A 115,343-nucleotide genomic window follows, 5' to 3' on the forward strand; every position below is an offset into this window, starting at 1 on the left:
GACGAGGACGGCTGGCAGATCATGGTGATCGACCACTACGACGGCCAGGGCCGTCTGTGGCGGCTGTCCGAGGCGCCGTCGATCAACTACTACGAGGTGCCGACCTTCTGGTCGACGCTGGAGGTCCACAACGACCTGCAGTCCGGTCGCTATCTGGTTTCCGGTATCGACAACCAGGAGACCGTCAACGACTTCGGCTACGACGCGGACCCGGCGAACTTCTCGCCGCAGTCGCTGCGGGTGACCGGCGTACGCTGAGCGGCGCCACCGGACTGCGTGCGGCGTGGCGCCCCCCGGCGCTGCGCCGCACGCGTTGCGCGGCCCTGTCATGGCGGGCAGACTCTCCGGCTTTCGTGCCGAAAGCCCCGTCCGTGGAGTTCGAGTCAGGCCTGCCCGCCCCCTTCATGCTGGGCGACATCCGCGTCGATCCGGCGGCCAGCACCCTCAGCTTTGCGGACGGCCGCATGGAGCGGATCAGCGTGCAGCACATGCAGGTGCTCTGCGTGCTGGCCGCGCGTCCGGGTGAGCTGGTCACTCGCGCGGACCTGATCGAACGGGTCTGGGATGGCAACCACCCGGTCGGCGATCGTGGCATCGGCAACGCCATCTGGGGTCTGCGCAAGCTGCTCGGCGAACGCCGCGACGCGCCACGCTACCTGCAGACGGTGCCGCGCAAGGGCTACCGGCTGCTGGAGGCGGTCCGCCCGCTCGAGACGCCGCGCCCGGCGCCGCCGCCCGGGGCCGCGGTCGCCGGCCGGCGACCCCCGCGGCGCCTGCGCCTTCCCCACTGGTCGCTGGTTCTGGGTGCGCTGCTGGGCCTGCCGATCCTGGCGCTCTGGATGCAGCCCGACCTCGCCCTGCGCGCCGAGTATCTTCGCCAGCGGCTGGCCGCCGGCGGCGGCGTGGTGGAATTCGACGCCGGCGGGACGCGCTGGGTCGGCATCGAAGCCGGGCAGGGCCCGCCGCTGCTGCTGCTGCATTCGTTCGCCAGCAGCAAGGAAGTCTGGCTGCCGTCGATGGCCGCGCTGTCCGCGCGCCGTCACGTGCTGGCCCTCGACCTGCCGGGCTGGGGCGAGAGCGGTCGGGCCCCGCAGGGCCACTACGGCTATGCCGACCAGGCCGAGCGCCTCGGCCAGCTGGTCGCCGCGCGCTGGCCGGGCCAGCGGGTCGACGTGGTCGGCCACGGCATGGGCGCCGGCATCGCGGCGATGTGGGCGGCGCGATACGCCGGGCAGGCCGGGGCCCTGGTCCTGGTCGCGCCGCTCGGAGTGCCGGTAGAGAACGACCTCGCCCGCGGCGCCGCCGGGGGCGATCGCCCCTTCGAAGTGGTCGATGCCTATTCGCTGCAGCGGCAGCTGGCCCTGGTCTTCGACACCGTGCCGCACCTGCCCTGGCCCTTCGAGCAGGCTCTGGTCGAGCGGCGTCGCGCCAGCCTGCCCTTCGAGCGGCAGGTGTATCCGCAGATCGCCCTGCCCGAGCACGGCGCCTGGGCGCCGCTGGCAGCGGCCAGGGCCGTGCAGCGGCCGGTGCTGCTGCTTCGCTGCGCAAACGATCGCGTGGTGCCGGCGCGCAGCCTCAGCGCCTATCTCGACGCCCTGTCGCAGGCCCGTGCGGCCTCCCTGCCGCGCTGCAACCACATGCCGATGATGGAAGTCCCGCAGGCCTTCACCCTGGCCACGCTGGATTTCCTCGAGTCGGTGGAGGCACCGGTCTCCGCGCCGTCGGCATCCATCCGATAGGGCGATCGTTTCGACGCAGCCCGTCTATGGCTCGGCGACCCGGCGGGCTAGGCTCGGGTCGATCCGCCAGAGGCCCGAGCGATGTCCGAATCCGAACGACCCGGCCGCCAGCTTTCCCTTGTCCTCGCCTGGCTGTTCGGCGGGGGAACGCTGGGCTATGTGATGGCGCTGGGCCTTGCGCCCGGATCCGATGCCGCCCTGGTCGCCAGCGTGCTGATGCTGCCGATGGCCATCTTCCTCGGCTGGCTGCTGATGTTCGGCGTCGCCTTCCTGTGGGCGCCCTTCGTTCTGCTGGGCTGGCTGCGCCGTGGCGGGCCGAAGGCCGACCGGGCCGAGGAAGCCGCACGCGGCGAGCAGCGACTGCGCCGGCTGGGTCGGGCCTTCACCCTCACCGCGCCGCTGTGCACCGCGCTGGCCGGATGGGTGTCCGGTGCCTTCTGGCTCTATTTATTGGTTGGCATCGTGCTCGGCCAGCTCATGGCCCGCTCGCAGGCCCTGCGCTCGGTCGAGCCGGAGTAGGGCCTCGCGGCGCCCCTTGCCGCTCAGACATCGCGCTCGCCGCCCAGCTCGTCGAGGATCGGGCAGTCCGGCCGGGCGTCACCGTGGCAGTGGCGCCCGAGGTGCTCGAGGGTGCGGACCATGGACTGCAGTTCGGCGATGCGCGCCTGCAGTTCGGCGACGTGCCCGGCGGCCAGTGCCTTGACCTCGGCACTGGGCCGGGCCGGATCGTCCCAGAGCGCCAGCAGGGTGGCGATACGCGGAATCGCGAAGCCGAGCTTGCGTGCCCGATGGATGAAGCGCAGGCGGTGGATGTCCTCGTCGCGGTACAGCCGGTAGTTGGACAGGCTGCGATCGGCCGCCGGCATCAGGCCGATCGATTCGTAGTGGCGGATCATCTTGGCGCTGACTGCCGAGCGGCGTGCGGCGTCGCCGATCGTCCAGCGGCGCAGCCCGCGCTGCGTGCCCGTCTGCGTGCTCATGTCGCGCTCCCTTCCAATGGATTCCCCGCGCGCGGTCGCCAACGGCGCAGGAGCAGGGTATTGCCGACCACGCTGACGCTGGACAGGGCCATGGCGGCGCCGGCGACCACCGGGTTCAGCAGGCCGGCGGCGGCCAGCGGAATGCCGACCAGGTTGTAGATGAAGGCCCAGAACAGGTTCTGGCGGATCTTGCGCCGGGTGCGGCGGGAGATGTCGATGGCATCGGCCACCAGCCGCGGATCGGGGCGCATCAGGGTGATCGCCGCGGCATGCATGGCGACGTCGGTGCCGCTGCCCATCGCAAAGCCGACGTCGGCGGCGGCCAGCGCCGGCGCGTCATTGAGCCCGTCACCAACCATGCCGAATGCGCCGTCAGCCGCCATCTCGCGCACCGTCTCGGCCTTCTGCCCCGGCAGCACCTCGGCCAGCACGTCGGCCGGCGCAATGCCGACCGCCGCCGCGACGTGCTCGGCAGCCGGCCGCTGGTCGCCGGAGATCATCAGCGTGCGCAGGCCCTGCGCCTGCAGCGCGGCGATCGCAGCGCGCGCGGTGGCCCTTGGCGGATCGGCGAAGGCCAGCATCGCCCGCACCTTCCAGCCCGCGCCGTCGTCTTCGGCCAGCCAGGACAGGGTGCGACCGGCTTCCGCGTGTCGCCGCGCCGCCGCCTCGAACGCGGCGCGCCCGGCCGCGGACTCGTCCATCAGCCGCGCGCTGCCCAGCCGCCAGCGCTGCCCGGCGACCCGGCCCTCGATGCCGCGCCCGGCGAGCACAGCCAGCTCGGCGGCCTCCCTCGGTGCAATGCCGCGTTCAGAGGCTGCCTGCAGCACCGCGCGCGCCAGCGGATGTTCGCTGCCCGCCTGCAGCGACGCGGCGATCGCCAGCAGGGCGGGCTCATCCTCGCCTTCGAGGGCAACCAGGGCCGGGCGGCCCTCGGTCAGCGTGCCGGTCTTGTCGAAGGCCACGCCGCGCAGGGCCTGCGCGTGCTCCAGCGCCTCGGCGTCCTGGATCAGGATCCCGGCGCGGGCAGCGATGCCGGTGCCGGCCATGATCGCGGTGGGGGTGGCAAGGCCGAGCGCACAGGGACAGGCGATGACAAGCACCGCGACCGCATTCAGTACCGCGACCTCCCAGCTCCCGCCGAGCAGGCCCCAGCCGAGCAGGGTGGCGAAAGCGATCAGCACGACGACGGGAACGAACACCGCGCTGATCCGGTCGACCAGCCGCTGGATCGGCGCCTTCTTCGCCTGCGCGTCCTCGACCAGACGGATGATCCGCGACAGGGTCGATTCGGCGCCCACCGCGGTGGTGCGCAGGATCAGCCGACCCTCGCCATTGATCGCGCCGCCGACAAGGACATCGCCGGGCTGCTTGGCGACCGGTAGTGACTCGCCGGTCACCAGGGACTCGTCGCTGTGGCTGCGGCCGTCCAGCACCTCACCGTCGACCGGCACCCGTTCGCCCGGCAGGACCACAACCGTGTCGCCCACCACGACATGTTCCACCGGGATCTCGAGTTCCTGGCCCTCGCGGCGCACGCGTGCGGTGGCCGGACGCAGGGCCTGCAGGGCGCGGATCGCCTCGCTGGCCTGGCGCTTGGCCCGACGCTCCAGCCACTTGCCCAACAGGACCAGGGTGATCACCGCGGCCGAGGCCTCGAAGTACAGCGGCAGCTCGCCGTGGTGCGGCGTGGCCCCGAGCATGTGGTGCACGCTCAGGCCGTAGGCGGCGCTGGTGCCGAGCGCGACCAGCAGGTCCATGTTTCCGGTGCGCGCACGCAGCGCGGCGGCGGCCCCGCGGTAGAAGCCGGCGCCGATCCAGAACTGCACCGGCGTCGCCAGCAGCCATTGCCATACCGCCGGCAGCGCGAGGTGTTCGCCCACTGCCATGCCCAGCATCGGCAGCACCAGGGGCAGCGTGAGCAGGATCGCGATGATCAGGCGCCGGGTTTCCGCCCGGCCCTCGCTGGACCGGGCAGGCGCGGCGGCGGCCTTGGCTCCGGGTGGACCGTCCCCGGGTGGACCGTCGTCGGCTACCCGGTAACCGGCCCCTTCGACGGCCAGGCGCAGGGCCTGCGCGTCGGCTGCGCCGAGCACCCGGACGCGGGCGGATTCCGTGGCCAGATTGACGCTGGCCTCGGCGACCCCGGGGACGCCGGCCAGCGCCTTCTCCACCCGGCCGACGCAGGAGGCGCAGTTCATGCCGAGGATGCCCATCGAGATCTCCTCGATCGCCGCGGCATAGCCGGCCTCCTTGACCGCCGCGGCAATCCGCGCCGCGGACAGCTGGCCGTCGGTGGCCAGCTCGACGCGCTCGCTGGCCAGATTGACGTTGGCAACCAGAACGCCCGGCAGGGCGGCGAGCGCCTGCTCCAGCCGCCGCACGCAGCTGGCGCAGCGCAGCCCGGACACGGCGAAGCCGAGTTGGACGGGCGCGGTGGACAGGTTCATGGCTGACTCCCTTGAAGTGGCGATGGAGCCAGCTTCAAGTCTCCCACGATGGGAAGGTCAAGCGCCCGTCGCCGGCGCCATTCAGCTGCCGCGTCCCCCGTTCGTTCTTGGTTCGCCGGATGGCGGGAAGGGCGCAAAGGAGACATGCATCGGGTGCGGCTGGCCACACCGGACGAACCGTCCGAACGTCCCTCTCGGTGCGCCCCAGAGGCACCCTACAGGAGCCCGCCGACGGTGAGCGGAGCGGCCCGGAGAGCAGGCAGAAAAGCCGATTCCGGTTTCGTTGTCAGGCCCTGGGAACCCGAACCCTCATCCCTGGCCACCCCCCGGCCCGGCGGCCTGCATGCCGCCGGGCGTTCGCAGGCTCGCAGCTGCGCCGCTCGAGCTCCCTGCTTACCCCGCGGGGAGAAGGGAGCCATCGATTGAGCGCGCAAGCGCGAATGTCCGCTTCGCGCCATGCCCCGCCCTTCGGCTGCGCCGGACGAACCCCTGAAATGACACCGCCCGCGCGAGGCGGGCGGTGCGTGTATTGCCGCTGCGACTGCGATCAGGGATCGCAGCGCGTGCCGACCGGCTGGGTCAGGCGCTCGAGGTTCATGCTGCCGTTGCCGAAGGCGCTCTCGTAGCTGAAGGTGGCGGTCTTGCAGCCGTTGAAGCGCACGGTCAGCGTGCCCCAGTCCGGGGTGTTCTGCACCTGGCTCGGGTCGAAGGCGCTGCCGAACTGACCACCCTGGGTGATCTGCATCGGCACCACCACCTCGTCGGCGCCCCAGATGAAGTCGGCCGCGCCGTTCATCCAGACCTGTTGGCCCTGGAAGTAGTCGTACCAGTAGACCACCAGGACGGCGCCGTTTGCGTTGTCCGGATCGCGGGCGATCTCGACGCTGAAGCCGCGGCCGCTCTTCTGCGGGTCGAACCAGGCGCCGGTATGCAGCTCGAGCACCGGGAAGGCATCGACGCGCAGGGCGCGCTTGACGAAGGGCGGGCGGATCGGCTGCTCGCCGCCGGTGAAGCGCGGAGCGGCCAGCATAACGTCGAGGTTGGCGAGGCCGAAGACCACGCGGCCGAAGACCGGATAGCCACTGTCCAGCGCGGCGGAATTGTTGGTGACATTGAAGTAGAAGCCGCCGGTGACAGCATTCAGGTTGGGCTGGCCGGCGCTGTTGGCGGGCAGGGCCGCAGCGATCGTGCCGCGGGTGTTGGACAGGCCGTTCGGCAGGGTCGCGCTGACCGCGTCGAAGTTGGTGACCGGGGCGCCGGTGGCGGTGAATCCACCCCCCTGCACGATGTCGATGCCGTTGCCGTTGCTGTCCTTGCGGGCCACGCGGGCGAACACGGTCTCGGTGTAGCGGCCGGCATCCACGTAGCGCAGGAAGTTGGTGGCGAGGTTGGGAGTGCGCTCGGCATCCAGCTCGATCAGCAGCGGACCGTAGTCGGTGTCGAGCAGCACCAGCGGGTTCTGGGTCTGGGCCTGGGCGGTTGTCGCCACGAGCAGCAGGAGCAGGGTCGAAAAGAGTTTCATCGATGGATTCCGTCGGCAAAGCAGGTTCAGAAAGCTGCGCCCGCGGGCGCGCGCAAGCCCCGCAGCATACCTTGGGCCGGGAAACCCTGTCAGTGCCGGGCTGAACAGGGCCTCGCCACGGCGCAGGTTGACAGGCCGCGCCCACCGGGCACCATCGGCCTTCGCCCGCCGAGGAGGATGCCGTGACCGCCAGTTCGCCGACCGTCCATGTGATCGATACCGGCTTCCATCGGCCGCGCTTCGATGCCGCCTACCTGCTGGTGCACGACGGTCGGGCCGCCTTCATCGACTGCGGCCTGAACAGCTCGGTGCCTCGTCTGCTCCAGGCCCTCGAAAGGGCGGGGCTGGGCGTCGAGGCGGTCGACTGGTTGATCCTCACCCACGTGCACCTCGATCACGCCGGCGGCGCCGGCGAGCTGATGGCGAGGTTGCCCCAGGCCGGGTTGCTGGTGCACCCGCGCGGCGCGCGACACATGGTCGATCCAACGGCCCTGGTGGCCGGTGCCACGGCCGTCTATGGCGCCGAGGAGGTGGAGCGCACCTACGGCACCCTGCGTCCGGTGCCGGCCGACCGGGTGGTCGAGGCGCGCGACGGGCTTCACGTCGAGGTCGGCGGCCTGCGCCTGCGCTGCCTCGATGCGCCGGGCCATGCCCGCCACCACATCGTGATCCACCACGAGGCCGAGCGGGCCTTCTTCACCGGCGACACCTTCGGCCTGTCCTATCGGGAACTGGATGGTCCCTCCGGGCCTTTCATCCTGCCCACCACCACCCCGGTGCAGTTCGACCCCGAGGCCCTCAAGGCCTCGATCCTCCGGATGCTGGCCGCGGGGCCCGAGCGCATGTATCTCACCCACTACGGTCCGGTCGATAATGTCGAACGGCTGGCTGGCGAGCTCTTCGAACAGATCGACGCCATGGTCGCCATTGCCAGGGGGCACGCCGATCTTGCCCCGGGTCCGCGCCACGCGGCCCTGGTTGCAGCACTCGGCCGGCTCTATACGGAGCGTGCCGCGGCCGCCGCCGTGCCGTGCAGCGAAGCCGAGGTGCTCGAGCTGCTGCACATGGACATCGAGCTGAATGCGCAGGGACTGGGGGTATGGCTGGATCGCGAGGCCGCGTCCGGCCGCTAGTGTCCTGTCCCGGCCGGGCCCGGCCAGCATTCAGGTCCGGGCTGGAAGGCTCAGCCAGAACTCGGTCTCGGCCTTCGCCGTGCGCCGGTATCCCACGGTGCCGCCCTGGCGCTCGATCACCCGCTTGACGATCGATAGACCCAGGCCATGCGAGTCCGCCTTGCGCACGTCGGGGCGGACGAAGCTGTCGAAGAGGCGGTCCTGCAGATCATCAGCCACGCCCGGGCCCAGGTCGCGCACCCACATCTTCAGCTGGCCGGCCTGCGGGGGGTCCGAGCCGATCCGCACCCGCGGTGGATCGCCGCCGTAGCGCAGCGCGTTGGACAGGTAGTTGACCAGCGCCTCCTCGATCCAGGGGGCATGTCCGAGGGCCTCTCCGGGACCGGGAATCTGCTCGATGCGGGCGCCCACAGACTCGGCCAGGGCGGCCAGCCGCGAGCAGGTCGCGGCGATCAGTTCGTCCGGCCTGACCGGCTGGCGCGGGACGTCCGCGTCGCTGCGTGCCCTGGCCAGAAGCAGCAGCGCATCGATGATGCGCTCCATCAGCCGGGCGCTGCGAATGATGCTGTCGAGCAGGGTCTGGCGCTGTTCCGGGGGCAGGCGGTCGTCGGCGTCGCGAAGCAGGACGCCGGCACCGCTGAGCGTGGTCAGCGGGTGCTTGAGATCATGGGCGACGGTGTGCGCATAGGCATCCAGCTCTTCGTTCTGGCGTCTTAGCTCGGCGGTGCGCTGGGCGACCAGCTGCTCGAGCTGTCCGCGATAGGCCGACAGCTCCCGCTCGCTCGTCTCGCGCCTTTCCAGCGCCTCGGCCAGCCTGCCCCGCATCTTCTCGAAAGACGAGACCAGGCGGCCGAGCTCGCTGCTGGTCGGCACATCCGCTGATGCCGCGATCGTGCTTCGCGAGAGATCGTCGAGCTCCAGGGCGTCGGCGGTTTCCGCCAGTGCCTGCAGCGGGCGACTCACCCAGCGCCTGAGCAGGAACAGCGTGAGAAGCGCAGCCATCGCCAGGGCCACGAGGGTGCCGACCGCCATAGCCTGGAGTTTCACCAGGATCTGCTCGACGAGATGCGCCTGATGCAGCTCGACCTCGATCCGGCCGAGTTCGAATCGTTCGCCGGCATCTTCGTAGATGAGCGGAAAGCGGCGCGTGGCCAGCGCCGCCTCGCCGAGCGGAGCGCCTCGCTGGCTACGCTGGCCCATCTCGTCAACCAGGGCCACGGCGCCCACCTCGGGCAGCTGCTGGATGCCGTCGAGCAGCACGTCGACGCGCGCCTGATCGATCACCCACAGGCTGCTGGCGAGGCTGGGCAGATAGCTTTCCTCGATCTCGACGAGGCGCTGCAGGGCGCTTTCCCGGGCCTCGCGCCAGAGCAGCCAGGCTTGCAGCACCGCGGTGAGAAGGGCCGCGGCAAGGCTGCCCAGGAGCACAGCAAGCGCCACCTTGAGGCCCAGGCTGTGTGGCCCACCCCTCGTCATGCGAAGGTCCTCGGATCCAGCCAGAGGGCCTCATCCGCGAGCGGCGTGAGAGGGGGCAGCTGTTGGTTGCTGAGCTCGACCACGCGGCGCGTGGAAAGCGCTGCCGCGCGCAGCTCGGCGCCGTAGCGATCGAAGAAGCGTTGGTCGAAGTCGCCGTCCACGAGCATCTGCCGCAGGCCGTGCTCGATGGCGGCGGCCAGGCGCGGCCGCTGCGGATTGACGAAGAAGTAGAGCGGCGCCGGATAGTGCAGCACCCAGTCCGGGGCCACGGCCAGGTCGAGGGCGGGATGGCTGGCTATCTCGGGGCGGATCTCGGCCAGGGAGCGTGGCACATGGACCACCCTGCGGCGCGCCAGCATCTGGAAGAGGCTTTCATAGGTCGGGGCCGGGGTCACGTGGAAGCCGTTGTCGGCAAGCACCCGGAAATCCGGCCAGTCATGGCCCTGGGCGCAGCGCAGCGCCCGCAGCGAGGCAGCATCCGGCAGCGACGCCAGGGCCCCTGCGTCCAGCGCCCGGATCAGCGGCAGCCGCCAGCCTAGCAGTCCCTTGTCGAGGGGAATGCGTACCGGGATCAGATGGCGCTCGCGCTCGGTGCTGGTGAGGGTCCAGGCGACGTCGAGGCCGCGGTCGAGCTGCAGATGCCGGAGCGACCGCGACTGGGTGAGGTCGCGTGGGGCGGGCAGCGCCCGGAAGCCTTCGCCCGAGCGCCGCAGGGCCGCCTTCAGCAGCTGGATCGGCAAGACGCTTCGCGCATCCGCGCGCAGCGATTCCGGCCAGGCATAGATGACCTCGGTAGTTTCCGCCCGGGTCTTGCCGAGCATCGGCAGGCAGGCCAGTGCGCCCAGCATCTGCCGGCGGCGCGGATTGATGCCCGGGGACCTCGCGTCGTTCAGCACTGACTCCGTGGCGTCGCGCCCCGACCAGACTACGGGACCCGCCACTCAAGGCTCAAGCGCGCGCCTTGTCGCCGGAGACCGCCCCGGTTTCCCGATCGAGGATCGCCACCGCCTCGTCGAAGGCCTTCTGCGCGCGCTTCTCCCCCGGCGCGATCGAGACCAGACCCAGCTTGCCGTACTCGGACAGCGCGCCGATGAGGTTGAACACCACGCCTTGCTGGCGCAGGGTGTCGAAATGCAGTCCGTTCTGCACCAGCACGTCGATCAGGTCGGTCGGGGTCAGGCTGCGGTAGGCGGGATTCTCGAGGTTGTCGCTGGCGACGTAGCAGAGCCGCGCACCGAGCGGGGTGATGAAGGCGCCGGGGTCGGGTTCGTAGCGGCCGCCGGTCAGGAACTGCAGCATCTGGAAGGGCAGGGTGGTGCCGCCCTTGCGCAGGTTGATCTCGATCGCCTGCATCGGCTCCGCGGCTTCGGCGCAGTGCAGGAAGTCGATCGAGAAACGGCCGAGCACGCCCTCTTCGCGCAGCACCTGGGCGACGCGCGCTGCCGCCTCGTGCAGTGCGGGACGATAGCGGGCCTCGGCGGGAAAACGGCTGCCGAGGAACACCTGTCCGCTGCGCCCGCCCAACTGCTGGTCGTGGGTGGAGATCAGCTCGATGCCGCCCAGCGGGTTGATCCGCATCTGCACCGAGGGCGATGCCTTGTTCTCGCCCTCGATCCAGGCCTCGACGATGCCGCCCATGCGGCGGAACTTGTCGAGGAAGGCCTCGCCATCCATGCCTTCGGCCTCCGGCTCCAGCGCCGCGTCCAGTGCCGTATCGACGCGGGCCGCATCGGCGGTATCGGGCAACCTCGCCAGCGGCAGCCGCGCGTTGCCGTCACCGGAGAAGCCCTCTTCCAGCTTCACCACCACCCGTTTCAGCGACGGGTGATCGCGGCGCAGGGCGAGGATGGCCTCGGCCAGCTGGCGGCGGTCGGCGAGATCCTCGTGGCCGGCGGGCAGGGCGACGCCGGCGCGGCGGAAGGCCTCGCGGCTGCCGCTCTTGCTGCCCCAGCGTGACAGTCGCGGATCGCAGGCGTACATCGGAATGCCGAGCAGGCAGGCCAGACGCGCCTCGTCGACGCTCGAGTTGAACACCGAGAGATGGGCATGCCGGGTGTCGCCGATGGCGTCCCGGATGCGCGCCAGCAGACGCGGCCGGGCCAGGATCTTCGAGGTCAGCGGCTCCGGCGAGGCATCATGCGCGCTGAGCAGGGTCAGCCTGCGACGGGCGTGCTGCCCGGGCACGCCGGGCAGCAGGCCGAGGTAGTAGTCGACGATGTCGGGGTCGAGTGGGGTGCTGGTGACGAACACCACCCGCGTGTTGGGCAGGCGCAGCAGCATCAGCATGCTGAGCATGCGCTCCTCGTAGAAGCGCACGCCCTTGACCTTGGACAGCACCTCGGCATCGAGGCTGAGTCCCGGCACCACGACCACACCGCGCGGCGCCGCCGGGTCGGCGAAGACGTGTTCGAAGAGCGGGGCGAGCCGCTTCTGCAGGCGCTCGAACGCGGACCAGTCGGGTCCGTCCACCGCGCCTGTGGCAGGGAATAGGCTGCTCATCGGCGTCCGTCCAGGGTTTGCATCGAGCTTGCCGGCGCCATGCCGCGGGGTCAAACCGCTTGGCATCGTGGCGCCGGGGCGGCCAGACTGCACGCATGCCCTCGCCCTCGCCCAGCCCCTATCTGCTGCAGCCCGGACGCCGCCATGACCTGATGCTGCTCTGCGACCACGCCGGCAACCAGGTTCCCGACGATCTGGACGGGTTGGGGCTGGACGCCCGGGAGCTGGCGCGGCATATCGGCTGGGACCTGGGGGCGCTGGCCGTGGCGCGAATCCTGGCCGAGCGTTTCGATGCGCCCCTCTGGGGCTGTCTCGACTCACGCCTGCTGGCCGATCCCAATCGTTCGCCCGACCATCCCGATCTGATCCTGGCCCAGTCGGAGGGGACCTTCGTGCCGGGCAACGAGCGGCTGCCCCAGCCCGCCCGTGAGGCCCGCATCGCCCGTTTCCATCGCCCCTACCACGACGCCCTGGAGCAGGCGGTCGAGGAGCGCCTCGGCAGGGGAGCGCGGCCCTTCCTGCTCTCGATCCACAGCTTCGAGCCGGTCTATGCCGGCCTGCCACGTCCGTGGCCCGTGGGCGTGCTGTGGAAGAAGAGCGACGCGCTGGCCAGGCGCGTGGTCGCCGCCCTTGAACGCAGGGTGGATCCGGTTGGATGCAACGAGCCCTATGACGGACGGGTCGCGCTTGGCCACACCCTCGAGACCCACGCCATCCCGCGGGGACTGCCCCAGCTGCTGATCGAGATCCGCAACGACGGGATCGCCGATGCGGCGGGCCAGCAGCACTGGGCCAAGCTGATCGGCGCCGCGCTGGAGGCGGCGCTGCCGGAGTTCATCGACCCCCGCTGAGCGCCCGCCGTCGATAAGCGGCCAGCGTGCGTGGTCTAATGATCCGACCCTGATGGACGACTCCCGTGCAGCCACCGCCGCTTCCCGAGGATGAGACCGGACGCCTGCAGGCGCTGACGCGCAGCGGTCTGCTCGATACGCCCGCCGAGGAGCGTTTCGATCGTCTGACGCGGCTGGCCTGTGCCTTGTTCTCGGTGCCGACGGCCCTGGTCTCCCTGGTCGATGCGCGCCGGCAGTGGTTCAAGTCCAGGCAGGGCCTTGCCGCCGAGGAGACGCCGCGCGATATCTCCTTCTGCGGCCACGCCATCCTCGATGCGCCGGTGATGGTGGTGAACGATGCTCGCGAGGATCCCCGTTTCGCCGACAATCCGCTGGTCTGCGGCGACCCGCGTATCCGCTTCTATGCCGGCGCCCCGCTGCACTTCGAGGGCCACCGCCTCGGCACCCTGTGCCTGATCGACAGCAAGCCGCGCTCATTCGACGAGGGTCAACTCACGCTTCTGCGTGATCTCGCCATCCTGGTCGAGCAGCAGATCGAGAACGTCGAGCTCGGTCGGCTGCTGCTCCGCCAGCAGGCCGATGCCGAGCGCCTGCGCGTCAGCGAATGGCGGATGACCTCGCTGATCGAGGGATCGGGGGTAGGCACCTGGGACTGGAACATCGAGCGTGATCGCATCGAGGTCAGCGCGCGCTGGGCGGCGATCATCGACCGGCCCCATCGCGAGCTGTCCGCGATGAGCCTGGCCGACTGGGAGCGGCTGGTGCATCCGGAGGACCTGCATGCCGCAAGGCAGGCGCTGCAGGCCCACCTCGATGGCGAACGCAGCGACTACTTCGCCGTCTACCGCATGCGCCACCGCGACGGCCATTGGGTTTGGTGCGAGGACCGCGGCATGGTGGTCGAGCGCGACGCCCGGCGCGGGCCGCTGCGCATGACCGGCACCCATGCCGACATCAGCGAAGAGAAGCGCCGGGAGCACGAGCAGAGCGAAGCCATGCGCCTGGTCCGCGCCCAGGCCGATCTCGCGCTCGACGCCGATCTGCTCGGCGCGCCGGTCGAGCAGGCCTGGCCGCAGCTGGCCCGGCGCCTGCGCGAGGCGCTGCACGTCGGACGGGCCAGCGTCTGGCTGTTCGACGAATCCGGCGACGAGATGCACTGCGTGGCGCTCGCGGGCCCCGGCGGGCTCGCCGAGCGCACCGGCAACGTTCTGCGGCGCGCCGATTACCCCAGCTACTTCGCCGCACTTGCCCGGCAGTCGATGGTCGCCGCGAACGACGCGGCCAAGGACCCGGCGACGGCCGAGTTCGGTACCGGTTACCTTGAGCCACTGGGCATCGGTGCGATGCTGGATGCGGTCATTCCCGGTGAGCGGGGACCGCGCGGCGTGCTCTGCGCCGAACACATCGGCGGCAGCCGCGAATGGAGCGCCGCGGAGTGCGGCTTCGCCAGTGCCGCTGCGGCCTATGCTGCCCAGATCCTGGTTCGCGACGAGCGCCAGGTCGCCTCGCGCAAGCTGGTCGAGCGGGAGGAGCACTACCGCTCGCTGGTCGAGGATGTGCCCGGCGCGGCCTTCCTGCGCAGTCACCAGCGAAGCTGGCGTTTCCAGCACCTCAGCGACGGCGTCGAGGCGCTGACCGGCTATCCGGCCGAGGCGTTCATGGGCCCCGAAGGGCGCAGCTTCGGCTCCCTGATCGCCGCGGAGGATGCCAGCCGCCTGGCGCGGGCCATTGAACGCGCGGTGGCCGACGGCGGTCATTGGGAGTGCGAGTACCGCATCCTATGCCGGGACGGCAGCCAGCGCTGGGTGGCCGAGCGCGGTCACCCGGTGCCGGGCCGGAACGGCGAACCCCTGTTGCTCAGCGGTTTCATCCACGATATCGACAACCGGCGCCGCGCCGAGCAGGAGCGTGCCAGGGTGTCCGCCCTGCTCCAGGCGGTGCTCGACTCGGCCTCGGAGATCTCGATCATCGCCACCGACCGCGAGGGCCTGATCACCCTGTTCAATTGCGGCGCCGAGCGGCTCCTCGGCTACCGGGCCGAGGAGATGGTCCACAAGCGCACCCCCGAGGTCCTCCACGTGCCGGATGAGGTGCTGCGTCGGGGTGCCGAGCTGGAGAAGGAGCTGGGCGAACCGGTCAGCGGCTTCCGCAGCTTTGTGGCGCTCGCCGAGCGACGCGGCTCGGATGTCCGCGAATGGACCTATGTGCATCGCAGCGGCCGGCAGGTCCCGGTGATGCTGGCGGTGACCCCCATCCACGGGGAGGGTGGGGCCATCGAAGGCTATCTCGGCGCCGCGGTCGACATTTCCACGCAGCGCCAGGCCCTGGCCGAGCTGCAGGTGTCCCAGCGCGAGCTGCGCCGTTTCTTCGACCTCTCGCTCGGGTTCATGGCGATCATCGATCGACGCGGCCGACTCCAGCGGGTCAACGCCACCGTACTGCGCGTGCTCGACTACTCCGAGGAGGAGCTGATTGGCCGACCGCTGGTCGAGTTCGTTCACCCGGACGATCTGCTGCTCACCGCCAACCGCTTCGACGAGCTGGAGAAGGGCGCCCGGGAGGTGCAGCTCGAGCACCGCATGCGGCGCAGCGACGGGGGTGACGTCGACCTGTTCTGGAGCCTGGCCCTTGATCCGGATACCGGGCGGATCTACGGCGCCGCGGTGGATGTCACCGAGCGCCAGCGGGTCGAGCGGATGAAGGCCGAGTTCATCTCCACGGTAAGCCACGAACTGCGCACGCCGCTGACCTCGATCAATGGCGCGCTCAGCCTGGTCGCCAGCGGCGCCCTCGGCACCCTGCCGGAGAAGCCCGACCAGCTGCTCAAGGTGGCGCTGGGAAACGGGCAGCGCCTGGCGATCCTGATCAACGACCTGCTCGACATGGAGCGACTGGCCGCGGACCGGATGAAGTTCGATCTCGACTGGCACGATATCGCCGAGGTGCTGACCTCGGCCCTGCTCGCCAACGAGCCCTTCGCCGCTGAACGTGGCGTTGCACTGGTCAGCGCCGAACTGCCGAGCGGCGTCCAGGTCCAGGTGGACCTCAATCGATTCCTGCAGGTGATGGGCAACCTGCTGTCCAATGCCATCAAGTTCTCGCCGGCGCAGGGCATGGTCGAGGTCTTTGCCGTGCCCGACGGGGACCGGGTCCAGGTGTCGGTGCGCGACGAGGGTCCGGGCATACCGGGGGCCTTCCGTTCGCGGATCTTCCAGAAGTTCAGCCAGGCGGACAGCTCGGATATCCGCCAGCGCGGGGGCACCGGGCTCGGGCTTGCCATCTCCCGCGAACTGGTGGAGCGCATGGGCGGCCAGATCGGTTTCCATTCGGTGGAGGGCGAGGGGGCTACCTTCTGGGTGAGCCTGCCCGCGCGCCGCGCGACAGAGGGCCCCCAGGGCTGAGGAGTTTGCCGATTGCGGATCGGCGCCGCGGGTGTTTCCCTATGCGGGTCTCCACGCCCCGGCGGCATTCCGAAGGCTCATGACCGACACGCAGTTCCCCCGAGCGACGCGCCGCCCCCTGATCCTCGTCGTCGACGACGATCCGACCCTGAGCCAGTTCGTCGAGGTCGTGCTGAAAGCCGAAGGCAGCGTGCGCAGCGTATCCAGTGGCGAGGCGGCCCTCGAGCTCTGCAGTGAACTGCACCCCGACCTGATCCTGCTGGATTTCGAGCTGCCGGGGCTCGGCGGCCTGGAGGTCTGCCAGCAGCTCAAGACCCACGACGCTACCCGATCCATCCCGGTCGTGTTCATCACCGCGCACCATACCCCCGAGGTCGAGGACCGCTGCTGGGAGGCGGGGGCGGTGGACTTCGTGGTGAAGCCCCTGCATGCCCGGACGCTCGCCAACCGGGTCAAGGCACACCTCACGCTGAAGGCCCAGGCCGATCTTCTGCGCGAGCTGGCCTTCAAGGATGCCCTGACCGGAATCGCCAACCGCCGCTACTTCCACGAGCGGATCGAGGCCGAGGTCGGCCGCGCGCGGCGCCTGGGAACCCCGCTGTCCATGCTGCTGGTCGATGTCGACCACTTCAAGGCCTTCAATGACCTCTACGGTCACGCCGCCGGCGACGCCTGCCTGGTCCAGGTAGCCGCCGCGCTGCGCAGCGCCATCCATCGCCCTACCGATATCGTTGCCCGGATCGGCGGCGAGGAGTTCGGCTGCCTGCTCCCGGATACCGCACTGGGCAATGCCTGCACGGTGGCCGAGCGCTTGCGCGAGGCGGTCGCGAGTCTCGGCCTTCCGCACGAGGGTTCGGCAACCGCCGACCGGGTGACCATCAGCGTGGGGGTGGCGGAGATCGATCTCGGCGGGGGGCAGGGCATCCGCGGCTGGCTGGCCGACGCCGACGCCCGCCTCTACCGGGCCAAGCACCTCGGACGCGACCAGGTCTGCGCCACGCTCGAGCCCGCCACCGGTAACGGCTGAACCCCGGAGGCGAGCGGTCGTGTACCGCGCCGCCATCGTAGGCAAGCCCGGTGGGCTTCGTTGGGGGCGACGGCGATGCCCGGTCTGGGCGCGAAGTTCGCATTCGCCCCGGTCCCGCTGTAGGAGCCAGCTTGCTGGCGATAGGCGCCCCGGATGTGACGATCGCCAGCAAGCTGGCTCCTACACACGCAACGGCGTTGCCAGGTCCGGTTGGCGCCGCAAAGCAGGCCCTGCCGTAGTCAAACTGTGGGAGTGCCCTTGGGCGCGACCGTGGAGGCGCGCTCTGGCCTCGGTCTGTGGTGAATCCGAAACGCCGCGGTCGCGCCCAAGGGCACTCCCACAGTCGGGCACCCTTGGGGGTCGGCGAAGGCCTATAGGGTGTGCCTTGGCGCACCGATGCGGGCGTTCGGACGGTACGCCCGGTGCGGCAAGCCGCACCCTATGAATGTCTTCTTTGCGCCCGAACCGGTCATTCCCCCGCGTTGCGGGCGCCGGCGGGGCCTCAGCCGAGCGCGAGGAAATCGCGCTTTCCCAGCGGCACGCCCTGCTGGCGGAGCAGGGCGTAGGCCATGCTGCAGTGGAAGTAGAAGTTGGGCAGCGCCCAGCGGTTGACGTAGTCGGCACCGGCGAAGCGCAGCTCGCGGCCCTGCACGCTGAGCACGATCTCGCGCTCGGCGGCGCCGTCGATGTCCTCGCGGGGCAGGGTGTCGAGGAAGGACAGCACCCGGGCGATGCGCGCGCGCAGCGCTGCGATCTGCGTTTCATCGTCGGCGTGCTTCGGGATATCGAGCCCGGCCAGCCTGGCGCCTGCGCCCTTGGCGAGATCGCAGGCGATCTGCACCTGTCGGGTCAGGTCGAACATGTCCGGGGCCAGCCGGCCGGAGAGCAGGCGATCAGGCTCGAAGCCGCGCGTGGCGGCGTACTCCACCGCGCGCTGCAGCTCCTTGTCGAGTCCGCCCAGCATGCGGCGAAAGGTGTTCACCGTTGTTTCGTAGATCGACAGGGACATGCGGAGTCCTTTGCTGTGGGTGGGTCAGGGTGTGGCGGCACCGGCGGTGGCCGGGTTGGCATCCGGTTTGCCGGCGGCGATCGCGAAGTCGCCGGCCAAAGCCTTGTAGACCGCGGCCAGGGCCGTGGCCTGGTCGATCCGCGCCTGCAGGGCCTGCGATTCCAGGTCGAGCAGGGTACGCTCGGCATCGAGCACCTCGAGAAAGCCTGAGGCGCCGTTGTCGAAGCGCAGGCGCGCCAGATTCTCGGCATCGGCTGCGGCAAGCCGGGCGGCTTCCAGCTCGGCTGCGCTGCGGTTGGCGGCGCGCAGCCGGGCGAGGGCGTTCTCGGTGTCCTCAAGCGCGCGCAGTACGCTCTCGCGATAGGCGGCCTCGGCGCCCGCGGCGCGGGCCTCGGCGGCCCTGACCTGCTGCCTGACCCGCCCGAAATCGAGGAAGCGCCAGGACAGCTGCGGGCCGAAGCTCCAGCGCTGTGCGCCGCTGTCACCCAGGCGCCCGAAGGAGGTCGCCGTCCAGCCGAAATCGCCGAGCAGGGTGAGGATCGGGAAGTACTGGGCGGTCTCGTAGCCGATGTCCGAGTACGCGGCGGCAATCCGCCGTTCGGCGGCGCGGATGTCCGGGCGGCGCTGCAGCCAGTCCTTCGGCGAGCCGACGGTCTGCAGCACCGGCAGCGCCGGCAGGTCTGCGGAGTCACCGGTCAGCCGGCGCAGGTCCTCGATCGACAGGGCGGTGAGCACGGCCAGACGCTGCTCGTGTCGGACCACCTCGGCCTCGGCCTGCGGCAGCCGGGCGCCGACGATGCCGCGCTGAGCCTCGGCGCGGCTGAGGTCGAGGCGGTTGCCGCGCCCGGCGTCGAACAGCTGACGGAGCAGGTTGACGTTGCCTTCCTGGTTGCGCAGCTGCTGCCGGCGCAGGGCCAGCTGCTGGCGGGCGCCGCGCAGCGCGAACCAGGTCTGCGCGGTCTCGGCGACGATGCTCAGCTGGACGTCGGCGAGGGCGGCGGCATCGGCATCCACGCGCTGGTAGATCGCATTGCTCTGGTTGCGCAGGCTGCCGAACAGGTCGATCTCCCAGGCGGCGTCGAAGCCGGCGCGGTAGGTGTCCGTGCGCTGGGCGGCGTCCGGCGGAATGAACGGATCCCGCCCGCTGGGCTGGTTGCGCTCCGCCCCGGCCGAGGCGGTGACGGTAGGGAACAGGCTGTAGACGGTCAGACCGGACAGCGCCCGGGTTTCGGCGAGGCGCGCCGCAGCCTGGGCGATCGAGGTGTTCGTCTCCAGCGCGCGATGGATCAGCCGGTTCAGGGCTTCGTCGCCGAGGCTGGACCAGAGCAGGCTCTCGGGGGTCTGCGCCGCCGCCGGGGCCTGGTCGAAGGTTTCCGGCACGGGCATCTCCGGGCGCACGTAGTCAGGGCCGACGGTGCAGGCCGCCAGCGAGAGGGCGGCGATCAGCGCCAGGCCCGTGTTGCGTGCGGTGTAGAGCAGGTTCGCCGGCATGCGCGTCGCCGCGGCCGGCTCGAACGCTGACGTGTCGGCCGCGACCCGTATCGCCCCTGCCGAGTCCCGGGTCCCGAGTCCCGAGTCCCGGCTCCAAGCAGTCCCGGGTCCCAAGTCCAGGTCGTTGAGATGCTTATCCATGCGACACCTCCGCCGCGCGGGCGGCCTGACGCTGTTCGCGGGCCACCACCCACTTGCGGATGGCGACGTAGAACACCGGGGTGAAAAACAGACCGAAGAAGGTCACGCCGAGCATCCCGCAGAACACGGTCACGCCCATCACGTAGCGCACCTCGGCACCGGCACCGGAGGCGATGATCAGCGGCACCACGCCGGCGCAGAAGGCGAAGCTGGTCATCAGGATCGGGCGCAGGCGCAGTCGGCAGGCCTCGATCGCCGCCTCGACGATGCCGCGGCCCTGTTCCTCCAGGTCACGCGCAAACTCCACGATAAGGATGGCGTTCTTGCAGGCCAGGCCCATCAGGACCACAAGGCCGATCTGGGTGAAGATGTTGTTGTCGAGGAAGGTCGGCGGCCCGGTCGGCGGGAACAGCGCCAGCGACAGCCCGTGGACGGTGTTGATCAGCCAGATGCCACCGATCGCCGAGAGCAGGCAGAGCGGCACGATCAGGATCACCGCCAGCGGCAGCGACCAGCTCTCGTAGAGCGCGGCCAGCACCAGGTAGACCAGCAGCACGCAGAGCGGGAAGACCAGCAGGGCGGTGCTGCCCTGTCTGACCTGCTGGTAGGTGAGCCCGGTCCACTCCAGCCCCATGCCGCGCTGCAATGCGGCGCCTGCGATCTCGCGCACCTGCTCCAGTGCCTGGCTGGAAGACAGCACGGCCGGATTGATGCCGGCGGCGACATCGGCCGCCGGGTAGGCGTTGTAGCGGATCACCGGATCCGGGCCGAAGCTCGGGGTGACCTCGACCACGCTGCCCAGAGGCACCATGTCACCACGATCGTTGCGCACCCTGAGGTTGCCGATATCGGCAACGTCGCGGCGGAAGGCGGCATCGGCCTGGGCATACACCGAGTAGGTACGGCCGAACAGGTTGAAATCGTTGACGTAGGCCGAGCCCAGGTAAACCTGCAGGGTCTCGAAGATCGCGGTCAGCGACAGGCCCTGCTGCTTGGCCTTGGTGCGGTCGACATGGGCGTCGAGCTGGGGCACGTTGGGCTGGTACGAGCTGAAGGTGCCGGTCGGGTCGAACCCGGGCGTGCCGCGCAGGGCGCCCACCAGGGCCTGGGTCTGCTCGTTGAGCTCGCCATAGCCGACGCCGGCGCGGTCCTGCACGTACATCTCGAGGCCGGTGGCATTGCCAAGGCCGAGCACGGGCGGCGGCATCAGGGCAAAGGCCAGTCCTTCCTGTATCTGGCTGAACTGCATGTTCAGCTGCATCGCGATGTCGGCGGCCTCGATGTCGCGCTCGCCCTGCGGTGTGATGCCGACGAACATGGTGCCGATGTTCGGGGTGTTGACGAAGTGGATGGCGTTGAGCCCGGGGAACTGCACCGCGCTGGCGACGCCGGGCGTGTTGCGTGCGATGTCGCCCATCCTGCGCATCACGGCTTCGGTGCGGTCGATGGTCGCGCCTTCGGGCAGCTGGGCGATGGCGAACAGGTACTGCTTGTCCTGGGTCGGGATGAATCCGCCGGGCACGGCGCGGAAGCCGATCACCGTGACCGCGATCAGCAGGCCGTAGATCAGCAGCATGCGCGGGGCGCGGCCGATGGTCCGGCCGATGCCGTTCGAGTAGCGGTCCGAGCTGCGCTTGAACACCCGGTTGAAGCGGGAGAAGAAACCGCCGAAGACGCGCTCGATGCCGCGGCCCAGCGCGTCCTTCTTCGCGCCATGCGGCTGGAGCAGGACGGCGGAGAGTGCCGGCGAAAGGGTCAGGGAGTTGAAGGCGGAGATCAGCACCGAGACCGCGATGGTCACCGCGAACTGCTGGTAGAACTGGCCGGTCACGCCGGGAATGAAGGCCATCGGCACGAACACCGCGGCCAGCACCAGGGAGATCGCCACGATCGGCCCGGAGACCTCCTCCATCGCCTTGTGGGCGGCTGCCAGCGGTTTCAGCCCGTTCTCGATGTGGCGCTCGACGTTCTCGACGACGACGATGGCGTCGTCGACGACGATGCCGATCGCCAGCACCAGGCCGAAGAGTGTCAGCACATTGATCGAGAAGCCGAGCATCCACAGCACGGCAAACGTGCCGATGATCGACACCGGCACGGCGAGCAGTGGGATCAGCGAGGCGCGCCAGGTCTGCAGGAAGACCACCACCACGATCACCACCAGGGCGATCGCTTCGAGCAGGGTCATGATTACCGCGTCGATCGACTGGCGGACGAAGACCGTCGGGTCGTACATCACCGACCACTCGACATCGGCCGGGAAGCTGGGGGCCAGCTCGGCCATCTTGGCGCGTACCGCGTCGGACAGGGCGATCGAGTTGGCGCCGGGCGCCTCGAAGATCACGATCGCGGCCGCGTCCTCGTTGTTGAGCAGGGAGCGCAGCGCGTAGGAGTTCGAGCCCAGCTCGATGCGCGCCACGTCGCGAAGCCGGGTCAGCGCGCCGGCGTCGGTCTTGAGCACGATCTCGCCAAAGGCCTCGGGCGAGTCGAGCCGGCCCTGGGCATTCACCGCCAGCTGCAGCACGGTGCCGTCGGCGCTCGGCGGACCGCCGATGCTGCCGGCCGAGACCTGCACGTTCTGCTCGCGGATCGCGGCCACGATGTCGCCCGCGGTCAGCCCGCGCGAGGCGGTCTGCTCGGGGTCGATCCATACCCGCATGGCGTAGTTGCCGGCACCGAAGGCGATGGCCTGGCCGACGCCTTGAAGACGGGCCAGCTCGTCGCGGACCCGAAGGTTGGCGAAGTTCGACAGGTACAGCCCGTCGTAGCTGCCCTTGGGCGAGGACAGATGGACCACCATGGTCAGGTTGGGTGAGGACTTTGCCGTGGTCACGCCCAGCGCGCGCACCTGCTCGGGCAGGCGCGGCAGGGCCTGGGCGACGCGGTTCTGCACCTGCACCGCGGCGAGGTCGATATCGGTGCCGCCCTGGAAGGTGACGGTGAGCAGCATGACGCCGTCCGACCCGGAGGTGGACTTCATGTAGATCATGCCCTCGACGCCGTTGATGGCCTCCTCGAGCGGCGCAGCGACGGTTTCGGCGATGGTGGTCGGGTTGGCGCCGGGGTAGGTGGCCGTCACCTGCACCGAGGGCGGGACCACGTCCGGATACTCGCTGATCGGCAGGTTGGGGATCGCGAGCAGACCGGCCACCAGGACCAGGATGGAAAGCACCGAGGCGAGGATCGGGCGGTCGATGAAGACCTTGGAGATATCGGCGTGGGCCATGTTCGATCAGCCTTCGCTTGCGGCCATCGGCGCGGCAGCGGCCGGCATCCGGTTGGGCTCGGTCATCGGCACCGGCACCGGCGAGACCGGCTGACCGGGGAAGAAGATCTTGCGCGTGCCGTTCACCACCACCTGGTCGCCCGGTGAAAGTCCCTGTTCGACCACGCGCAGGCCGTCGACGGTCGGGCCGAGCTTGAGGTCACGGCGCTCGGCGGCGTTGTTCTCGCCGATCACGTAGACGTAGCGGCGATCCTGGTCGGTGAGCAGGGCCTGCTCGTGGATCAGCAGGGCGTCGGCGCGGGTGGCGCCGAGCAGGCGGACGCGGGCGAACAGGCCGGGGGTGAATACGCCATCCGGATTGGCCAGGCGGGCCCGGGCCAGGATCGTTCCGGTAGCGGGGTTCACGGCGTTGTCGATGAAGACGATCTCGCCGCGGTGCGGGAAGCCCTGCTCGCTGGACAGTCCGACCTCGACCGGCACCTTCGACTCACGCGGGCTGGTCCAGCTGCCGGCGCGGATCATCTGCTGGTAGCGCAGGTAGGCATGTTCGTCGCCCTCGAAGGCGACGTAGACCGGGTCCAGCGAAACCAGGGTGGTCAGCAGGGTCTGGTCGGGGGCGACCAGATTCCCTGGCTTGACCAGGGCGGCGCCGACGCGACCGCTGATCGGCGCGCGGATGTCGGCGTAGCCCAGGGTCAGTTCGGCCTGCTGCAGGCGGGCCCGCGCGGCGAGCACATCGGCCTCGGCCTGCTTGCGCTCGGCCTGCCGGGACTCCAGCTCGCCCTGCGAGACGGCGCGCGCTTCGACCAGGGTCCGGCTGCGCGCCAGCTCGGTCTCGGCCAGTGCCACCCGGGCCTCGGCCCGGGCCAGATCGGCGCGTGCGCTGGCCGCCGCCGCGCGGTACTCGCGATCATCGATTGAGAACAGGCGGTCACCCTTGGCCACCGTCATGCCTTCCTCGAAGTGCACCGCAGCCAGATAGCCGCCGACCCGGGGACGGATCTCCACGCTGTCCACCGCCTCGATGCGGCCGCTGTACTCGTCCCACTCGGTCACCGACTTCTGAACCGGCGCGGCGACATTGACCTGCGGCGGCGGGAACTCGGGCGGGCCGCCGCCATCGCCGCCACAGGCGCTGAGCAGGGCCGCAGCGAGCGCGACCAGAATGCCCGCGGCGAGGCGGGGACGGCGGGTTGGATGGCGTTTCATGCTGAAACCTCGTGTTATTTCCGTTTCTTGTCTTGTTCTGTGTCCGGCTCCGGGTCGCCCGCCGCGGGCACCCACTCGCGGGCCAGCTGCTCCAACAGCCCGGTAAACCGTCGACGCACCTCGGGCGGCATCGACTGGAACTGGAAGATCTCGTCCCAGAACAGGCCGACCGCGGCCAGGCGCAGCACATGGGCGCGCAGTTCAGTGTCGTTCCAGTCCGAGCCCAGGTAGCGCTGGCGGATCTCCTCGCGGCATCCATCCAGCAGGTCGGGCTGGTGCACGGCAGCGCTCAGCATCCCGGCCACGAAGCGGCGACGGCTCTCGTCTTCGCTGGTATGCGAGCGGATGAAGCCGATCAGCTCACACTGCTTCGGGCAGGGCAGGTTACTCGGCGTGCAGGCCGCTTCGCTTTCCTTCCATTGCTGCATGTCGTGCTCGAGCAGCCCCTGCAGCAGGGCATCCTTGGTCGGGAAGTGGTAGGTGATCCCGCCGCGGGTCACGCCGCTGACCCGGGACAGTTCCTCGAAGGTGAGTGCGCCCGCACCGTCGCGCTCGACGATGTCGCGGGCGGCAGCGAGGATCAGGGCCTTGGCACGGGGGAGTCTGGGCATGGGTGGCGATTCTATACAGAACGTTCTGTATAGAAATAGGCCGGAAGTCCTGCCCGGCGGACGATCGTTCAGATTGCACGGCTTTCGGCCTGGGGCGAACAGCTCAGTCGAACTGCAGCCGGGTGGTCTCGATCGGGTGGAAGCCGTCGTCGCCGGCGAGATAGTCCCAGCGCTGCAGCTCGGCGCCGGCCCGGGGCCGGCTGGGGTCCCATCGCAGCAGGTTGCAGGACTGGGGCACGCCGTCGCGCACCCGGGAGGACGTGGCGGTGCCGGCATTCACCGCCCACACCGGGCGATCCCCGGCGATGCGGCGAACGAAGGGCCAGTGGATGTGTCCGGCCAGCAGCAGGTCGGCCCCGGCATCGCGCCAGCGGGACAGGGCCAGGTCGGCGCCATGGCAGCGGTTGTGGCGGTCGCGCTCGCGGTCGACCCAGACCGGCTGATGGGTGACGACCAGGCGTAGCACACCGGAGGGCGCTTCGCGCAGGGCGCGGGACACCTCGGCAATCTGCCGACGGGAAAGCTCACCGTCGATGTGCCGCCGCCGGCGGGTCGACTTGACCCGGATGAGGCGCAGGCCGGGCAGGTCGAGCAGCCCGTGCGTCGAGGCCTCTCCCAGCTCCTGTCGATAGCGGGCATAGGGGCGCAGCATGCGGGTGACCAGGTCCAACAGAGGGATGTCGTGGTTGCCGGGAATCACCGACCAGGGCAGCCTCAGCCGGTCGAGGAAGGCGCGTGCCGTGCGGAACTGGGCGCGCGTCGCGCGCTGGGTGATGTCACCCGATAGCAGCACCACCTCCGGCGCCTCGCGCAGGACCATCCGCTCCAGCGCCGCGACCACGGCCGGCACTTCGGTGCCGAAGTGGGTGTCCGACAGGTGCAGCAGGGACTTCATCGGTCGAGCTTCTCCGCACATTGCCGCGGCAGGAGCATACGCAGCGGGCGCGGCGACACGCGGAAATGCAGGGGCGCCGCCATGCGCAGGATCTCGCCATCGATGCCGACACGCAGCGAGCGGCGTCGGCGCGAGACCGGATCGATCACCAGCTCGTGAAAGCCGAAGGCGACGCCGTTCTCGCTGTTCTCCCAGCGCCCGGCAAGTCCGCGCAGGGCCAGTCGCAGCAGATCGGCGAGCGGCTGCGGCGGTAGTTTGATGCCGACCAGCAGGCCCTGCGCCAGACAATCGGCGTTGGGCAGTCCGAGCTGGGCCAGCTGCAGGCGGTTGTTGCCTGCGATGAAGGTCAGCACGTCCTCGACCCGCGCCCCGTCCCGGTCGACCAGGCGCAGGCCCAGTCGTGGGTGCCAGCGAAACAGGGTGTTCAAGCCGGCCCAGAGGGCGACCCAGCGCGATCGGCCATAGCGACGCTTGAACTGTTCCCGGTCCTGCAGCAGGCGCCGGTACAGGCCGATGCTGGCGTTGACCAGGAAGATCCGTCCGTTGACCTCGCCGACCTGGATGCGCCGCTCGACCACGTCATGCAGGTCCACCGCGGCATCGGCCAGGTCCTCGGACAGTCCGAGGTTGCGGCCGAAGAAGTTGAAGGTGCCCTGGGGCAGGGCGGCAAACGGCAGGTCCAACTCGTGTGCGCGCGCCGCGACGGCGTTGAGCGTCCCGTCGCCGCCCGCCCCGACCAGCACGCCATCTTCGTCCAGTGCCAGGCGACCCTGCTGATCGATGGCCTCTGCCAGCTGGCGTCCACCGCGCACCGGCAGCACGCGGCAGGAGTGTCCGCGTTCACCCAGCATGGTCTCGATCAGCTGCTGCCGCCGCCGCGCCGCATGCCGGCCCGAGCCCGCATTCATCACCACGAACCAACGGCGCGGCGGCGAAGGAGAAGAACCGGTGGACTCGACGCTGGACATGGAGCCTTCTGGCAGGGTGGACGCCTCGGACGGCCGCAACACGCAGGGACCTCGAATCAGCGCGGCCCACACGGCGGGGCCGTTCGGATCAAGAGTATTCCATCCGATCCTTTACCGGATCTGGCTGAACGGTCGGCAGCGGCAACGTGAACACTGGGCGCGAAGCAGACATTCCACAACACCCGAATGTAGGAGCCAGCTTGCTGGCGATCGTCGCTTCCGGGGCGCCTATCGCCAGCAAGCTGGCTCCTACGCGCAAGGGCGCTGCCAAGTCCGGTTTGCGCCGCAAAGCAGACCTTGCCGCAGTCAAATTGTGGGAGTGCCCTTGGGCGCGACCGCAGCGCTACGCATTCACCGAGGACCGCGGCCAGAGCGGATTTCCGCGGTCGCGCCCAAGGGCACTTCCACAGTCGGGCTTCGTTGGGCAACAGCGAGCCCCATAGGGTGTGCATTGGGCGCACCGATACGGGCGTTCGGACGGTACGCCCGGTGCGGCCAGCCGCACCCTATGAATGTCTTCTTTGCGCCCCAAGCTGTCGCCCAAGCCTGACGGCTCAGGCGGCGGGCCGCTGGGCTTCCTGGCGGGGGAGCTGGGCGAGCTGGCGGGCGATGGCGAGGCCGGCCTCGCGGCCGTCGTGGACGGCGGTGACGACCAGGTCGGCACCGCGGACGTTATCGCCGCCGGCGAAGATCTGTGGATGGCTGGTGCGGTAGGGCGCCTCGGCGCCGACCTTGATCCGGCCGTCGGATTCCAGCGCAACGCCATGTTCAGAGAGCCAGTCGGCCGGGCTGGGTCGGAAACCGAAGGCCTGGATGACCACGTCGGCGGCCAGGCGCTGCTCGCTGCCCGGGATGGGTTCCGGGCGGCGACGACCGTTGGCATCGGCCTCGCCGAGGCGGGTCTCGATCAGTCGCAGGGCGCTGACCTGTCCCGCGCTGCCTTCGATGGCCAGCGGCTGGCGATTGAACAGGAACTCGACGCCCTCTTCGCGGGCGTTCTTCACTTCGCGGCGGGAGCCCGGCATGTTGGCCTCGTCGCGGCGGTAGGCGCAGATGACGCTGGCCGCGCCCAGGCGCACCGAAGTGCGCACGCAGTCCATGGCGGTGTCGCCGCCGCCCAGCACCACCACCCGCTTTCCCTTGAGGTCGAGCAGGGGATCGTCAGCCGGGCCGGTGCCCAGCAGGCGGCGGGCATTGGCGATCAGGAAGGGCAGGGCGAGGTTCACGCCGGACAACTCCTGGCCAGGCAGGCCGCCGTCCAGCGCGGTGTAGGCGCCGGTGCCGACGAAGACCGCGTCGAAGTCCCGCAGCAGATCCTTGAAGGACACGTCGCGGCCCACCTCGGTCTTGAGGTGGAATCGCACGCCCATCGTCTCCAGCACCTGGCGGCGCGTGGCGATAACTTCCTTCTCCAGCTTGAACGGCGGGATGCCGAAGGTCAGCAGGCCGCCGATCTCCTCGTAGCGGTCGAAGACGTGCGCCTCGATGCCGTGGCGGACCAGCCGGTCCGCGCAGGCGATGCCGGCCGGGCCCGCGCCGATCACCGCGACCCTGCGCCCGGTCGGCTTCACCGCCGACAGGTCCGGCCGCCAGCCGGCGCGGAAGGCCTCGTCGACGATGTACTTCTCGATCGATCCGATGGTCACCGCACCAAACCCGTCATTGAGCGTGCAGTCGCCCTCGCAGAGACGGTCCTGCGGGCAGACGCGGCCGCAGACCTCGGGCAGGGGGTTGGTCTCGTGGGCCAGCGTCGCCGCCTCGAACAGGCGGCCCTCCTGGACCAGCTTGAGCCAGTTCGGGATGTAGTTGTGGACCGGGCACTTCCACTCGCAGTAGGGGTTGCCGCAGTCCAGGCAGCGCGCCGCCTGGTCCGCGGCCGAGGCGGGCTCGAACTGGCCGTAGATCTCCTGCCAGCCCGCCAGGCGCACCTGCACCGGCAGCTCGCGCGGCATCTTCCGCGGCAGGTCGAGGAACTGGAACGGCTTGCTGCTCATGCGGCCCTCCGGAGCGCGTCCATCAGCGAGTTGAGGCTCGCCGCCTTCGGCTTGACCAGCCAGAACTTGCCGACGTAGTCGCGGAACTCTTCCAGCAGCTTGCGGCTCCAGGGCGAGGTGGTCTCCTCGTGGTGCCGCGAGAGCAGCTGCCGCAGGTGCTGGATATGGTGCTCCATGCCTTCGGGCTTCATCCGGGTGATGTCGACCAGTTCATGGTTGTAGCGGTCAACGAAGTCGCGCTCCAGGTCCAGGACGTAGGCGAAACCGCCAGTGAAGCCGGCACCGAAGTTGAGGCCGGTGCGGCCGAGCACGGCGACCACGCCCCCGGTCATGTACTCGCAGCAGTGATCGCCCGAGCCCTCGATCACCGCGGTCGCGCCGCTGTTGCGCACCGCGAAGCGCTCGCCGGCGCGGCCCGCGGCATAGAGTTCGCCGCCGGTGGCGCCATACAGGCAGGCATTGCCCATGATCGCCGACTCGCGAGTGTCGAAGCGGGCGCCGGCCGGGGTGCGGATGACGATGCGTCCGCCGGCCATGCCCTTGCCGACACCATCATTGGCATCGCCCTCGAGATAGAGGTGCAGGCCTCCGGCGTTCCAGACGCCGAAGCTCTGCCCCGCGTGGCCGGTGAAACGTGCGGTGATGGGTGCATCCATCATGCCGAGATTGCCCCAGCGACGGGCGATCTCCCCGGAGACGCGCGCGCCGACCGAGCGATCGTGGTTCTGGATGGCATAGTCGAAGTTGCCGCCTCCACCGTGGGCGATGGCCTCGGCCATGTCCGCCAGCATCCGCGCATTCAGCGCGCCGGCGTCGCGCGGGGGATTGCGCGGATCGATGCAGTGCTGCGGGGTGTCGGTGGCCAGGCTGGCATTGGCCAGAAGCGGCCCGAGGTCCAGCCGCTTCTGTCGCGGCGTAACGCCCGCGCTGACCTCGAGCAGGTCGCTGCGACCAATGATCTCGCTCAGCGAGCGCGCGCCCATCTGCGCCAGCCAGTGGCGGGTCTCCTCGGCGACGAAGCGGAAGAAGTTCATCGCGCGCTCGGGCAGGCCGGTGAAGTGCGCCTCGCGCAGTCGCTCGTCCTGGGTGGCGACGCCTGTGGCGCAGTTGTTCAGATGGCAGATGCGCAGGTACTTGCAGCCCAGCGCGATCATCGGCGCGGTGCCGAAGCCAAAGCTCTCCGCGCCGAGCAGGGCGCCCTTGATCACGTCGAGGCCGGTCTTGAAGCCGCCGTCGACCTGCAGCCGCACCTTCTGCCGCAGTGCGTTCAGGCGCAGGGTCTGGTGCGCCTCGGACAGGCCGAGCTCCCAGGGCGTGCCGGCGTAGCGGATCGAGCTGATCGGGCTGGCACCCGTGCCGCCGTCATTGCCGGAGATGGTGATCAGGTCCGCATAACACTTGGCTACGCCGGCGGCGATGGTGCCGACGCCGGCGTGGCTGACCAGCTTCACCGAGACCAGGGCCTCGGGATTGATCTGCTTGAGGTCGAAGATCAGCTGGGCGAGGTCCTCGATCGAGTAGATGTCGTGGTGCGGCGGCGGGCTGATCAGGCCGATGCCGGGCTTGGCATAGCGCAGCCGGGCGATCAGCGGGTTGACCTTGTGTCCGGGCAGCTGGCCGCCCTCGCCGGGCTTGGCACCCTGGGCGATCTTGATCTGCAGCACCTCGGCATGCATCAGGTATTCGGGGGTGACCCCGAAGCGCCCGGAGGCGACCTGCTTGATCTTCGAACTCTTCTCGGTGCCGTAGCGGACCGGGTCTTCGCCGCCCTCGCCCGAGTTGCTGCGCCCCCCCAGCCGGTTCATGGCGATCGCCAGCGCCTCGTGCGCCTCGGGCGAAAGCGCGCCAAGGCTCATCCCGGCGGAGTCGAAGCGCGGCAGGATGGCCTCGATCGGCTCGACCTCGTCGAGCGGTACCGGCGGTCCGAGCGGCTTGAGGTCCATCAGGTCGCGCAGGGCCGAGGTCGGGCGCTTGTTCACCCCATCGGCGTAGGCCTGCCAGTCGGCCCAGTCGCCGGTCTTCACCGCACGCTGCAGGCCCTGCACCACCTGCGGGTTGTACATGTGGTACTCGCCGCCGTGCATGTACTTGAGCAGGCCGCCCGGGTCCAGCGGGGCGACATGGTCCGAGGCAAGCCGCGCCAGGGTCGCCGCGTCTTCCTGCAGGTCATCGAAGTTGGCGCCGCCGATCCGCGAAGGCGTGTAGCGGAAGCACAGGTCCACCACCTCGTCGGCCAGTCCGACGATCTCGAACAGCTGCGCACCGCGGTAGCTGGAAATGGTGCTGATGCCCATCTTGGAGAGGATCTTCAGCAGGCCCTTCTTGATGCCGCGCCGGTAGCTGCGGCCGAGTTCGCTCTGCTCGCCGTCGTGGCCCTTGATCAGGCCGTTGCGGCCCATGTCGAACAGGGTCTGGTAGGCCAGATACGGGTACACCGCGGTGGCGCCGAAGCCGATCAGGCAGGCGAAGTGGTGCGGGTCACGGGCGGTGGCGGTTTCGATGATCAGGTTGCAGTCGCAGCGCAGGCCGGTATCGACCAGGTGGCGGTGGATGGCGCCGGTGGCGAGCAGGGCATGCACGGCCAGCATGGAATCGGAGGGCGGGTAGCGGTCGGAGACCAGCAAGACCGCACAGCCGTCGCGTACCGCCTGCTCGGCCTGTTGCTGGAGCCGGCGGATCGCGTTCTCCAGGCCTTCCTCGGGACGGAAGTACAGCTCCAGGCGCGCGTGCGCGTGGGCAAGGTCTTCCATCGCAAGGATCTGGCGCAGCTTGCGCTGCGAGAGCACGGGGCCGTTGAGCAGGACCTGGCGGGCGTTCTCGGGGCTGCTCTCGAAGATATTGCGTTCGCGGCCGATCTGGGTCGCGAGCGACATGACCAGGCCTTCGCGCAGCGGGTCGATGGGCGGATTGGTGACCTGGGCGAAGGCCTGGCGGAAGTGGTCGTACAGCGGCCGCACGTGGCTCGACAGGACGGCGGTGGGGATGTCATCACCCATTGATCCGACGGCTTCGGCCTCGGTCTCCGCCAGCACCCTTAGCACCGACTCGCGCTCCTCGCGGGTCAGCTGGAAACGCTTCTGGAAGCGCTTGAGGGTGTCGTCGTCAAAGGGTTCGGCGGCCAGCGCCGGGTCGATCAGGTCGGTGGAGATATAGGACACGCCGGCCTTCAGCCAGCGCTTGAACGGGGCGCGGTCCGCGTTGATCCGGTCGATGGCCCTGGAGTCGAGCACTTCGCCGCGATGGAAGTCCACCGCCATCATCTCGCCCGGCCCCAGCCGGCCCTTGGCCACGATGCGGTCCACCGGACAGTCCCAGACGCCGGTTTCCGAGGCCACGGTGAAGTGGTTGTCGGCCGAGAGCAGCCAGCGCGCCGGACGCAGGCCGTTGCGGTCCAGGGTGCAGCCGGCGTAGCGGCCGTCGCAGAACACGATGCCGGCTGGGCCATCCCAGGGCTCGCTGTGCAGGGCGTAGTACTCGTAAAACGCGGCGAGGTCCGGGTCCAGCTGCTCGAGCGAATGCGCGGCCGGCGGGATCAGGATGCGCAGAGCCTGCAGCATGTCCATGCCGCCGGCGATCATCACCTCCAGCGCGTTGTCCAGGCTCTGTGAGTCCGAACCCTCCAGGCTGACGAGCGGCCCGATGTCGCGCAGGTCCAGCATCGGCGAGCGCCACTTCGTGCCGCGCGCCTGCATCCAGTTGCGGTTGCCCTGGATGGTGTTGATCTCGCCGTTGTGGGCCAGCAGGCGGAAGGGCTGAGCCAGCTTCCACTGCGGTGCGGTGTTGGTCGAGAAGCGCTGGTGGAAGGAGACAGCGCAGGAAGCGAGGTCCTCGCGGGCGAGATCCGGATAGAAGTCCGGCAGGTGCTCGGGCATCACCATGCCCTTGAAGCTCAGGGTCCAGGCCGAGAGCGAGAGGACGTAGAACTCCGCCTCGTCGACCAGTCGCCGCTCGGCCCGGCGGCGGGCCATGAACAGGGCGCGATCGAAGGCCGGGGTATCCATCGAGCCCCCGCCGGACACGAAGAGCTGGGCCACGGCCGGCAGGGTCGCCCGGGCGGTCTCGCCGCAGATCTCGGGGCGGGTCGGCAGGGTGCGCCAGCCCACCACGCGCACCTCGACGCGGTTGAGCTCTTCTTCCAGCACGCGCCGGCAGTGCAGGGCGCGCTGCTCGTCGCGGGGCAGGAACAGGTTGCCGGCCGTGAACACGGTGCCGAGCCGCCACTTCGACTTGTCGGCGACGGCGCGCAGGTAGGCTTCCGGGCGATGGATCAGCAGGCCGCAGCCGTCGCCGGTGATGCCGTCTGCGGCCACCGCGCCACGATGGTTCATGCGGGCAAGCGCGGATACGGCGGTCTCGACCAGCCAGCGGCTGGGCTTGGAGTCGATCTGTGCGATCAGCCCGAAACCGCAGCTGTCGTGTTCGAATCGCGGGTCGTAGAGACTCCGCGTCTGTTGCTTCGCCATGCGTCCTCCGGGTCCTCCCAAGGGCGCACCGCGACTCCAACCTGCCCACGTGCCGCCTTCGCCCTCAGGGCGGGGACACGCAGTCGCGGCGCCTGGCCGCTTCCTTCCCGTCTGGCTGCCCCTTGGGCACCGGCGATGTCCCTGTCGTCGGTGGCGCGTCGAACACCGTCAGGTGCCCGCTCGCGGTTCACCTGGGATGGCGTGCTGGAGGGGTGCGACTCCGACTAGAACACAAATGGTGCGATGCCGCAATGCGGGGGCGTATTGCGCGGTCAATGGTTGCGCGTGTGACTATAAAGCACCTTTTCGCTCAATGACTTGGCGCTGACAGCAGAGGCGGTCGGGCGCACCGTTGCGGCGCGAATGCCGACTTGGGGCTGGACTGCGGGCGGCAATGCCGCCGAAGCCCCCGCGGTCAGCCGATCAACCTGGGGGAGAGGGCCGCGTGGCCAAGGGCCCGCCTGGGCGCGAAGCAGACCTTCCGCAAAAACCGAATGTAGGAGCCAGCTTGCTGGCGATAGGCGCCCCGGAAGGCACGATCGCCAGCGAGCCGGCTCATGCAACGGCGCTGCAAGGTCCGCTTTGCGCCGCAAAGCAGCCCTTGCAGCAGTCGATCTGTTGGAGCGTCCTTGGGCGCGACCGCAGCGCTACGGATTCACCGCAGACCGCGGCCAGAGCGGATTTCCGCGGTCGCGCCCAAGGGCGCTCCCACAGTCGGACTTCGTTGGGCGTCAGCAAGGCCACATAGGGCGTGCCTTGGCGCACCGATACGGGCGTTCTGACGGTATGCCCGGTGCGGCCAGCCGCACCCTATGCATGTCTTCTTTGCGCTCATGGTGGACCTTCGGGCCCGCCAGATCACGCGGCCCACTGCGCCTAGAGCGACTTCTCGATCAGCTGGGTCAGCTGGGCCTTGCTGACCGCGCCGACCTGGGTCGCCTGGACCTTGCCGTCCTTGAACAGCATCAGGGTCGGGATGCCGCGCACCGAGTAGCTGCGCGGGGTCTTCTGGTTGTGGTCGATATTGATCTTGGCCACCTTCAGCCGGCCGGCAAAGCTCTCGGCGATGTCGTCGACGATCGGCGCGATCATCTTGCAGGGGCCACACCACTCCGCCCAGAAATCCACCAGCACGGGTTCGCTGGACTTCAGCACGTCGGTGTCAAAGCTGTCGTCGCTGACCGTCAGAATGCGTTCGCTCACGTGAAAACTCCTTGGCTGGCCGGTACTTTCCGGCCGCATCGGCTACACTTGGGGGCCCTACGACCGCTATTCAAGCGCCGGTCGGAGCCGCGCAGCGAGTGTGCGGCGGAAGCCGGTGGCGGATCAAGCGCGCCTCTCACGAGGCCTTCACAGAAGAAAAGAATGAGCGATAAGCCCTTAACTGATATTGCATTCTCCAATTTCGAACTCGCCCCGCCGCTGCTGGCCGGGCTCGAGGCGGCGGGCTTCTCCCGCTGCACGCCCATCCAGGCCATGACCCTGCCGGTGGCCCTGCCCGGCGGTGACGTCGCGGGCCAGGCGCAGACCGGCACCGGCAAGACGCTGGCGTTCCTGATCGCGGTGATCAACCGCCTGCTGACCCGACCCGCGCTGGCCGACCGCAAGCCCGAGGATCCGCGTGCGCTGATTCTGGCGCCGACGCGCGAACTGGCGATCCAGATCCACAAGGACGCGGTGAAGTTTGCCTCCGACCTCGGCCTGAAGTTCGCCCTGATCTACGGCGGCGTCGACTACGACAAGCAGCGCGAAAGCCTGCAGCAGGGCGCCGATGTGATCATCGCCACCCCCGGACGGCTGATCGACTACGTGAAGCAGCACCGGGTCGTCTCCCTGCATGCCTGCGAGATGTGCGTGCTGGACGAGGCCGACCGCATGTTCGACCTCGGCTTCATCAAGGACATCCGCTTCCTGCTCCGGCGCATGCCCGAGCGCACCACGCGGCAGACGCTTTTGTTCTCGGCCACCCTCAGCCATCGCGTGCTGGAGCTCGCCTACGAGCACATGAACGAGCCGGAGAAGCTGGTCGTCGAGACCGAATCGATCACCGCCGCGCGCGTGCGCCAGATCGTCTACTTCCCCTCCAACGAGGAGAAGCTGCCGCTGCTGCTGGGCCTGCTCTCGCGCAGCGAGGGCGCGCGGACCATGGTCTTCGTCAACACCAAGAACTGGGTCGAGCGGGTCGCCCGGGCTCTGGAGCGCGCCGGTTACCGCGTTGGCGTGCTCTCGGGTGACGTACCGCAGAAGAAGCGCGAGTCGCTGCTGAAGAAGTTCCAGGCCGGCCAGCTCGAGCTGCTGGTGGCCACTGACGTCGCCGCCCGCGGCCTGCATATCGATGGCGTCAGCCACGTCTACAACTACGACCTGCCCTTTGACGCCGAGGACTACGTGCATCGCATCGGTCGCACCGCGCGGCTCGGCGCCGAGGGCGATGCGATCAGCTTCGCCTGCGAGATGTACGCGATGAGCCTGCCGGACATCGAGGCCTATATCGAGCAGAAGATTCCCGTCGGCCAGGTCACCCCGGAGCTGCTGACTGCCCTGCCGCGCCCCGAGCGCGAGAAGCTGGCAGACGGCGAGTCGGTGGGCGAGATCTTCCGCGAGGTGCGCGAAGCCAAGGCGGCCGAGGACGAGCGCAGCGGTCGCGGCGGTCGCCGGCGTGCTCCGCGCGGTGAAGGTCGAGGTGAAGGTCGCGGCCCCCGGGGCGAGCCCCGGGGCGAAGACGGCCAGCGTCGCCGACGCCCGCGTCGCGCCGAGGAGGGCGATGCCGGCAGCGATGCTGCGGCAGCGCCTGCCGAGCCGCATATCAGCAGTGTGCCGGCCGAGGCGCCGCCCGCTGGAGGAGACGATCAGGCTGCCGGCGCGGCCAAGCGACGTCGTCGCCGGGGTGGTCGCGGTCGCAAACGCCGCGAGGAAGGGGCAGAGGGCGGCCAGGCCGGCCAGACCGGTTCCGCGCAGACCCGCCAGGGCGGCGCCAAGCAGCCGGAACGACGCCAGGCCATTACCGCCGAGGCCCCGGCCGCCCCGGGTGCGCCGGGTGGCAGTGCGGCCAAGCCCGGCCTGCTGACCCGCATCGGGCGCAGCCTGCGTGACCTGATCAAGCGGCCTCCGCGCGGCCAGCATTGAGTGCAAGGGGTTCCGGTCTCCGGGCCTTCGTGGCCCGGTCCGGAATCCGACTCACGCGGCGTGCGCTGGATCACGTGTCGCCAGTGATCGGCTTCGCAGGCGCGTGATTTCTCCACTGTGGTGCAGGCCGCCGGCAGGCTAAGCTGCAAGCCCCGGCCGCCGACTCCCCTGCGCCCAGTGATCCGCAAGCTCAGCACTGACCGTCTGCGCGTGGGCATGTACGTGCATGCCCTGGTCGGCTCGTGGATGAACCACCCGTTCTGGCGAACCCGCTTCCTGATCCGCAGTGAGACCGAGATCGCCAAGATCCTCGATGCGGGTATCGAGGACGTCTACATCGACATCAGCAAGGGTCTGGACGACCAGGAGTCGCGCGGAGTCGAGGAAGCGCGGCGGGAGATCGAGAGCGAGATTGTCGCCGGTGTCGCTGTGCCGGAGCCGGAGGTGCCGACCATCGCCCGCCGCGTGTCGGTGGCCGAGGAGCTGGCCACGGCCCGCCGCATCCACGGTCAGGCCCAGCAGGCGATCCGCGGCATGATGAGCGAGGTGCGCCTGGGGCGCGCTATCTCGGTCGACATGGTCGAGCCCGCGGTCGAAGCCATCACCGGATCGCTGGCGCGCAACAGCAGCGCCCTGCTCGGCATGCTGGGTATCAAGAACAAGGACGACTACACCTTCCAGCATTCGGTCAGTGTCGGCACCCTGCTCATGGCTTTCGGACGGACCCTGGGCCTGCCCGAGGACGAGCTGCGTGAGATCGGCCTGGGCGGCATGCTGCACGACGTCGGCAAGATGAAGGTCCCGGACGCGGTGCTGAACAAGCCCGGGCGACTGACCGACGAGGAGTACGCGGTCATCAAGCGCCATCCGGTGGACGGCCACGCCATCCTCGTGGAGACCCGCGGCGTCGGCGAAGTGCCGCTCGAGATCACCCTGCATCATCATGAGCGCTTCAATGGCCGCGGCTATCCGGACGGGCTGTCCGGCGAGTCCATCTCGCGGTTCTCGCGCATGGCCGCAATCGTCGACGTCTATGACGCGATCACCGCTGATCGCTGCTACCACAAGGCCATGCTGGCCACCGAGGCGCTGCGGCGCATGTGGGAGTGGAGCGCCAACGACTTCGACCGCAGCCTGCTGCAGGCCTTCATGAAGTGCATCGGCATCTACCCGGTGGGCACCGTGGTGCGCCTGGAGTCGGGGGTCATCGGCGTCGTGGTCGAGCAGAACGAGGAGAGCGTGCTGACCCCGAAGGTCAAGGCTGTCTTCCACAGCAAGTCGCTGCGCCAGCTGCCGCCCAGCGTCATCGACCTCGCCCGCAGCGGCGACAAGATCGCCTCCACGGAGTCTCCGGAGCGCTGGCCGGTGGACGTGGTCAGCCACCTGACCGTTGCCTGAGCCGGGTGCCCGGCGCCGACGCCGGCTAACTGGTGGTCTCACCGAGGGCTGCACGATGCAGGGCGAGCGAACGCCCCGAGAAGCAGCAGAACACCACCCGCTCAACCCCGGGCGCCGGGGCCAGCGCCTCACGAACCGCGTCCACCGCGATCGGCGCGGCGCGCTCGGGCGGGAAGCCGTAGACGCCGGTGCTGATCGCCGGAAAGGCGAGGCTGGCGGCGCCGAGTTCGGCGGCGAGTTCGATCGAACGCCGGTAGCAGCGTGCCAGCAGCGCGTCCTCACCCTGGCCCCCGCCGTGCCAGACCGGTCCGACCGTGTGGATCACCCAGCGCGCCGGGAGGTCGAAGCCCGGCGTCGCCTTGGCTTCGCCGGTCGCGCAGCCGCCGAGCGGACGGCAGGCCTCCAGCAGCCGCGGCCCCGCTGCCCGATGGATCGCCCCATCCACTCCGCCGCCGCCGAGCAGGCTGCCGTTGGCGGCATTCACGATGGCGTCTACCTCAAGCCGGGTGATGTCGCCTTCGATGGCGACCAGGCGCTGTGTGGACATGGCTCGGGCTGCGCTGGGCGGGTGCCCACAGCCTAGCCCAGCGGAAGCAGGCGATGCCAAGCGCAGCGGGCGGAAATGGGCGCAAAGAAGACCTTCCACAACACCCGAATGTAGGAGCCAGCTTGCTGGCGATCGTCCCATCCGGGGCGCCTATCGCCAGCAAGCTGGCTCCTACAGCGGGACCGGGGCGAATGCGAACTTCGCGCCCGAACCAGCCGTGCGCGTGGTCGCGCGTGCTCAGCCTGCGGCCGGGCTGGGGCTGGGGCTGGGCGGGTCCTCGAGGCGCGCGGCTACGACCTGGTCGCGCCCGGCTTGCTTTGCCGCGTACAGGGCCTCGTCGGCCTTGCGCTGAAGGACCTCGAAGTCGTGCGTGGCCAGCGCGCCGTAAGCGATGCCGATGCTGACCGAGACCCGGCCACCGCGCAGTGCCTCGATGCCGGTGCAGCCCTCGGCAAAGCGCCGGCGGACGCGCTCCGCAGTGCTGTGTGCGCCGGCGCCATCGGTATTCACCAGCACCGCGCAGAATTCCTCGCCGCCCCAGCGCACCGCGACATCGGAGCCGCGCAGGGTCTCCTGCAGGGTCTTGCCCATCACCTTCAGCACTGCATCGCCGACGGCATGGCCGAAGCGATCATTGAGCCGCTTGAAGCGGTCGACGTCGAGCATCAGCACCGCGGCGATGCCCTTGTTCCGCCGGGCGTGGGCAAGCAGGGGCTCGATGCTGGCGAAAAAGCCGCGGCGGTTGCGCAGCCCGGTCAGCATGTCGCGGTTGGCCGCCTGATCGAGATCGCCCACCAGACGTCCGAGCGCGAGCAGCAGGTAGAGCGGCGTCGTTACCGTCACACCCAGGACCATCGCCACCCATACGATGTTGGTGCTGAACTGGGTGCTGCCGCCGAAGAACGGCACCTGGCCGGTCAAGGCCAGCTGGGCGTGGAAAAGGTAGGCCATCGCCTCGCAGACCAGCGAGATGGCCACCGCCCAGGCCGCGTGGTTGCGATGCTGTCTGCCGTAGCGGTAGAGCACCCAGACCAGCCAGAACTTCATCGCTGCACTGGCGCTGATGGAGATGGCGATGCGCAGTTCGCGATTCGGCTCGACGAGGCTGAGGTAGGTGTTCAGCAGGACGAATGCCACGAATCCAGCCAGCAGCCATACATCCCGTTTGGGCCGTCCACAGAAACGAAGGGTGCCGGCAAGCCAGAACAGCTGGGCAGCAAACAGGGCCGGATTGAACAGCATGCCGCGCCAGGGCGAGTCGGGCGGCAACGGGCTGATGCTCAGACCCGCCGTGGCAGCGATGCAGAGCAGGGCCAGGGACCACTGGCGCGGGCCCGGATACTGGGGCGCCAGCCGCGAGACCCACAGGATCGCCCCCGCATTGATGAGGGCGATCATCGCCAGCAGCGCGAGGATGGAAATGTCGTCGAGGCGCATCGTCGACCCGGATACGTACTCCGCGCATGGTAGGCCCAGCCCCGGCCCCAAGTCTCCCCCTGCGCCCGGTCCCGGTGGGCTCGGGGATCCGTCCCGATTCAGCTCCGGGCGGCGCGCCCCGCAGAATGCCTGTGCACGGCGTCGACCAGCGCAGCCACGTGTTCAGGGGGAATGTCCGGCGTGATGCCATGGCCGAGGTTGAAGACGTGGCCCGGACCATCGCCAAAGCTGTCCAGCACGCGGATCGCCTCGCGCTCGATGGCGGCAGGACTGGCGGCCAGCACGGTCGGGTCGAGATTGCCCTGCAGGGCCACCCGGTCGGCGGTGCGGGCGCGGGCCTCGCCGAGGTCGATGGTCCAGTCGACGCCCACGGCCTCGGCGCCGCTGGCGGCGAGGTCGGCCACATAGGCTCCATTGCCCTTGCCGAACAGAATCAGCGGGGTTCGCGCAGCACCCTCGCCGCGCGGCAGCTCGGCGGCGATGCGTCGCAGGTAGCGCAGCGAGAACTCTCGATACAGCTGCGGCGAGAGCACGCCGCCCCAGGTATCGAACACCTGCAGCGCCTGGGCGCCGGCCGCGCGCTGGGCCGACAGATAGGCGATCACCGCGTCGGTGGTGACCTCGAGCAGCCGGTGCAGGGCGGCCGGGTCCTCGAAGGCCAGGGCCTTGATCCGGGCAAAGTTGTCGCTGCCGCCGCCTTCGATCATGTAGCAGGCCAGCGTCCACGGGCTGCCCGAGAAGCCGATCAGTGGCACCCGGTCGGCCAGCTCGCGGCGGATCAGCGACACGGCGTCCATGACATAGCGCAACTCCGTGTTCATGTCGGGCACGGCCAGCCGGGCGATGTCGGCGGCGCTGCGCACCGGGCGCTCGAAGCGCGGGCCCTCGCCCTCGGCGAAGTACAGGCCAAGACCCATGGCATCGGGCACGGTCAGGATGTCGGAGAACAGGATGGCCGCATCAAGCGGGAACCGCGCCAGCGGCTGCAGGGTCACCTCGCAGGCCAGTTCGGGGTTCTTGGCCAGGGCGAGGAAGCTTCCGGCCCGTGCCCGCGTGGCCCGGTACTCGGGAAGGTAGCGCCCGGCCTGGCGCATGATCCAGATCGGCGTGCAGTCGACCGGCTCCCGGCGCAGCGCGCGCAGGTAGCGGTCGTTGCGTGCGTGATTCGTGATTTGTGATTCGTGATTGGTCAAAGCGGCTCTCTAGTCATGTTGAAAGTGAGGGCTCGGCCCCGAGGCTTCGTGCTGTGCGAGGTTTGCGACACCGGCTGAGCCGTACTCTGTCCAGGCTGGCGGCGGCTTCGTCGAATCACGAATCACGACCCTGATTACGCCCTTCGCGGATCGTCCGCGCCCTGGGCGAACATCACCTGGAAGCCGCGCTTGACCTGGCTGTCGCGGGCCTTCTCCAGCGCGTTGACGGCGTCCTTGCGGTCCAGGAAGACCTCGCGCTTGGCCGAGCTGCGCTGTCCGGGCTGGCCCCATTCACGCATCAGGACCCAGCCGCCGAGCAGGTCCTGCTCGAGCACGATCTGGTAGTACTTGGGCGGTTCGCCAGCCACCGGGCGCTGCTGCAGGAAGATTCGCATCCGGGCATTTTCGCTGAATTGGGGCGGATTTGGGGATTGAGGCCACGGAGCGCGGAGCGGGGAGCGGGGAGCAGGGAGCAGGGAGCAGGGGCGCGACGCTTTGGCCCCTCCCCTTGCGGCGCGTGGCGCCGTAGGGGGGTGAAGAGGCACGCTCGCGAGCCGAAGGGTCGCGTGCCGAGGAACGCCCGAAGGCTGCGCCGAAGGGCCGGGCGGTTGGGAGGAGGTTGCGGGGACTACGGGCCGCCGAGAGCAGGGTGAGTTGCGACCGGCCCGGGCTCAGCCCGAAAGCGCTTCCCGCCACACCGCCAGCACTTCCGCTTCGTCCACGCCACTGACGAGCTCGGCCTGGCCGGTGCCGCGCCAGAGGATCAGCCGCAGGGCGCCGGAGAGGTTTTTCTTGTCAAGGCGCATGTGGGCGAGCAGTCGCTCGGGATCGAGGCCCGGGGGCGGGGCGATGGGCAGGCCCATCCGATCCAGCAGGACAGCGAGGCGTGCGGCGTCGGCTTCCGGCGCCCGCCCCAGCCGGGCGCTGAGCCGCGCGGCGCAGACCATGCCGATCGCGACGGCCTCGCCGTGCAGCAGGTCGTGGTAGCCGACCTCGGTTTCCAGCGCGTGGCCGAAGGTATGGCCGAAGTTGAGCAGGGCACGCTCGCCCTGTTCGGTCTCGTCGCGGGCCACCACCTCGGCCTTGTGCCGGCAGCTGCGTGCGATGGCCTCGGCCAGGGCCGCCGGCTCGCGGGCGAGCAGGGCGTCGGCGTACTGCTCCAGCCAGGCGAGGAAGTCGGCATCGAAGATCGCTCCGTACTTCACCACCTCGGCCAGCCCGGCACGCAGCTCGCGGTCGGGCAGGGTGGCCAGGGTGTCGGTGTCGATCAGGACGGCGGAAGGCTGGTGGAAGGCGCCGACCAGGTTCTTGCCTGCTGGCAGGTCGACCGCGGTCTTGCCGCCGACCGAGGAGTCGACCATGGCCAGCAGGGTGGTCGGCAGCTGGACGAAGCGGATGCCGCGCATCCAGCAGGCCGCGGCAAAGCCGCCGAGGTCGCCGATCACGCCGCCGCCGAGCGCGACCAGGGTGGCATCGCGGGAGGCGCGCAGGCGCGCCATGGCCTCCATGACCTCGGCGAAGCGGGCAAGGGTCTTCTCGGCCTCGCCGGGCGGCAGCACGTGAAGGGCATGGACCCGCTCGCCGAGGGCGGCGAGCACGCGGTCGGCGTAGTGTGGCGCGACATTGGCGTCGCTCAGCACCATCACGTGGCGGCCGCCCAGCGTGGAGGCGATCAGCTGCGGATCTTCCAGCAGGCCGCTGCCGATATGAATGGGATAGCGGCGGCTGCCGAGCTCGACGTGGACGGTTCGGGTCATCGATTGATCTTCAGGTTCAGGCGGCGTGGGCGTCGCGCTGCCAGTGGCCGGCCAGCAGGCCGGCGAGGCGTTCGGCAGCGACGCTGACCCGGCGCTGGTCGGAGTCGAAGGCCAGATCGCAGACGGCGCGATACAGGGGGTCGCGCTCCGCGGCCATGGCGCGGAGCCGCCGTTCGCGGTCGGGCACCTGCAGCAGGGGGCGGCAGCGGTCCTGGGCCAGCCGGTCGAGCTGGCGCTCGACCCCGGTGCGCAGCCAGACCACGAAGCCGCTGCGGCTGAGCAGGCTGCGGTTTGCCTCGCTGAGCACCGCGCCACCGCCGGTGGCGATCAGCTGGTCGCGGCCGGCGCAGAGCTCGGCCAGCAGTTCGCTCTCGCGACGGCGGAAGCCGGCCTCGCCCTCCAACTCGAAGATCACCGGGATCCGCGCCCCGGTCTGCGCCTCGATCGCCTCGTCGACGTCGACGAAGGCCAGCCCGAAGCGGCGCGCCAGGCGCTTGCCGATGCTGCTCTTTCCGGCCCCCATCGGGCCGACCAGGATCAGATTCGAGGCGGGATTCATGCCCTCGATGCTAGCATTCGCGCCCTCACCCGCCGCCTCCCTGCCATGCTGCGCTTCTTCCTGCTGTTCCTCACCCTGCTGGTGGCGCTTTTCGCGTTCCGCATCACCAATTTCGCCCGCGATGCCATCACGCTCCCGTTCACCGGCCTGCTGGCCGACGTCAGCGGCTGGCTGATCAAGCTGTTCGACTCGGGCGTGGCCACCGAGGGCGTCATCATCCGCAGCCTGGAGAACGGCTTTGCGGTGGCCATCGCGCCCGGCTGCGACGGCATCGAGGCGGTGATCATCCTGGTCTCGGCAGTCCTCGCCTTCCCCTCTCCCTGGAAGCACAAGCTCGCCGGCATCGCGATCGGTTTCGTCGCCATCCAGGCCCTGAACCTGGTCCGGATCATCTCCCTGTTCTACATGGGCCAGTGGTCGCAGGTCGCCTTCGACTGGTTCCACCTGTACCTCTGGCAGGCGCTGATCGTGCTCGACGCGCTGGCGGTCTGGCTGATCTGGCTGCGCTACCTGCCGCGCGATCCGCGGCACCCTCCGCCGGCGGTGGCTGCCGCCGGGTGAGAGTCGCGATTGCCGGCTTCGGCGATGTCGGCCAGCGCCTCGCGCGGCGGCTCGTTGAGGCCGGTCATGCGGTGCTCGGCCTGCGCCGCCGTCCGATGCCGGCCGAATCGGGCGTCGAGCTGCGGGCCGCGGACATCCACCGCCTGGATGCCGGCGCGCTGGCCGACTGGGGCGCCGATTCGCTGGTGGTTGCGCTGACCCCGGACGAGCGCAGCGAGCGTGGCTACCGGCAAGCCTATGTCGAGACCCTGCCGCGGCTCGGCGAAGCCTTCGGCGGCAGCCTTGCGCGCACGATCTGGGTCGGCTCGACCTCGGTCTACGCAGCGGCCGAGACCGACGACGGCTGGGTGGACGAGGAGACCCGGCCGCGGGCGGCACGATGGAACGGAGAGATCCTCCTCGAGGCCGAGGTACTCGCCCGTGACTGCCTGCCGGGCGCGGTCATCGCCCGCGCCAGCGGCCTGTACGGGCCGGGCCGCGATCGCCTCCTGCGCTGCGCCCTCGACGGCGAGCCCGGTGACGGCCGCTGGACCAACCGCCTGCACGTCGATGATCTGGCCTCGGCCCTGGCCCATCTGCTCGGGCTGCCGGCGCCGGCGCCGCTGTACTGCCTGACCGACGACGAGCCGGCGCCCGAGTACGAAGTCCTGGCCGGGTTGCGAGCCCTGCAGGGGCTGCCGCCGGCAGCGCAGGTCGACACCGCCCCGCGCGGCCATCGCGTCCGCAACGGGCGGATTCGCGCCACGGGCTGGCGGCCGGCCTACGCCGGCTGGCGCGAAGGCTATTCGGCGCTGATTGCCGGGCTCGGACCCGCTGCACATGGGGGTGGGCGGTCGCATCGGGTATAGTCGCGGCCGATACGTTGCACGAGCAGCCCGTGCCAGGTCTGGGACGGGTCGGCCCATCCAGGGACACGGTGGTCGCACTCGCAGACATGGGGACGGGTCCGTTCAAGGTAAGCATGCTGGGAGACAGGCACAGCGGCCGCAGCAGCGTGGTGTCGGTGCTTTCCGGTAAGCCCTGTCCCCACCACCCGGGCATCCAGGTCACCCGCTGGCGTGCGCCGGAGCCGGGGGCGGTGCTCGAGATCTGGGACGTCAATTCGCGCAGCACGCTTGAATCCCTGGGCCAGACCTTCCTGGCCCACGCCCATGGCCTGGTCGCGGTGGCCGATGCCGGTCGCGAGGATTCCCTGCTCGCTGCGCAACGCGCCCTGCACGCCGCCTTCGTCATGATCGGCCCTCGTCCGGCCTGCCTGCTGCTCAACCAGCGGAGCGGCGACGCGCCTGCTGCCTGCGATCTGGAGCTGCCGGCCGGCGTCGCGCAGCACCGCATCGATGCGGCGAAGGGCGACGGCGTCCGCGAGGCCTTCGCCGCGCTGGCCCGCGAGCTCGCAGGCTGATCGGCCCCCCGGCATTCCCGGCCCGGATGGAACCATGAGTGGAGTGATGATGATCGATCTGTTCGCCGAAGCCATGGTCGGCTTCCGCCAGCTGCTGGACGAGGCCAAGGCGTCGGGAGATCCCGAACCGACGGCCATGACCCTTGCCACCCTCGGCGACGGCGGCAGGGTGGCCGCGCGCACCGTCCTGCTGAAGGGCTTCGACGAGCGCGGCTTTGTCTTCTATACCAACTGCGACAGCCGCAAGGGCAACGAGATCCGCGAACACGCCCAGTGCGCCCTGCTGTTCCACTGGCGGCATATCCGCCATGGCGTGCAGGTGCGCATCGAGGGGCCGGCACGCCAGGTCGACGATGCCGAAGCCGATCGCTACTTCGCCTCGCGCCCGCGGATGAGCCAGATCGGCGCCTGGGCTTCGGACCAGTCCCGCACCCTGCCGTCGCGCGAGGCCTTCGAGGCACGCATCGCCGAGGCGGAGTCCCGCTTCGAGGGGCAGCCCATCCCCCGTCCACCGCACTGGTCCGGCTTCCGGGTCGAGCCTGACGCCATCGAACTCTGGTACGGGGCCGAGTTCCGCCTGCACGAGCGCTACCTCTACGAGCGACGCGAGGACGGCCAGTGGAGCAAGCGGATGCTGTTTCCGTAGGGGACGGGATTCGTCATTCGTCCAAGAGCCGGGATTGGTGATTCGTCTGAAAGCCGGGATTCGTGATTCGTGATTCGTGATTCGCAGAAGCGGGCCGCCGCCGGCGTGTCGGTCAGGGCCTCCCGGCAGGATGAAATTTGCTGGATCGGTCTGGACGCGCGCATCAAGCCGCGCCGGCTGTTGGTTAAGCCCGTACCCCTACCGGGCGCGGCGAAGTCGCAGGCAGCGCAGCCGTCGTTGGGGTTCGGTGGCCACTCGCGGGTACCCGGCGGCTAGCGATGGGCCCGCGGCGCATCATCTGCCTGACCGAGGAGCCCACCGAGACGCTGTACCTGCTCGGTGAGGAGGAGCGCATCGTCGGGATCTCGGGCTTCACCGTACGGCCAGTCCAGGCGCGGCGGGACAAGCCCAAGGTCAGCGCCTTCATCTCCGCAAAGATCGACCGAATCCTTGACCTGAAGCCGGACTTTGCCATCGGATTTTCCGATATCCAGGCCGATATCGCCGCCGAGCTGGTCCGGTCAGGAATCGAGGTCTGGATTGCCAACCACCGCAGCGTCGAGGGAATCCTCGACTACGTATTGAGACTCGGCGGCCTCGTCGGCCGGGGCGAAGCCGCCCGGCGCCTGGTCGATGAGTGGCGGCGCCGGCTCGATGCCTGCGCCGGGCGGGCCGCGGTGCGCGGCCTGCGGCCGCGGGTCTACTTCGAGGAGTGGGACGAGCCGCGGATATCCGGCATCCGGTGGGTAGCGGAACTGGTGCGAATCGCCGGCGGCGACGACATCTTCCCCGAACTTGCCGCGGAGCCCCTGGCCAAGGGGCGAATCCTCGCCGACGATTCGAAGATCATCGAGCGCCGTCCGCAGATAGTGATCGGCTCATGGTGCGGCAAGAAGTTCCGCCCCGAACAGGTCGCCGCCCGGCCCGGGTGGGAGCAACTACCCGCGGTGCGCGACGGCGAGTTGCACGAGGTGAAGTCGCCGCTGATCCTGCAGCCGGGTCCGGCAGCATTGACCGATGGCCTCGATGCGCTCGAGCAGCTGATCGCAGGGTGGGCGCAGCGGCGCCCGAAGTAGATCGATGAACCCCGGATGGGCGTGCTGAGGCCGGCGGCTATGGGCGCGAAGAAGACCTTCCACAACACCCGAATGTAGGAGCCAGCTTGCTGGCGATCGTCCCATCCGTGGCGCCTATCGCCAGCAAGCTGGCTCCTACAGCGGGACCGTGGCGAATGCGAACTTCGCGCCCTAACCGTGCACCTGTCTCACCCTCCCAACAATCCGCCGGCAGGAGCGCTTGCCTGCGGCCGCCGCGCCGCGGTGCAGCCACGGCCCGCGGCCAGGGAGGAAAGCCGCGGTCGCGCGCAAGGGCTCTCCTGAGGGAGCCGCGCGATCTCACGCGCCACGGCGAACAGCAACAATGCGCCGGCTGGTACTGTCACGGTCACGGCCGCATGCGCTGCATCCGGACCGGCCGTTGCGATGCCTGCCCGCCTCGCGCAGCATGCCGGCAGCAAGGACGGGGGAGACCATGATCAAGACGTTGCTCAAGGGGCTGTCCCTGCTGCTGGTCCTGCTCGTGGGCGTGCTGGCCTTCAACACATGGCGTCTCGATGCGGCGTATCCCGAGGTGGCGTCGTATCGTCCGGTGCTCGACGAGCAGGCCGCGCTGGCCCGGCTGTCCGCGGCGCTGCGCATCAGGACGCTGAGCGCCTCCGCCGAAGCGGAAAGCCTGGCGCCCTTCCTGGCCCTGCACGACCTGATCTCGGAGGGGTTTCCCCGCGTACACGGGGCGATGGAGCGCGAGGTGGTGAACGGCGGCGCACTGCTTTTCCGGCTGCCGGGTCGCGAGCACTGTCCGGCTCTGCTGCTGGCGGCGCACCAGGACGTGGTGCCGGTCGAGCCGGGCAGCGAGGACAGCTGGCGCCATCCGCCCTGGTCCGGAGCGCTGGCCGAGGGGGCGGTCTGGGGACGCGGTGCAATCGACGACAAGGGCTCGATGATGGCCATCCTCGAGGCGGTCGAGGCCCTGCTTGCCGAGGGCTTCAGGCCGCGCTGCCCGCTGCTGCTGGCCTTCGGGCATGACGAGGAAACCGGCGGCCAGCGCGGCGCCGCGGAGATCGCCCGACTGCTGGCGGAACGGAGTGTTGAGGTCGAAGCGGTGCTCGACGAAGGCGGCGCCATCACCACCGGTCTGGTGCCCGGTACCGACCTGCCGCTGGCCAGTGTCGGCGTCGCGGAAAAGGGCTACCTGAGCCTGCGGTTGACCGCCTCGGGCGAGGGAGGGCACTCGTCGATGCCGCCCCATCCGACCGTGGTCGGGCGGCTGGCCCAGGCCATCGCCCGGCTAGAAGCCGAGCGTCCGCCGCCCGGACTGTCGGCCGTGCACCGCGAGATGCTGGCCCGAATCGCCCCCCATGTGGACCTCGCGGCCCGTGTGCCGCTGGCCAACCTCTGGCTGTTCGAACCGATGGTGGTGGCGCAGCTGGCCGGTTCGCCCACCACCGATGCCACCCTGCGCACGACCACGGCGCCGACCCAGCTACGCGCCGGCGTCAAGGACAACATCCTGCCGCGCCAGGCGGAGGCGGTGGTCAATTTCCGCATCCAGCCTGGCGACAGCGTGGTGGCGGTCACCCGCCGAGTGCGCCAGCTGGTCGAACCCTTTGCGATCGAGGTCGCGCAAGTCGAGGGGTTCGCGGGCGATCCCGTGGATCCCGCCGACTGGAACGATCCGCTGTTCGCCGCCATCGAGCGTTCGCTCCTCGCAACCGGCGACGGCCCGATGCTGGTCGCGCCCTATGTCACCAGCGGTGCCACCGACGCCCGTCACTACGCGGTGCTGACCCCAAGGCTGTACCGCTTCAGCCCGGTCCAGCTCGATGCCGAGCTGATGGCCAGCTTCCATGGCAGCAACGAGCGGATGCCGGTCGCGGAGTACGCCAGGATGCAACGCTTCTACCGGCACCTGCTGGCCACCTACGCCGAACGCGGCCTGCCCGACCCGTAAGCCGGCGCCCGGCCGTGCGACCCGAGAATCAGGGCAGCAGGTGCGGCTCAGGCCGCCAGGCGGCCCGCCTCGGCCAGCGGCTCGATGGCGATGCCGCTGCGCGCAATCTGCCGGGCGCGGGCGGCCCAGCGAACGTTGAGCTGGTCCGGAGACAGACCGCAGCGCACGCCCACGCCCTTGGCCGGGTCGAGGTCGATGGCGAGGCCAGGTCGGGCCTCGTCCGGCAGATCGACGATCTGCACCCTCGGCGCCAGGGAATTGCCCGGCTGCGAGGCGACCACGATGGCCATGCGGTGGTCGGTCAACTCGACCAGCGTGCCCGGCGGATAGACGCCGAGCAGCTTGACGAAGCGGGCAAGCAGGGTGGGATCGAAACGATCGCGCTCCTCGCGGAAGATCCGCTGCAGGGCTCGATGCGGGGTCAGGCCGGTCTCCACGTGCAGCGGACAGACCAGGTTGTGATAGCGGTTGCAGAGGATCAGGGCGCGGCTCACCGGGCCCAGCGCGTCGAGATCCAGGCGGTGCGGGAAGCCGCTGCCATCAGCAAACTCGTGGTGTTGGGCGATGGCCTCGACCACTTCGCGCGGCAGTTCCATGCGCCGCGCCATCTCGACGCCGAACTCGATGTGCTGGCGGTAGGTCTGGCGCTCGAACTCGGTGAGTTGGCCGTAGTCCTCATGCAGGAAGCTCGGTACCCGCTGCTTGCCGGCGTCGTGCATCAGGGCGGCGAGCACCAGATGGCGCAGCATCGGGGCCGGCATGTTGCAGTCGCGGCCGAGCAGCAGGCAGAGGCTGGCGACGCCGATCTCGTGCGTGGAGGGCTGGTCGCCGCTGCCCGGGCTCAGCAGGCGCAGGGCGACTTCGCCCTGCTGTGGCAGCCACTCGAGCAGCTCGTCGGCCAGCGCCTCGCAGACCCGCGCCGCCTCGGCGGGTTCCGGCCCGATGCGCTTGAGCATGGCCTGGTGGCTCTGCGCAGCCTGGCGCTGGCGCAGCTCGAGCGCACGCAGCATTGCCTGCTGCTTCTCGATCGGGTCCTCCAGCTGCATCGCCACGATCACGGAAACGGTCCCCTTGGCGGCCTCCGGGTCGGCCGGACGGGCGACTTCGGGTGCAGGTCGGGGCGGCGCTGCGGGCTGCGGTCTGGTGGCGGCACTCGGCGGCAGCGGCGGCACGCTGCTGCGCTCGGGGCTGTAGCGGACCTTCTCCAGACCCAGCGAGCGTAAGGTCTCGATCTGCTCGGGACTGCGCAGGGTGAAGCTGTTCATGGGGAAGGGGTGGCGGCGCCAGCCCAGGTCCAGGACCACGTAGATCCCGGGCCTGAGCCGGGAGACTTCGATCAACGGAAGCGAGTTGGTGGCCATGGAAGCTCCTGGCGGGGGCCCGGGACGACGCACGATGCGCCGGCAGCACCCGGCGACATTGACTCTTACGACACTTTGCCACGAAGCATTGTGACGCGCTCATCAGCTTGCGCCGCTTGTCGCCCCGTTCGCTGCTTTGGGCAGCTTGTCCCATGGACCGTCTCGTTTCTCCCTATTCGGGCTGGCCTGATCAGCTGGCATCCTCGGGGGGTATTCGACGGTTACCATGAGCGCGACCCTGGGGGGAAAACACGATGCGCTGGATGCTCGGATGGCTTGACGATTGGTCGCTGCAGGCGAAATTCCTGCTCCTGGCCGGCCTGGTGCTCGCCGCGGTTGCGCTGCCCGCCTGGCAGGATGTGAGCCTGCAGTGGGCGGCGATGGAAGTCTCCGAGGCCGAACTGCGCGGCGCACCGTTGGCATCGACAGTGACCGAAGCGGTGTTCAGCGCCCAGCGCGCGCGTGGCCTTGCCGCACTGCGCGCCTCTGGAGGGGCGGCAGATGCCGCGCAGCTGGACGAGGCCACCAAGCGGGTGGACAGGGCGCTCGCCGAGCTCGCCCGCACTGCCAGCGAGGAGGCGGGTTACCCCGCGACCGCGCAGGCCCTTGCCGAGGCCCGTCGGGCCTGGGACACCGCGCAGCAGGCCTTTGCAGGGGGCGATCCCCGGCAGGTGCTCACCGATGGCACCACGGCGGTCAGTCGCCTGCTTCGCGCGCTCGACGCGGTGCGTGACGAGTCGGGCTATTCCTACACGCCCTATGCCGACGCCTTCCACCTGATGCTGGCCTCGTTGAAGCTCGGTCCGGAGCTGGGGGAGGGGCTGGGCCGGCTGCGCGGCAACCTCGGCAGCTATCTGGCCGGCTATGCGGCCGCCGTCGAAGCCGCTGCAATGGCAGCCCCGCCGGAGGACGGCTCGGCGGATGGCACGGCAGACGGCCCTGTTGCCGAAGCGGCGAGCCCACCGACACCCGATGCCCAGCAGCGCGGCCGCCTGCAGGTGCTGCTGGTCGCGGCCCGCGAACGCGCGGCGCAGTATTTCCCCGAGCTGGACAAGGCGCTGGCGCGAAACCCTGCGCTGGCCGAAGTGCTCGGCGCGGAGTCCGCCGCGCTGCGCGATTCGCTGGAGCAGGCGCTGTCGACCGTCGAGGCAGACATCAGCAGCGACCAGCCGTCGATGAGCGGGGCCGAATCCTTTGCCCTGCTGACCGCGCAGATCGACCGCCTCGGCGCCTTCAACACGCGGCAGATCCAGGAACTCTCCGGCTTGTCTGCGGCCAATGCCGAAGCGACACGCGATGCGCTCTACCTGCTCGGCGCCGAGTTGTTCTTGCTGATCGGACTGCTGGTGCTGATCGCCGGAGGCATGCTGACCAGCATCCTGCATTCCGTGCGCCGTGCAGGCGGCGCGGCGCAGGACATTGCCGCGCTACGCCTCGACCGGACCATCGAAGCCCGCGGCAGTGACGAGCTGGCGGGCCTGCTGCGCGCGCTGGATCGCATGCGCTGTGACCTCAGGGAACGCATCGAGCGCGAGGCGGTGGTGGCCGCCGAGAATGCACGCGTCCGGCGGGCCCTGGATGCCGGCAGCGCCGGCATGATGATCGCCGATGCCGAGGGCGCCATCCTCTACATGAACCCGTCCATCGAGCGCGTGCTGCGCGAGGCCGAGCCGGTGCTGCGCGAACGCACGCCGGGCTTCAGTGTCGATGCGCTGGCCGGCCAGCGGCTGGCGCTGTTCGCCGACGCGCCCGAACTGCAGAAGGCGGTGAGCTCCGCGCTACCCAATGCTCACCAGGCCGAGGTGCGGCTGGGGGCGCGGGTCATGGAGCTGCATGCCACGCCGATCAAGGGCGAGGAGGGTACGCGACTGGGTACTGCGCTGGAATGGCTCGATCGCAGCGCTGAATCGACCTTCCGCGAGGGTCTGCGAGCAGCCGTCGCCAGGGCCCGCGCGGGGCGCCTCGACGCCCGCGTCGATACCCGCATCGAGGATCCCCGCTTCCGTGAGCTGGCCGAGGTGTTCAACGAACTGATCGGCACCACCGCCTCGGCGATCGGCGAGGTCGAGACGGTGATGCAGGCGCTGGCCGAAGGCAACCTCTCGGTGCGTTCGAAGGCACGGCTCGAGGGCAAGTTCGGCGAGCTCAACCAGAATGCCAATGCCACTGCCGATGCGCTCGGCGAGGTGATCGGCGAGATCCAGCGCACCGTCGAGGAGATCCACGCTGCCTCGGGCGAGATCGCCGAGGGCAACAACGACCTGTCCAAGCGCACCGAGCAGGCAGCAGCCAGCATCGAGGAAACGGCGGCGGCCCTGCACGAGGTCAACAGCATGGTCGCGAGTTCGGCCGATCACGCCAGCGAGGCCAAGGAGCTTGCCGGCCAGGCCGCGCAGACCGCGGCGGAGGGCGGCCAGGCGGTGATCGAGGTGGTCAGCACCATGCAGGCGATCCGCGAGTCATCGAAGAAGATGTCCGACATCATCTCGGTGATCGATGGCATCGCCTTCCAGACCAATATCCTCGCCCTGAATGCCGCGGTCGAGGCTGCGCGGGCCGGCGAGCAGGGCCGCGGGTTCGCCGTGGTGGCGAGCGAGGTGCGTGCGCTGGCCCAGCGCTCGGCCGATGCGGCCAAGGAGATTGCCGGCCTGATCCGCCAGTCCGAGGCGCGGGTGGAGGAAGGCGCTGGACAGGTCCAGCGCGCCGGTGATCGCATGGACAGCATCGTCGCCTCGGCGCGACAGGTGGCCGAGATCGTTGCCGAGATCGCCGCCGGCGCCGCCGAGCAGGCCAAGGGCATCAACGAAGTCAACGCGGCGGTGGAACAGATGGATCAGGCGACCCAGGCCAATTCCGCACTGGTCGAAGAAATCGCTGCCGCGGCCCAGGCGCTGAGTCAGCAGGCCTCCAGTCTGAACGAGATCGCGGGCCGCTTCGTCCGCTGAGCGCAACGGCCGCGCGGCGCAGGCTCCGCCTTCAGCCGTTCTCGGGCGGCGGCCACGCGCCATCCCAGTACGCCGGTGCCTGCTCGGCAAGGCGCCGGCAGCGTCGCAGCAAGGTGGCACTGGGGCCGTCCTCGGGATGCGCCCGGCAAAGGTCTTCGAGCAGTGCGGCGGCCTCCGCCCATTCGCCCGACAGGTAGCGCTCGCGGGCCCCGGAGTACTGCTCGAGCGCCGCTGGGGCGAGCTGTTCAGCGGGCAGCATGAGCTGGTGGATAACCGCAGCCTGCTGCTTACCCTTGACCCGTACCCGGTCCAGTTCGCGCAGTGGATAGTCACCGCGCAGTGCCTGCTTGGTGGCGTCGGAAAGCAGGATGCTGACTCCATAGGTCTTGGTGGCCGATTCCAGCCGCGCCGAGAGGTTCACCGTGTCGCCGATCACCGTGTAATCCATCCGCTTGGGCGAGCCCACATTGCCGGCCACCAGCTCACCGGTGGAGAGGCCGATTCCGATCGCCAGCGGCGCCTCGCCGCGTTCGGCGCGTCGCGCGTTCAGCTCGACCAGGCGTTCCTGCATCGACAGGGCGGCGCGCACCGCGTGGTCGGCGTCGTCCTCGCCGGGGAAGGGCACGCCGAACAGGGCCATGACCGCGTCGCCGATGAACTTGTCGAGGATGCCGTGCTCGGCGCTGATCGCCTCGACCATCTGCGAGAAGTACTCGTTGAGCATGGCCACCGTGTCGCGTGCGCCCAGCTGCTCGGAGATCGTGGTGAAGTCGCGGATGTCGGAGAACAGCACGGTGGCTCGCTGGTCGACGCCGCCGAGGTTGAGGTCGGCATTGGCCAGCATCTGCTCGGCCACCTGCGGCGCGAGGTAACGCGAGAGCGTATTGCGGACGCGCTTCTCCTCGGTGACGTCGTCGAACACCAGCATGGTTCCCAGTGCACGGCCGTCGGGATCGGCCAGTGGCACGCGGCTGGTCACCGCCTGGCGCGTGCTGCCGTCGCGGCGGATCAGCTCCACTTCGCCAAGGTAATGTTCGCGGCCGGCCTCCCGCGCACTGATCAGCCAGTCATTCCCCGTGCCCATGCACTCGACGAAGTCGCTGCCCTGGTCGCTTCCGTCAAGGCCCAGCAGGGCCTGCGCCGCGGCATTGGCAGTGACGATCTGGCCTTGCGGGTTGAGCGTGACCACGCCGTTGGTCAGGCTGCGCAGGATGCTTTCGCTGTAGCGCTGGGCGCGGGCCAGGTCGGCGAACAGCTGGGCATTGACCAGGGCGATAGCGGCCTGCGCGGCGAAGGCCCGCAGGCGACGCTCGTCGTTGACGTCGAACCGGCCGCCGAGCTTGTTGATGGCCTGGATCACACCGATGCAGCGGCCGTCGCGGTCCTCCACCGGCACGCAGAGCAGGGAGCGCGTGGTGTAGCCGGAGCGGCGGTCGAACTCCGGGTTGAAGCGCGGGTCGGCGTAGGCGTCGTCGATGCGGACCGGCTGCTGGCTCCGGAAGCACTCGCCGGCGATGCCGCGGTCGGCGGCGAAGCGGATCGGCTCGGCGCTGCCCTCGGCGACCCGGCCCCAGAGCTCGTCGCGCTCCGCATCATGCAGGAACAGGCTGACCCGGTCGGCGCCGACGAAGCCGCGTGTGGTGGCGACGATCAGGGTCAGCAGGGGGTCGAGGCGCAGCTCGGTGGCCAGCGCCTGGCTGACCGCGAACAGCTCGTCCTGCTCGCGATGGGCGTCGCGCAGCGAGGCGATCATCCGGTTGGTCTTGGCCGCGATCAGCGAGAACTCGTCGCGGGTGATGATCGGCACGAAGGTGTCGAGCCGGCCCTCCGAGACATGCGCCAGGCCGTCGATCTGCAGGCGCAGGATGTAGGCAAGGTTGTTGCCGTAGGACCAGAGCAGGCGCATGGCCAGCACCAGGACGGTGCCGATGACGAAGGCGATGTCGATGAAGATCGCCCGGCGCAGCTTGGCGTGCGGCTCGTCGTCGATGTGCGCGATCAGGTAGTCGATGTCCTTGACGATCACCAGTCCCGACACGGCGCCGGTGAAGATGCCGACGCAGACGAAGATCACGAACAGGCGGTCGGTGATCGGGAAGATCTTGCGCGGGGTCTCGGTGATCCGGTCCAGCGGCGAGGGCGTGCGACGCTCGCGGCGCAGGCCGTTGTCGAGGCCCGCGAAGATGCCGAACATCATGCAGCCGATCAGCACCTTGCCCCCCGACTCCAGTGGGAAGCCGTGGATGTGGTGGTTGTAGAGCGAGATGCCGACGCCCACCGCGGTGAACAGGGCGAGGTCGATGGCGAACTGATAGATCGACAGCGTGAACGGTTCGCCGGCCGGCATCAGCCGCGGCTCGAGCGCCAGCTTGAGGCCGAAGGCCGCGGTGAAGGCGACGAGGAAGGTGGCGATGACCGCCAGCGCATCGAGCCCGGCGATGAAGGGGCAGACGCGGATGCCGTAGAGGCTGAGCACGCCTACCGCGGCGACGTAGTAGGCAAGGATCAGTCGATGGTCGTGCTCGCCGTCGCCGGCAAAGTATCGGGTCGGTGCGGCATCCGGACGGGTCAGCGGGGAGGAGGTCGACATGCGCGCCCGTGCCTCCTAGAAGACCGACAGTCCAGTGCGCGCGGTCAGCGCCTCCAGCGCCCGGATGCCGAGCATCGAGTTGCCCGCTGAATCGAGCCCGGGGCTCCAGACGCAGGCGCTGAAATGTCCCGGCAGCACGGCGAGGATGCCGCCGCCGACCCCGCTCTTGGCCGGTAGCCCGACACGATAGGCGAAGTCGCCGACCGCATCGTAGGCGCCACAGGTCACCATCATGGCGTTGATCCGCTGGGTCTGCTGCGGGCTCAGCATGCAGGTACCGTCGAGCGTGCAGCCGCGGTGGGCGAGGTACATGCCGGCGCGGGCCAGCTCCCGGCATGACAGGGCGATGGCGCAGTGGTGGAAGTAGGCGTCGAGGACCGCCTCGGGATCTCCGCGCAGGTTGCCGAAGCCCTTCATGAACCAGGCCATCGCGCGGTTGGTGTGGCCGCTGGCGGCTTCGGCATCGGCGACGGCATCGTCGAATCCGGCATCCGCCGCGCCGGACAGCTGGCGGACCAGGTCGAGCAGGGTGCGTTTGGCGTCGGCCAGCACTTCCAGTATCACGTCGGTGACCACCAGGGCCCCGGCGTTGATGAACGGATTGCGCGGAATGCCGTGCTCGTGCTCCAGCTGGACCAGCGAGTTGAAGCGGTTGCCCGAGGGCTCGCGGCCGACCCGCTGCCAGAGGTCGTCGCGGGCGTGCTGCATGGCCAGGGTCAGCGAGAAAACCTTGCTGATGCTCTGGATCGAGAAGCGCACCTCGGCGTCTCCGGCCACGTGCTCGCGGCCATCGGCCTCCATCAGGGCGATGCCGAACTGGTTCGGATCCACCGAGGCCAGCGGCGGGATGTAGTCGGCGACCCTGCCGCAGCCGCGCTGCCCGGCAAGTTCGTCGACGATCTCCTCCAGCAGGGCCGAATAGTCCATCGCCCCTCCCAAGGCGTGGCGGTACCGCCCGAGGATAGTGGATCGGCGCCGGCCTTGCCCGCGTCGCGGGCTCAGCCCTGCTGGCGCTTCCAGTCGTCGGTCAGCATTCCGGCAAAGCCCCAGTGGGCCTCGTCGATCTCCTGGATGACGATGTGGATGGTCTCGGGGCGCTTGCCCAGCCGTTCGACGAGGGAGCGGGTGATGTCCTCGACCAGGGCTTTGCGCTGGTCGCGGCTGGTGCCGCGGAGGATCTGTACGTTCACGTAGGGCATGGCCTGTCTCCTTGGGGCGTCAGCACAACATACCGTTGAGGTGTCCGAGCAGCACGGCGTTGCCCACCGCGCACCAGAGCGAAGTGGCCGCGCCGAGCAGCAGGGCGGCGACGGCGAGGATCCAGCGCAGAGGGCGGGCCGTGCGCATCATCATGCCGGCGCCATCGCGGCGCGCTCGCCGACCGGACGGTCGCGGGTGGCGAAGCTGACCGCGGCGGCGGCCAGGCCCAGCGCGATACTGACCTGCCAGACGAGATCGTAGCTGCCGGTGCGATCAAACAGCCTGCCCGCCCACCAGGCGCCGATGAAGCTGCCCACCTGGTGGCTGAGGAACACGACGCCGTACAGCGTCGACAGGTAGCGCGGCCCGAACATCGAGGCGACCGCGCCCGAGGTCAGCGGGACCGTGCCCAGCCAGAGGAAGCCGAACACCGCGGCGAACATCAGGGTGCTTGCAGGGCTCAGAGGCAGCAGCAGGAACAGGGCCATGCTCAGCGCGCGCCCGGCGTACAGCGCGCCGAGCAGGCCCGGCCGCGAATGCCGTCCGCCCCAGACACCGAACATCCATGAGCCTGCGATATTGAACAGGCCGATCAGCGCAAGCGCGGCCGCACCGACGCCCGCGGACAGTCCCTGGTCGACCAGGTAGGCGGGAAAGTGGGTGGCGACGAAGGCGATATGGAACCCGCAGACGAAGAATCCGCCATTGAGCAGCCAGTAGTGCGGATGGCGCGACGCCGACCTCAGCGCGCTGCCCAGCGATCCGGCGCCGGGCTCGTCGGCCGCGAAGCAAGGGGCGCCGCGCTTGAGTCCGAGGATTGCCAGCAAAGAAACCAGAAGAAGGACCAGCAGGCCGAGCATGGCGCCCCGCCAGCCCAACTGGCCGATCATCAGCTGCGCAAGAGGCACCACCGCGAACTGGCCCAGCGAGCCGCCGGCGGTGACCAGACCGAAGGCGACGCTGCGCTGCTCGGGGCGGACCCAGTGGCCGATGCTGCCGAGCAGGACGACGAAGGTGGTGCCGGCCAGGCCCAGCCCGACGAACAACCCCAGCGCCGCCAGCAGACCATGCGGCAGCTGCGCACTGGCGGCAAGGCCAAGACCGAGGGCGTAGAGCAGGCCGCCGGCCAGCACCACCCGGCGCGCGCCGAAGCGGTCGGACAGCGCACCGACAAAGGGCTGGACCAGGCCGAACAGCAGGTTCTGCACCGCGATGGCGAAGCCGAAGGCCTCGCGGCCAAGGTCCAGGTCGCGGCCCAGCGGCGGCAGGAACAGGCCGAAACTCTGCCGCACACCCATGCTGACAGTGACAATCAGCGCGGCGCAGGCGATTGCCAAGAGGATGTCTCTGGACCAGGCGGGAGCAGGCGCGGCGGACATGGCTGGATGCGCGGGGAGCGGTGGAACGGCTAGCCTAGGCTCGGCCCGCCGCACTGCCTAGCGTCCGCGCGCGGATTCACCCTTCACGTTTGGTTGCGAATGAACGAATCCCCAACCGACCTCGCCCTGTTCGTGGCCGTCGCGGAAAGCGGCCAACTGGCCCAGGCCGCGCGGCTGCTGGGGATCAGCCCGGCCGGCGCCAGCGCGGCGCTGAAGCGGCTGGAGCAGCAGCTCGGCGCGAGGCTGGTCCTGCGCAGCACGCGCAGGCTGCGGCTCAGCGTGGAGGGCGAGCGCTACCTGCCGCACGCCCGGGCCGTGCTGGCGGCGCTGCGGGCCGGTCGTGAGGCCCTGGCCCGCGACGCGCCGCTGCAGGGCTGGGTGCGGATCAGCGCGCCGGCCGACCTTGGGCGCAACCGGCTGCTACCCCTGTTGGAAGGCTTTTCCGGCATGCATCCCGGGGTTCGCTTCCAGCTCTCTCTCGAGGACACGCTCAGCGACTTCTTTGCCCAGCCTGTCGACCTGGCCCTGCGCTACGGCCTGCTCGACGACGACCGAGTCGTCGCCCAGCCGCTGCGGGTGCTGCAGCGCTGGCTGTGCGCGGCGCCGGACTATCTCGAGCGCCACGGGGTGCCGGACACGCCGCAGGCGCTGCGCGAGCACGCCACCGTCTGCTACATGCAGCGCCAGCGCGCGGTGACCCGCTGGCGGTTGTCGCATGTCGATGGCGATACGGTGGAAGTCGATGTGGAGCCGCGCTGGGTGTTCAACGATGCCGAGATGGTTCGCCGCTGGGTGCTCGCCGCGCATGGCATCGCGCTGCGGGTGGAGGCGGACATCGGCGAGGACATCGCTGCGGGCAGGCTGCGACGGCTGATGCCGGACTGGCAGGGCGAGTCGACGCGGCTGTCGCTGGTCTATCCGGACCGCGCCCTGTCACCGGCACTGCGCGCCGTGGTCGACCACCTCTCCGCCGCGCTGGGTTAGGGAGCCTCTGGACAAGTCCAGCGGGCACGGGACTGGTTCGGAGGCTCCCTTGTGCCCTGTCCCGGAAACACATCGCCGAACCCGTTCGGTCTGCGCCGTCGATGCTGCGTTGTCCGGGGTTGCCATGGCGCTGCAGTGCCTCCATCTCGCGCCTTGCCTCGATGACGCATCCGTTTTCCGGACTCATCAATGCATATCCGGACAGGACGCTAGCCTGTCCCCGCCGCCCGCGCGCCAGCCACCGCGACCCGGTTGCGGCCGCCGCGCTTGGCTTCGTAGAGCGCCTCGTCGCTGGCCTGGATCAGTCCCTCGGACTCCTCGCCGTGGACGCCGAACTGGGCGACCCCGATCGAGACGGTCACCCTCAGTCCAGGGTCGATGCCCAGCGCGCCCAGGTCGATGGATTCCACCGCGCGGCGCAAACGCTCGGCCAGCTCGATGGTGCCCTCGAGGTCGGCTTCGGCAGCGACGACAAGGAACTCCTCGCCCCCCATCCGCACCGGCAGATCGCTGCTGCGCGAAGCCGCGCGCAGCGCGGCGGCCACGTGGCGCAGCACCGCGTCGCCCGCCGGATGGCCGAAGCGGTCGTTGATCGACTTGAAATGGTCGATGTCGATGGAAAGGAAGGCCAGTCCGCTGCCGCGCCGACGCGCCACCGGCACCTGCATGCGCAGGTATTCGTCTAGGAAGCGCCGGTTGTACAACCCGGTCAGCTCGTCGGTAACCGCCAGCCGGTGCAGGGCGGCGCGCTCGCGCTCGGCCTGTTCCCGGATGCGCCGGTTCTCCAGCGCGAGTCCGAGCAGCTTCACCGCCGCGAGCAGCACGCGCTGCTGCATGGCGTTCAAGCGCTGCTGGCCCATCGAAGGCACCGACAGCCAACCGGGCCGGCCCTCCGAGGCGGGCAGAGGATGGCAGGCCAGGGTCGGCAGCCCGGCACGGGCCAGGGCCTCGGCGGGGCCGTCTGCGAGGTCGTCCGCCTCGATCGGAGCGGCGAGCAGCCGGTCGAGCGCCTGTTGGCGCTCGCCGGTATCGGCCGAGCGGGCCACGCAGACCAGCGCTCCGTCCTCGCCGACCAGGTGCACGCAGACCGCCGAGGTCACGCCGTAGGCGCTCAGCGTCTCGCAGGCGCGTCGGGAAAGCTGCGCGGCGTCGCCTTCCGGCTCGGCAAACGCTGTCGACAGGGCGCCGAGCGTGGCCAGCTCCTGCTGGCGCAGCCGCTGCTTGCGCTGCATCGAGGCGAAGACCAGAAGGCTGAGCGCCACCAGGGCTGCGGCGGGCAGACTGGCGTACAGGCCCCAGCGCACCCAGGGTGGCGTCGGCGGGGCGAGCACGCGGATGTCCTCGGGCGAGGTGACCACAAGCTGGAAGCCGCCGTCGTAGGGCCAGGTCTCCTTGTACAGCGAGGAGACCCCGGTGACTTCAAGCCGCGCGCCACGCGGATAGAGCGACCAGTCGAAGCGGTCGACGGCCGCCTGGGGGATGTACAGGCTGAGGGTGGTGCCGTCGTCGCCGTCGATGCGCAGCCGCCCGTAGCCCTCCAGCGACAGCGGTCCGGCCAATCCCTCCACGCGCACGCGTCGGCCCAGATGCTGCCAGGAGTCGACCTCGGCAAGCGGCACGGCGCGGGGCGCGGGCAGCGGCGCCTCGCCGACCACCTCGAGTCGATCGATGAACAGCTGGGGCGCGCCGCGGAACTGGCCCAGCGTGCCGCTGGCCTCGACTACCTGGCCAGCTTCCACGTCCGCTTGCTGGGAGCGCGTATAGAGGGACAGCCCGCCGCTCTCATCCTGGACCAACAGCTGGTAGTTCTGCGCCTGCAGGGCGCGATTCCCGACCAGGGTGACCCCGCGCACGCTGAACCGTCGGTTGAGTCCGTCGGGGATGGTGTCCGCATCGCGGTCGGCCACCACCTCGGCGATGGGCAAGACGGGCGGGACCGACTGCGCGGCTCCGGGCTGAGCGCGCACGGGACCGGCGGCCGCCAGGGCCAGCAGGGCGAGGGTGGGCAGTCGCAGCGGGTTCGCCATCATGCCCCAGAGTCTATCCGCGACGGAGCGTCGGCGGTCGCGACCGCGTCGACTCCGATCATCGTTGCAGGCGCGCAACGCTGCGTCGTCGTGCTTCCGGTTGGTCGGCGCCGCCCGTGCGCCCAGCATGACCCCATCGCCGGCAGCGCCGGCACCGCAACGGGAGATCCACCATGAAACTCTTGCATGTCGATTCGAGCGCCCTCGGCGAACATTCGGTCTCGCGCATGCTCGGCGCCGAGCTGATCGAGGCCCTGCACCAGGCGCATCCCCGGGCGCAGCGTGTGTATCGGGATCTCGCCGCCGACCCGCTTGCGCACTGGTCGCCGCCGGCCGCGGAGGTCGAGGCGGAGGCGTTGCGCTCGGCAGCGGTGCTGGAGGAGTTCCTGGCTGCAGACGTGCTGGTCGTCGGCGCGCCGATGTACAACTTTTCCATTCCCAGCGCGCTGAAGGCCTGGATCGACCGCATCGCCGTCGCCGGCAAGACCTTCCGCTACGGTCCGAACGGGCCCGAGGGTCTGGCCGGCGGCAAGCGCGTGATCGTGGTGTCGACCCGGGGCGGTCGCTACAGCGAGGGGGCGGGCCTGGCAATGGACCATCAGGAAAGCTACCTGCGCACCGTGTTCGGTTTTCTCGGCATCGAGGACGTGGAGTTCATCCGAGCCGAAGGCCTGGCCATGGGGGAGGCGACGCGGTCCGCCGCCCTCACCGATGCGCGGCTCCTGATCACCCGACCGCTGGCGAAGGCGGCCTGAGCCATGGTTCAGTGCCGCGTGGCCTGGTCCGCGCGGCGCTGCTGCTTGCGGGCGTACATGGCCGCATCGGCCCGGGCCAGCACCTGATCGGCGGTGCCCGCCCCGGCACCGATCCGGATGACGCCGACGCTGGCGCCGGCATAGTCGAAGTTCAGCCCGCCCAGTTCCAGGCGGCCGCGGGTCAGCGCTTCGACGCGCGACTGCAGCGTGGCCGACTCCCTTTCGGTGGAGGCCTCCCTCACGCCCGACATGACGACGAACTCGTCGCCGCCGTAGCGGGCGATCAGGTCCGAGCCGCGCAGTCCCTCGGTCAGCCTGCTTGCCATGGCCACCAGGAGGCGGTCGCCGGCCTCGTGGCCGTAGCGGTCGTTGATGGCCTTGAACCCGTCGAAGTCGACGAAGGCAAGATCGACCTCGCCGCCGTCGCGCTCGAGTCGGGCCAGCGTTCGCCGCAGCTCCTCCTCGAGCATCCGACGGTTGGCAAGGCCGGTCAGCGGATCGGTCATTGCCCGCGAGGACAGCTCGGCGTTGTGCTCGCGCAGCCGTCGCAGCAGGGACTCGCGATCGACCTGCTGTCCGAGCAGACGGGCAAACAGCGCGACCATGCGTGCGTTTCCGTCCGAGCGATCCACCGGGCGGTCGCTGATCCCGCAAAGCGTGCCGAACAGACTGCCGTCGGCGAGGTACACGGGCTCGGTGAGATAGGTGACGATGCCCAACGCCCGCGCCGCCTCGGAGTCGGGCCAGCGGCCCGGCACGTCGTCCGTATAGCGCTGCCCCGAGGCCAGCGCGCGGCGGCACAAGGTGTCTTCCCAGGGCACCGACAGGCCCTCGTCGATGCAGGGCTTGCCACCGTCGTGGACAAACAGCACCCGCTGCTGGCCAGCCACTTCGTCCACCTCGGTCAGGTAGACGGCCTCCAGTCCGCTGATGCCGTGCAGCACTTCGAGCAGCGGGCGGGCCAGGTGTTCCAGGTTCTGGGCGGCGCCGAGCGAATCCGCGACGCGTGCCAGCAAAGTGTCCATCTCAGCACCGTTGAGTCGCGCGGAGCGCGACGTTCTCTACACGAGGGTGATGCTAGCGATCCCGTCGGGCCCGGCAATCGGGGCTTTCCCGCGATGACCCGGGGTCGCGACCGCACGGATTCTCCCTGGCCCCGGTCATTGGTGCATTCGATACGCCGCGGGCACGGGCAAGACCGCGGACACAGTCGGGCTTCGCGGGGGGAGGTGGCGAGGCCGGTCTGGGCGGGTATCGGCCGTTCGCCGATGTACGCGCAGGGCGGGTGCTGGACTTGCCGGATAGGCGGCCCAACGCTCACCTGCGGTGGGATCGTCGGCCTGGAACAGGGATTCGCATCTCCATGCCCATATTCCGCGGGTCGAAGACCCACCCTGCGTCCTTCGCTGCGCGCTGGCGCGCCTTGGGCGCATCGATTCCTGCGTTCGGACGGTATGCCCGGTGCGGCGAGCCGCACCCTATGAACGGCCGGTTTGGGTCCAGTTCCGCCGCCTCGACCCTGCCCCGGGCTGGACATGGGCCTTGCGGAGACCGACCCTCGTAGCGGCGGCAGCGGGGCCGCATGGGGTGGAGATCCAGATATGGGATGGCAACGTTCGGGGGCGCTGGCGGCGATCGCCATGGCCCTGATCTACCTGCTCGGCTTCGCCGTGCTGCTCGGGGTGCTGACGCCGCAGGCCGGAGATCCCTCGGCCACGCCCGCGGGTCGCCTGGACTTCATGCTCCAGCACCGGCTGGCCTTCCAGCTCTGGCTGCTGATGCTCTACGTGGTGTTCGGGCTTCTGCTGGTGGTGTTGCAGATCGCACTGCAGCAGCGCCTGTCCACGGTGTCGGTGCCGCGGCTGCAGTGGATCGGTGCGCTGGGCATGATCTGGGCGGGATTGCTCATCGGCAGCGGCATGCTGGCCAGCGTCGGCCTTCAGGTGGTGGGCGAGTTGCACGAAGCCGATCCCGATCGGGCCCTGCTCGCCTGGACCGTGATTGCCGCGGTGCAGGATGGGCTTGGCGGGGGCGTAGAAGTGGTCGGCGGGCTGTGGATGATCTCCCTGGCCATGCTTGGCGGGCGCCCCGGCGGCCTGCCCCGGGGGCTCGCCTGGCTGGCCTGGCCGGTGGGGGTCTGCGGCGTGCTGACCCTGATCCCGCCCCTTGCCGAGTTGGGAGCGGTGTTCGGGCTGGGCCAGATCCTCTGGTTCCTTCTGCTGGGCGTGGTGCTTTGGCGCGAGGGGGACGACGCGCCCGCCGGCGCCGCGGATGGGGCATCCTGAGGATTGGCCGGCCGTCGGAAAAGCGAATGCGGGCAGCGGTCGCCACCGGATCGGTGGGACGGCATGCTGAGAGCCGTTCTCGGCCTGCTCCTGCTACCGGGGGCTGCCTTGCTTGCGCTCGGCCTGCAGCTGCATGTCGACGACCATGCCGCGTCCGACTGGGTCGCCGTGGACGCAACGGTCGTCGACCTCAAGGTGCGTTCGCCGGTTCGCGCTGGCGCAGAAGCGGGGGCGCCGCGTCGCAGCCATATCCCGCTGGTCGTGTTCGAGTGGCAGGTGGGCGGGCAGCGTTTCCGCAGTTCACGGCACCGGCTGGGCGGCGCGCTCGCCGAGCGCAGCAGCCGGGAGGCGGCGCGAGCGGTGCTGTCCGACTTCCGGATCGGACAGACGATCCGGGCCTGGCGCGATCCACAGGCGGCCGAACGGGCGGTACTCGACCGCCGCGGAAGCTGGCGCGGAATGTTGCTGGCGGCCGCAGGGGCCTTCTTGCTGGCCCTTGGCGCGCTCGGCCTGCTGGCTGCCGGCCAGATCGCTGGTGCCCTGCGCCCCCGGCAGAGGCGCCCTAGAGCAGGTGGCGCAGCTGCGGCAGGTACTTCTCCAGTGAACCGGTGTTCACCACCACGACGCGCTCCCGCGGGCGAAGCAGGCCGCGGTCGAGCAGCTGGGGCAGGGCGGCGAGGCAGGCCGCGCCTTCCGGACTGATCCAGTCGCGGCGGGCCCGCCAGACCTGCTGGAGTGCCGCGGCCATGTCGCGCTCCGAGACCGCCAGCGCCGCCCCGCCACTCTCGCGGATGATCTGCAGTACGCGGAAGTGGCCGACGCCTCCGGGGACGTTGAGGCCGGTGGCCAGTGTCTGCCCCGCCGCCACAGCCTGGGTATCCTCGGCGCCGGCCTCGAAGGCCTGAACCAGCGGTTGCGTTGAAGCGCTCTGCACGCAGAGCATGCGCGGGCGGCGACCATCGATCAGCCCGAGGCGCTCCAGCTCGTCCCAGGCCTTCCACATGCCGAGCACGCCGGTGCCGCCGCCCGTGGGATAGACCACGGCATCGGGCAGGGACCAGCGATCCGAGCCCTCGCGCGGCTCGGCCAGCTCCAGACCCAGAGTCTTCTTGCCCTCGATGCGCCAGCCCGGCTCCTGGAAGGTGGCCACGGAGAACCAGCCCTCCGGGACGAAGCGCTCCTTGAGGAAGGCGCCAGCCTCGCGGATGGTCGGGCCGACCAGGTGCAGCTGCACCCGGTCCGGATGGCGGTGCGCTGCGGCGGCCACGCTGCCGAGGATCGGCAAGGGCGTGTCTTCGGGCATCGCGACCACCACGTCGAGGCCGCCAGCCAACGCATAGCGGACCAGCGAGTCGCCGGCATTGCCCTGGGTCGGCACCGCCAGGCGGCGAAGGCCGAGCCGCCGCGCCTGGGCGACGACCATCGCCATACCGCGATCCTTGAAGCTCTGCGTCGGATTGGCACCGAAGCCCGGATGGGCACGGCCCTCCTCCTTGACCCACAGCTCCAGCTGGGCACTCCGCGCTGCCGGCCAGTCGCGGTAGTCGAGCTGCGGCGTGGCGCCCTCGCCGAGGGGGACGATGTGGCGGGCCTCGGCCGGATTTCCGGCGTCCAGCGCCAGCAGGGCGCCAAAGCGCCACATGTCGCGACGCTGCGGTCGATACCAGCCGGCGTCCGGCTGCTCCAGCGCCAGCCGTTCAAGATCCAGCTCCATGACCACCGGCCGGCCATCCACGGGGTCGAGATTCATTGGCTGGTCGGCGGGGTAGGCGCGACCGGAGGCAAGGCCGCGCAGGCAGGTCAGATAGCTCATCGAATGCCGGAAGCTGCTGGGGAGTCACGCTGATACCCGCTGCAGCCGGAGCGGGCAAGCCTTGACCGGTTGGTTCTCTCCCGGCACCATTGCATAAGAATCGTTCGCATTTGCCCCTTTCTTCTTTTTCAGGAGTCCCGCATGCCTCGTCGCAGCCTGCTCTGCCTGGCCCTCGCCGCCGGGCTTAATGCCTACGCCCACGCCGCCCCCGAGCCCGACCCCGCCCCGGAAGCCCTCGACCGCGTCGTCGTCCGCGGCCAGGCCCTGCCCGACCCGCGCTTCCCGGGCGTGGCGCCGAGCATCGAGGACGGCAAGGTCAAGGCAGGCAAGAAGAGCACGCGCGTCGAGCTCGCGGCGCAGCCGACCGTGGTCGAGAACGCCCTGCGCCGGGTGCTTGCGCGTGTGCCGGGCGTGCTGGTCTCCGAGCTGCAGCAGCCGGCCTATTTCAACCTCAACTACCGCGGCCTGGGTGATCCGCACGAGTCGGAGTTCATCACCGGCCTCGAAAACGGGCTGCCGATCGCCAGCGACTGGTTCGGCTACCCGACCCTGTACTACCTCCCCCCGATCGGCCGCGTGGACAGCGTGGAGTTCATCCGCGGCGGCAGCGCCCTGATGTACGGGCCTCAGCCCGGCCCCTCTCTGAACTTCGTCACCCGCCGACCGCGCTTCGGCGTCGAGTCGACGCTGCGCAGCGATCACGTGGTTGGCAGCGACAGTCTCTACCAGACCTTCAGCGAAGCCCATCTGAGCGGCGAGCACATCGCCCTGATCGCCGACGTCGACCACCGCGCCGCCGACGGAGAGCGTGACAACGCCGACTACGAGGCTAATGCCGGTCGCGTGGCCATGGCCTTCCGCGTCGACGAGACCAGCGTCTGGGATGTCGAGTTCTCCGGCTACGAGAGCGAAAGCGGCGAGCCCGGACGGCTGACCAGCGAAGAGTTCGCCAACAGCCGCGAGCTGACCAAGACCCCGTTCAACCGGGTGTGGATCGACCGCGAGGCGGCCAGCCTCGCCAATACGAGGATGCTGACCGAGAACTGGTCTCTGCACGGCGTCTACCGCTACAGCGGTCTTGATCGCACCAGTCGCCGCAGCAGCGCCTTCGTGCCGCCGGCGGCGCCGCCGTCCAGCACCACCTTCGATCGGCAGCAGTTCAACGCCCACACCTTCGATCTGCGCGCCGTGGGTGACATCGGCGAACAGCACACCCTCAGCGCCGGCGTGACCGTCTACCGCGACGACTCCCCGCGAGAGCGCCTGCGCAGCGGTGATCTCGAGGGTGGCTACGGCGGCAGCCTGGTCTACCGCCAGGCCCGGGATACGCGCTACGCCGCGGCCTTCGTCGAGGCGATCCTGCGCTTCGACGCGCTGACCCTGGTCCCGGCCCTGCGCTACGAGGATGTCAGCATGGGCATTAAGGAGCAGGTCCAGCAGGCCGGCCTGACCCGCGCCCCGATCGACCGCCGCTTCGATCGCAACGAGGCTCTGGCGGGCTTCGGCGCCCTCTACGAGCTCGGTGGAAACCAGCAGGTGTACGCGAACGTGTCGCAGGGCTACCGGCCGATGCGCTTCGACGATATCGGCAACCCGAGCTCCAACCTCGCCCCGCAGAACGATCCCGATCCGGCTCGCGCCCTTAACATCGAGTTCGGCCTGCGCGGCAGTCCGATGGCCGGCGTGTACTACGACGTCAGCGCCTTCCGCATCGACCTCGACGACAAGATCGAGCAGCGCCAGGTCAATGTCGCCGACGTGCTGCGCATCAACAGTGGCGACTCGCGCCATCAGGGCGTCGAGGCCAGCCTCGAATGCGATGTGCTGAACCCGGGCGATGACGCCCAGGCGCCCTCCCTGCTGCTGTTTGCCAACGCGGCCCTGCTCGATGCCGAGATCACCCGCAGCGAGAACGCCGCCCTGATCGGCAACGAGCCGGCCTTCGCCCCGGAGCGCATCCTGCGTGCCGGAGCCCAGTACCGCAGCGCGGGCGGGCTCAAGCTGGGTCTCACCGCCAGCCATGTCAGCGACCACTTCTGGCAGGACAGCAATGGTCCGGGTGCCGGCGGCGCCATCGCCGCGGTGGTGCCGTCGTATACCGTGGTCGACCTCAGCGCCGAGATGCCGATCAACGAGAATGTCGCCCTGCTTGGCGGAGTCGGCAACGCCCTGGACGAGGACTACTACTCCCGCGTGCGCAGCGACGGCATCGAGCCGGCGCAGGAGCGCAGCTACTACCTGGGCGTTTCCCTGCGGTTCTAAGTCCAGCGCGGGCCGCCCCGAGCGGCAGCCCGCGCTGGCGGCGGGAAAGGGCGCAAAGCAGACCTTGCGCAGAACCCGGATGTAGGAGCCAGCTTGCTGGCGATCGTCGCTTCCGGGGCGCCTATCGCCAGCAAGCTGGCTCCTACGCGCAACGGCGCTGCCAGGTCCGGTTTGCGCCGCAAAGCAGGCCTTGCCGCGGTCAAATTGTGGGAGTGCCCTTGGGCGCGACCGCAGCGCTACGGATTCACCACAGACCGCGGCCGGAGCGGATCTCCGCGGTCGCGCCCAAGGGCACTCCCACATTCGGGTCTCGTTGGGCATCGGCGAAGCCCCATGGGCTGCGCCTTGGCGCACCGATACGGGCGTTCGGACGGTACGCCCGGTGCGGCCAGCCGCACCCTATGAATGTCCGCTTTGCGCCCGTTCCGGACCTCGGCGCGTTCGCATGCCCGGTGCCCCTGTTCATTCCACGGCGGCGGCATCCTGCGTCAACGGTGCCGCCATCCGCTGCCCTGCTTCAGCCCAGCAGGGCACGCCGCGCCGGTGCTTCAAACCAGGCGATCGCGTGTTCGCGGAAGGCCTGCTGCAGGCGGGTCGCGGGCCGGCGCTGCGGGTGTACCAGAAAGACCGGGACCGGGTGGATGTCCCAGTCCGGCAGCAGATGCAGCAGCTCGCCCCCTCGCAGCGCATCGTCGACCAGGTAGCGCGGCAGGCGTGCGACCCCGGCACCGAGCAGGGCGGCTCGCCTGATCGCGCCGAAATGATTGATGCGCAGGGTGCCGGCTACCCTGACCGCCTCGCTGCGGCGTCCGCGCAGGAAGACCCACTCGGCGTCGTCGCGAAAGTGCGTGTTATGAATGCAGGGCAGGGCGGCCAGCTCGCGGGGATGTCGCGGCAGTGGTCGGTCCCGGAAAAGGGCGGGGGCGGCAACCGGGATATCGCGGATCACACCGAGGGCGCGGGCCACCAGGTGCTCTTCCACCGTGCGCACGCTGCGAAAGCCGAAGTCGTAGCCGTCCGCGACAAGGTCGCGGCGTCCGATGCTGAGGTCCAGCTCGGCCTCAACCTGGGGCTGGGCCGCGCGGAAGGCCTCCACCAGATCGACCAGGAAGGCCTCGCCGAACGAGGTGGCCGCGGTGATCCGCAGCAGCCCGGCGATCTCCTCGCGGCTCGCTGAAACAGCCTGTTCTGCTGCGTCGAGCGCCGTCTGCAGCATGGCCGTATGTTCGGCATAGCTGCGCCCCAGTGGCGTCAGGACCAGGCGCCGGGTGCTGCGGATCAGCAGCTGGGCGCCGAGCTGCGACTCCAGCTGGGCCACCTGACGACTGACATGGGCCTTGGAGCAGCCAAGACGCTTGGCCGCGGCGGTGAAACTGCCGGTTTCGGCGACGGCCGAAAAGCACAGGCTGCGCTGCAGGCGGGTTCCGATTGTTTCCATGTGGAAACAGTGTTTCAGCGCCCGACCAGCTAATCAAGCGTTCGCCGTCGCCCCACAATTTCGTTGGCGCGGCAATGTCTGCCGTCAGACAACAATGGAGCGAGAAATGAAGATCTTGATCGTGGGCGCCATGGGCACCCTCGGGAAGGCGGTGGCGGCCGAACTTGGCCAGCGCCATGAGCTGGTCACGGCCGGGCGCGCGAGCGGAGATATCCGCCTCGACCTGACCGACCGCGCCAGCATGGAGGCGACGCTGGCCCGTCTCGGACCGCTGGACGCGGTGGTCAGCGCCGCCGGCAATGTGGCCTTCGGCGCCCTGATGGAGATGGACGAGGGTCAGTGGGCTCTGGGCCTGCGCGACAAGCTGATGGGCCAGGTGAACCTCGCCCTGTCTGCGGCGAAGGTGCTGACCGACGGTGGATCGATCACCCTGACCACGGGTGTGCTCGCCGAGCAGCCGATCCGCTACGGGGCCGCCGCCAGCATGGTCAACGCCGGGGTCCAGGGCTTTGTCCGCGCCGCGGCGCTGGAGCTGCCCCGCGGCCTGCGTATCAACGCAGTCAGTCCGGGCGTGCTGGTCGAGTCGATGCCCGGTTATGCGCCCTGGTTCCGCGGCTTCGAGCCGGTACCGGCCGCCCGCGCCGCCCTTGGGTTCTCGCGAAGCGTCGAGGGAGCCGATACCGGCCAGGTCTACCGCATAGACTGAGCTGGCGACTCAGGCAGCGGCGCGGCTCAGTCCGTGCGGCAGTCCGCAGCCAGCCCGTCGAACACGGTGGCGGCCTGCCCGGCTTCGATCGGGCGGGCAGGCTCGCCGCCGTCGAACAGCACGTACCACTGGCCGTCGGGGGCGCGCTTCCAGACCGAGAAGAAGCGGCCGGAGGCGTGCACCGTGTTGCCCGCCTCATCCTGCCGGGTCAGAAGATAGGGCCCGTGTGAGCTGGCCAGGTCCTGCTGCCGGGCGACATGCACGTACTGCGGGCGCCACCGGAGCCGGGTGGGCCGGCCCTCGATCAGCGGCATCCATCCCGCCACGACGGCGTCCCGACCCTCGAGCAACCCGGGGGTGCCGACCCCGAACTTCGCCTCGGGATCCAGATGTTCGCCGAAGGATCCGGCATCGCCCTCGTCCACGCTGCGGGCGAAGCTGGCCTCGCGCCGGAAGACCTCGCAGGCCGGCGTGCCTTCAAGCGGAGCTGGAACGGCGACAGGCGCCGGCGGGGCGGCCAGGCCGAGGGTGGAGACAAGCAGCGGTAGGCTGAACAGGGGCATCGACCTGGGCATGCCGTGAGGGACCGCCAGCATCGGCTTCGCGCTCCGACACGGCAAGCTGCCAGGGGTCGCTTCGGCGCCGGAGCGACAGGCTTGTGCGGCAGTCGATGCCGCGGGCTCGGGTCCCTTCGTGCCTCAGCGGGTTTCCATGGTCTGGACCATTTCGACCCCGCGCTCGGTGAACTCGAGGGTGAAGGTGCTCTGGCTGAAGCCCTTGGCGTAGGACTCCCTCATCAGCCGCACCTGCAGCTGCATCTGCTCCTTCTCGCGGCCCTCGGGCATTGCCGCCATCGCCTGTTCCATGGCGTCGGCAATCAGCTCGTAGAGCCGGGGCCGGACCTGGGCGGCGAGCAGGGGCTGGTAGTCCGGGTCGAGCACGAGGCGGTCCTTGAGCCTGTCCGCCATCGGCGCGGTGGCGAATCCGAGCAGCCGCTCCGATTGCGCGACCATCAATTCCGGAGTGCCGGGCGGGCTGCCGGGGATTTCCGGCAGTTTCACCGGCGTGCCATCGGCCGGCACCTCCAGTTGGGCCAGCTGGGGCACAAAGCCCTTGGCCATGCCGATCAGCGATGCCGGGTTGTCGCTGCCCAGCACCAGGGTGCCCTCGACGGCCGGCGCGGCGTCGCCGGAAGCGATCTCGAAGCGGTCGAGGCTGGCCATCAGGCCATAGACCATCGGCGCCGCGGCAAACACCGCCGGGTTGTTGATCTGCTTGCCGGCCTCGGCAGCCATCGAGTTCAGCGACTGCAGATCGGCGCAGGCGTAGGGCGCGTCGGTTACCCGGGCGGCCAGCCGCGAGACCACGCCGGGCAGGGCCTGCAGGGACAGGGCGAGGCCGAAGCTGGCAATGGCCTCGTCCCCGCTCGGGTCGCCGCCGGGCATAGGCGCGCGCAGCTTCAGCAGCTCCGTGCTGATCTCGGGCGACAGGTGGAACACCGAGCGCATCGCATTGCCGGTCGCATCGAGACGGCTGATACCGAAGCTGGCGCCCGGCAGGGTCCTGGCGAGGCCTTCGAATTCGAGCCTGCAGGTCTCGTCGAGCTGGGGAACGGGCTTCTGCATGGCCTGCCACAGCGCGGCGTTCGGGCTCTGATCGGCATCGGTGAGCTGCCGGAGCAGCTGCAGGTTATCGACATAGCCGACGGCATACGGCAGGAAACCGAGCTCGCCGGCGCGGCGCACCAGCTCGCCCTCGGCAGCCTGGCTCAGCGCTGGCTTGTCGAGGCCGAGCAGCTGGCGAAGCAGGGCCTCGCCGCCGGCCAGCGGGTGCACGGTCAGCACCATCTGGTCGCCGATCACGGCCAGCAGGGGCAGGGCCGGCGGCGCTTCCGGGCTGTCGGGGAGGGTCCAATAGCGCGCCTCGCCGAGCTGCTTCTGCGCAAGGTCCAGCCCGGCCGAGGCCTGGATGCGGCCGATCAGAGCTTCGAGCTTCGCCGGGTCGGCCAGCCGGACGCGCATCACCGGCAGCGGCCCTATGCCGTAGATAGCGCCGAACCCGGCGCTGGGCAGGCCGATATGCCCGGCCGACTCGCGCAGGGTCTTGCCCTTGAACTCGGCCTCCAGTGCGTCGAGCAGCTTGAGCATCGATGCATCGCCGGGATCCGCGCTTTCCGCAAGCTTCTCGCGCAGTTCGCCGGCCATCTGCGGCCACATCGCCATCGAGCTTTCGGCCTGCGCCCACATCGCATCGGCCACTTCATCCGGCACCGGCTGCAGGGCAGCCAGCGCATAGGGCGTATCGGCGGGGATGAACTCCAGCATCTCGCTGGCCGCCGGGGACACGCTGGTCAGCCCGGACAGCGCTGCATCCTGCGAGCGGTTGAACAGCAGCCAGCCGACGACGGCCAGCGCGACCAGGGCAAGGGCCCAGAGCAGCTTGTTCATGGCGAATCCCTGTGCAAAGGACCCGCATGATAGCCCCGCAGCCCGCACCGGCGGGCCGGGGGCAGGCCGCGCTCAGACCGTCAGCGGATTGGCCTTGTCGACGTCGATCTTGTACTCCTTGATCGCGCGGGCGACGTCCTTGGCGTTCATCGTGCCGTCCTCGGCCAGTGCGGCGATGGCGGCGTGGGCGATGTAATAGCGGTCGACCTCGAAGAAGCGGCGCAGGTTGGCACGGGTGTCCGAGCGGCCGAAGCCGTCGGTGCCGAGCACGGTGTAGCGGCCGGGAACGAAGGCGCGGATCTGGTCGGCGTACTGGCGCACGTAGTCGGTGGCGGCGATCGTCGGGCCGCTGCGGCCTTCCAGGCACTCGGCGACGTAGGACTTGCGCTTCTGCTTGGCCTCCGGATGCAGGCGGTTCCAGCGCTCGACGTCGTAGCCGTCACGGCGCAGCTCGGTGAAGCTCGGGCAGGACCAGATGTCGGCGGCGACGCCGAAGTCCTTCTCCAGCAGCTCCGCCGCCGCCATCACCTCGCGCAGGATGGTGCCCGAGCCGAGCAGCTGGACACACGGCTGCGCCGACTTGCCCTTGCCCTTGCTCTTCCCCTTGGTTCCGGCGCCGGAATCCTGCAGCAGGTACATGCCCTTGATGATCCCCTCCTCGGCGCCCTTGGGCATCTCCGGGTGAGGGTAGTTCTCGTTCATCAGGGTCAGGTAGTAGTACTCGTCGACCTGGTCGGTGAGCATGCGCTTCATGCCGTGCTGCAGGATTACCGCAACCTCGAAGCCGAAGGTCGGGTCGTAGGGCTTGCAGTTGGGGATGCTGCCGGCCAGCAGGTGGCTGTGGCCGTCCTCGTGCTGCAGGCCCTCACCGTTCAGCGTGGTGCGGCCGGCCGTCGCGCCGAGCAGGAAGCCGCGGGCGCGCATGTCGGCGGCCTGCCAGGCCGAATCGCCGATGCGCTGGAAGCCGAACATCGAATAGAAGATGTAGAACGGCAGCATCGGCAGGTTGTTGGTGGAATAGCTGGTCGCGGCAGCCAGCCAGCTGGAGAACGCGCCGCATTCGGTGATGCCTTCCTGCAGCACCTGGCCGGCGGCGTCCTCGCGGTAGTACATCAGCTGGTCGGCATCGACCGGCTTGTACTTCTGGCCGAACGGGGCATAGATGCCGATCTGCCGGAACAGGCCCTCCATGCCGAAGGTGCGCGCCTCGTCGGCGACGATCGGCACCACCCGCGGACCGACCTGCTTGTCGCGCAGGACAATGTTCAGAGCCTGGACGAAGGACATGGTGGTGCTGATCTCGCGATCGCCGCTGGCCTTGAGCAGCCGATCGAAGGACTCGAGCTTGGGCACTTCGAAACTTTCGTCGGCCTTTGCCCGGCGCTGCGGCAGCGGACCGCCGAGCGCGGCGCGGCGCTCCTTCATGTACTTCACTTCCGGCGAGTCCTCACCGGGGTGGTAGAAGGGCACCTCGGAGAGCTTGTCGTCCGGTACCGGAATCTTGAAGCGGTCGCGGAAGGCGCGCACCGCGGCGTCGTCCAGCTTCTTGGTCTGGTGGGTCGGGTTCAGCGACTCGCCGGCCGAGCCCATGCCGTAGCCCTTGACGGTCTTGGCCAGGATCACCGTCGGCTGGCCCTTGTGCGCCATGGCCGCGGCGTAGGCCGCATAGACCTTGTGCGGGTCGTGGCCACCGCGGTTGAGGCGCCAGATGTCCTCATCGGAGAGCGAGGCCACCAGGGCCTTGGTCTCCTCGTAGCGGTTGAAGAAGTTCTCGCGGGTGTAGGCGCCGCCGAAGGCCTTGCAGTTCTGGTACTCGCCGTCGACGGTTTCCATCATCAGCTTGCGCAGCATGCCGGCGTGGTCCTTCTGCAGGAGCGGATCCCAGTAGCTGCCCCAGACCACCTTGATCACGTTCCAGCCGGCGCCGCGGAATGCGCCCTCCAGCTCCTGGATGATCTTGCCGTTGCCGCGTACCGGGCCGTCGAGTCGCTGCAGGTTGCAATTTATGACGAAGCACAGGTTGTCGAGCTGTTCGCGGCCGCCGAGGGTGATCGCGCCCAGCGACTCGGGCTCGTCGCATTCGCCGTCGCCCATGAAACACCAGACCTTGCGATCCGACTTCGGCATCAGGTCGCGGTGCTCGAGGTACTTCCAGAAGCGCGCCTGGTAGATCGCGCTGATCGGGCCGAGGCCCATGGACACCGTCGGCGTCTGCCAGAAGTCCGGCATCAGCCAGGGATGCGGATAGGAGCTGATGCCGCGGCCATCGACCTCCATCCGGAAATGGTCGAGCTGGCTCTCGCTCAGCCGACCCTCGAGGAAGGCGCGGGCGTAGACGCCCGGCGAGCTGTGTCCCTGCACATAGAGCAGGTCACCCGGATGCGATTCGCTGGGCGCGCGCCAGAAATGATTGAAGCCGACGTCGTACAGGGTCGCCGAGCTGGCGAAGCTGGCGATATGGCCGCCGAGCTCGCCCGGCTTGCGGTTCGCCCGTACCACCATGGCCATGGCGTTCCAGCGCAGGATGCAGCGGATCTTCCATTCCATCGCCGGATCGCCCGGCATCTGCGGCTGCAGGTGGGGCGGGATGGTGTTGATGTATTCGGTGGTCGGCTGGAAGGGCAGCATGGCCCCGGCGCGGCGTGAGACCTCGACCATGCGCTCCAGCAGCTGGTGGGCACGCTCGGTGCCGTCATGCTGGATCACCGCGTTCATCGCCTCGATCCATTCCTGGGTTTCCGTCGGATCGAGGTCGGAGTCGAGAATGTCTTGCAGCGGATTCATGGTGCCTCCCGGTGGCGGGCCCGCGCCGCTTCGGATGGCGGTGTCGGGCGGTCGAACAGATCCGCGAGTCTATCTCACCGCCTGTTCCGGACGCTGCCGTATCCGCAGGGCTGAATACGATTGCAGCGCGGCGCGCAGGCCGTGTCGCCCGCCTGGCGCTGGGGTTCGCACTGCCGGTCGCAGGCCTTCTGCAGGCTCTTCACACAGGGCCGGTGCGGGCGAGGGCGACCGCCGGAGCGGCCGGCCCCGTATCATCTGCGCCGTGGCTGCCTGCCCGGCCGTCGCCGGGCAGGCGGCGGCAGCGATCGCCGGCGGCGCATCAGGAGCCCTCGTTGCATCTCGACATCGACAATCAGCCGCTCAGCCCGCCTCGCCGACCACCGCCCGGTGCGGGCGGGGCGCTGGCACCGGATACGGACGCCGTGGACGCGCCGCCGGATTTTCCGGGCGCCGCGACCTGGGACGCGCTGCGCCGGGCCATCGACGAGGCGCTGGTGGTCCAGGAGCGCGCATTCTCTGCACTCGCCGACGCAGTCGCGCGGCATCGCGTGGTCTCGACGCTGCCACTGGGCAGCTTCGATCACTGGCAGCGCGCCGTCGGTGTGCTGGCGCCGCGGCGCAACTGGCTGAACCCCCTGACCCGCCCGTTCGATGTGCCTGACATCGGTCTGCTCTTCCGCCTGATCCGGGCGGCGCGGGAGGCCGATCTGGTGCTGCTGACCGGGGGCGAGCGGGTTGACCTGTTCTACGCGCTGCTGCTGCGCTGGCTGGGCTCGGTGCGCACGCCGCACATCTTTGCCGATGCCCACTGGTCGCCGCGGCGCAACTGGCTGACCGGCTGGATCCAGCGCCAGATCCACCGTTCGGCGGCGCCGAAGATGGTCGAGGTGCAGCCACACTCCGAGGAGGAGGTCGCACTCTATGCGCGCAATTTCGGCTATCGCGACGAGCTCATCCGGCCGATTCCCTGGAGCACCTCGCTGACCGGCCACTCGGTGGAGCCCGAGCGCGGTGACTACGTGGTCAGCGGGGGCTATTCGCACCGCGATTACGCGACCCTGATCGCAGCCTGCCGCGACGCCCCCATCGAGCTGCGGCTGGGCATCCCGGCGCGCAGCGAGGTCGCGCGCGAGGCCCGGGCGCTGGCCCGCGGCATCCCCAACGTGCAGGTCCACCGGCATTGGAGCAATGCCGAGTTCATCGACCAGCAGGCCCGCTGCGGGGTGTTCGCCTTGCCGATCACCCCGGGCCTGCAGCGTTCTACCGGTGACCAGACCATCCTCAATGCGATGGCCTGGGGCAAGGTGGTGGTGGCCACCGACTCGATCGGATCGCGGGTCTACATCCGCGACGGCGAGAACGGTTTCCTGGTCCGCGAGTCCGACCCGGCGCACTGGCGTGAGGTCCTGCAGCGGGTCATGACGCTCGACGAGACCGCCTATACGCGGATCGGCATGTGCGCCATGTGGGATGCGCGGGTGCGTTTCGGTGAGCGGCTGCGCGCCGCGCGCACCCTGAAGGCGGCCCTGCGACACCTTGATCGATCCGACACCCCGGGCCAGGCCGCCTAGTCCGGAGTGTCGGAGTTCATGCTCAGACTGTTGCTGCTGGCCGCCGTGCTCTGCGTGCTTCCGGGGCAAGCGCCGGCCGCCCAGCCCACCCTGACCCTGCGCTTCAACGAGGGGGCGCTGGAGGCCTGGCATCTGTCCCTTCGCTGGCAGGGCGGGAAGGCGCTGGCGCCGGCCGACCGCCCACGGGCCGGCTACTCCGAGCGCCGGCTTGCGCTTGCCGCGGCTGAGGAGGAAGGCGACCTGCTGAGGTTCCAGGGGGATTCGGGACTGGTGCTGTCGCGGAAGGCGCGCCAGCTGGCCCTCTCCTCGATCGCGGTCAGCCTGCGCACCAAGGGGCGCTTCGTCTGGCTCAGTGAGCCCGGCGGACCTGCCCTGCTGCGCGCGAGCATGCCGCATCGCTATCCGGTCGAAGCCGGCGGCGACTGGCGCAACCTCGATCTGCACGCCACCGCCGCCCTGGCCGAGCGCCTTGGCCAGCCACGGCTCGAGGGCGCGCTGCTCGGCGGCCTCGACCTGCGCTGGAGCAGGCAGCCCAGCCCGCTGTTCGGCGGCCTTGGCGCGCCAACGGCCAAGGGCGGCCGGCGCTGTCGGCAGACCGCGGTCTTCCACTCCGAGCAAACGCCGACCGACGTGCAGATGATCGACATCGGGCGCCCGTTCCAGATGCGCTGCGAGGGCTGCACGAGCGGCAGCAGCAACGGGCGACTGGTGATCGCGCCGAGCGCCGACCTCGGCAACGTCGGCGCCGCCGATGTGCCCTGGATCGTCAAGTTCGGCGGAGACGGCCCGCCCTATGGCGCGGACCAGCATCCCTACCTGGTCTGGGCGCTGTATCGCGAGGACGGTGCGGGGCGTCTGGACCAGATCGCTGTCTCCGGCCTCAAGCACGCCTTCATCTCGCAGAACGACAGCTGCGACTGCCAGGCCGACTTCTACCTGTTCCGCGGCTGCACCGACCTGTATTCCGCCTTCACCAACGACAGCGCCGACGACCTCGGGCCGCGCAGCGAGGTGATCCCGGCGCGCGGGCTGTGGGGTCGCTGTGGCTCGCTCTATGACCGCGACTGCAACAACAGCTTCGACCAGGGCGCCGCGGTGGCGGACGGCTTCGCCGAGCGGGCCGTGGTTACCGAGGCCGAGCTGGCCGCGGCGCGCGCCGCCGGCGACCGCCTTTATATCGAGGCCTGGTACGTGGTGCGCGACGACGTCGATATCGACAACAGCGTTGGCCACCGCATGATTGGCGCAGAGAAGGTCGATGCAGGCTGGGTGTTCGACACCCTCGAGCCCATGCGCAACGGCTTCGTGGTGGATCGCTGGGCCGCCCGCGGCGGCGGCGCCCGCTATCGCGCCGCCGAGCGCGCAAGCCTGGTCGATGGCCACCTGCAGGTCGGCGTGCGCATCGAGGCGCTGGGCGATGGTCGCTTCCGCTACCACTACGTGCTGTTCAACCTCGACCATGCCCGGGTGGTGACCGCTGGCGCGCCGCCCAGCCTGCGGATACTCGAGCACCGCGGGCTCGCGGCCTTCGAGCTGCCGATCGCCGCGGGCCTTGCCGTCGAACAGGTTGAATTCCGCGACAGCGATACCGAGACCGGCAACGACTGGGCGCTGGACGTCGAGGCCGGCCGCCTGCGCTGGACCGCGCCCGCCGGGGCTGACCTGGGCTGGGGTCGCCAGCTGCGGTTCTCATTCGTCACCGCCGCCGGGCCCGAGCGCGGCATGCTGCGCGTGGGACTCGATCCCGCGGCCCCCGCCGAGCAGGCCGGCCTGCCACTTTGGGCCCCGCTGGCGCCGGGCCATCTGTTCGCCGACGGGCTCGAAGACTAGAGGGCCTGTCCCGGCCCGCAAGCACGCCCAGGCAGGGGCGAGGCGCAACGACCGGCGCCCCACGCTCGGGGGTCGACCAGGGGTCATCGCGGATCGGCATGCCAGCGCGGAAGGTGCGGGCCAGAGCTGGGCTGGCGGCTTCCATTCAAGGCCTGAGCCCCTTGCGGATTGCGCTCCGTGCAGGTCGACGAAAGCGCCGGCGAGCACTCGGTCCGCCGCCACCGAGGCCGCTTCGCGGCGCCGCGTGAAGGCGCTTCCACGAGGCGACCGTACGTCGCGAAGAGGGTGAACTCCCCTCTGTAATCTGTTCAAATGCCGGACTTTCCGTGTCGGAGTTCGCAGTTTGGGGAATCGCTGCGAGCATCCGGCCTGCACAAGACTGGAGACTTGCATGTCGAGAACACTGGTTCTTTCGGCCGCCCTCGTGGCCTGTTTGGCGCCCGCTGCACTGTTGGCTGCCACGGTAGACGGAACGGTGTTCGCCGACCTCGACGGCGATGGCGTCTTCGACAGCGCAGGTGTGCAGGCCGAGCTCGGCATCGCCGGGGCGACGGTGCAGGCGCAGGATGAGCTGGGCAATACGACCAGCGTGACCACGGGCGCCACCGGCGCCTACTCGGTGACGCTTCCAGGCAGCCAGCTCCGCATCGAGGTGACCCAGGGCGCACGCATCGAGCCCGCCCGCTCGAGCCTGGGCGCCGGCTCGCGGCCGAACGTCTTCTTCGTCAGCGGCAGCCAGTCGGGACGGCATGTCGGCTTTGCCGACCCGGGGCACTTCTGCCAGACCAGTCCCGAAGTCATCGCCAACGTCTACTCGAACGGCAATCCGAATTCCGCCTCGGGCGCCTCCGGCGCCAACTCGTGGATGGTCCGGGCGCCCTTCTTCTTCAGCGACGACACAAGCAATCCACCGAATGCGACGGTGGCCGTCGGCCGTGTGATGGGCTCGACCTGGGGCCTGGCCTACCAGCGCAGCACCGACTCGGTGTTTGCCGCCGCCTTCGCCAAACGCCACTCGGGCTTCGGCGTGGGGGATGGCGTGCCGGCCGTGGCCGATGGGGCCAATACCAACGAGTCCGGCGCGATCTACCGGGTTGCGAATCCGCTGGACGCTGCGCCGACCGTCTCCCTGCTGGTCGACCTGCAGGCCTTCGGCATCGATACCGGCAGCATCGACCGCACGGAGAACACCGCTACCTCCGAGCTCGAGGCGCCTGGCACCACGGCAACCGATCCGAACATCGACGCCGATGCCTTCGACAAGGTCGGCAAGGTGGGTCTGGGTGGACTTGCACTGTCCGATGACGAGCGCACGCTCTGGACGGTCAACCTCAACGACCGCCGCCTTTACGAGATTCCGCTCACGGTCAGCGGGGCCAGCGTCAGCGCCAACGGCGCCGGGATCGTCGCTCATGACCTGCCGGCCAGTGGGGCCATGCCCACCTGCGCAAACGGGGTGTTCAGGCCCTTCGCGGTCAACTACCACCAGGGCTTTGTCTACGTCGGGGGCGTCTGCACCGCGGAAGGGGCCGGCGGCACGGCGGCCAACCTCAGTGCCCATATCCTGCGCCATGACCCGACCGGTGCCGACGGCAACTTCACCTCGTTCGCCAGCTTCAGCGACCTGACCTATACCCGCGGCGCGGCCTCGACCGACTCGCCCAACGATCCGACCAACAATTCCCCCGGCAGCCCGCTGTCGGTATCGGGCAACTGGGGGCCGTGGATCGATGAATGGAGCGACATCGCCAATCCCGCGCCGGATGCGGGGCCGTTCGGCCAGACCATCGAGCCGCAGCCCATGCTCTCGGACCTCGAGTTCGACGTCGACGGCACCCTGGTCCTGTCCTTCATGGATCGCTTCGGCCACCAGTCGGGCAACGAGAACTACAGCCCACTGGCGGCGGACGGCGTTCCGCGCGAGGTCTACGAGGGCGTCTCGGCCGGCGATCTACTGCTGGCCTGCCTGAGCGGCGGCAGCTACACGCTGGAATCCGCGGGCGGCTGCCCGGGACGGACCTCGGACGGGGCCACCAATGGCCAGGGTCCGGGCGGCGGCGAATTCTTCTGGCATGACAAGTACCAGCAGAGCGGCGTCTATCCGCCCAATGCCACCCCCACCACCGGCGCCCACCGCGAGATCACCCTCGGTGGCGTGGCCATCCACTTCCCGCGGCGCGAAGCGATCGCCACGGTGTTCGATCCGCGCAATGCCTTCCGCGCGGCCGGCTGGCGGGTGCTCAATCTGGTCAACACCGCCGGGACCGGTACCAATGCCGGCGAGAACCTGCGCAGCGTAGAGATCTTCGGCCAGGATGCCGGGGGCGCCGAACCGGTGCGCTTCGGCAAGGCCGCAGGTATCGGCAACCTCGAGCTGATCTGTTCTCCGCCGGTGCTGGAGATCGGCAACCGGGTGTGGCTGGACACCGATCTCGACGGCATCCAGGACGCCGGCGAGCCCCCCGTCAGCGGGGTGACCCTCACGCTCTACCGCGGCGGCACGCAGATTGGCGCAACCTCCACCGATGCCAACGGCGAGTGGTACTTTGCCGTCACCCAGAGCAGCACCCCGGATGCGAGCACCGGCGACAACGACGTCCGCCTCGCCAACCCGCATTTCTCCGACTACCAGGTCGCCATCGATCCGGCCAACTTCGCATCGGGCGGCGCGCTGTTCGGCATGACGCCCACCGCGCGGGACGCCGACGGCGGTCCCAACGGTGATGCCCGCGATTCCGACGTGGCCAGCATCAACGTCGCCGGCATCGGCAACCGCCAGGGCATCAACTTCTCCGTGGGCGGGCCGGGTGGCAACTTCCACACCCTCGACATGGGCTTCGTGATGTCCGACCTCGGCGACCTGCCGGACAGCGGCGCCGGCGTCGGCGCCGGCAACTACGAAACCCTGCTCGCCAACGGCGGCCCGGTGCATCCGATCCTCGCCGGCCTGCGTCTTGGCAGCGTGGTCGATGATGAGGCCGACGGCGTCCCGAGCCTGGGCGCCGACGGCGATGACCTCGCCGGCGCGCCGGATGACGAGGACGGCGTTGATGTCAGCGACCTCAGCCTAAGCGTCGGCAGCCCGGCCCTGATCGACATCACCGCCACCAACACCACCGGCTCGGCGGCACGGGTCTGCGGCTTCATCGACTTCAACGGCGACGGTGATTTCCTCGACGCCGGCGAGTCGACCAGCGTCGCGGTGCCGGACGGCAGCAACGATGCGGCCCTGCTGCTGAACTTCGGGGTGGTGCCGGCCGGTTCGGCGAGCAACACCTATGCCCGCTTCCGGCTCAGCACCGATACCGTGAGCGTGTGTTCGGCCAATGGCTCTGCGCCCGATGGTGAGGTCGAGGACTACCCGGTCTCCATCGCGACGCCGATTACCTTTGACTTCGGCGACCTGCCGGATCCCGCCGCGGGCACTGCGTCTGGCGACTATCCGACCCGACTTGCCGACGATGGCGCCCGCCACATCATCGTCGCCGGCCTGTTCATGGGTGCTGGCGTCGATGCCGAGGTTGACGGCGCACCGACCACGGCCGCCAACGGCGATGATCTTGCCGGCACGGACGACGAGGACGGCGTCACCGTCGCCGACCTGAACCTCACCCAGGGCAGTCTCGCCAACATCCGGGTCACGGCGACCAACAGCACCGGCTCGGCGGCGCGGATCTGCGGGTTCGTCGACTTCAACGGCGACGGCGATTTCGCCGATGCCAACGAGACCCAGCAGGTGGCGGTGCCCAACGGCAGCGCCGGCACCATCTTCACCCTGGCCTTCGGAACGGTGCCCAGCGGCGCCGCGAGCAGTACCTATTCCCGCTTCCGCCTGAGCACCGCGGCCGTGGCCTGCAGCGCCACCGGCCAGGAGAACGACGGTGAGGTCGAGGACTACCCGGTCAGCATCATCGCGCCGGCCAGCTTCGACCTCGGCGACCTGCCGGATCCGGCGGCCGGGATCGGCAGCGGCAATTACCAGACGCGGATCGCCGACGGCGGTGCCCGCCACCCGATCGTCAGCGGCCTGCGAATGGGCGCCAGCGTGGATGCGGAGGCTGACGGGGCCCCCAACGTCGCCGCAAACGGCGACGACCTGGCCGGCACGGACGACGAGGACGGCGTCGATGTCTCCGACCTCAGTCTGCGCGAGGGCGACAGCCCGGCGGTCGATGTCGTGGTCACCAACACCACGGGTTCCACCGCAAGGCTGTGCGGCTTCATCGACTACAACGGTGACGGCGATTTCCTCGACGCCGGAGAGACCGCCAGCACCACGATCCTCAGCGGCAACAGCAACCTCGGTGTGGTGTTGAACTTCGGAGTGGTGCCGACGGGTTCGGCGGCGAACAGCTACGCCCGCTTCCGCCTCAGCACCGACACCGCGGGCGCCTGCAGCGCGGTCGGTGACGCGACCGATGGCGAGGTCGAGGACTATCCGGTGGCCATCGCGCCGGTCCTGGTCGGCCTTGGCAACCTGGTCTGGGAAGACCTCGACAACAACGGCATCGCGGCGCCTTCCGAGCCGCGCATCGCCGGCGTCGCGGTCCGACTGTTCCGCGACGACGACGGCAACTGCGCCCCCGATGGCGCGGTGCTCGCCTCCACCGCCACCGATGGCAGCGGCCTGTACGCGTTCACCGGCCTGACGCCGGGTGCCTACCTGGTCGAGATCGACCCCCCGGCCGGCTTCATCGGCAGCACCGGAAGCGGCTTCCCCTACCAGCCCAGCGGGCCCTACGAGCCGGCGCCCGACCCGGACAACGATGTCGACAACGACGACAACGGCACCCGGGTCGGCAACGTGATCCGCAGCTGCGGCATCACCCTGTCGGCCGGCGGCGAAGTCGCGGACGGCGATGCCGACGACAACAACAATCCGAGCGTCGACTTCGGCCTGCTGCGGCAGTTCGACCTGGCCCTGCGCAAGACCCTGGCTCCCGGGCAGCCGGAATTCATCCCGGACGGCGCTCCGGTGCGCTTCACCATCACCGTGTTCAATCAGGGTGAGCTGGTGGCCCGCAACATTCAGGTCACCGACTACATCCCGACGGGCATGGCCCTCGCCGACGCCGGCTGGACGGCGGGCAGCGGCAACACCGCGACCCGGATTATTCCGGGGCCGCTCGCCCCGGGCCAGCAGACCGAGCTCACCATCACGCTCGACGTCACCGACAATGCCCTGACCAGCTTCGTCAATCGTGCCGAGATCAGCGATGCCACGGACGACATGGGCATTCGCCGGCGCGATATCGACTCGACACCGGACGGCGACGTCGACAACGATGGCACGCCGACCGACGATGCGATCGACAACCGGAACGCCGACGAGGACGACGCCGACTTCGCCTCGGTCCGGCGTGGCTCGCCGCCGCGTCCGCCGGTGACGGTACCGGGTCCGACCGGTGGCGTGCTGATCCTGCTGGGGCTGGCGATGGCCGCCGGCGGCTTCGCCCAGACCCGTCGCCGCTCGCGGCGCTGACGGACACGCCGCGGCATCGGGGGTAACGCAGCGGGCGGGGCCGAAAGCCCGGCCCGCTGCGTTTCAGGGCCTCGCCCGCGGCGGGGACTGCCCTGCGTTGGATGTGCGCTGAAGAATCGCGAGTGCGCCAGGAGCGCTGGCCCTGGCGGCCTTCCGATGGGGCCGCGGGGACAAGGCTCCGCGGCCAGCGCTCAGCCAGCATCAACCTCGACGGCGCTGCCGGATTCAACGCGCAGGCAGGCGGCCACCGCGCCCAGCAGACCGCCCTCGGCGCTACGCAGCGCGCCCAGGGCCTCGCCCGACCAGTCCCTGCCGATTCGTCCGCCCTGCAGCAGGGCGACGCGGTCGGCGCGGCGCTCGGCCAGCTCAAGGGAATGCGTGCTGAGCAGCACGCTGACCCCGGCCTCCACCCGCTCGCGCAGCACCTGCTGAAGAGTCCAGCTCGACGTCGGGTCGAGGCCGTTGAGCACCTCGTCGAGGACGATCAGCGGCGGATCCCCCATCAGCGCCTGAAGGGCAGCCAGTTTCTGTCGCGTGCCAAACGAGTACTCCGCAATCCGCCGGCCAAGCCAGGGGTCCAGCTGCAGCCGCTCGGCCAGCGCAAGGGCGCCGTCGAGATCTGCCGGGTGGCCTCGCAACTTCGCCAGGAGTTCCAGCGCCTGTCGTCCACTCAGCTCGGCGGGCAGCTGTTCGGGAGGCGGCGCGAAGCCCATCGCCCGGCGCGCAGCCAACGGGTCGCTGGCGACGCAGTGCCCACCAATGCGCACCTCGCCGGCCTCGTGCCGGTGCAGGCCGGCGATCACCTGAAGCAGGGTGCTCTTGCCGGTGCCGTTCGGACCGATCAGCGCCAGCCATTGGCCGCGGGGCAGCTGCAGGTCGATGTCATGGAGGACGGGGCGTCCGGGATAGCTGGCCCGCACCCCGTTCAGGACCAGCACCGGGTTCATCGAAGACTCCTTGAGAGCAGCACCCCGCACTGGATCGCCCAGAGCACAGGTAGCAGCGGGGGGACGGCCTGCAGGCAGGTGGCCAGGACGGCGATATGTAGCAGAAGGGCCAATGCCGCTCGCCGTGGGCGCCGACGTTCGGCAGCCTGCACCAGCAATTGCAGCACGGCGATCATGGCGCCTCCTGCGAGCAGGGCCCAGGCGGCCAGCGGGGCTCCCGCCCATGCAAACGCGCAGCCGACGGTGGTCGAGACCGCAACAAGCAGGGCAAGCGGCGGGGCCATCAGCGGTGGCAGCCATCGTCGGGGCGCTACGCCCTCGGCCGCGAGCCAACGTTCGGCCAGGCCGAATTGCGCCAGCATCCGTCGCCAGGCGCTGTGGGTGACTGCAGCCAGCAACATCAGCGCCGCTACCGCGATCATCTGGGCGGTGCCGCGCGGCAGCAGCAGCCAGACCAGAAACAACGGGGCCACGGCCGCAGGGGTGATGGCGCCGGCGGCGGCCTGCCGCTGCCAGGCCCAGGCGCTGCCCGTACCGCGCGGCGCCAGCACGCTGCCGCGGTGGCGCCGCGTGCGCAGTCCGGCCAGCAGTGGGCCGCGCTGCAGCCGCGGCTCGAGCGCGGCGGCGACCAGGGCAGCGAGCGCCGCGGTCACCAGCGCAGCGAACAGCGCGGGGAGGGGCGCCGCCAGCCAGGTCAAGGAAAGGGCCAGCAACAGCGCATGGACCGCAGCGCGCAGGACCAGCTGCACGCGCTGGTAGCCGCGGCGCTGCGCTTCGGCCACCGGTGCCGCAGCCAGCCAGTGACATCGCCAGCGCTGGCGGCGCGTGGACAGATGCCGGACCTGGTCGCCGAGGCAGGCCAGCCAGAGCGCGCCAAGCGAGGACTTCGGCCAGGCCAGCAGGACCACGAGCAGCGAATGGAGCATGTCCTGCTGAGCGGCGAGAACGGCCAGCAGCAGGCCGACGCCGGCCACTGTGGCCGCGCCGTGCAGCACGCTCTGCATCCGCTCGGCCCGCAACGCCTTCAGCCGGTTGTGCCAGATCAGCCGGAGTTCGTGCCAGAGCGGGTGGAAGGGCGTGTCGGACATGCGGGCAATGACCGGTTCTCCGGGCGCAAGTTCCATCCCGACCCATCGCCCGGCGGCCGAGCCCCCATCGGCGAGAGCGCCGGGTGGGGGCTTGCCTGGCGCAGGAGGGCAGGCTCGGCAGGACGCGCGACGGATCCCGCCGCCACAACACATTGAGGTCCACTCAAGGTTCCGACCTGAAACTGATCGGCATGTGTGGCAAGCTCCTTGCTTCATCGCCCACCTAGATCCCCGGCATGACTGCATGGCCCGCCCGGCTGGCGCGGCTGCAGACCCGGTCGGGATCGCTCGCACGGGAGAGACCCGTGGAAGAACAAGCCACCTCCGGCGCCCTGCGTCGAGACACTCATCCCGCCCGCGCCTGCCGCGCGGCCCCGCTTGCGGCGATCCTGGCGGCCCTGATATCCGCGCTCGCATCGCCCCGGGCACTCGGAGATGGAGTCCAGGCCGCCGGAGCGGAGCGGGTGGGGCGCTCCACCGACGCCGTGGCCGCGGCGCAGGCTACCGGGTTGCTGGCCTCGGGGGGTCTCCGGGTGGGAGCTGCGGCCCTGGCCGACCTGGATGGCGATGGCGATGCGGATCTGGTCATCGGAGCCGACGGAAACGGGGATCGCTTCTACCGGAACGATGGCAGCGGTGGCTTCCACGGGTCGGGCATCGTCCTCTGGCCCGGCATCCAGAGATCGGAGAGCCTGAGGGTGGGGGACATCGACGGCGATGGCCATGCGGACGTGGTGGCGGCCCGGTTTGGCACGAACGACCTGCTTTACCGAAACCTCGGCAACGGAAGCTTCGCCGCCGGCGAGCCGATCTCTTCCGATCGTGACATGACCCGCGCGCTGGCGGTCGGCGACGTCGATGGTGATGGCGATCTCGACCTCGCGTTCGGTGGCGAGGGCATCAACGCGGCGGCCTCTGCGACCGCGTCACGACGAGTGTCCAAGGGCAATGAAGGCCCGGTGTTGCGCCTCTACCTCAACGACGGTGATGGCGGGTTCCCGGCCAGCGGGACGCCGGTCGGCACCATCGGCGACACTCACGGCATCTTCGATCTCGCCTTCGGCGACCTCGACGGTGACGGCGACCTCGACCTCGTCGCCGCGCGGCAACAGCGAAACCGCGTGTTCCTCAATGACGGTAGCGGCCAGTTCGATACCGGCACGCCGCTCGGAGTGGAAACCGACCAGACCTTGTCCATCGCACTGGGCGATGTCGATGGTGACGGGGATCTCGACATCGTCGCGGGAAACCCCAGCCGTCTGAACCGTCTGTACCGCAACGACGGCAGCGCGGGCTTCCCGGCTGTCGGCGAAGCGCTAGGGGCCGAAGTGGACGCAACCTCCGGCGTGGCCCTTGTGGACATCGACGGTGACGGTGATCTCGATCTCCTGGTGGCGAACCGGGGCGCCGATGATCGCCTCTACCTCAATGACGGCGACGGACTCTTCCCCACCGTTCGATCCATCGGTGAGTCGGAGGTTTTCTCTGAAGCCTTGCTTGTCGGTGATCTCGATCGCGATGGCGATGCCGACGTCTTCTTTGGCAACCGAAGCGCGCCAAGCCGGGTCTACTTCAATGATGGCTTCGGCGGGCTGGCCTCCGAGCACCAGGTCCTGCTCTACGGCAGCCGCGAGGCTTTTCTGCGCGACATCGATGCCGGCCTCGCCAGCGCGCCCTATGCGATCGACCGCAACCCCGTCGAGCCGTTCACCAGTGGACAGGTCGAGCTGGCGGGCGCCGAGGGCTCGCGGCTCGATTTCTCTACCTGGCCGGCGGACTTCCCCGACGACAACGACATCGAGCTGGCCCTGTTCGGCACCGAGAATCTTGACGTCCGCCATCTCGGCGGTCCGATCCATGCGCTGGGTTTCGAGTTCGACGACCCCAGCGGCGGCAGCACGCCGTCGACCTTCACCCTCACCGCGCTCAAGGGGGATGTCCCCGTGGCGCGGCTCAGCTTCGACACCCCGCGCAGTCCGCCGCCGCGCGACTTCATCGGCCTGTGGTCGGAGCTGCCCTTTGACCGCATCGAGCTGCGCGAAACCAGCGCCGCCAACGAGAACGAGTACATCGGCGCGTTCTACGTCAGCGCGATGCCGCCGCCCCCGATCGAGCGACGGCGCAGCATCCTGCAAGACCCTGGTGCCGCAGCCGGCCAGGCGGTCGGCCATGCCCTGGCTTCCAGCGACGGGCGCTTGCTGGTCTCCGCCCCGCCCTTTCCGAGTGCGCAGGTTGGCGGACGGAATGCCTTCCATGTCCGCGGCAGCGACGGTCGTTGGCGTCTGGAGCAGGGCGTGCCGTCGGCGCCTGGCGACGCCCGCGGGCGGGCCGTGGCGCTGGCGGGCGAAGTCGCCGTGCTGGCCGAGTATTCGCCGCCTGCGCTGGGCGGCGCCGTGCCGCGGGTGCATTACCTGCGCCGTGGTCCGGCCGGCTGGCAGGTCGAGCAGGTCTTCGGCACGGCCGACGACATCGGCTACATCAGCGCGGTGGCGGTCTCGGAGGGCAGGGTCTTCATCGGCATGCCGTTCGACACTGAAGGGGACTACCGCGGCAGCGTGCAGATCTTCGAGTTCTCCGGACCACCGGCCGACACCTGGGAGCTGACCACACTGCGCGGCATCGACGACGGCCTCGGCGGCGGCGGCGAACGTTTCGGGACCGCGCTGGCGGTGCAGGGCGACCGGCTCTTCGTCGGCGCCACCGGCAGCGGTTTGCCGGGCAGCGGACGCGTGGCGGTCTTCCTGCGCCGGGGCCCCGCAGACTGGGTGCAGGAGCCGGACGTCAAAGGCCTGCCCAGTCAGCTGTTTCAGGATTTCGGAGCCGCCCTCGCGGTGGAGGGCGATCTGCTGATCGTCGGCGCTCCAGGATTCGACCGCTACGAGCACGACCACCGCGGCGCGGTCTACCTGTTCCAGAGGCAGCCCGATGGCCAATGGACGTCCGTCGATATCATCCACGCGCTGCCCGGGGAATTCGAGCTGGGGTGGCGCGTTACGCTGGCCTCAGGCCGCGGCCTGCTCGGCATCCGCGATGACCGCAGCTTCGGCGGAGCGGTGGGCAGTGCCCGGGTGGTCGAGCCCAATCTGGCCGGTCAGTGGGTCACCTCGCGCAAGCTGCTCGCCGGCAATGCGGACTTCTTCGCCAGCGGCCTTGCCGCCTTCGCGGGCGGCTGGGCGGTCGGTGCGCCGGTGAAGTCGTTCTCTCGTTCGTCTCCGCTACTGGACGCCGATGCGAAGGGCAGGGTCTACCTGTTCAGTGACACCCTGCTGGAGGCCAGCTTCGAGGACTAGGCGCCCGGGGGACGCGCCGGGCACCTGCGCCTGGGCCTTACACTAGCCGCATGCTGCAGCTGCCTCCGCTCGCCCTCTACATCCATATCCCCTGGTGCGTGAAGAAGTGCCCCTATTGCGACTTCAATTCGCACGGGCAGAAAGGCGCGCTGCCGCAGGACGACTACGTCGGCGCGCTGCTGCGCGACCTCGAGCAGGATCTGCCCCTGGTCTGGGGGCGTACCGTGACCAGCATCTTCTTCGGTGGCGGCACCCCTTCGCTGTTCAGCGCAGGCCATATCGCGGCGATCCTCGATGGCGTGGCCGCGCGAATCCGCCTGCGGCCGGGACTGGAGGTCACCCTGGAGACCAATCCCGGGACCACCGAGTTCGACCGCTTCGGCGGCTACCGCGAGGCCGGGGTCAACCGGATCAGCTTCGGCGTGCAGAGCTTCGATGACGGCTGCCTGGCGCGGCTTGGCCGCATCCACGACAGCGCGCAGGCCGAGCGGGCGGTCAAGCTGGCCCAGGACGCGGGCCTCGACAACATCAACCTTGACCTGATGTATGCCCTGCCGGGCCAGAACCTGGAGATGGCGGAACTCGATGTTCAACGGGCCCTCGACCTTTCGCCGGCCCACATCAGCCACTACCAGCTGACCCTGGAACCCAACACCCTGTTCCACGCCCGGCCGCCCTCCGGGCTGCCCGATGAGGATGGCGCCTGGGACATGCAGGAGCGCTGCCAGGCCCTGCTCGCCGAGGCCGGCTTCGCCCAGTACGAGGTCTCCGCCTATGCCCGAGAGGGACGGCAGTGCCAGCACAACCTCAACTACTGGCGCTTCGGCGACTACCTCGGCATCGGCGCTGGCGCCCACGGCAAGCTGACCCTCCCGGCCGAGCAGCGCATCCTGCGCCGCTGGAAGACCAAGCACCCCGACGCCTATCTCGCGGCTGCTGGATCGCCACAGGCGATCGGCGGCGACGAGGCGCTGGAGCCGGCGCAGTTGCCCTTCGAATTCATGCTCAACGCCTTGCGCCTCGGAGAGGGCTTCGATCTCGGCCTGTTCGAGCAGCGCACCGGGCTGGGCCGCGAGGCGATCATGCCCGCCCTGCGCTCCGGCCAGATCCGCGGCTGGCTGGCCGAGGAGGGCGATCACTGGCGGCCCACGCCGTTCGGGGCACGCTTCCTCAACGACGTGATGGCCTCGTTCCTGCCCGACTGAGCCGCGTCCGGAGGATCCCTGCATGCCCGACTCGCAACGCGTCACCTGCCCCTGGTGCGGCGAACGCTTCGAGACCTTTGTCGACGACTCCGAAGGCGCCGCCGACTACACCGAGGACTGCCCGGTCTGCTGCCGGCCGATCCTGATGCATCTCGGCGATGAGGGCGATCTCTGGATCGAGAGGGAGTAGCGGTGAGCGGCGGGTGAGGGCGCGAAGAAGACCTTCCACAACACCCGAATGTAGGAGCCAGCTTGCTGGCGATCGTCGCTTCCGGGGCGCCTATCGCCAGCAAGCTGGCTCCTACAGCGGGACCGGGGCGAATGCGAACTTCGCGCCCGTTGCTCGCACTCGACCGCCCCCGCCCGCGCAGCGGTCGGAATGGTCAAACCGCACGTCGGTGCGGCCCGCTGCACTCGATGATCTGCGCAGACGCACACTACTCCTCGATCGTCTCGTCGAGCACCGGAAAGGCGACCCAGAATCGCGTGCCTCCGCCTTCCGCGTCCTCGAACCAGATCCGACCGCCCATGCCCTCGACCAGGCCGCGACTGATGGCCAGACCAAGGCCGGTTCCGCCAGGCCGGCGGCGGTCCGAGCTGTCGGCCTGGGCGAAGCGCTCGAAGATCTGGTGACGGAAGTCCTCGGGTATGCCGGGCCCGCGGTCGCGGATGCAGATCAGCGCCTCGCCGCCTCGGCAGAGCAGCTCGACCTCCACTCGGTCTCCTGGCGGGGTGAACTTGATCGCATTTGAAAGCAGGTTGACCAGCACCTGGGCGAGGCGCAGCGGATCGACACGGACCGCGGGCGGGATCTCGGGAGGGGTGACGTCGATCTGCACCCTGCGGTCGGAAAGATAGGATCGGGTGCTCTCCACCGCCGCCTTCACCGCCTCGCCCATGTCGACCCGGTCGGGCCGGAATACCAGCATGCCGGCGGCCAGTTTCTCGGCATCCAGAAGATCGTTGATCAGCAGCCCCAGCCGCTCGCTGTTGCCTTCGGCGGCGCGAAGCGCCTGGGCCGCCTGCTCGGGCAATACGCCGAGCTTTCCGCTGTTGACCAGCTTGAGCGAACCGCTGATCACCGTCAGCGGCGTGCGCAGCTCATGGCTTACGGTGGCGATGAACTCGTTCTTGGCCTGTTCGGCACGCCGGCTGGCGGTGATGTCGCGGGCGACGCCCAGGTAGCCGGTGATGCGACCGTCCTCGTCACGCATGGCGGTCACGGTCTGCGAGACCTCCAGTGCCCGGCCGCTCGCAGTCAGGTAATGCCACTCCCGGGTCTCTGCGCCGTCGCGTTCGGCCTGGGAGACGAGCGCGCGCATGGGCGTGGGGCTCGGATCCTGCTCGTTGGCCAGCGCGCGCGCGCGCGACTGCAGCTCCCCGGAGTCGATCAGTTCGACCAGTCGGCGCCTGCCGACCACGGCCTCGGGGCGGTAGCCGAGCATGCGTTCAGCGCCGGCGTTGAACAGGATGACCAGGCCGTCGATGTCGGTAGCGATGATCGAGACTTCCGACGCTGCGCGCAGCACGCTTTTCAGCGTGCGGGCGGTTTCCGCCAGACGGCTGCGCTCGCGCTCCAGCGCATCGCGGTGCCGGGTTACCTCGGTCACATCGGTGGCCACAGCAAGGAAGCCGGTGATGAGTTCGCCATCGCGCTCGGGCAGCAGCCGCCAGTGGGTCTTGCGCACGCCTCCGTTCCCGGGCTCGGGCAGGTCGCGTTCGAACTCGCTCTCGCGGCCGGCGAGGGCCTCGGCGACATGTGGCCGGAGTCCCTCGGTGAAGCTCCGGCCCCACAGCTGCTCCATGGTCTGGCCGGCAACGGGCTCGGCCGGCGATGCAAACCAGTCCCGGCTCGAGCGGTTGGCCACCCGGCAGCACAGCGCGCGATCCCATGAGGCGATCAGTGAAGGCACCGCGTCGAGCACCAGCTGAAGCTCGCGGCGAATCGATTCCAGCTCGCGGGTACGTTCGCCGACCAGGGCCTCCAGGCGGGTGTTGAAGTTGCGCAGCCGGCGTTCGGATTCGCGCCGCTGCGAAATGTCGTGGATCACGCAGGAGTGGCCGACGGTCCGGCCATGCGTGTCGACTATGGCGCTGCGCGAAAAGCTCACCTCCAGCCGCCGCCCGTCGTGCAGCTCGAGCGTGCGCTCGCTGGCGTCGCCTGTCTCCTCGTGCGAGGGCCCCTGGATCACCCGTGCGATGTCCTGGAGGCGCTGGCCGAGCGCCTCGGAAGTTTGCAGGCCGAACAACCGCTCGGATGCCGGGTTCCAGAACATGATCCTTCCATCCTCGGACTCGCCGAACATGGCGTCCGAGGCATGGGCGACGATGTCGCCCAAGCGCTGTTGTTGCAGTGCCAGCTCGCGACGGCGCGCGCGCGCCTGGCGGGCCGCCTCGGCCAGCGAGGCGAGCAGCAGGCTGAGCAGCAGGCCGGCGACGAGAGTGTGCGTCGGCGATACCAGGTTGAGCGGGGCCTCGAACCCCGGCAGGGCATAGGTCCGGACCGACCATGCCCGGCCATAGATGACTGCCGAAACGCTGCTCGATGCGCTGCCCGGTTCGAGGCTGTCGGAAGACTGGTAGAGCGGTACGCGTTCGCCGCTGGCCGAGGCGTGCGCCTCGTCCATCACCACGATGTGGGTGTTCGGGGCCCAGCGGCCGATGCCTGCAAGCACTTCGGACATCACCAGCGGCGTGTAGCTCCAGCCGAATGCCTCGCGTTCGCGCGCCGCCACCGAATCGGGCGTGCCGGCGCTCCGATACACCGGCATCAGCACCAGCAGCCCCTGGGCCACCTGCCCGCTGGCCTGGACCAGGGTGATCGGCGCGGTAACGATGGGCTCGCCTTCGCGCATCGCCCGTTCCGCCGCCTGCCTGCGATTGGCCTCGGAGCCGATGTCGAGGCCGACGGCCTGCTGGTTGCGTGACACCGGTTCGATGTACTCGATCACGTAGTGATCACCGGCATGCGGCGCCAGTTCGCGCACGGCGAAGTCAGGCCGCTGCTCGCGGACCCGCGCCAGGAAGCTCTCCAGTCCGGCGGGCGGAACGCGCCGGATGAAGCCGAACCCGCGGGCGCCGCGAAACTCGTCGTCGACGTCGCGGGTCGCCGCGTAACGCAGGAAGGCCGCGTGGTCGAGCTCCCCCTCGCCCACGGAGATCACCGCGCCGCGGGCGCCGCGCAGTCCGTACTGGTACAGCCTGAGCCGACGCTCGACCTCCTCGGCGACCCGGGCGCTGGCTTCTTCCAGCGACTGGGTGAGTCGACGCGAATTGCTTTCGCGTTGCCGATCCATCCCCACCAGGCTGGCGATGACGCCGACCAGCAGCAGCCATGGAGCCGGGCGGCGGAATGCGCGGCGGGCGTCGCCCCGGCTCATTGATCAGGCTCCGCATTGCCACCCGTACGGGCACCGAGACGGCTGGCTGCCCGGCGCAGCGCTGTCAGATCGAGCAGTTCGGCGGCCGTTCCGACCGCGGCCCAGTCGGCATCGCCGGGATGTGCGTCGGCAAGACCGCGCAGGCCGGCCAGCGAGTCCATCTCGCCCTGCTCCAGACCACGGATGAGGCCGGCCAGCGCTTCGAGCTCGTTGCCGGGAGCGTCGCCCGCGGTCCGCGGTACGGGAGATTCCTGAACATCCGGCTGCGTCAGCCGGGTCTCCAGCGCTGCCCGGGAAGCCTGGACCAGCTGTTCCAGTGCGCCCAGCTGCGGCAGGAGCTGCTCGCTGCGGACGTCCGGATCGCGGGCGAGATCCTCGAGGTGCGCCGACTGCCGCGCAAGCCGCGGCGCGCCGACCGTCGCCGCGACACCCTTGAGCGCGTGCGCTACCGTGGCGGCTTCCGAGGTGTCCCCGTGTCGGCAGGCTTCCTGAAGGTCCGCCATCAGACGTTTGGCCTCGGCGGGGAAGCGTTGCAGGGCGCGCTGCAGGGCCTGCCGGTTTCCGGCGAAGCGACGCAGCTGAAGCTCGGCCGCCTCGACCAGCGGTGCCTCCCATGGGCCGTCGGCGGTCGGAGTGACCGGTGAGGCCGCTGGCTGAGGAGAGCGCAGCGGGCGTCCCAGTACCCTCAGCATCACGGCCACCAGCTGATCGATGTCGAACGGCTTGCCGAGGTGCGCGTCCATGCCCGCGGCCAGGCACAGGTCGCGGTCACGGGCGTAGGCATTGGCCGTGAGTGCGACCACCGGCAGCGAGACATGACCGGCCTTGCGCAGGGCACGCGTGGCGGCCAGGCCGTCCAGCCGCGGCATCTGCAGGTCCATCAGCACGGCGTCGAAGCGCACCCCTTCACTGGTGATGGCGGCGACCGCCGCCTCGCCGTCCCCGACGCAGGTGACCTCGGCGCCTTCAGCCTGCATCAGCTCGAGCGCAACCTCGCGGTTCAGGGGGTTGTCCTCGGCCAACAGCAGTCGCAGCCCCTCGAGCCGGCGGCCCCGAATCGCGGCATCGGTCGGCGAATCCTCTCCGAGTACGGCCTGGATAAGCTGTCCCGGGGTGACCGGTTTGGCCAGCCAGGGCCAGGATTGCCCGGGCTCGACGCGAAGCGCCTCGGCAAACTCGTCGCCATGGGCCGTCACCAGCAGGATCCGTGGTGTGGGCTTGAGGTCAAGCTCAACGATACGCCGGGCAAGGTCGAGTCCGTCCATATCGGGTAGCCGATAGTCGAGCAGGAGCACGTCGAAGGGGTCCGCTGGCGCGGCAGCGGAGACGGTCTCCAGTGCAGAGAAGCCGGAGCCTGCGAGATCGCAGCGACAGCCCATGGCCTCCAGCATGCTGCCGATCACCTCGCGGCAGAGCGCACTGTCGTCGACCACCAGGGCGCGCTGCCCTTCGAGTGGCGGGCGTGCATCGCCGCCGGCCATTTCGCCCGCCAGACCAAAGGCAAGCGTGAAGCTGAAGCAGCTGCCTACCCCCACCTCGCTGCTCCCCTCCAGCTGACCGCCCATGGCTTCGATCAGGCGGCGGCTGATGACCAGGCCGAGGCCGCTGCCGCCGAACCGACGGCTGGTGCTGGCGTCCGCCTGGACGAAGGGACGGAACACCCTTGCCAGCTGGTCAGGACTCATGCCGATGCCGCTGTCGCGCATTTCGAAGCTGATCCGCACTGCCCGCTCGTCCTGCCCGACGCAGCGCGCCTTGAGTACCACGCTGCCCACCTCGGTGAATTTCAGCGCGTTGCCGGCCAGATTGGCGAGCACCTGCTGCAGGCGCAGGCGATCGCCACGCAGGGTAGGCGGGATACGCGGGTCAAGGTCGAACATCAGCTCGACCTGGCTGGAGCGACGCTGCTCGCCGACCAGCACCGCCAGATCACGGAACAGTGATTCAGGGGAGAATGGCGCCGATTCGATCTCGAGCCTGTCGGCCTCGATCCGGGAGAAATCGAGCACGTCGTCGAGCAGGCGGAGCAGCGATCGCGCCGCCATCGAGGCCTTGCGCGCATAGTCGCGCATCTGGGCCGCCGCGCCACCGCGCTCGATCAGAGCCAGCATGCCGAGCACCGCGTTCAGCGGCGTCCGGATCTCGTGGCTCATGTTGGCGACGAACTGGCTCTTCGCGCGATCAGCCTGTTCAGCCCGGCCCAGTGCCCGCTGCAGCGCCGCGGTGCGCAGCTCGACCTCGCCCTCGAGACGGGCATGGTCGTCGGCGAGGCGCTCGGCGGCCACGTGTTCTCCGGTGATGTCACGGGCGATCACCGATGCGCCGACAACCCTGCCTTCGCCATCGCGAACCGGGGAGAGCGTGGCCGAGATGCTGATCGTCCGCCCGTCCTTGTGCAGTCGTTCGGTCCTGAGCTGCCGCACCACATTGCCCGAGGCAATGGAGGCGAGGTTGTCGCGTTCGTCCTGCCGGCGCTCTTCGGGCACCACGTCGAAGATCGAGCGGCCAATCATTTCGGCCGCGCTCCAGCCGAGCAGTCGTTCAGCGCCGCGATTCCAGCTGGTGACCTCGCCGGCCAGGGTCTTGCCGATGATGGCGTCCTGCGAGCCCTCGACGATGGCGGCCAGGCGGCTCTGTTCCAGGCGGAGGGCCAGCAGCCGCTGCTCGCCACGCCGGAACAGCAGGGCGCCGGCCAGGGCCACGACGGCGAGCAGCCCCGCGATCAGCAATGCGTCCTGCCGCGACCGCTGCACCTGCCGCGCCATCAGGTCGGGGGAGGCCACCATGTGCAGCCGCATCGCCTCGCCGTCGCCGATCTGCGGCGCAAGCCGCAGCAGGGAGGTGGCCACCATCAGCGGCTGTCCGTAGGCGACGTGCTGCCAATCCTCCACGCGCGTCTCGCCATCCTCGCGCCTCCCGCTTGCGATCTGATCGAACTCATCCTGCCAGCGCTCGACCCTCTCCCCGCCGAGGCCGGGGAGGCCAGCCGAGGGCGGAGTCAGCGCGTAGCGTCCTGCGGGGTCGACCAGGTAGGGGAGGAATCCCTCCGGCAAATGGGCGAGGAAGCGGCGCAACCAGCCATCGGCATCGACATCGATCACCAGCACTCCGAAGGTGCTGCCTTCTTCGTCGCGGAGCGGAGTAACGAGGCGCAGCGTCCGGACCGGATCACCGTCGGCATCCTCCCGCCCGTGAAGGGCAGGAGGACCATCGACGAGGACGCTTCCGGCCGGCAGACCCAGCCCCCGCAGGACGAAGCTGCGGGCCCCTTCCTGGCCGAGATCCGCACTGGCGATGGGGGCTGCGGCGTCGCCACTGCGATCGACGCGGACGAGCTCGCGGCCGCCGTCGGCGATGCCGATCAGCCGCGCGCGGAGGGCGTGCGGGTTGGACTGCAGGTAGGCGACGAATATCTGCTCCAGGCGCTGACGCCAGTCGGACAGGCTCGAACCATCCACCGGGTCGGCGCCGCCGGCCGCAAGCGTCCGACCAAGGCCCTGAACCGGTGGCATCGAGGCCAGCAGCAGGGTGTCACTGCGCAGGCGCGAGGCGCCCTGGGCCAGCTCGCCGGCGCGGTGGCTGGCGACACGGAGCAGCTCCGAACGCAGCTGCGCGCTGGCCTGGACTCGTGCCTGACGGTCAAGGAGGAAGGCGCCGACCAGCGCAATACAAAGCAGCGCCAGGGCCATGGTGGCCGAGGTGCGCGAGGGCAGCATGGGGGTTGAGCGCTGGCCGGGAAAGCTGCTCATTCAGGGTGGACGTCCGTTTCCTCGCAGTGGGTCGTGGCGACCGGGTCTTCCTCGCCAGACTAGGGGTCGGGCGTCAGCGTTCCGTGCAGCAGCAGGCGCAGCAGATCCTCTTCCGGCACCGGTCTGCTGAACCGGTAGCCCTGCATGATGCCGCAGCCGAGCTGGGCGAGCAGGTCCGCCTGGGCCGGCGTCTCCACGCCCTCGGCGACCAGCTGCAGGCCGAGTCCCTGGGCCATCCGGGTGACCGCGCCGACGATCGCTGCGTCGCAGGGGTCGTCGGTCATCTCACGCACGAAGCTCTGGTCGATCTTCAGAACGTCGATCGGGAAGCGTTTAAGGTAGGACAGGCTGGAGTAGCCGGTGCCGAAGTCGTCCAGGGCAATGGATACGCCGATCGCCTTCAGCTCGTTGATGATGCCAAGGGTCCGAGGCAGGTCGCGCGCCAGCACTCCTTCGGTGATCTCGAGTTCCAGCAGGCCTGCGGTCAGGCCGGTGCGGGCCAGCGTGGCGCGGACCAGGTCGAGCCAGCCCGGGTCGAGAAACTGCACCGCGGATACGTTGACGGAGACCCGGGTGGGCGCGCCCGCATCGCGCCAGCGACAGGCCGCGGCGCAGGCCTCGCCCAGCACCCAGGCGCCCAGCGGGACGATCAGCCCGGATTCCTCGGCCATCGGGATGAAGGCCGCGGGCGACGTCGCAGGCGCGCCCGAGCGGGGCCAGCGGAGCAGCGCCTCGACCCCGACGATGCGGCCGCTGCCGGCGGCCACCTGGGGCTGGTAATGGAGACGGAACTGCCTGCCTTCCAGGGCAAGGCGCAGGTCCGAAGCCAGGCGGTGCCGCGAGCGCAGGCTCTCCTCGATCTCGGCCGAAAAGAAATGGAACCTCGCCCGCCCATCCTGCTTGGCGCGGTACATCGCGGCATCGGCGTGCCGGTGCAGGGTTTCGACGTCGCTGGCATCATCGGGAAAAATGCTGATGCCGATGCTGGCGGTGAGGTCGTAGCGCCGGTCCTCGCACCAGTACGGCTCGGCGACGACGGCCAGCAGCTGGTGCGCCAGCATGCCGACCTGCTCCAGCTCGTCCACGCCCGGCAGCAGGACGATGAACTCGTCGCCGCCCTGCCGGCTCACCGTGCCCCCGCCGTGGAGCTGTGCACGCAGCCGCTGGGCGACGGTCTGCAGGATCTGGTCGCCGACCGCGTGACCGACGGCGTCGTTGATGTGCAGGAAGCGGTCGAGATCGATCAGCAGCATCGCCACCCGGCCTTGCTCACGGCGCGCATCCTCGACCGCCTGCAGGCAGCGATCCTGGAGCAGGATGCGGTTGGGCAGGTTGGTCAGCGCGTCGTGCTTGGCGAGGTGGGTCATCTTGATCGCCATCGCGCGTGCTTCGCTGACGTCATGGAAGACGACGATGGCACCGATGATCTCGCCGCGGTGGTCGCGGATCGGCGCGGCCGAGTCCTCGACGGCGAAGTCGCGCCCGTCGCGGCGCCGCAGCTGGCAGTTCAGCGCCATCCCGACCGTGCGTTCCTCGCTGATCGCGAGGCGGATCGGGTTGACCAGGGAGCGTTTCTCGATCGGGTCGTGAAGCTGCATGACCTCCTCGATGGGCCGGCCGACGGCGTCGGCGCGGAGCCAGCCGGTCATGTCCTCGGCGATCGGGTTGACGAAGGTCACGATGCCGTCGCGATCGGTAGCGATGACCGCGTCGCCGATCGATTCCAGGGTGATCCGGATGCGCTCTTTTTCCTGGGCCAGCGCACGCTCGGCAAAGACCCGATCGGTGATGTCGGTGAGCAGGAGCAGGACGCCGCTCTCGCGCGGCACCAGCACCGCCTGGGCGTGGCGGCCGCCGCCGCCGTCGCGGTCGAGCGCCAGCTCCAGCACCTCGCGGCCTCCGCCGCGTGCCGAATGCACCGCCTCGATCAACGCGGGCCTGTCGGCCACGGGAAGCACCTCGTCGATGCCGCCGCCCAGAAGGTCGGCGGCCGGGCGCCCCAGCCAGACCCGGCAGCGGTCGTTGCAGAAGCGCACGCGTCCGGCTTCGTCCAGCTCGAGGACCAGGCCTGGCAGGCTGTCCAGCACCCCGGCGAGATCGCGACGTGCCCGGTCGAGCTCGCGGGTCTTCTGCTGCAGGGCAAGCTGGGTGCGCACCCGGGCCCGGGCCACCGGAAGATCGATGGGCTTGTGCAGGAAGTCGACCCCGCCGAGGTCCAGCACGGCTCGCTCGTGGGGGGCGCGGTCATGCGCGGTGACAAAGATCACTGCGACATCCTGCAGCTCGGGAGTGGCCTTCAGCCGGTCGAACACGGCATAGCCATCCAGCCCCGGCATCTCGATATCGAGAAGGATGACGTTGGGACGCAGCTCAAGCGCACGGACCAGTGCGGATTCACCGTCGGTGGCGAAGAAGACCTGACCCAGCCCCTCCACTGCCTGGTGCAGCAGGTGGATATTGCTGGGCGCGTCGTCGACGATCAGCAGCCGGGCGGTGGCATCTTGCACGACTTGGGCGGGCATGCTTTCCCCTCCGGGTGGGTCGTACCGGAGCGGGCCCGCGACGAGGGCGGTCGAGGCGTCGCAGCGGATGCTGATCCCACGGGTTTCGATGGATCGTCTGGTTCTCCGAGCCTACCCCTCGGGTCATGAACGGCGCAAGCTGATACGCGCCGCCTGGCATCTCGGTGCATCGTGGTTGTCGGGCGTTCAGGATCTGCGCGCGGATTCAGCGCATGCCTCGCGCCGCGCGCGCCCAGCCCAGCACGCGGACCTCGGCGGCCCCGGCGCGCAGCAGGCAGCGCGCCGCTTCGTTCACCGTGCTGCCGGTGGTGACCACGTCATCGACCAGCAGCAGGCAGCGGCCGCGAACCGCCGGATCGGCGGCGAATGCGCCGCGCAGGTTGCGTCGCCGATGGGCGGCGTCGAGGCCGCTCTGCGGCGGAGCCGGGCGCAGACGCTGCAGCCAGCCGGGGCGCGCCTCGGGCAGCGCGTCCTGCAGCGGCCGCAGCAGCTCGGTCACCTGGTTGAAGCCGCGCTCGCGCAGGCGGCCGGGGTGCAGGGGCATCGGGATATGCGCCGCGCATCCGGCGATCCATGGGGCGGCGCCAAGGCGCTGCCGCATCAGTGCCGAGAGCAGCTCCCCGCAGGCCAGGCGGCGGGAGAACTTCAGTGCCGCCATCCAGCGGTCGACCGGATCGGCGTAGCGCAGCAGGACGAAGCTGGCCGTCGCAGGCGGCGGGTGCCTCAGGCAGCGGCCGCACAGCGCCGCGTCGTCGGCAGAAGGCAGGGGCAGGGCGCAGCGCCGGCAGGCCCGATCGTTCCAGGGCAGTCCGGCGGCGCAGGGAGGACACAGGCCGCCGGCCGCAGGCAGTCCGCAGGCCAGGCAGGGCTGCGGCAGCAGCCAGTCGAGCATCCGCCCCCCGAGCTGCTTCCATACGCCCCCGTTCAAGTTGACAGGCCCCCGATGGCTTTCCAGACTCTCCGCTCCGCGTGGCGCCCAGCGCCCGCGCCGTGCTGCATCGCAAGGATATTCATGGCTACCCCCCTGCGTCACGACTGGAGCCGCACCGAGGTGCAGGCGCTGTTCGACCTGCCCCTGCCCGAACTGCTGTTCCGCGCCCAGTGCGCCCACCGCGAGCATTTCGACCCTGCCGAGGTGCAGGTTTCGACCCTGCTGTCGATCAAGACCGGCGGCTGCCCGGAGGACTGCGCCTATTGCCCGCAGGCGGCGCGCTACGACACCGGCCTCAAGGCGCACAAGTTGCTGAGCGTCGAGGAGGTCACCGCTCGCGCCAGCGCGGCCAAGGCTGCCGGTGCCACCCGCTTCTGCATGGGCGCCGCCTGGCGTGCGCCGAAGGACCGCGACGTGGAAAAGGTCGCGGAACTGGTCCGCGCGGTGAACGCGCTGGGCCTTGAGACCTGTGCCACGCTGGGCATGCTCAGCCCTGAACAGGCTGTTACGCTGAAGGGCGCCGGCCTTGCCTACTACAACCACAACCTCGACACCGCGCCGGAGTTCTACGGCGAGGTGATCCACACCCGCGAGTACCAGGACCGCCTCGATACCCTGGACAATGTGCGCGCCGCCGGCATGAAGACCTGCTGCGGCGGCATCGTCGGCATGGGCGAAGACCGCGGCCAGCGCGCCGGCCTGCTGCAGACCTTGGCCAACCTGCCCGAGCATCCGCAGTCGGTGCCGATCAATCGCCTGGTCCAGGTCCAGGGCACGCCCCTGCATGGCACCGCCGAGCTGGACCCGATCGAGTTCGTTCGCACCATCGCCGTCGCGCGCATCCTCATGCCCGCCTCGATGGTTCGCCTCTCCGCCGGCCGCGAGTCGATGAGCGACGAGCTGCAGGCGCTGTGTTTTGCGGCGGGTGCCAACTCGATCTTCTACGGCGAGAAGCTGCTGACCACCGGCAATCCGGACACCGAGAAGGACCTCGCCCTGTTCGCCCGCCTCGGACTGCGGCCGATGCCCTTGGTCGAGGAGTCGAAGACCGTCCACGCCAGCATCGAGGCCGGCGACTCCGTCGCCGCGTGAGCGACGCGCGGCCGCCGCTGCGCCAGCGGCTGGCGCAGCAGGACGAGGCCCTTCGCCAGGCTTCGCGCTGGCGGCAGCTGCGGCGCTGGCAGCCGGTCTCGCCGACCCGCGCCCTGCGTGATGGTGCGCCGCTGACCCTGTTCTGCGAGAACGACTACCTCGGGCTCGCCGGGCATCGCGCCCTGCGCGAGGCGGCGGCGAGGGCGCTGGATGCAGACGGTGTCGGGGCGCGCTCGGCACACCTCATCGCAGGGCATCATCCCGAGCATGCCGCGCTGGAAGAGGAGGTTGCCGACTGGCTCGGCCGCGAGCGCGCCCTGCTGTTCGGCTCGGGCTATCTGGCCAATCTCGGCATCCTGCAGGGGCTGCTCCAGCCCGGTGACCTGTGCGTGCAGGACCGGCTCAATCATGCCTGCCTGCTGGACGGCGCGAGGCTCTCCGGGGCCGAGCTGCGCCGCTATCCGCATGGCGAGCCGGAGGGCGCGGCAAGGCAGCTGGCGGCACGTCCCGCGGCGCCGGCCCTGCTGGCCACCGACGGCGTGTTCAGCATGGATGGCGACCTCGCGCCCTTGCCCGAGCTGTCGGCGCTGTGTCGCCGCGAGCAGGCCCTGCTGCTGGTCGATGATGCCCACGGCGCTGGCGTACTCGGCAGCGAGGGCCGGGGCAGCGCCGATCACCTGGGTCTTCGTCCCGCGGCGTTCGACCTGCACATGATTACCCTGGGCAAGGCCCTGGGCTGCTACGGCGCACTGGTCGCCGGCGATTCGACACTGATCGACTCGCTGCTGCAGCGGGCCCGCAGCTACCTGTTCGCCACCGCACTGCCGCCGGCAATCGCGGCCGCGGCGCGCGCGGCACTGCGGCTGGTGCGCGGCGAGGAGGGCGCGGCGCGGCGTGCACAGCTCGCTGCCATGGTCGAGCGCTTTCGTGCCGGCGCGCTCAATCTGGGCCTGCCACTTGAGCGCAGCCAGACCGCGATCCAACCGCTGTTGCTGGGTGGGGACGCGCGGGCGGTGGCCGCGGCCGAGGCCCTGGCGACCCGTGGGTTCGGCGTCGTCGCCATTCGTCCGCCGACCGTGCCCGAGGGCAGCGCGCGACTGCGTATCACCTTTTCCGCCGCCCATCAGCCTGAACAGGTGGATTCACTCATCGAGGCGCTCGGCGCGGTGCTGGGAGACCTGCCAGAGTGAACGCCGCACTGCATGTCGAGATCCGCGGGGCCGGTCCACCGCTGGTGTTGCTGCACGGCTGGGCCATGCACGGCGGGATCTTCGCGCCGTTCGCCGAGCGCCTGGCGCAACAGCGCACCCTGCACCTGGTCGACCTGCCCGGGCATGGTCACAGCGCGCCGCGGCAGGGCGCCTTCAACCGCGATGCCCTGCTCGACCAGCTGTTCGCCGAGTTGCCCCCGGCGCCCTGGCTGGGCTGGTCGCTCGGTGGCCTGATCGCCATGCAGGCGGCGCTTCGCGCCCCCGAACGGGTCGCTTCACTGGTGCTGCTGTGCGCCTCGCCGCGGTTCGTTCGCGGTGCCGATTGGCCCCACGCGGTGGAGCGCGAGGTGTTCGCCCAGTTCGAGGCCGGCCTGCGCCAGGACTACCGGGCCACCATCGACCGCTTCCTGGCCTTGGAGGCGCACGGCTCCGACCATATGCGTGAAGAGCTGCGCACCCTGCGGGCCGAGGTCTATGCCCGCGGCGAGCCTGCCCGCCATGCCCTGGAAGACGGTCTGCACGTGCTGGAGTCCGAGGATCTGCTGACCGGCCTTCCGCAGCTTGCCGTGCCCAGCCTGTGGATCGCCGGCCGCCGCGACCGCCTGGTGCCCTGGCAGGGCATGCAGGCCGCGGCCGGGCTCTGCCCGGGCGGCCGTTTCCTGCGCATCGATGGCGGCGGTCACGCGCCCTTCCTCAGCCACGCCGACGAAGTCGCCGAGGCGGTGCTGGCCTTCATCGGCTAGCGCGGCCCGCACGCCCTGGGCCCTTGGCCCGATCGCCGCTGCGTGAGCCAAGGGTTGCAGCCTCGCCGCACGGGGCGTAGCCACCGAATACCCGAGTCGCCACGACGGCGCGAGCTTCGGGCGCAAAGCAGACATTCATAGGGTGCGGCTGGCCGCACCGGGCATACCGTCCGAACGCCCGTATCGGTGCGCCAAGGCACACCCTATAGGCCTTCGCCGACCCCCAACGAAGCCCGACTGTGGGAGCGTCCGTGGGCGCGACCGCGGCGCTACGGATTCACCACAGACCGCGGCCAGAGCGCGTCTCCGCGGTCGCGCCCAAGGGCACTCCCACAGAACATCGGCCCAATTGATGCACCGGGACGAATGCGAACTTTGCGCCCGCAGCGATCGCAGGTGGCGGCCTCAGTCGGCGAGTTCGACGCGGTTGCGGCCGTTCTGCTTGGCCGCGTAAAGGGCCTGATCGGCGCGATTGAGCAGTTCTCCGGAGTCGCTGGTGGCCGGGTAGCTGGCGATGCCGGCCGAGAGGGTCACCGAGAACTCCTCGCCGGCGGCGTTGAAATGCAGGGCGCCGAAGCGCTCGCGGATGTCCTCGACGAGGAGGCGGGCGCTGTCGGTGGCGCAATCGGGCAGGATCAGCATGAACTCCTCCCCGCCGTAGCGTCCGATCCGGTCCGACTTGCGTGCACGCTGGCGCAGCAGGTTGCCAAGGGCCCTCAATACCTGATCGCCGACCGGGTGGCCGAAACGGTCGTTGACCCGCTTGAAATGATCGATGTCCAGCATCACCAGGCTGAGCGGCTGACCCTGGCGCTGGGCGCGGCTCAGTTCGGCCAGCAGTTCCTCCTTGATGCGGCCATGCTTGAGCAGTCCGGTCAGGCTGTCCGAATGGATCAGCTGGGCCACCTGCCGGGCCCGTTCCACGCGGGCGCGCACTGCCGCGACCAGATGGCCGTCAGCGATCGGCTTGGTCAGGAAGTCATCGGCGCCCTCGCTGGCGGCAGTCAGCTGCAGGTCGAGGTCGGTTTCCGCCGACAGGAAGACCAGCGGCGTGGCCAGCCAGGCATCGTGCATGCGGATCACGCGGGCCAGCTCCGGGCCGGAGCAGCCCGGCATGTAGAGATCCATCAGCACCAGGTCCGGCTGGAAACGGTCCATCGCGTCCAGGGCCTTGAGCGGATCGGTGCAGATGTCGACCTCGAAGCCCCCCGCCTCCAGCACCGCTGCATGGTGACGGGCGAGCAGATGATCGTCGTCGACCAGCAGCACCTTGCCGCTCTGCGCGATCTGCTCGTCGCGCAGGCGCTCGAGCCGATCGACCACCTGCATCGGATCGAAGGGTCGGACGAAGAACCCGCTGGCGCCGGCCCGCGCGGCCTGCAGGCGCAGCGGCAGGGTGTCTTCACTGGACAGCACGAAGAGCCTTGGGGGACGGCCGCCGCCGCGGGTCCTCGCCTCGCCGAGGTGCTCAAGGAGCGACTTGCGCGCGGCGGGCGCAGCGCCCTGGACGTCGAGGTCGACGAGCACGCCTTCGACACCGACCTCCGGATCGGCGATCTCGGCCTCCAGCTGCGACTGGTCGCTGCAGCGGACGACCGCGTGGCCGAACTGCGACAGCGTGCTGGCCAGGCGCGTGTCGGCCAGTTCGTCATGCGCGGACCAGACCAGTACCGCACCGGGGCCTTTCTCGCCGGGTGCTTCGGTGCGCTCGCGCTGGCTTCGCGACGTGCCGTCCTGCAGCAGCCGGGTCAGCGAGCGCAGCCGCATCGCCAGCGAGGCCAGGCCGCTGTCGTCGCGGCGGCCGCGCTGCTCGCGGACCATCAGTTCGAGGCCGCGGGACTCCCGGCTGAGCTCGGCGAAGCCGAAGCTGCCACCCGAGCCGGCCAGTTTGTGCAACTGGGATTCGACCTCGTCCAGCAGCGAGACATCGTTCAGCTCGACCAGCCGCGAGGCCAGGGCCTCCAGCACCGCGCGCGTACGCTCCCGGTAGTCCCGCCGGAGCACGTCCAGCTGGGCACGGGCCGCGGCGACGCGGTCTGCGTTCAACGCCGGCTCCAGATCTCTCGCAGCTGGGTGGCGAGGCTCATGGGGTCGAAAGGCTTGGCCACCACCGCCAGCGCGCCCAGGCCCATCAGCTGGGCGACCTCGGCCGGCTGCACCTTGGCGGTCATGAATACCACGGGCAGCTCCGCGGTGTCCGGATGCTCGCGCAGCGCCTTCAGCGTGCCCGGGCCGTCCAGGCCAGGCATCATCACGTCGAGGACCACGAGGTCCGGGCGCTCGCGGCGGGCCACGTCGACGGCGTCGTTGCCCGATGCGCAGAGCGAGACCCGCAGTCCGCCCACCGTCTCCAGCGCAAGCTGGGCGATCAGCCGGATGTCGGGCTCGTCCTCGACGCACAACACGTGCTGGAGTTCGCTCATCCCCTGAGCGTACCGCTAGTCGCGGTCGTCCCGCTATCCGCGTTGAACCCTGCCCCGGCGCTTCGCATCAATCTGACCACGGCGGCAAGCAGGTCCGGCGTGTCCTCTCCGGCGCAGTTGCGCGACTTGAGCGAGGCTTCCAGCTCGGCCGCTGCCGCCGACACCTCGGTGAAACCGAAGGTTCCAGCGGAGCCCTTCAGGGTGTGCAGCCGCTCCAGCAACTGATCGCGATCGGCGGCGCCGGCGAGTGCCTCGATCTGCGTCGACTCCTCCCCTAGTCGCGCAGCGTAGCGCTGGCGCAGCGCATCGATCGTGCCGGCGCTGGCGCTGCTGGCCGGGACGCTTCGCCCCGCGGCGGGCAGGTGGCGGGCGAGCAGGGCGTGCAGCGCGTCGCGACGGATCGGCTTGTGCAGAACGTCGGTGCAGCCGGCGTCGAGGAAGCGTCGGCGGTCCTCGGCCAGGACGTCGGCGGTGAGGGCCACGACCGGGCCGGCGAATCCGCGGCTGCGCAGCTGCCGGGTCGCCTGCATGCCGTCCATGACCGGCATGTGCATGTCCATGAGTACCAGGTCCGGCCGCCAGGACGCCGACAGGGCCAGGGCCTCCTCGCCGTCTGCGCAGTCGCGGACCTCGGCTCCGGTGGCCCCGACCAGGACCATGACCAGGCGGCGCAGGTCCTCGACGTCGTCCGCCACCAGTACCCGGCCACGCAGCCTCGGCGCGCCGACACCCAGCGCGCGAGCGGGTGGCAAGGGGGGCGCCTCGGCCGCGGCCAGGCCCAGCGGGAACACGACCGAGAAGCGGCTGCCCAGCCCCGGGCGGCTATGCAGGCAGAGTCGGCCGCCCATGGCCTCGGCCAGGCGCCTGCTGATGAACAGCCCGAGCCCCGAGCCGCCGAAGCGCCGGGTGGTGGAGAGGTCGGCCTGGGAGAAGGGCAGGAAGAGCCTGAGCCGTGCCTCCTCGTCGAGCCCGATGCCGGTGTCACGCACGCTGAACACCAGGGCGGCCCCCCAGCGGCGGGCGCGCACTTCGATCCGCCCGGCAGGGGTGAACTTCAGCGCATTGCCGATCAGGTTGATCAGCACCTGGCGCAAGCGCAGGGGATCGGCGATCAGGGCTGGCGGAAGGTCCGGATCGGCCTCGACCACCAGTTCGAGACCCAGCCGCCGGGCTCGCTCGGAGAACGTCGCACGCAGGTCACGGAGTAGTTCGGCGATGCCGATCGGGGTCGCCTCGACGCGCAGCGAGCCCGACTCGATGCGCCCGGCATCGAGGACGTCGTTCACCACGGCCAGCAGGTGCTCGCCCTGACGGCGGATGGTCTCCAGCGCCTCGCGCTGCGCCTGCGCATCGCCATCGCTCTCCATGGCCAGCTCGGCGTAGCCGAGGATCGAGGTCAGGGGCGTGCGCAGCTCGTGGCTCATGTTGGCCAGGAAGGTCGACTTGGCGTCGGCCAGCCGGCGCGCCTTGGACAGGGCATCGCGCAGGTCCTCGGTGCGGCGGGCGACGCGCTGCTCGAGCTCGTAGTTGGTCTCGGCCTGGTCGCGCAGCGCGGTGCGCAGGCCCTGGTCGAGCTCGGCCAGGCGGCGCAGCATGCCGTTGAAATCCTCGCGCAGTTCGGCCAGCTCGGCGAAGCGTCCGTCCAGGTGGACCGGGCGCAGCGAGTGGGGCTGCTCCAGGTCGATTGCCCTGATGTGCAGCAGCAGCTGGTCCAGCGGCCCGGAAAGCGTCCGGGCGAAGCGCGCCGCCAGCCAGTGGATCAGTGCAAGGCCGGCCACGCAGAGCAGGCCGAGCAGAAAGTGCCCCAAGGTCTGGTGACGGGCGATGGGAGCCAGCTGGCGGAGCGTCGCCAGCCTCCAGCCGAGGCTGTCGATCACGTCCTCTGCCAGCAGGGCGTTGCCGGTGCCACTGAGTACGGCGGCGCCCATCCGTGCCCCTGGACTGAGTGCCGGGTCGTCGAGGAGTTCGGTCGGTGCATGACCGGGCAGGGTGCTGGCGATAACAGCCCCGCGGGCGTCGCGGAGCACCGCGTCGACGCCCTCGGCCGCACCGACCTCGGCGAGCCGGCGACCGATCGCGGCCAACGAAAGTGAGCCTTCGACCACGCCCAGAAAGTGACCCTGCGCGTCGCGGTAGGGCGCGCTGACCGCCACCAGCGGGTCGTTGCCGAAGCCCCGGCCGCGGAACACATCGCTGACGAAAGGTTGGCCGGTCTGTTGCGGCACCTGGAAGTAGTCGCGGTCGCTGACCGGTCCGACGCTGCCCGATGCACCCGGCGCATGGAAGTCGACCAGGTTGCCCTCGGCATCGGTCACCAGCAGGGTCAGGAACCCGCTCAGGCGCCGGCGCAGTCCAGCCAGCCCCGGAGGGTGGCCGCTGGCACTGGCATTGTCGGCCGCCTGGGCCACGGCCCGCAGATGCTCGCCCACATGGTCGCGGACATAGGTGGACAGCTGGGCCTGGGCGCGGCGGGTCTGCTCGGCGGCGTCCACCAGCATGCCCTGCCAGTACCACTGGCCCACCAGCAGCAGGCCGACGAACAGCCCCGGAGCCAGGGCTGCGGTGAAACGGCTGGTGAGGAGGCTGCGAAGGGTGGGCAGCTGGCGTCGCTGCCGCGAGAAGGGGAGGTCGAACAGCAGGTGGCTGGCGAACTGGGCGAGCAGGGCGTTGAGGCAGAGCAGGGCCAGGGCCAGTGGCCAGGGCGCCAGCGGCGGCTCGAGATGCAGCACCACGGCTGCCACCGGCAGGGCCAGAAGCGGGGTCAGCAGCAGGCGCTGGCCCAGGCTTCGCCTGGCCAGCAGGACCGACACCACGCCGAGAAAGCCGCAGAACACGGCGAGCCCCGCGTCGCGGGTGGCCAGCCCGACCAGCAGACCGGCACCAAGGGCCCAGCCGGTCTGGCCGCGGTTAGCAAAACGCGTCGGCACGACCAGGCCGAGCAGCAGGGGTACCGCCCCCGGTGTACCGACCGCCACCGCATTCGCCAGCACCCCGAGCAGCACCGCCAGGGCGGCGCGCCAGGCAAGGATGCGGCGGTCGATGCGGCTCAAGCCGGCGGTCCGCCGCAGGCTGCGAGGGGGCGACTAGACGGTGCCACGGCGCTTGCCGACGTAGGGCCGGTAGTACTCGCGCAGCGCCGCCATGTCGGCCTCGCGGTCGGCCGTGGGCTGGAACAGCTGGCCGATGCCGATCAGCCGGTCGGGATAGTGGAACCAGGCGCAGAGCACCGGCACCCCCGCCTGGCGGGCGATGTGCCAGAACCCGCTGCGCCAGTGCTCCACGCGGCGGCGCGTACCCTCGGGGGCGAGGATCAGCCAGAACACGCGGTGCCGGTTGAAGGCCTCGACGGTCTGCCCGACCACCCCGTTCGCCGCGTGCCGGTTGATCGGCACCGCCCCGAACCAGCGCAGCAGGGGACCGAGCGTCAGCCCGCTGAGGCCGCGGAACAGCTCGGCCTTGGCCATGATGTGCAGCTCGATGCCGAGGGCGAGCTTGGCGGCAAGGCCCCAGATTCCGTCCCAGGCCGAGGAATGCGGCGCGGCGATGATCAGCAGCTTGTCGACGTCGGGCCACTCGCCCTCGACGCGCCAGCCGCCGAGACGCAGCACGGTCCGGCCGATCCAACGGGTGAATGCATTTCCGTGGCGCGGTGCGCGCGGCGGCAGCGGGGCTCGGATCGGGCCGCTCACCCGTCCCGGTCCCATTTGCGTGCGGCGCGATTGCGTTTGATCGTGGCCCGCTCGCGCTTGCTGGCCATGCGTCGTTCCTGCGAGCCGCGGGTCGGCTTGGTCGCGATCCGCGCCTTGGGCGGCTTGAGCGCGGCCATCAGGACTCCGAGAAGGCGCTCCCGCGCATCCTCCCGGTTGCGCTCCTGCGTGCGGAAGCGCTGGGCGAGGATCACCAGCACGCCGTCCTCGGTGATGCGCCGGTCGCGCCGGGCCAGCAGGCGCTGACGCAGGCCGTCTGGCAGCGACGGCGAGCCGCCGATGTCGAAGCGCAGCTCGACCGCGGTGGCGACCTTGTTGACGTTCTGTCCGCCCGGCCCGCTGGCGCGGATGAAGCGCTCGCTCAGCTCGTCTTCGGGAATGGCGATGGAAGGGGTCAGGCGGAGCATGGCTGGGAGCGGAGAGCTGGAAGCGCAGTGTAGCGCCGACCGAGCCTGGCCCAGAACCTTGCGGGCGGCAGGCGGGTGGCCTGCCGCCCGCATGGGTGGCGCCCGAGGATCGATGCGCGCGCATCGATCCAATGAGCGGGTGCTGCTAGTTGACGGCCTCGCGGGTGACCCGGCGTTCCACGGTGATGCGGACGCCGTCGGCGTCGGCGGGGCCGGATCCTGCCTTGGCTTCCTCGATCAGCCGGACCAGCTCGTCCTCATCCATGGCGTCGTCGCCGTGGCGCTTGATCACGACGACCTTGCCCGCATCCGCGCCCTCAAGTCGCTCCTCGATCAGCTCATCGTGCTCGCCGTGCAGGCGGACCACCTTGACCTTGCGGCCATCGGAGCCTTCATCGGCCTCGCCCTTCTCGAAGCGGACCACCTCGACCTCGTGCTTGCCGCCGTGCGCATCGACCCAGGTCCCGTTGACCTCGCCGATCGAGATCTCGTGCGTGGCGCCAGCGATCTCGACATCGAGCGTGCCGCCGCTGCGGCTGACGATGGCCGGCACGCCGGCCTGGGTGGACAGCTGCAAGGTCTGGCCATCGCCCAGGGTGTCGAGGTCGACGCTGAGCACGTGGGCGGTGCCCTGCTTCTCGATGGTGATGTCGGCGATGTCCCCGGCCCGGGCAGGCGCTGCATGGAGTGCGGCGAACAGCAGGGCGGAAAGGGAGAGTGATACGACGGCGTTCCTGTTCATCGGGGGTGCTCCGGTTGGTTGGGGTTGCCCACACACTTCTGCATGCGGCGTGCCAGGCATCCGGCTGGCCTGCGCAGGCCCATTCTGCGTCGAGGCCAGCCGGTCGCGGCAGCCGGCGGTGATCAATTGCGGATCGCGATCCCGATTTGGGGACTGTGGACCAGGACCCTTCCGCTGCGCGGATGACCGGCTCAGACGCCGTGCTTCTCCAGCCGGTAGAGGAAGGCCTTGTAGGGCAGGCCCAGCAGGGCGGCGGCGCGCTTCTTCTGGCCCTGCGCCAGGTCCAGCGCCTGCTGCAGCAGCGAATGCTCCATCGCGTCCCAGTCGATGCCCTCGGCAGGCAGGACGAAGCCGGGCGCCGCCTGCCGGCGCGGCGCATCGGGCAGGTCGTCGAGCGAGGGCTCGCCATCCTCCGCCAGCAGCATCAGGCGCTCGACGGTGTTGGCCAGCTCGCGCACGTTGCCGCTCCACGGGCGGTCTATCAGCGCGCGCAACACGTTCCGCGGAAAGGCCACTTCGGGCAGGCCGTGCTGGCGCGCTGCACGGCGGGCGAAGTGGTCGACCAGCAGCGGGATGTCCTCGCGCCGGTCGCGCAGCGGAGGCAGGGTCAGGCCGACCACGTTGAGCCGCCAGTAGAGGTCCTCGCGGAAGCGGCCCTCGGCGACTTCGATGGCCAGCTCGCGGTTGGTCGCGGCAATGACCCGCACGTCGACCGCGGTCTCGCGGGCGCCGCCAACGCGGCTGATCCGGCCCTCCTGCAGGGCTCGCAGCAGCTTGGGCTGCAGCGCGAGCGGCAGCTCGCCGATCTCGTCGAGGAACAGGGTGCCGCCGTGGGCGTTCTCGAAATGCCCGGCGCGGGCGCTCTGCGCGCCGGTATAGGCGCCGCGCTCGGCGCCGAAGAACTCGGACTCGACCAGGCCTTCGGGAATCGCCGCGCAGTTGACCGCCACGAAGGGCCGGTCGGCGCGGCGCGAAAGCCGATGCAGGGCGCGGGCCACCAGCTCCTTGCCGGTGCCCGACTCGCCCTGCACCAGGACTGTCGCATCGGTCGGGGCGAGCCGCTCGATCTGCCGATAGAGGCGCTGCATCGCCGGCGCCCGGCCGATGAGGTCTACCAGCTGCTCCCGCTCGCCCAGCGCATCATTCAGCCGCCGGTTCTCCTCGCGCAGTTCGCGGGTACGCAGCGCCTTGTCCACGGTCAGCAGCAGGGCCTGCCGCTCGAAGGGCTTGGCCAGGTAATCGTCCGCCCCGGCGCGGATTGCCTCGACCGCGTGCTGGATGCTGCCGTAGGCGGTCATCAGCACGAAACTCAGCTCGGGGCGCCGCTGGCGCACCTCGCGCAGCAGGGCCAGGCCGTCGCCGTCGGCAAGACGGAAATCCGAGAGCACCATCACCAGTTCCGGCACGCCGAGCTGGGCCACGGCGGCATCGAGACCCTCGGCGCTGAGCACGCGGAAGCCGGCACCGTCGAGGATGTCCGAAACCAGCGTGCGCTGGGCGGCATCGTCCTCGACCAGCAGCAGGTGGCCGCGGCTCATGCCCCCGCCTCGCGCCGTTCGCGTTGCCGCAGCTGCAGCCGCGCCACCGTGCCGCCTTGCTCGCGATCATCCAGAACCAGGCTGCCGCGATAGCGGAGCCTGACCAGGCGCTCGGTGAGGTACAGGCCCATGCCGGCGCCGGCCGGCTTGCTGCTCACATGCGGCTGGAACAGCCGTTCACGTACGCTGGCCGGAAGGCCGGGGCCGCGGTCGGCCACCTCGACCCGCAGGCCATCCTCGGCCTCGTGCGCGCGGATCTCGACCTCGCCGCCCTCGGCACTGGCTTCGAGCGCGTTGATCACCAGGGCGTGCAGGATGATGCGCAGCTCGGCAGCCACCGCCGCCAGACGAAGCCCCGTGCGTTCGCGACGGATTGCAACGCGGCCCTGGGCGCGCTGGCTCGCTTCGAGCACGACGTCCCCGATCACCTCATCCAGTTCCACCATCTGGATGGCCGCGCCGGCGCTGGCCGAGAGCGCGAGGAACCCGCGCAGGGCCTGGTCGATGCGTGCCAACTGCTCCCTGCCGTTGTCAGCCAATGCCGCGGCCTGGACCCGGTCGCCATCGGCGGCCAGCGCTTCGAGGCTGAGGCCCAGCGCGTGCAGCGGGTTGCGCAGCGAATGCGCAAGCCCGCGCCCGATCTCGCCGAGCTCGGCCAGCTCGCGATCGGCACGCAGGGCGTCGGCTTCCGCCTGCAGTCGGGACAGGTCGTCGGCCATCCGGTTGAAGGCTTCCAGGCTGCGCCGCACTTCCGGAGGGCCGTTGGGCACCACGCGCTGCGAAAGCTCGCCATGGCCCAGCCTTTCGCTTGCCTGCGCCAGCTCGCGCAGGGGCGCCGCCACGCGCCGCGCCATCCATGCCGCGGCCACCAGGCCGAGCAGCAGCAGCGTGCCCAGCCCCCAGAGCAGCCGCTGGCGGAAGTCGTCGATGGCCCGGTCGGCGCGCGAGGCGGGAATCGGAATCGGTACGCTGAGCCCGTCGCCGGACTGCAGCCACAGGACCGGATCGGCGTGGGAAGCCAGCCCCACCGGAGCCTGTGCGGCGCCCGCGGGCGGCCGATGGCTGCGCTGCAGAGCGCGCCGTGCCGGGTGATCGTCGGGCAGGGCCGCGATCTGCTCGGGGCTCAGGCGCTCGCCGTTGACCACCACTTCCAGCCTGCTCTCGGCCACTCCCCCATCGACCGGATCGGGCCCATGCAGCACAACCGTTTCCACTTCATGGAGGGTGCCGCCCTCCGCCGGGCTACGCTCGACCAGCGCCGCGTGCTCCTCGCGGACGAGGGTGAACACGCGGGCGCCCACGCTGCGGGCAGTGTCTCCGAGCGCGCTTTGCATGTCGCGGGTCAGCGCGTCAAGGCCGAACAGCGCGGCAAGACCGAGCGCGCCGAGCAGGGCGGCGAAGGCGAGGGTGAGACGGAGCTGGAGGGTCATGTCAGGCGGTTCGGTAGGAGTCGCCTGGAGGCAGCAAGCTGCGTGCCAGCCCTCAACCGCCGAGCTGGCAGGCGCCGATCGGCGTTTCCTGTGCGGCCTTCCACGTGTCCTCATCCAGAGCCTGTTCCTGGGAGGGGGGGAACTCGATCCGCACGCTGAGGTTCTCCTCCGGCGTCCTGCGGATATTGGACAGGCCGGCAAAACGGGTCAGCCGTCGGTCGCTGTTCCGGTAGCTGACGTCGATCGGATCGGCGAACCAGCCGAGAAGGCCGGAGACGGCAAGCTGGAAGTTGCTGACGCTGTCGCCGAAAAGCTGCTCCTCACCGACCTTGCGCACCTTGAAGCCATAGGCGGCCAGCCGG

79 protein-coding genes and 2 pseudogenes (1 of these 81 running past the window's edge) are annotated in these 115,343 nt (G+C 69.9%); 31 read left to right on the forward strand and 50 right to left on the reverse strand.

The window, feature by feature from the left end; genetic code table 11:
* The 3 genes from M0G41_RS15035 to M0G41_RS15045 all read left to right on the forward strand — a co-directional run.
* Positions 1-258, forward strand: a 258-nt coding sequence (locus M0G41_RS15035; protein ID WP_248210703.1) for a DUF1329 domain-containing protein, incomplete at its 5' end; no start/stop codon positions are given.
* 113 nt (positions 259-371) lie between these two features.
* Positions 372-1,739: an alpha/beta hydrolase gene (locus M0G41_RS15040; protein WP_248210704.1), complete on the forward strand. Its 1,368-nt coding sequence runs from the start codon at positions 372-374 to the stop codon at positions 1,737-1,739.
* A gap of 81 nt (positions 1,740-1,820) precedes the next feature.
* Positions 1,821-2,258, forward strand: coding sequence for a hypothetical protein (locus tag M0G41_RS15045; protein ID WP_248210705.1), 438 nt, complete (start codon positions 1,821-1,823; stop codon positions 2,256-2,258).
* A gap of 23 nt (positions 2,259-2,281) precedes the next feature.
* On the opposite strand, the gene cueR is transcribed toward M0G41_RS15045, so the two are convergent.
* From cueR to M0G41_RS15060, 3 genes are all read right to left on the reverse strand, one after another.
* Positions 2,282-2,719, reverse strand: coding sequence for a Cu(I)-responsive transcriptional regulator (gene cueR, locus M0G41_RS15050; RefSeq protein WP_248210706.1), 438 nt, complete (start codon positions 2,717-2,719; stop codon positions 2,282-2,284).
* A complete protein-coding gene (locus M0G41_RS15055; protein WP_248210707.1) occupies positions 2,716-5,166 on the reverse strand; it encodes a heavy metal translocating P-type ATPase in 2,451 nt (816 codons plus the stop codon). The genes cueR and M0G41_RS15055 overlap by 4 nt, the downstream gene beginning before the upstream one ends.
* A 547-nt stretch (positions 5,167-5,713) precedes the next feature.
* Positions 5,714-6,688, reverse strand: coding sequence for a peptidylprolyl isomerase (locus M0G41_RS15060; RefSeq protein ID WP_248210708.1), 975 nt, complete (start codon positions 6,686-6,688; stop codon positions 5,714-5,716).
* 182 nt (positions 6,689-6,870) lie between these two features.
* Here M0G41_RS15060 and M0G41_RS15065 point away from each other — a divergent pair, with 182 nt between their 5' ends.
* Positions 6,871-7,821, forward strand: a complete 951-nt coding sequence (locus M0G41_RS15065) for an MBL fold metallo-hydrolase (protein WP_248210710.1) — start codon at positions 6,871-6,873, stop codon at positions 7,819-7,821.
* Positions 7,822-7,851: 30 nt separating this feature from the next.
* Here M0G41_RS15065 and M0G41_RS15070 read toward each other — a convergent pair whose 3' ends face one another.
* From M0G41_RS15070 to M0G41_RS15080, 3 genes are read right to left on the reverse strand one after another with little or no spacing between them, the layout of a single operon-like run.
* Positions 7,852-9,297, reverse strand: coding sequence for an ATP-binding protein (locus M0G41_RS15070; protein WP_248210711.1), 1,446 nt, complete (start codon positions 9,295-9,297; stop codon positions 7,852-7,854).
* Positions 9,294-10,238, reverse strand: a complete 945-nt coding sequence (locus M0G41_RS15075) for a hypothetical protein (protein WP_248210713.1) — start codon at positions 10,236-10,238, stop codon at positions 9,294-9,296. Before M0G41_RS15075 ends, M0G41_RS15070 begins: the two co-directional genes overlap by 4 nt.
* Before the next feature lie 7 nt (positions 10,239-10,245).
* Positions 10,246-11,796: a peptide ligase PGM1-related protein gene (locus tag M0G41_RS15080; protein WP_248210714.1), complete on the reverse strand. Its 1,551-nt coding sequence runs from the start codon at positions 11,794-11,796 to the stop codon at positions 10,246-10,248.
* Between the two features lie 95 nt (positions 11,797-11,891).
* Between M0G41_RS15080 and M0G41_RS15085 the strand changes: the two genes are divergently transcribed.
* The 3 genes from M0G41_RS15085 (at position 11,892) to M0G41_RS15095 (ending at position 17,075) form a co-directional block, all read left to right on the forward strand.
* Positions 11,892-12,647 (forward strand): N-formylglutamate amidohydrolase, encoded by a 756-nt coding sequence (locus M0G41_RS15085; RefSeq protein WP_248210716.1) that lies wholly within the window; start codon positions 11,892-11,894, stop codon positions 12,645-12,647.
* Between the two features lie 65 nt (positions 12,648-12,712).
* The gene (locus tag M0G41_RS15090) at positions 12,713-16,048 is read left to right on the forward strand and encodes a PAS domain S-box protein (protein WP_248210718.1); all 3,336 of its coding nucleotides are present in this window, start codon (positions 12,713-12,715) and stop codon (positions 16,046-16,048) included.
* 79 nt (positions 16,049-16,127) lie between these two features.
* Positions 16,128-17,075 carry a diguanylate cyclase gene (locus tag M0G41_RS15095; protein WP_248210719.1) on the forward strand — a complete coding sequence of 316 codons (948 nt, stop codon included), beginning with the start codon at positions 16,128-16,130 and terminating at the stop codon, positions 17,073-17,075.
* A gap of 502 nt (positions 17,076-17,577) precedes the next feature.
* Here the strand turns inward: M0G41_RS15095 and M0G41_RS15100 are convergent.
* The 10 genes from M0G41_RS15100 to trxA all read right to left on the reverse strand — a co-directional run bounded on the left by M0G41_RS15100 (position 17,578) and on the right by trxA (position 34,285).
* On the reverse strand, positions 17,578-18,084 hold the full coding sequence (locus M0G41_RS15100; protein ID WP_248210720.1) for a DUF1993 domain-containing protein: 507 nt from the start codon (positions 18,082-18,084) through the stop codon (positions 17,578-17,580).
* Between the two features lie 24 nt (positions 18,085-18,108).
* Complete coding sequence (locus tag M0G41_RS15105) at positions 18,109-19,575, reverse strand: efflux transporter outer membrane subunit (RefSeq protein WP_248210721.1); 1,467 nt, start codon at positions 19,573-19,575, stop codon at positions 18,109-18,111.
* A gap of 133 nt (positions 19,576-19,708) precedes the next feature.
* Positions 19,709-22,942 (reverse strand): efflux RND transporter permease subunit, encoded by a 3,234-nt coding sequence (locus M0G41_RS15110; RefSeq protein WP_248210723.1) that lies wholly within the window; start codon positions 22,940-22,942, stop codon positions 19,709-19,711.
* Positions 22,943-22,948: 6 nt separating this feature from the next.
* On the reverse strand, positions 22,949-24,151 hold the full coding sequence (locus tag M0G41_RS15115; RefSeq protein ID WP_248210725.1) for an efflux RND transporter periplasmic adaptor subunit: 1,203 nt from the start codon (positions 24,149-24,151) through the stop codon (positions 22,949-22,951).
* A gap of 14 nt (positions 24,152-24,165) precedes the next feature.
* Entirely contained in the window at positions 24,166-24,762 is a 597-nt protein-coding gene (locus M0G41_RS15120; RefSeq protein ID WP_248210726.1) for a TetR/AcrR family transcriptional regulator, read from the reverse strand.
* 103 nt (positions 24,763-24,865) lie between these two features.
* Complete coding sequence (locus tag M0G41_RS15125) at positions 24,866-25,657, reverse strand: metallophosphoesterase family protein (RefSeq protein WP_248210727.1); 792 nt, start codon at positions 25,655-25,657, stop codon at positions 24,866-24,868.
* The gene (locus tag M0G41_RS15130) at positions 25,654-26,625 is read right to left on the reverse strand and encodes a diacylglycerol/lipid kinase family protein (protein ID WP_248210728.1); all 972 of its coding nucleotides are present in this window, start codon (positions 26,623-26,625) and stop codon (positions 25,654-25,656) included. Before M0G41_RS15130 ends, M0G41_RS15125 begins: the two co-directional genes overlap by 4 nt.
* Before the next feature lie 554 nt (positions 26,626-27,179).
* On the reverse strand, positions 27,180-28,619 hold the full coding sequence (locus M0G41_RS15135) for an FAD-dependent oxidoreductase (RefSeq protein WP_248210729.1): 1,440 nt from the start codon (positions 28,617-28,619) through the stop codon (positions 27,180-27,182).
* Positions 28,616-33,082 (reverse strand): glutamate synthase large subunit, encoded by a 4,467-nt coding sequence (gltB, locus tag M0G41_RS15140; protein WP_248210730.1) that lies wholly within the window; start codon positions 33,080-33,082, stop codon positions 28,616-28,618. The genes M0G41_RS15135 and gltB overlap by 4 nt, the downstream gene beginning before the upstream one ends.
* Before the next feature lie 876 nt (positions 33,083-33,958).
* On the reverse strand, positions 33,959-34,285 hold the full coding sequence (gene trxA, locus M0G41_RS15145) for a thioredoxin TrxA (protein WP_248210731.1): 327 nt from the start codon (positions 34,283-34,285) through the stop codon (positions 33,959-33,961).
* Between the two features lie 162 nt (positions 34,286-34,447).
* Between trxA and rhlB the strand changes: the two genes are divergently transcribed.
* A complete protein-coding gene (rhlB, locus tag M0G41_RS15150; protein ID WP_248210732.1) occupies positions 34,448-36,208 on the forward strand; it encodes an ATP-dependent RNA helicase RhlB in 1,761 nt (586 codons plus the stop codon).
* A 177-nt stretch (positions 36,209-36,385) separates the two neighbouring features.
* Positions 36,386-37,606 carry an HD-GYP domain-containing protein gene (locus M0G41_RS15155; protein ID WP_248210734.1) on the forward strand — a complete coding sequence of 407 codons (1,221 nt, stop codon included), beginning with the start codon at positions 36,386-36,388 and terminating at the stop codon, positions 37,604-37,606.
* Positions 37,607-37,631: 25 nt separating this feature from the next.
* Here M0G41_RS15155 and M0G41_RS15160 read toward each other — a convergent pair whose 3' ends face one another.
* The 6 genes from M0G41_RS15160 to M0G41_RS15185 all read right to left on the reverse strand — a co-directional run bounded on the left by M0G41_RS15160 (position 37,632) and on the right by M0G41_RS15185 (position 43,099).
* Positions 37,632-38,153, reverse strand: a complete 522-nt coding sequence (locus M0G41_RS15160) for an O-acetyl-ADP-ribose deacetylase (protein WP_248210736.1) — start codon at positions 38,151-38,153, stop codon at positions 37,632-37,634.
* Positions 38,154-38,390: 237 nt separating this feature from the next.
* Entirely contained in the window at positions 38,391-39,590 is a 1,200-nt protein-coding gene (locus M0G41_RS15165; RefSeq protein WP_248210737.1) for a GGDEF domain-containing protein, read from the reverse strand.
* 98 nt (positions 39,591-39,688) lie between these two features.
* A complete protein-coding gene (hemE, locus tag M0G41_RS15170; protein WP_248210862.1) occupies positions 39,689-40,762 on the reverse strand; it encodes a uroporphyrinogen decarboxylase in 1,074 nt (357 codons plus the stop codon).
* Positions 40,763-40,917: 155 nt separating this feature from the next.
* Entirely contained in the window at positions 40,918-41,178 is a 261-nt protein-coding gene (locus M0G41_RS15175; protein WP_248210739.1) for a WGR domain-containing protein, read from the reverse strand.
* A 276-nt stretch (positions 41,179-41,454) separates the two neighbouring features.
* On the reverse strand, positions 41,455-42,540 hold the full coding sequence (gene aroB, locus M0G41_RS15180) for a 3-dehydroquinate synthase (protein WP_248210741.1): 1,086 nt from the start codon (positions 42,538-42,540) through the stop codon (positions 41,455-41,457).
* A 16-nt stretch (positions 42,541-42,556) separates the two neighbouring features.
* Positions 42,557-43,099 (reverse strand): shikimate kinase, encoded by a 543-nt coding sequence (locus tag M0G41_RS15185; protein WP_248210743.1) that lies wholly within the window; start codon positions 43,097-43,099, stop codon positions 42,557-42,559.
* A gap of 45 nt (positions 43,100-43,144) precedes the next feature.
* Between M0G41_RS15185 and xrtH the strand changes: the two genes are divergently transcribed.
* From xrtH to M0G41_RS15215, 6 genes are all read left to right on the forward strand, one after another.
* Positions 43,145-43,660, forward strand: coding sequence for an exosortase H (xrtH, locus tag M0G41_RS15190; RefSeq protein WP_248210745.1), 516 nt, complete (start codon positions 43,145-43,147; stop codon positions 43,658-43,660).
* A complete protein-coding gene (locus M0G41_RS15195) occupies positions 43,657-44,508 on the forward strand; it encodes an NAD(P)-binding domain-containing protein (RefSeq protein ID WP_248210746.1) in 852 nt (283 codons plus the stop codon). Before xrtH ends, M0G41_RS15195 begins: the two co-directional genes overlap by 4 nt.
* A gap of 113 nt (positions 44,509-44,621) precedes the next feature.
* A complete protein-coding gene (locus M0G41_RS15200) occupies positions 44,622-45,062 on the forward strand; it encodes a P-loop NTPase family protein (protein ID WP_248210747.1) in 441 nt (146 codons plus the stop codon).
* 49 nt (positions 45,063-45,111) lie between these two features.
* On the forward strand, positions 45,112-45,708 hold the full coding sequence (gene pdxH, locus M0G41_RS15205) for a pyridoxamine 5'-phosphate oxidase (protein WP_248210863.1): 597 nt from the start codon (positions 45,112-45,114) through the stop codon (positions 45,706-45,708).
* A gap of 278 nt (positions 45,709-45,986) precedes the next feature.
* Positions 45,987-46,784: an ABC transporter substrate-binding protein gene (locus M0G41_RS15210; protein ID WP_248210750.1), complete on the forward strand. Its 798-nt coding sequence runs from the start codon at positions 45,987-45,989 to the stop codon at positions 46,782-46,784.
* Positions 46,785-47,238: 454 nt separating this feature from the next.
* Positions 47,239-48,717 (forward strand): M20/M25/M40 family metallo-hydrolase, encoded by a 1,479-nt coding sequence (locus M0G41_RS15215; protein ID WP_248210752.1) that lies wholly within the window; start codon positions 47,239-47,241, stop codon positions 48,715-48,717.
* Positions 48,718-48,764: 47 nt separating this feature from the next.
* Here the strand turns inward: M0G41_RS15215 and M0G41_RS15220 are convergent, their stop codons facing one another.
* Positions 48,765-50,078, reverse strand: a complete 1,314-nt coding sequence (locus tag M0G41_RS15220) for an HD-GYP domain-containing protein (RefSeq protein ID WP_248210753.1) — start codon at positions 50,076-50,078, stop codon at positions 48,765-48,767.
* Between the two features lie 263 nt (positions 50,079-50,341).
* Here M0G41_RS15220 and M0G41_RS15225 point away from each other — a divergent pair, with 263 nt between their 5' ends.
* Entirely contained in the window at positions 50,342-53,023 is a 2,682-nt protein-coding gene (locus tag M0G41_RS15225) for a methyl-accepting chemotaxis protein (RefSeq protein WP_248210754.1), read from the forward strand.
* A 31-nt stretch (positions 53,024-53,054) separates the two neighbouring features.
* Here M0G41_RS15225 and M0G41_RS15230 read toward each other — a convergent pair whose 3' ends face one another.
* The 5 genes and pseudogenes from M0G41_RS15230 to M0G41_RS15245 form a co-directional block, all read right to left on the reverse strand.
* On the reverse strand, positions 53,055-55,613 hold the full coding sequence (locus tag M0G41_RS15230; RefSeq protein ID WP_248210755.1) for an adenylate/guanylate cyclase domain-containing protein: 2,559 nt from the start codon (positions 55,611-55,613) through the stop codon (positions 53,055-53,057).
* A gap of 15 nt (positions 55,614-55,628) precedes the next feature.
* A complete protein-coding gene (locus tag M0G41_RS15235) occupies positions 55,629-56,540 on the reverse strand; it encodes a glutaminase (protein WP_248210756.1) in 912 nt (303 codons plus the stop codon).
* Positions 56,541-56,611: 71 nt separating this feature from the next.
* Positions 56,612-56,818: pseudogene (locus tag M0G41_RS15240) on the reverse strand (2-hydroxymuconate tautomerase); the annotation flags it as partial.
* A gap of 13 nt (positions 56,819-56,831) precedes the next feature.
* Positions 56,832-56,966: a hypothetical protein gene (locus tag M0G41_RS18710; protein ID WP_282452969.1), complete on the reverse strand. Its 135-nt coding sequence runs from the start codon at positions 56,964-56,966 to the stop codon at positions 56,832-56,834.
* Positions 56,963-58,192, reverse strand: coding sequence for an MFS transporter (locus tag M0G41_RS15245; RefSeq protein WP_248210758.1), 1,230 nt, complete (start codon positions 58,190-58,192; stop codon positions 56,963-56,965). The genes M0G41_RS18710 and M0G41_RS15245 overlap by 4 nt, the downstream gene beginning before the upstream one ends.
* 99 nt (positions 58,193-58,291) lie before the next feature.
* On the opposite strand from M0G41_RS15245, the gene M0G41_RS15250 reads away from it, so the two are divergent.
* On the forward strand, positions 58,292-59,176 hold the full coding sequence (locus M0G41_RS15250; protein WP_248210760.1) for a LysR family transcriptional regulator: 885 nt from the start codon (positions 58,292-58,294) through the stop codon (positions 59,174-59,176).
* A 209-nt stretch (positions 59,177-59,385) separates the two neighbouring features.
* On the opposite strand, the gene M0G41_RS15255 is transcribed toward M0G41_RS15250, so the two are convergent.
* Positions 59,386-61,206 carry a diguanylate cyclase gene (locus tag M0G41_RS15255; protein ID WP_248210761.1) on the reverse strand — a complete coding sequence of 607 codons (1,821 nt, stop codon included), beginning with the start codon at positions 61,204-61,206 and terminating at the stop codon, positions 59,386-59,388.
* Between the two features lie 170 nt (positions 61,207-61,376).
* Between M0G41_RS15255 and M0G41_RS15260 the strand changes: the two genes are divergently transcribed.
* A complete protein-coding gene (locus tag M0G41_RS15260) occupies positions 61,377-61,958 on the forward strand; it encodes an FMN-dependent NADH-azoreductase (RefSeq protein WP_248210762.1) in 582 nt (193 codons plus the stop codon).
* 8 nt (positions 61,959-61,966) lie between these two features.
* Here M0G41_RS15260 and M0G41_RS15265 read toward each other — a convergent pair whose 3' ends face one another.
* The gene (locus tag M0G41_RS15265) at positions 61,967-62,983 is read right to left on the reverse strand and encodes a GGDEF domain-containing protein (protein ID WP_248210764.1); all 1,017 of its coding nucleotides are present in this window, start codon (positions 62,981-62,983) and stop codon (positions 61,967-61,969) included.
* A 576-nt stretch (positions 62,984-63,559) separates the two neighbouring features.
* Between M0G41_RS15265 and M0G41_RS15270 the strand changes: the two genes are divergently transcribed.
* Together M0G41_RS15270 and M0G41_RS18925 are read left to right on the forward strand one after the other, a co-directional pair.
* Entirely contained in the window at positions 63,560-64,243 is a 684-nt protein-coding gene (locus tag M0G41_RS15270; protein ID WP_248210772.1) for a hypothetical protein, read from the forward strand.
* A gap of 63 nt (positions 64,244-64,306) precedes the next feature.
* A pseudogene (locus M0G41_RS18925) lies at positions 64,307-64,678 on the forward strand (DUF3592 domain-containing protein); the annotation flags it as partial.
* Positions 64,679-64,805: 127 nt separating this feature from the next.
* Here M0G41_RS18925 and M0G41_RS15275 read toward each other — a convergent pair.
* The gene (locus M0G41_RS15275; protein WP_248210773.1) at positions 64,806-66,056 is read right to left on the reverse strand and encodes a threonine synthase; all 1,251 of its coding nucleotides are present in this window, start codon (positions 66,054-66,056) and stop codon (positions 64,806-64,808) included.
* Between the two features lie 141 nt (positions 66,057-66,197).
* On the opposite strand from M0G41_RS15275, the gene M0G41_RS15280 reads away from it, so the two are divergent.
* Positions 66,198-68,318: a TonB-dependent receptor family protein gene (locus M0G41_RS15280; protein WP_248210774.1), complete on the forward strand. Its 2,121-nt coding sequence runs from the start codon at positions 66,198-66,200 to the stop codon at positions 68,316-68,318.
* Between the two features lie 517 nt (positions 68,319-68,835).
* Here the strand turns inward: M0G41_RS15280 and M0G41_RS15285 are convergent.
* A complete protein-coding gene (locus M0G41_RS15285) occupies positions 68,836-69,756 on the reverse strand; it encodes a LysR family transcriptional regulator (protein ID WP_248210775.1) in 921 nt (306 codons plus the stop codon).
* Between the two features lie 94 nt (positions 69,757-69,850).
* Between M0G41_RS15285 and M0G41_RS15290 the strand changes: the two genes are divergently transcribed.
* Positions 69,851-70,462, forward strand: a complete 612-nt coding sequence (locus tag M0G41_RS15290; RefSeq protein WP_282452970.1) for a short chain dehydrogenase — start codon at positions 69,851-69,853, stop codon at positions 70,460-70,462.
* A gap of 26 nt (positions 70,463-70,488) precedes the next feature.
* On the opposite strand, the gene M0G41_RS15295 is transcribed toward M0G41_RS15290, so the two are convergent.
* The 3 genes from M0G41_RS15295 to aceE all read right to left on the reverse strand — a co-directional run bounded on the left by M0G41_RS15295 (position 70,489) and on the right by aceE (position 75,693).
* Complete coding sequence (locus tag M0G41_RS15295; RefSeq protein ID WP_248210777.1) at positions 70,489-71,025, reverse strand: YybH family protein; 537 nt, start codon at positions 71,023-71,025, stop codon at positions 70,489-70,491.
* Between the two features lie 135 nt (positions 71,026-71,160).
* Positions 71,161-72,909, reverse strand: a complete 1,749-nt coding sequence (locus M0G41_RS15300) for a hypothetical protein (protein WP_248210778.1) — start codon at positions 72,907-72,909, stop codon at positions 71,161-71,163.
* A 72-nt stretch (positions 72,910-72,981) separates the two neighbouring features.
* The gene (aceE, locus tag M0G41_RS15305) at positions 72,982-75,693 is read right to left on the reverse strand and encodes a pyruvate dehydrogenase (acetyl-transferring), homodimeric type (protein WP_248210779.1); all 2,712 of its coding nucleotides are present in this window, start codon (positions 75,691-75,693) and stop codon (positions 72,982-72,984) included.
* 332 nt (positions 75,694-76,025) lie between these two features.
* Here aceE and M0G41_RS15310 point away from each other — a divergent pair, with 332 nt between their 5' ends.
* The 3 genes from M0G41_RS15310 to M0G41_RS15320 all read left to right on the forward strand — a co-directional run bounded on the left by M0G41_RS15310 (position 76,026) and on the right by M0G41_RS15320 (position 84,576).
* Positions 76,026-77,264 carry a glycosyltransferase gene (locus tag M0G41_RS15310; protein WP_248210780.1) on the forward strand — a complete coding sequence of 413 codons (1,239 nt, stop codon included), beginning with the start codon at positions 76,026-76,028 and terminating at the stop codon, positions 77,262-77,264.
* A gap of 18 nt (positions 77,265-77,282) precedes the next feature.
* Positions 77,283-79,094, forward strand: coding sequence for a hypothetical protein (locus M0G41_RS15315; RefSeq protein ID WP_248210781.1), 1,812 nt, complete (start codon positions 77,283-77,285; stop codon positions 79,092-79,094).
* Positions 79,095-79,485: 391 nt separating this feature from the next.
* Positions 79,486-84,576 carry a GEVED domain-containing protein gene (locus tag M0G41_RS15320; protein WP_248210782.1) on the forward strand — a complete coding sequence of 1,697 codons (5,091 nt, stop codon included), beginning with the start codon at positions 79,486-79,488 and terminating at the stop codon, positions 84,574-84,576.
* Between the two features lie 191 nt (positions 84,577-84,767).
* Here M0G41_RS15320 and M0G41_RS15325 read toward each other — a convergent pair whose 3' ends face one another.
* Positions 84,768-85,523 carry an ABC transporter ATP-binding protein gene (locus tag M0G41_RS15325; RefSeq protein ID WP_248210783.1) on the reverse strand — a complete coding sequence of 252 codons (756 nt, stop codon included), beginning with the start codon at positions 85,521-85,523 and terminating at the stop codon, positions 84,768-84,770.
* Complete coding sequence (locus M0G41_RS15330; RefSeq protein WP_248210784.1) at positions 85,520-86,647, reverse strand: hypothetical protein; 1,128 nt, start codon at positions 86,645-86,647, stop codon at positions 85,520-85,522. The genes M0G41_RS15325 and M0G41_RS15330 overlap by 4 nt, the downstream gene beginning before the upstream one ends.
* Before the next feature lie 428 nt (positions 86,648-87,075).
* On the opposite strand from M0G41_RS15330, the gene M0G41_RS15335 reads away from it, so the two are divergent.
* From M0G41_RS15335 to M0G41_RS15345, 3 genes are read left to right on the forward strand one after another with little or no spacing between them, the layout of a single operon-like run.
* Entirely contained in the window at positions 87,076-89,901 is a 2,826-nt protein-coding gene (locus M0G41_RS15335; RefSeq protein WP_248210785.1) for an FG-GAP repeat domain-containing protein, read from the forward strand.
* A 50-nt stretch (positions 89,902-89,951) separates the two neighbouring features.
* The gene (hemW, locus tag M0G41_RS15340) at positions 89,952-91,106 is read left to right on the forward strand and encodes a radical SAM family heme chaperone HemW (protein ID WP_248210786.1); all 1,155 of its coding nucleotides are present in this window, start codon (positions 89,952-89,954) and stop codon (positions 91,104-91,106) included.
* Positions 91,107-91,128: 22 nt separating this feature from the next.
* Positions 91,129-91,296, forward strand: coding sequence for a CPXCG motif-containing cysteine-rich protein (locus M0G41_RS15345; RefSeq protein ID WP_248210788.1), 168 nt, complete (start codon positions 91,129-91,131; stop codon positions 91,294-91,296).
* 247 nt (positions 91,297-91,543) lie between these two features.
* On the opposite strand, the gene M0G41_RS15350 is transcribed toward M0G41_RS15345, so the two are convergent.
* From M0G41_RS15350 to M0G41_RS15365, 4 genes are all read right to left on the reverse strand, one after another.
* Complete coding sequence (locus M0G41_RS15350; protein ID WP_248210791.1) at positions 91,544-94,486, reverse strand: CHASE domain-containing protein; 2,943 nt, start codon at positions 94,484-94,486, stop codon at positions 91,544-91,546.
* Positions 94,483-98,235 (reverse strand): response regulator, encoded by a 3,753-nt coding sequence (locus tag M0G41_RS15355; protein ID WP_248210793.1) that lies wholly within the window; start codon positions 98,233-98,235, stop codon positions 94,483-94,485. Before M0G41_RS15355 ends, M0G41_RS15350 begins: the two co-directional genes overlap by 4 nt.
* A 59-nt stretch (positions 98,236-98,294) precedes the next feature.
* Positions 98,295-100,757: a two-component system response regulator gene (locus M0G41_RS15360; protein ID WP_248210794.1), complete on the reverse strand. Its 2,463-nt coding sequence runs from the start codon at positions 100,755-100,757 to the stop codon at positions 98,295-98,297.
* 205 nt (positions 100,758-100,962) lie between these two features.
* On the reverse strand, positions 100,963-101,649 hold the full coding sequence (locus M0G41_RS15365) for a ComF family protein (protein ID WP_248210795.1): 687 nt from the start codon (positions 101,647-101,649) through the stop codon (positions 100,963-100,965).
* A gap of 120 nt (positions 101,650-101,769) precedes the next feature.
* Between M0G41_RS15365 and bioB the strand changes: the two genes are divergently transcribed.
* Genes bioB through bioH form a run of 3 tightly spaced genes read left to right on the forward strand, consistent with a single transcriptional unit; the run spans position 101,770 to position 104,734 of the window.
* Positions 101,770-102,780 carry a biotin synthase BioB gene (gene bioB, locus M0G41_RS15370; protein WP_248210796.1) on the forward strand — a complete coding sequence of 337 codons (1,011 nt, stop codon included), beginning with the start codon at positions 101,770-101,772 and terminating at the stop codon, positions 102,778-102,780.
* The gene (gene bioF / locus M0G41_RS15375) at positions 102,777-103,970 is read left to right on the forward strand and encodes an 8-amino-7-oxononanoate synthase (protein WP_248210797.1); all 1,194 of its coding nucleotides are present in this window, start codon (positions 102,777-102,779) and stop codon (positions 103,968-103,970) included. Before bioB ends, bioF begins: the two co-directional genes overlap by 4 nt.
* Before the next feature lie 8 nt (positions 103,971-103,978).
* Positions 103,979-104,734 carry a pimeloyl-ACP methyl ester esterase BioH gene (gene bioH / locus M0G41_RS15380; protein WP_248210864.1) on the forward strand — a complete coding sequence of 252 codons (756 nt, stop codon included), beginning with the start codon at positions 103,979-103,981 and terminating at the stop codon, positions 104,732-104,734.
* Positions 104,735-105,139: 405 nt separating this feature from the next.
* On the opposite strand, the gene M0G41_RS15385 is transcribed toward bioH, so the two are convergent.
* The 9 genes from M0G41_RS15385 to M0G41_RS15425 form a co-directional block, all read right to left on the reverse strand.
* A complete protein-coding gene (locus tag M0G41_RS15385) occupies positions 105,140-106,780 on the reverse strand; it encodes a diguanylate cyclase (RefSeq protein ID WP_248210798.1) in 1,641 nt (546 codons plus the stop codon).
* On the reverse strand, positions 106,777-107,157 hold the full coding sequence (locus M0G41_RS15390) for a response regulator (protein WP_248210799.1): 381 nt from the start codon (positions 107,155-107,157) through the stop codon (positions 106,777-106,779). The genes M0G41_RS15385 and M0G41_RS15390 overlap by 4 nt, the downstream gene beginning before the upstream one ends.
* Positions 107,154-110,207, reverse strand: coding sequence for an ATP-binding protein (locus M0G41_RS15395; protein WP_248210800.1), 3,054 nt, complete (start codon positions 110,205-110,207; stop codon positions 107,154-107,156). The genes M0G41_RS15390 and M0G41_RS15395 overlap by 4 nt, the downstream gene beginning before the upstream one ends.
* Positions 110,208-110,240: 33 nt before the next feature.
* Positions 110,241-110,861: a lysophospholipid acyltransferase family protein gene (locus M0G41_RS15400; protein WP_248210802.1), complete on the reverse strand. Its 621-nt coding sequence runs from the start codon at positions 110,859-110,861 to the stop codon at positions 110,241-110,243.
* Positions 110,843-111,364, reverse strand: a complete 522-nt coding sequence (gene arfB / locus M0G41_RS15405; protein WP_425511263.1) for an alternative ribosome rescue aminoacyl-tRNA hydrolase ArfB — start codon at positions 111,362-111,364, stop codon at positions 110,843-110,845. Before arfB ends, M0G41_RS15400 begins: the two co-directional genes overlap by 19 nt.
* 52 nt (positions 111,365-111,416) lie before the next feature.
* A complete protein-coding gene (locus tag M0G41_RS15410; RefSeq protein ID WP_248210805.1) occupies positions 111,417-112,013 on the reverse strand; it encodes a hypothetical protein in 597 nt (198 codons plus the stop codon).
* Between the two features lie 191 nt (positions 112,014-112,204).
* Positions 112,205-113,551 carry a sigma-54-dependent transcriptional regulator gene (locus M0G41_RS15415; RefSeq protein ID WP_248210806.1) on the reverse strand — a complete coding sequence of 449 codons (1,347 nt, stop codon included), beginning with the start codon at positions 113,549-113,551 and terminating at the stop codon, positions 112,205-112,207.
* Positions 113,548-114,981: a sensor histidine kinase gene (locus M0G41_RS15420; RefSeq protein WP_248210807.1), complete on the reverse strand. Its 1,434-nt coding sequence runs from the start codon at positions 114,979-114,981 to the stop codon at positions 113,548-113,550. The genes M0G41_RS15415 and M0G41_RS15420 overlap by 4 nt, the downstream gene beginning before the upstream one ends.
* Positions 114,982-115,033: 52 nt before the next feature.
* A protein-coding gene (locus M0G41_RS15425) for a hypothetical protein (RefSeq protein WP_248210808.1) crosses the window boundary here: on the reverse strand, positions 115,034-115,343 show its final stretch. The gene runs 470 nt beyond the window's last position; only the last 310 of its 780 coding nucleotides appear in the window; the start codon falls outside the window, past its right edge; it ends in the stop codon at positions 115,034-115,036.

The organism is Pseudomarimonas salicorniae (genome assembly GCF_023156535.1).
GTDB classification, from domain to species: Bacteria; Pseudomonadota; Gammaproteobacteria; order Xanthomonadales; family Xanthomonadaceae; genus Pseudomarimonas; species Pseudomarimonas salicorniae.

Excerpts from the sequence above, each read along its gene's own strand:
- M0G41_RS15360 (WP_248210794.1), bottom strand. The coding sequence starts at position 100,757 with ATGCCCGCCCAAGTCGTGCAAGATGCCACCGCCCGGCTGCTGATCGTC.
- M0G41_RS15390 (WP_248210799.1), bottom strand. The coding sequence starts at position 107,157 with ATGAGCGAACTCCAGCACGTGTTGTGCGTCGAGGACGAGCCCGACATC.
- M0G41_RS15355 (WP_248210793.1), bottom strand. The coding sequence starts at position 98,235 with ATGAGCAGCTTTCCCGGCCAGCGCTCAACCCCCATGCTGCCCTCGCGC.
- pdxH (WP_248210863.1), top strand. The coding sequence starts at position 45,112 with ATGATCGATCTGTTCGCCGAAGCCATGGTCGGCTTCCGCCAGCTGCTG.
- hemW (WP_248210786.1), top strand. The coding sequence starts at position 89,952 with ATGCTGCAGCTGCCTCCGCTCGCCCTCTACATCCATATCCCCTGGTGC.
- M0G41_RS15220 (WP_248210753.1), bottom strand. The coding sequence starts at position 50,078 with ATGGCCACCAACTCGCTTCCGTTGATCGAAGTCTCCCGGCTCAGGCCC.
- M0G41_RS15315 (WP_248210781.1), top strand. The coding sequence starts at position 77,283 with ATGCTCAGACTGTTGCTGCTGGCCGCCGTGCTCTGCGTGCTTCCGGGG.
- M0G41_RS15175 (WP_248210739.1), bottom strand. The coding sequence starts at position 41,178 with ATGCGAATCTTCCTGCAGCAGCGCCCGGTGGCTGGCGAACCGCCCAAG.
- M0G41_RS15210 (WP_248210750.1), top strand. The coding sequence starts at position 45,987 with ATGGGCCCGCGGCGCATCATCTGCCTGACCGAGGAGCCCACCGAGACG.
- M0G41_RS15235 (WP_248210756.1), bottom strand. The coding sequence starts at position 56,540 with ATGGACTATTCGGCCCTGCTGGAGGAGATCGTCGACGAACTTGCCGGG.
- xrtH (WP_248210745.1), top strand. The coding sequence starts at position 43,145 with ATGCTGCGCTTCTTCCTGCTGTTCCTCACCCTGCTGGTGGCGCTTTTC.
- M0G41_RS18710 (WP_282452969.1), bottom strand. The coding sequence starts at position 56,966 with ATGATGATGCGCACGGCCCGCCCTCTGCGCTGGATCCTCGCCGTCGCC.
- M0G41_RS15415 (WP_248210806.1), bottom strand. The coding sequence starts at position 113,551 with ATGAGCCGCGGCCACCTGCTGCTGGTCGAGGACGATGCCGCCCAGCGC.
- arfB (WP_425511263.1), bottom strand. The coding sequence starts at position 111,364 with ATGCGGGCGGCAGGCCACCCGCCTGCCGCCCGCAAGGTTCTGGGCCAG.
- M0G41_RS15125 (WP_248210727.1), bottom strand. The coding sequence starts at position 25,657 with ATGAAGTCCCTGCTGCACCTGTCGGACACCCACTTCGGCACCGAAGTG.
- M0G41_RS15250 (WP_248210760.1), top strand. The coding sequence starts at position 58,292 with ATGAACGAATCCCCAACCGACCTCGCCCTGTTCGTGGCCGTCGCGGAA.
- M0G41_RS15345 (WP_248210788.1), top strand. The coding sequence starts at position 91,129 with ATGCCCGACTCGCAACGCGTCACCTGCCCCTGGTGCGGCGAACGCTTC.
- M0G41_RS15085 (WP_248210716.1), top strand. The coding sequence starts at position 11,892 with ATGCCCTCGCCCTCGCCCAGCCCCTATCTGCTGCAGCCCGGACGCCGC.
- M0G41_RS15200 (WP_248210747.1), top strand. The coding sequence starts at position 44,622 with ATGCTGGGAGACAGGCACAGCGGCCGCAGCAGCGTGGTGTCGGTGCTT.
- M0G41_RS15245 (WP_248210758.1), bottom strand. The coding sequence starts at position 58,192 with ATGTCCGCCGCGCCTGCTCCCGCCTGGTCCAGAGACATCCTCTTGGCA.
- aceE (WP_248210779.1), bottom strand. The coding sequence starts at position 75,693 with ATGAATCCGCTGCAAGACATTCTCGACTCCGACCTCGATCCGACGGAA.
- M0G41_RS15325 (WP_248210783.1), bottom strand. The coding sequence starts at position 85,523 with ATGAACCCGGTGCTGGTCCTGAACGGGGTGCGGGCCAGCTATCCCGGA.
- M0G41_RS15105 (WP_248210721.1), bottom strand. The coding sequence starts at position 19,575 with ATGCCGGCGAACCTGCTCTACACCGCACGCAACACGGGCCTGGCGCTG.
- M0G41_RS15165 (WP_248210737.1), bottom strand. The coding sequence starts at position 39,590 with ATGCGCCTCGACGACATTTCCATCCTCGCGCTGCTGGCGATGATCGCC.
- M0G41_RS15280 (WP_248210774.1), top strand. The coding sequence starts at position 66,198 with ATGCCTCGTCGCAGCCTGCTCTGCCTGGCCCTCGCCGCCGGGCTTAAT.
- cueR (WP_248210706.1), bottom strand. The coding sequence starts at position 2,719 with ATGAGCACGCAGACGGGCACGCAGCGCGGGCTGCGCCGCTGGACGATC.
- M0G41_RS15410 (WP_248210805.1), bottom strand. The coding sequence starts at position 112,013 with ATGAACAGGAACGCCGTCGTATCACTCTCCCTTTCCGCCCTGCTGTTC.
- M0G41_RS15130 (WP_248210728.1), bottom strand. The coding sequence starts at position 26,625 with ATGTCCAGCGTCGAGTCCACCGGTTCTTCTCCTTCGCCGCCGCGCCGT.
- M0G41_RS15400 (WP_248210802.1), bottom strand. The coding sequence starts at position 110,861 with ATGGGACCGGGACGGGTGAGCGGCCCGATCCGAGCCCCGCTGCCGCCG.
- M0G41_RS15120 (WP_248210726.1), bottom strand. The coding sequence starts at position 24,762 with ATGCCCAGACTCCCCCGTGCCAAGGCCCTGATCCTCGCTGCCGCCCGC.
- M0G41_RS15300 (WP_248210778.1), bottom strand. The coding sequence starts at position 72,909 with ATGAACAAGCTGCTCTGGGCCCTTGCCCTGGTCGCGCTGGCCGTCGTC.
- M0G41_RS15365 (WP_248210795.1), bottom strand. The coding sequence starts at position 101,649 with ATGCTCGACTGGCTGCTGCCGCAGCCCTGCCTGGCCTGCGGACTGCCT.
- bioB (WP_248210796.1), top strand. The coding sequence starts at position 101,770 with ATGGCTACCCCCCTGCGTCACGACTGGAGCCGCACCGAGGTGCAGGCG.
- aroB (WP_248210741.1), bottom strand. The coding sequence starts at position 42,540 with ATGACCCGAACCGTCCACGTCGAGCTCGGCAGCCGCCGCTATCCCATT.
- M0G41_RS15320 (WP_248210782.1), top strand. The coding sequence starts at position 79,486 with ATGTCGAGAACACTGGTTCTTTCGGCCGCCCTCGTGGCCTGTTTGGCG.
- M0G41_RS15285 (WP_248210775.1), bottom strand. The coding sequence starts at position 69,756 with ATGGAAACAATCGGAACCCGCCTGCAGCGCAGCCTGTGCTTTTCGGCC.
- M0G41_RS15185 (WP_248210743.1), bottom strand. The coding sequence starts at position 43,099 with ATGAATCCCGCCTCGAATCTGATCCTGGTCGGCCCGATGGGGGCCGGA.
- M0G41_RS15115 (WP_248210725.1), bottom strand. The coding sequence starts at position 24,151 with ATGAAACGCCATCCAACCCGCCGTCCCCGCCTCGCCGCGGGCATTCTG.
- M0G41_RS15100 (WP_248210720.1), bottom strand. The coding sequence starts at position 18,084 with ATGTCCCTGTCGATCTACGAAACAACGGTGAACACCTTTCGCCGCATG.
- M0G41_RS15080 (WP_248210714.1), bottom strand. The coding sequence starts at position 11,796 with ATGAGCAGCCTATTCCCTGCCACAGGCGCGGTGGACGGACCCGACTGG.
- rhlB (WP_248210732.1), top strand. The coding sequence starts at position 34,448 with ATGAGCGATAAGCCCTTAACTGATATTGCATTCTCCAATTTCGAACTC.
- M0G41_RS15330 (WP_248210784.1), bottom strand. The coding sequence starts at position 86,647 with ATGGAACTTGCGCCCGGAGAACCGGTCATTGCCCGCATGTCCGACACG.
- gltB (WP_248210730.1), bottom strand. The coding sequence starts at position 33,082 with ATGGCGAAGCAACAGACGCGGAGTCTCTACGACCCGCGATTCGAACAC.
- M0G41_RS15215 (WP_248210752.1), top strand. The coding sequence starts at position 47,239 with ATGATCAAGACGTTGCTCAAGGGGCTGTCCCTGCTGCTGGTCCTGCTC.
- M0G41_RS15055 (WP_248210707.1), bottom strand. The coding sequence starts at position 5,166 with ATGAACCTGTCCACCGCGCCCGTCCAACTCGGCTTCGCCGTGTCCGGG.
- M0G41_RS15160 (WP_248210736.1), bottom strand. The coding sequence starts at position 38,153 with ATGTCCACACAGCGCCTGGTCGCCATCGAAGGCGACATCACCCGGCTT.
- M0G41_RS15270 (WP_248210772.1), top strand. The coding sequence starts at position 63,560 with ATGGGATGGCAACGTTCGGGGGCGCTGGCGGCGATCGCCATGGCCCTG.
- M0G41_RS15045 (WP_248210705.1), top strand. The coding sequence starts at position 1,821 with ATGTCCGAATCCGAACGACCCGGCCGCCAGCTTTCCCTTGTCCTCGCC.
- M0G41_RS15295 (WP_248210777.1), bottom strand. The coding sequence starts at position 71,025 with ATGCCCCTGTTCAGCCTACCGCTGCTTGTCTCCACCCTCGGCCTGGCC.
- M0G41_RS15230 (WP_248210755.1), bottom strand. The coding sequence starts at position 55,613 with ATGTCGACCTCCTCCCCGCTGACCCGTCCGGATGCCGCACCGACCCGA.
- M0G41_RS15255 (WP_248210761.1), bottom strand. The coding sequence starts at position 61,206 with ATGATGGCGAACCCGCTGCGACTGCCCACCCTCGCCCTGCTGGCCCTG.
- M0G41_RS15110 (WP_248210723.1), bottom strand. The coding sequence starts at position 22,942 with ATGGCCCACGCCGATATCTCCAAGGTCTTCATCGACCGCCCGATCCTC.
- M0G41_RS15275 (WP_248210773.1), bottom strand. The coding sequence starts at position 66,056 with ATGAGCTATCTGACCTGCCTGCGCGGCCTTGCCTCCGGTCGCGCCTAC.
- M0G41_RS15135 (WP_248210729.1), bottom strand. The coding sequence starts at position 28,619 with ATGAGCAGCAAGCCGTTCCAGTTCCTCGACCTGCCGCGGAAGATGCCG.
- M0G41_RS15260 (WP_248210762.1), top strand. The coding sequence starts at position 61,377 with ATGAAACTCTTGCATGTCGATTCGAGCGCCCTCGGCGAACATTCGGTC.
- M0G41_RS15265 (WP_248210764.1), bottom strand. The coding sequence starts at position 62,983 with ATGGACACTTTGCTGGCACGCGTCGCGGATTCGCTCGGCGCCGCCCAG.
- M0G41_RS15095 (WP_248210719.1), top strand. The coding sequence starts at position 16,128 with ATGACCGACACGCAGTTCCCCCGAGCGACGCGCCGCCCCCTGATCCTC.
- M0G41_RS15290 (WP_282452970.1), top strand. The coding sequence starts at position 69,851 with ATGGAGCGAGAAATGAAGATCTTGATCGTGGGCGCCATGGGCACCCTC.
- M0G41_RS15070 (WP_248210711.1), bottom strand. The coding sequence starts at position 9,297 with ATGACGAGGGGTGGGCCACACAGCCTGGGCCTCAAGGTGGCGCTTGCT.
- M0G41_RS15350 (WP_248210791.1), bottom strand. The coding sequence starts at position 94,486 with ATGAGCCGGGGCGACGCCCGCCGCGCATTCCGCCGCCCGGCTCCATGG.
- M0G41_RS15060 (WP_248210708.1), bottom strand. The coding sequence starts at position 6,688 with ATGAAACTCTTTTCGACCCTGCTCCTGCTGCTCGTGGCGACAACCGCC.
- M0G41_RS15225 (WP_248210754.1), top strand. The coding sequence starts at position 50,342 with ATGCTCGGATGGCTTGACGATTGGTCGCTGCAGGCGAAATTCCTGCTC.
- M0G41_RS15420 (WP_248210807.1), bottom strand. The coding sequence starts at position 114,981 with ATGACCCTCCAGCTCCGTCTCACCCTCGCCTTCGCCGCCCTGCTCGGC.